Origin of the sequence: Sphingobacterium zeae, assembly GCF_030818895.1 — a bacterium.
Taxonomy (GTDB): Bacteria; Bacteroidota; Bacteroidia; order Sphingobacteriales; family Sphingobacteriaceae; genus Sphingobacterium; species Sphingobacterium zeae.
The window spans coordinates 4,786,732-4,902,074 of sequence record NZ_JAUTBA010000001.1; the positions used below are offsets into that span (position 1 = coordinate 4,786,732).

Annotated in this window: 84 protein-coding genes, 7 tRNA genes, 3 rRNA genes and 4 pseudogenes (2 of these 98 only partly in view); 47 read left to right on the plus strand and 51 right to left on the minus strand. The window is 40.4% G+C overall.

Going from position 1 to position 115,343, the window contains the following annotated elements; translation table 11 throughout:
* The 3 genes from QE382_RS20040 to QE382_RS20050 form a co-directional block, all read right to left on the minus strand.
* Positions 1–868: the 5' end (the start) of a SusC/RagA family TonB-linked outer membrane protein gene (locus tag QE382_RS20040; RefSeq protein ID WP_307187483.1), read on the minus strand. Its footprint begins 2,162 nt before the window's first position; the window shows 868 of its 3,030 coding nt (coding positions 1–868); it begins with the start codon at positions 866–868; the stop codon falls past the left edge of the window.
* 19 nt (positions 869–887) lie between these two features.
* Positions 888–3,491 (minus strand): zinc-dependent metalloprotease, encoded by a 2,604-nt coding sequence (locus tag QE382_RS20045; RefSeq protein WP_307187484.1) that lies wholly within the window; start codon positions 3,489–3,491, stop codon positions 888–890.
* Between the two features lie 384 nt (positions 3,492–3,875).
* Positions 3,876–5,237, minus strand: a complete 1,362-nt coding sequence (locus QE382_RS20050) for a sensor histidine kinase (RefSeq protein ID WP_307187485.1) — start codon at positions 5,235–5,237, stop codon at positions 3,876–3,878.
* 234 nt (positions 5,238–5,471) lie between these two features.
* Between QE382_RS20050 and QE382_RS20055 the strand changes: the two genes are divergently transcribed.
* Entirely contained in the window at positions 5,472–5,999 is a 528-nt protein-coding gene (locus tag QE382_RS20055; protein ID WP_307187486.1) for a hypothetical protein, read from the plus strand.
* A 13-nt stretch (positions 6,000–6,012) separates the two neighbouring features.
* On the opposite strand, the gene QE382_RS20060 is transcribed toward QE382_RS20055, so the two are convergent.
* Both QE382_RS20060 and QE382_RS20065 read right to left on the minus strand, forming a co-directional pair.
* A complete protein-coding gene (locus tag QE382_RS20060) occupies positions 6,013–6,435 on the minus strand; it encodes an NUDIX hydrolase (RefSeq protein WP_307187487.1) in 423 nt (140 codons plus the stop codon).
* 128 nt (positions 6,436–6,563) lie between these two features.
* On the minus strand, positions 6,564–7,721 hold the full coding sequence (locus QE382_RS20065) for an aspartate aminotransferase family protein (RefSeq protein WP_307187488.1): 1,158 nt from the start codon (positions 7,719–7,721) through the stop codon (positions 6,564–6,566).
* A 218-nt stretch (positions 7,722–7,939) separates the two neighbouring features.
* Here QE382_RS20065 and pdxR point away from each other — a divergent pair, with 218 nt between their 5' ends.
* Both pdxR and QE382_RS20075 read left to right on the plus strand, forming a co-directional pair.
* Positions 7,940–9,376: a MocR-like pyridoxine biosynthesis transcription factor PdxR gene (gene pdxR, locus QE382_RS20070; protein ID WP_307187489.1), complete on the plus strand. Its 1,437-nt coding sequence runs from the start codon at positions 7,940–7,942 to the stop codon at positions 9,374–9,376.
* Between the two features lie 299 nt (positions 9,377–9,675).
* A complete protein-coding gene (locus tag QE382_RS20075) occupies positions 9,676–10,674 on the plus strand; it encodes a beta-ketoacyl-ACP synthase III (RefSeq protein WP_307187490.1) in 999 nt (332 codons plus the stop codon).
* Between the two features lie 118 nt (positions 10,675–10,792).
* On the opposite strand, the gene QE382_RS20080 is transcribed toward QE382_RS20075, so the two are convergent.
* From QE382_RS20080 to QE382_RS20095, 4 genes are all read right to left on the minus strand, one after another.
* On the minus strand, positions 10,793–13,069 hold the full coding sequence (locus QE382_RS20080; protein ID WP_307187491.1) for a multicopper oxidase family protein: 2,277 nt from the start codon (positions 13,067–13,069) through the stop codon (positions 10,793–10,795).
* Positions 13,070–13,162: 93 nt separating this feature from the next.
* Complete coding sequence (locus QE382_RS20085; protein ID WP_307187492.1) at positions 13,163–14,059, minus strand: DUF3347 domain-containing protein; 897 nt, start codon at positions 14,057–14,059, stop codon at positions 13,163–13,165.
* A 163-nt stretch (positions 14,060–14,222) separates the two neighbouring features.
* Positions 14,223–14,633, minus strand: coding sequence for a hypothetical protein (locus tag QE382_RS20090; protein WP_307187493.1), 411 nt, complete (start codon positions 14,631–14,633; stop codon positions 14,223–14,225).
* Between the two features lie 147 nt (positions 14,634–14,780).
* Complete coding sequence (locus QE382_RS20095) at positions 14,781–15,587, minus strand: alpha/beta hydrolase (protein WP_307187494.1); 807 nt, start codon at positions 15,585–15,587, stop codon at positions 14,781–14,783.
* A gap of 198 nt (positions 15,588–15,785) precedes the next feature.
* Here QE382_RS20095 and QE382_RS20100 point away from each other — a divergent pair, with 198 nt between their 5' ends.
* From QE382_RS20100 to QE382_RS20115, 4 genes are all read left to right on the plus strand, one after another.
* Entirely contained in the window at positions 15,786–16,217 is a 432-nt protein-coding gene (locus QE382_RS20100; protein ID WP_307187495.1) for an SRPBCC domain-containing protein, read from the plus strand.
* A gap of 132 nt (positions 16,218–16,349) precedes the next feature.
* Complete coding sequence (locus QE382_RS20105) at positions 16,350–16,808, plus strand: MaoC family dehydratase (RefSeq protein WP_293884415.1); 459 nt, start codon at positions 16,350–16,352, stop codon at positions 16,806–16,808.
* Between the two features lie 96 nt (positions 16,809–16,904).
* Complete coding sequence (locus QE382_RS20110; RefSeq protein WP_307187496.1) at positions 16,905–17,306, plus strand: GNAT family N-acetyltransferase; 402 nt, start codon at positions 16,905–16,907, stop codon at positions 17,304–17,306.
* Positions 17,307–17,364: 58 nt separating this feature from the next.
* Entirely contained in the window at positions 17,365–17,742 is a 378-nt protein-coding gene (locus QE382_RS20115) for a bleomycin resistance protein (protein WP_307187497.1), read from the plus strand.
* A 57-nt stretch (positions 17,743–17,799) separates the two neighbouring features.
* On the opposite strand, the gene cysM is transcribed toward QE382_RS20115, so the two are convergent.
* The 4 genes from cysM to QE382_RS20135 all read right to left on the minus strand — a co-directional run bounded on the left by cysM (position 17,800) and on the right by QE382_RS20135 (position 20,768).
* Complete coding sequence (gene cysM, locus QE382_RS20120; RefSeq protein ID WP_307187498.1) at positions 17,800–18,672, minus strand: cysteine synthase CysM; 873 nt, start codon at positions 18,670–18,672, stop codon at positions 17,800–17,802.
* Positions 18,673–18,677: 5 nt separating this feature from the next.
* A complete protein-coding gene (locus QE382_RS20125) occupies positions 18,678–19,487 on the minus strand; it encodes a serine O-acetyltransferase (RefSeq protein ID WP_209576764.1) in 810 nt (269 codons plus the stop codon).
* A 122-nt stretch (positions 19,488–19,609) separates the two neighbouring features.
* On the minus strand, positions 19,610–19,993 hold the full coding sequence (locus QE382_RS20130; protein WP_307187499.1) for a DUF3037 domain-containing protein: 384 nt from the start codon (positions 19,991–19,993) through the stop codon (positions 19,610–19,612).
* Positions 19,971–20,768 (minus strand): HipA family kinase, encoded by a 798-nt coding sequence (locus tag QE382_RS20135; RefSeq protein ID WP_307187500.1) that lies wholly within the window; start codon positions 20,766–20,768, stop codon positions 19,971–19,973. Before QE382_RS20135 ends, QE382_RS20130 begins: the two co-directional genes overlap by 23 nt.
* 288 nt (positions 20,769–21,056) lie before the next feature.
* On the opposite strand from QE382_RS20135, the gene QE382_RS20140 reads away from it, so the two are divergent.
* From QE382_RS20140 to QE382_RS20155, 4 genes are read left to right on the plus strand one after another with little or no spacing between them, the layout of a single operon-like run.
* Positions 21,057–21,599 carry a DUF1599 domain-containing protein gene (locus QE382_RS20140; protein ID WP_307187501.1) on the plus strand — a complete coding sequence of 181 codons (543 nt, stop codon included), beginning with the start codon at positions 21,057–21,059 and terminating at the stop codon, positions 21,597–21,599.
* Positions 21,600–21,603: 4 nt separating this feature from the next.
* Positions 21,604–22,791: a BT_3928 family protein gene (locus tag QE382_RS20145; RefSeq protein WP_307187502.1), complete on the plus strand. Its 1,188-nt coding sequence runs from the start codon at positions 21,604–21,606 to the stop codon at positions 22,789–22,791.
* 5 nt (positions 22,792–22,796) lie between these two features.
* Complete coding sequence (locus tag QE382_RS20150; protein WP_307187504.1) at positions 22,797–23,312, plus strand: shikimate kinase; 516 nt, start codon at positions 22,797–22,799, stop codon at positions 23,310–23,312.
* Between the two features lie 3 nt (positions 23,313–23,315).
* Positions 23,316–24,254: a glycerophosphodiester phosphodiesterase family protein gene (locus tag QE382_RS20155; protein ID WP_307187505.1), complete on the plus strand. Its 939-nt coding sequence runs from the start codon at positions 23,316–23,318 to the stop codon at positions 24,252–24,254.
* A gap of 51 nt (positions 24,255–24,305) precedes the next feature.
* Here QE382_RS20155 and QE382_RS20160 read toward each other — a convergent pair whose 3' ends face one another.
* From QE382_RS20160 to QE382_RS20170, 3 genes are all read right to left on the minus strand, one after another.
* A complete protein-coding gene (locus QE382_RS20160; RefSeq protein WP_307187506.1) occupies positions 24,306–26,459 on the minus strand; it encodes a cation-translocating P-type ATPase in 2,154 nt (717 codons plus the stop codon).
* Positions 26,460–26,490: 31 nt separating this feature from the next.
* Entirely contained in the window at positions 26,491–26,829 is a 339-nt protein-coding gene (locus tag QE382_RS20165) for a cation-transporting P-type ATPase (protein WP_307187507.1), read from the minus strand.
* A gap of 186 nt (positions 26,830–27,015) precedes the next feature.
* Positions 27,016–27,225, minus strand: coding sequence for a hypothetical protein (locus tag QE382_RS20170; RefSeq protein WP_294347653.1), 210 nt, complete (start codon positions 27,223–27,225; stop codon positions 27,016–27,018).
* Positions 27,226–27,483: 258 nt separating this feature from the next.
* On the opposite strand from QE382_RS20170, the gene QE382_RS20175 reads away from it, so the two are divergent.
* A complete protein-coding gene (locus tag QE382_RS20175) occupies positions 27,484–28,485 on the plus strand; it encodes a DUF3108 domain-containing protein (protein WP_307187508.1) in 1,002 nt (333 codons plus the stop codon).
* Positions 28,469–28,777 (plus strand): hypothetical protein, encoded by a 309-nt coding sequence (locus tag QE382_RS20180; protein WP_307187509.1) that lies wholly within the window; start codon positions 28,469–28,471, stop codon positions 28,775–28,777. Before QE382_RS20175 ends, QE382_RS20180 begins: the two co-directional genes overlap by 17 nt.
* Before the next feature lie 199 nt (positions 28,778–28,976).
* Here the strand turns inward: QE382_RS20180 and scpC are convergent, their stop codons facing one another.
* Positions 28,977–30,473, minus strand: a complete 1,497-nt coding sequence (gene scpC / locus QE382_RS20185; RefSeq protein ID WP_307187510.1) for a succinyl-CoA:acetate CoA-transferase ScpC — start codon at positions 30,471–30,473, stop codon at positions 28,977–28,979.
* 410 nt (positions 30,474–30,883) lie between these two features.
* Here scpC and QE382_RS20190 point away from each other — a divergent pair, with 410 nt between their 5' ends.
* Positions 30,884–31,717: a helix-turn-helix transcriptional regulator gene (locus QE382_RS20190; RefSeq protein WP_307187511.1), complete on the plus strand. Its 834-nt coding sequence runs from the start codon at positions 30,884–30,886 to the stop codon at positions 31,715–31,717.
* Between the two features lie 39 nt (positions 31,718–31,756).
* Positions 31,757–32,608, plus strand: a complete 852-nt coding sequence (locus tag QE382_RS20195; RefSeq protein WP_307187512.1) for a 3-keto-disaccharide hydrolase — start codon at positions 31,757–31,759, stop codon at positions 32,606–32,608.
* A gap of 146 nt (positions 32,609–32,754) precedes the next feature.
* Here the strand turns inward: QE382_RS20195 and rpsT are convergent, their stop codons facing one another.
* Complete coding sequence (gene rpsT / locus QE382_RS20200) at positions 32,755–33,009, minus strand: 30S ribosomal protein S20 (protein ID WP_209576789.1); 255 nt, start codon at positions 33,007–33,009, stop codon at positions 32,755–32,757.
* Positions 33,010–33,122: 113 nt separating this feature from the next.
* Here rpsT and QE382_RS20205 point away from each other — a divergent pair, with 113 nt between their 5' ends.
* Together QE382_RS20205 and sucD are read left to right on the plus strand one after the other, a co-directional pair.
* A complete protein-coding gene (locus QE382_RS20205; RefSeq protein WP_307187513.1) occupies positions 33,123–33,656 on the plus strand; it encodes an RNA methyltransferase in 534 nt (177 codons plus the stop codon).
* Between the two features lie 90 nt (positions 33,657–33,746).
* Positions 33,747–34,619, plus strand: coding sequence for a succinate--CoA ligase subunit alpha (gene sucD / locus QE382_RS20210; protein WP_209576846.1), 873 nt, complete (start codon positions 33,747–33,749; stop codon positions 34,617–34,619).
* Between the two features lie 245 nt (positions 34,620–34,864).
* On the opposite strand, the pseudogene QE382_RS20215 reads toward sucD, so the two are convergent.
* The 8 genes and pseudogenes from QE382_RS20215 to QE382_RS20245 all read right to left on the minus strand — a co-directional run.
* Positions 34,865–35,317, minus strand: a pseudogene (locus QE382_RS20215) (transposase); the annotation flags it as partial.
* 64 nt (positions 35,318–35,381) lie between these two features.
* On the minus strand, positions 35,382–36,206 hold the full coding sequence (gene istB, locus QE382_RS20220; protein ID WP_307186718.1) for an IS21-like element helper ATPase IstB: 825 nt from the start codon (positions 36,204–36,206) through the stop codon (positions 35,382–35,384).
* A gap of 10 nt (positions 36,207–36,216) precedes the next feature.
* Positions 36,217–36,582: a hypothetical protein gene (locus QE382_RS20225; RefSeq protein WP_293955096.1), complete on the minus strand. Its 366-nt coding sequence runs from the start codon at positions 36,580–36,582 to the stop codon at positions 36,217–36,219.
* Between the two features lie 18 nt (positions 36,583–36,600).
* A pseudogene (locus QE382_RS23610) lies at positions 36,601–36,777 on the minus strand (Mu transposase domain-containing protein); the annotation flags it as partial.
* Between the two features lie 130 nt (positions 36,778–36,907).
* Complete coding sequence (gene istA, locus QE382_RS20230) at positions 36,908–37,657, minus strand: IS21 family transposase (RefSeq protein ID WP_307187514.1); 750 nt, start codon at positions 37,655–37,657, stop codon at positions 36,908–36,910.
* Between the two features lie 102 nt (positions 37,658–37,759).
* Positions 37,760–38,764: pseudogene (locus QE382_RS20235) on the minus strand (transposase); the annotation flags it as partial.
* 154 nt (positions 38,765–38,918) lie between these two features.
* A complete protein-coding gene (locus QE382_RS20240) occupies positions 38,919–39,068 on the minus strand; it encodes a hypothetical protein (protein ID WP_307187515.1) in 150 nt (49 codons plus the stop codon).
* 7 nt (positions 39,069–39,075) lie between these two features.
* The gene (locus QE382_RS20245; protein WP_307187516.1) at positions 39,076–39,963 is read right to left on the minus strand and encodes a DUF4886 domain-containing protein; all 888 of its coding nucleotides are present in this window, start codon (positions 39,961–39,963) and stop codon (positions 39,076–39,078) included.
* Positions 39,964–40,012: 49 nt separating this feature from the next.
* On the opposite strand from QE382_RS20245, the gene QE382_RS20250 reads away from it, so the two are divergent.
* Complete coding sequence (locus tag QE382_RS20250; protein WP_307187517.1) at positions 40,013–40,150, plus strand: hypothetical protein; 138 nt, start codon at positions 40,013–40,015, stop codon at positions 40,148–40,150.
* Between the two features lie 28 nt (positions 40,151–40,178).
* Here the strand turns inward: QE382_RS20250 and rrf are convergent.
* From rrf to QE382_RS20350, 20 genes are all read right to left on the minus strand, one after another.
* Positions 40,179–40,290 (minus strand): 5S ribosomal RNA (rrf, locus tag QE382_RS20255).
* Between the two features lie 125 nt (positions 40,291–40,415).
* Positions 40,416–43,299: ribosomal RNA gene (locus QE382_RS20260) — 23S ribosomal RNA — on the minus strand.
* A gap of 231 nt (positions 43,300–43,530) precedes the next feature.
* Positions 43,531–43,604, minus strand: a tRNA-Ala gene (locus QE382_RS20265).
* An 11-nt stretch (positions 43,605–43,615) separates the two neighbouring features.
* Positions 43,616–43,689 (minus strand) — tRNA-Ile (locus tag QE382_RS20270).
* Positions 43,690–43,814: 125 nt separating this feature from the next.
* A 16S ribosomal RNA gene (locus tag QE382_RS20275) occupies positions 43,815–45,344 on the minus strand.
* Together the 16S, 23S and 5S rRNA genes with 2 tRNA genes alongside form the textbook arrangement of a ribosomal RNA operon.
* Positions 45,345–46,161: 817 nt before the next feature.
* Positions 46,162–50,439 (minus strand): DNA-directed RNA polymerase subunit beta', encoded by a 4,278-nt coding sequence (gene rpoC / locus QE382_RS20280; protein WP_307187518.1) that lies wholly within the window; start codon positions 50,437–50,439, stop codon positions 46,162–46,164.
* A 71-nt stretch (positions 50,440–50,510) separates the two neighbouring features.
* Positions 50,511–54,320 carry a DNA-directed RNA polymerase subunit beta gene (gene rpoB, locus QE382_RS20285; protein WP_307187519.1) on the minus strand — a complete coding sequence of 1,270 codons (3,810 nt, stop codon included), beginning with the start codon at positions 54,318–54,320 and terminating at the stop codon, positions 50,511–50,513.
* Between the two features lie 168 nt (positions 54,321–54,488).
* Positions 54,489–54,866, minus strand: a complete 378-nt coding sequence (rplL, locus tag QE382_RS20290; RefSeq protein WP_002992785.1) for a 50S ribosomal protein L7/L12 — start codon at positions 54,864–54,866, stop codon at positions 54,489–54,491.
* A gap of 78 nt (positions 54,867–54,944) precedes the next feature.
* Entirely contained in the window at positions 54,945–55,463 is a 519-nt protein-coding gene (gene rplJ / locus QE382_RS20295; protein ID WP_294184174.1) for a 50S ribosomal protein L10, read from the minus strand.
* 2 nt (positions 55,464–55,465) lie between these two features.
* Positions 55,466–56,164: a 50S ribosomal protein L1 gene (gene rplA / locus QE382_RS20300; protein ID WP_046672240.1), complete on the minus strand. Its 699-nt coding sequence runs from the start codon at positions 56,162–56,164 to the stop codon at positions 55,466–55,468.
* A gap of 22 nt (positions 56,165–56,186) precedes the next feature.
* The gene (gene rplK, locus QE382_RS20305) at positions 56,187–56,630 is read right to left on the minus strand and encodes a 50S ribosomal protein L11 (protein WP_209582311.1); all 444 of its coding nucleotides are present in this window, start codon (positions 56,628–56,630) and stop codon (positions 56,187–56,189) included.
* A 267-nt stretch (positions 56,631–56,897) separates the two neighbouring features.
* Positions 56,898–58,505, minus strand: coding sequence for a S41 family peptidase (locus QE382_RS20310; protein WP_307187521.1), 1,608 nt, complete (start codon positions 58,503–58,505; stop codon positions 56,898–56,900).
* Between the two features lie 69 nt (positions 58,506–58,574).
* Positions 58,575–59,120 carry a transcription termination/antitermination protein NusG gene (gene nusG / locus QE382_RS20315; protein ID WP_209582306.1) on the minus strand — a complete coding sequence of 182 codons (546 nt, stop codon included), beginning with the start codon at positions 59,118–59,120 and terminating at the stop codon, positions 58,575–58,577.
* Between the two features lie 20 nt (positions 59,121–59,140).
* Complete coding sequence (gene secE / locus QE382_RS20320) at positions 59,141–59,335, minus strand: preprotein translocase subunit SecE (RefSeq protein ID WP_028072657.1); 195 nt, start codon at positions 59,333–59,335, stop codon at positions 59,141–59,143.
* 23 nt (positions 59,336–59,358) lie between these two features.
* Positions 59,359–59,429 (minus strand) — tRNA-Trp (locus QE382_RS20325).
* A gap of 163 nt (positions 59,430–59,592) precedes the next feature.
* Positions 59,593–60,777, minus strand: a complete 1,185-nt coding sequence (gene tuf, locus QE382_RS20330; RefSeq protein WP_075991174.1) for an elongation factor Tu — start codon at positions 60,775–60,777, stop codon at positions 59,593–59,595.
* A 72-nt stretch (positions 60,778–60,849) separates the two neighbouring features.
* A tRNA-Thr gene (locus QE382_RS20335) sits at positions 60,850–60,921 on the minus strand.
* A 95-nt stretch (positions 60,922–61,016) separates the two neighbouring features.
* Positions 61,017–61,089 (minus strand) — tRNA-Gly (locus QE382_RS20340).
* Between the two features lie 49 nt (positions 61,090–61,138).
* Positions 61,139–61,219: transfer RNA gene (locus QE382_RS20345), tRNA-Tyr, on the minus strand.
* A gap of 26 nt (positions 61,220–61,245) precedes the next feature.
* A tRNA-Thr gene (locus QE382_RS20350) sits at positions 61,246–61,318 on the minus strand.
* Between the two features lie 326 nt (positions 61,319–61,644).
* Between QE382_RS20350 and QE382_RS20355 the strand changes: the two genes are divergently transcribed.
* Positions 61,645–62,808, plus strand: coding sequence for a BamA/TamA family outer membrane protein (locus tag QE382_RS20355; RefSeq protein ID WP_307187522.1), 1,164 nt, complete (start codon positions 61,645–61,647; stop codon positions 62,806–62,808).
* Between the two features lie 181 nt (positions 62,809–62,989).
* On the opposite strand, the gene QE382_RS20360 is transcribed toward QE382_RS20355, so the two are convergent.
* The 4 genes from QE382_RS20360 to QE382_RS20375 form a co-directional block, all read right to left on the minus strand.
* A complete protein-coding gene (locus tag QE382_RS20360; protein ID WP_307187523.1) occupies positions 62,990–63,517 on the minus strand; it encodes a hypothetical protein in 528 nt (175 codons plus the stop codon).
* A 115-nt stretch (positions 63,518–63,632) separates the two neighbouring features.
* Complete coding sequence (locus QE382_RS20365) at positions 63,633–64,952, minus strand: sensor histidine kinase (protein WP_307187524.1); 1,320 nt, start codon at positions 64,950–64,952, stop codon at positions 63,633–63,635.
* Between the two features lie 3 nt (positions 64,953–64,955).
* On the minus strand, positions 64,956–66,317 hold the full coding sequence (locus tag QE382_RS20370; protein WP_307187525.1) for a sigma-54-dependent transcriptional regulator: 1,362 nt from the start codon (positions 66,315–66,317) through the stop codon (positions 64,956–64,958).
* Between the two features lie 101 nt (positions 66,318–66,418).
* Complete coding sequence (locus QE382_RS20375; protein WP_307187526.1) at positions 66,419–67,801, minus strand: TolC family protein; 1,383 nt, start codon at positions 67,799–67,801, stop codon at positions 66,419–66,421.
* 631 nt (positions 67,802–68,432) lie between these two features.
* On the opposite strand from QE382_RS20375, the gene QE382_RS20380 reads away from it, so the two are divergent.
* From QE382_RS20380 to QE382_RS20480, 21 genes and pseudogenes are all read left to right on the plus strand, one after another.
* Positions 68,433–69,686 carry an efflux RND transporter periplasmic adaptor subunit gene (locus tag QE382_RS20380; protein ID WP_293956500.1) on the plus strand — a complete coding sequence of 418 codons (1,254 nt, stop codon included), beginning with the start codon at positions 68,433–68,435 and terminating at the stop codon, positions 69,684–69,686.
* Positions 69,687–69,713: 27 nt separating this feature from the next.
* Positions 69,714–72,080 (plus strand): ABC transporter permease, encoded by a 2,367-nt coding sequence (locus QE382_RS20385; protein WP_307187527.1) that lies wholly within the window; start codon positions 69,714–69,716, stop codon positions 72,078–72,080.
* Between the two features lie 95 nt (positions 72,081–72,175).
* A pseudogene (locus QE382_RS20390) lies at positions 72,176–72,854 on the plus strand (ABC transporter ATP-binding protein).
* Positions 72,855–72,898: 44 nt separating this feature from the next.
* Positions 72,899–75,304, plus strand: a complete 2,406-nt coding sequence (locus tag QE382_RS20395; protein ID WP_307187528.1) for an ABC transporter permease — start codon at positions 72,899–72,901, stop codon at positions 75,302–75,304.
* 48 nt (positions 75,305–75,352) lie between these two features.
* Positions 75,353–77,728: an ABC transporter permease gene (locus tag QE382_RS20400; RefSeq protein WP_307187529.1), complete on the plus strand. Its 2,376-nt coding sequence runs from the start codon at positions 75,353–75,355 to the stop codon at positions 77,726–77,728.
* Between the two features lie 60 nt (positions 77,729–77,788).
* Positions 77,789–80,209, plus strand: a complete 2,421-nt coding sequence (locus tag QE382_RS20405) for an ABC transporter permease (RefSeq protein ID WP_307187530.1) — start codon at positions 77,789–77,791, stop codon at positions 80,207–80,209.
* Between the two features lie 92 nt (positions 80,210–80,301).
* Complete coding sequence (locus QE382_RS20410) at positions 80,302–82,704, plus strand: ABC transporter permease (RefSeq protein ID WP_307187531.1); 2,403 nt, start codon at positions 80,302–80,304, stop codon at positions 82,702–82,704.
* Between the two features lie 45 nt (positions 82,705–82,749).
* The gene (locus QE382_RS20415) at positions 82,750–85,158 is read left to right on the plus strand and encodes an ABC transporter permease (protein ID WP_307187532.1); all 2,409 of its coding nucleotides are present in this window, start codon (positions 82,750–82,752) and stop codon (positions 85,156–85,158) included.
* Positions 85,159–85,213: 55 nt separating this feature from the next.
* Entirely contained in the window at positions 85,214–87,577 is a 2,364-nt protein-coding gene (locus QE382_RS20420) for an FtsX-like permease family protein (protein WP_307187533.1), read from the plus strand.
* A gap of 215 nt (positions 87,578–87,792) precedes the next feature.
* Complete coding sequence (locus QE382_RS20425; protein WP_307187534.1) at positions 87,793–90,183, plus strand: ABC transporter permease; 2,391 nt, start codon at positions 87,793–87,795, stop codon at positions 90,181–90,183.
* A 97-nt stretch (positions 90,184–90,280) separates the two neighbouring features.
* On the plus strand, positions 90,281–92,641 hold the full coding sequence (locus QE382_RS20430; protein ID WP_307187535.1) for an ABC transporter permease: 2,361 nt from the start codon (positions 90,281–90,283) through the stop codon (positions 92,639–92,641).
* Between the two features lie 134 nt (positions 92,642–92,775).
* Positions 92,776–95,109 (plus strand): ABC transporter permease, encoded by a 2,334-nt coding sequence (locus QE382_RS20435; protein ID WP_307187536.1) that lies wholly within the window; start codon positions 92,776–92,778, stop codon positions 95,107–95,109.
* A gap of 49 nt (positions 95,110–95,158) precedes the next feature.
* Entirely contained in the window at positions 95,159–97,549 is a 2,391-nt protein-coding gene (locus QE382_RS20440; protein ID WP_307187537.1) for an ABC transporter permease, read from the plus strand.
* A 60-nt stretch (positions 97,550–97,609) separates the two neighbouring features.
* Positions 97,610–98,194, plus strand: a complete 585-nt coding sequence (locus QE382_RS20445; protein WP_307187538.1) for an ABC transporter permease — start codon at positions 97,610–97,612, stop codon at positions 98,192–98,194.
* 189 nt (positions 98,195–98,383) lie between these two features.
* Positions 98,384–100,789, plus strand: a complete 2,406-nt coding sequence (locus QE382_RS20450) for an ABC transporter permease (RefSeq protein ID WP_307187539.1) — start codon at positions 98,384–98,386, stop codon at positions 100,787–100,789.
* Between the two features lie 27 nt (positions 100,790–100,816).
* Positions 100,817–103,213 carry an ABC transporter permease gene (locus tag QE382_RS20455; RefSeq protein ID WP_307187540.1) on the plus strand — a complete coding sequence of 799 codons (2,397 nt, stop codon included), beginning with the start codon at positions 100,817–100,819 and terminating at the stop codon, positions 103,211–103,213.
* Positions 103,214–103,459: 246 nt separating this feature from the next.
* Complete coding sequence (locus tag QE382_RS20460; protein WP_307187541.1) at positions 103,460–103,684, plus strand: helix-turn-helix domain-containing protein; 225 nt, start codon at positions 103,460–103,462, stop codon at positions 103,682–103,684.
* A gap of 246 nt (positions 103,685–103,930) precedes the next feature.
* Complete coding sequence (locus tag QE382_RS20465) at positions 103,931–106,333, plus strand: ABC transporter permease (RefSeq protein ID WP_307187542.1); 2,403 nt, start codon at positions 103,931–103,933, stop codon at positions 106,331–106,333.
* Positions 106,334–106,588: 255 nt separating this feature from the next.
* Entirely contained in the window at positions 106,589–106,873 is a 285-nt protein-coding gene (locus tag QE382_RS20470) for an ABC transporter permease family protein (protein WP_307187543.1), read from the plus strand.
* A gap of 101 nt (positions 106,874–106,974) precedes the next feature.
* Positions 106,975–107,634 (plus strand): ABC transporter ATP-binding protein, encoded by a 660-nt coding sequence (locus QE382_RS20475; RefSeq protein ID WP_307187544.1) that lies wholly within the window; start codon positions 106,975–106,977, stop codon positions 107,632–107,634.
* 103 nt (positions 107,635–107,737) lie between these two features.
* Positions 107,738–108,586, plus strand: a complete 849-nt coding sequence (locus tag QE382_RS20480; RefSeq protein ID WP_307187545.1) for a transglutaminase-like domain-containing protein — start codon at positions 107,738–107,740, stop codon at positions 108,584–108,586.
* A gap of 8 nt (positions 108,587–108,594) precedes the next feature.
* Here QE382_RS20480 and QE382_RS20485 read toward each other — a convergent pair whose 3' ends face one another.
* The gene (locus QE382_RS20485; RefSeq protein ID WP_307187546.1) at positions 108,595–109,755 is read right to left on the minus strand and encodes a hypothetical protein; all 1,161 of its coding nucleotides are present in this window, start codon (positions 109,753–109,755) and stop codon (positions 108,595–108,597) included.
* Positions 109,756–109,932: 177 nt separating this feature from the next.
* Here QE382_RS20485 and QE382_RS20490 point away from each other — a divergent pair, with 177 nt between their 5' ends.
* From QE382_RS20490 to accC, 7 genes are all read left to right on the plus strand, one after another.
* The gene (locus QE382_RS20490; protein WP_307187547.1) at positions 109,933–110,583 is read left to right on the plus strand and encodes an epoxyqueuosine reductase QueH; all 651 of its coding nucleotides are present in this window, start codon (positions 109,933–109,935) and stop codon (positions 110,581–110,583) included.
* Between the two features lie 103 nt (positions 110,584–110,686).
* Positions 110,687–111,223 (plus strand): YceD family protein, encoded by a 537-nt coding sequence (locus QE382_RS20495; protein ID WP_307187549.1) that lies wholly within the window; start codon positions 110,687–110,689, stop codon positions 111,221–111,223.
* A gap of 14 nt (positions 111,224–111,237) precedes the next feature.
* The gene (gene rpmF, locus QE382_RS20500; RefSeq protein WP_046672269.1) at positions 111,238–111,429 is read left to right on the plus strand and encodes a 50S ribosomal protein L32; all 192 of its coding nucleotides are present in this window, start codon (positions 111,238–111,240) and stop codon (positions 111,427–111,429) included.
* Positions 111,430–111,535: 106 nt separating this feature from the next.
* Positions 111,536–112,474 carry a phosphate acyltransferase PlsX gene (gene plsX / locus QE382_RS20505; RefSeq protein ID WP_293879633.1) on the plus strand — a complete coding sequence of 313 codons (939 nt, stop codon included), beginning with the start codon at positions 111,536–111,538 and terminating at the stop codon, positions 112,472–112,474.
* 7 nt (positions 112,475–112,481) lie between these two features.
* A complete protein-coding gene (locus QE382_RS20510) occupies positions 112,482–113,471 on the plus strand; it encodes a beta-ketoacyl-ACP synthase III (RefSeq protein WP_293956477.1) in 990 nt (329 codons plus the stop codon).
* A gap of 74 nt (positions 113,472–113,545) precedes the next feature.
* Entirely contained in the window at positions 113,546–114,025 is a 480-nt protein-coding gene (gene accB / locus QE382_RS20515) for an acetyl-CoA carboxylase biotin carboxyl carrier protein (protein WP_307187552.1), read from the plus strand.
* Positions 114,026–114,099: 74 nt separating this feature from the next.
* Positions 114,100–115,343, plus strand: the 5' portion of a protein-coding gene (gene accC, locus QE382_RS20520) for an acetyl-CoA carboxylase biotin carboxylase subunit (RefSeq protein WP_209581726.1). The gene runs 112 nt beyond the window's last position; the window shows 1,244 of its 1,356 coding nt (coding positions 1–1,244); it begins with the start codon at positions 114,100–114,102; the stop codon falls past the right edge of the window.

Here is a 115,343-nt window from a genome sequence, read left to right on the forward strand (position 1 = left end):
CATCCATCAGATTAAGTTTACCAAAGTCTGGACGCTGTGTTACAAAGGTGTTGGCCGAAACCTGTAATTTTGCAGGTCCAGGTTTACCTCTTTTCGTGGTAATTACAATCACCCCGTTTGCTGCCCTCGCACCATAGATTGAAGTCGCTGCAGCATCTTTCAAAACGGTAATATCGGCAATATCATCGGGGTTGATGCCTGCAATAGGAAGATTTGTCAAACTATTAAGATCGTCTTTATCTATTCGGTTTGGCATTGCAGTGCCTTCGATAGGCAAGCCATCAATCACCCATAATGGGTCTTGGGTGCCATTGAGTGATACTGTACCACGGATACGGATCTGTGGCGCACTATTTGGTCCACCGTTAAAATTGCTCAACTGTAAACCCGCCACCTGACCGGCCAACATTTCATCGATCGATGCAACCCCCGTCTGCTTGATGTCTGCTACATTGATTTTATTGTAAGCCGTCGTATTCTTACGTTTTTTGATATCCGTATAACCTGTTACGATCACCTCATCCAAGGATTCACCACTTGGCTGCAGCAAGATTGTTTTATGATCCTGGAATACCGGCACTTGAATACGCTGGTACCCGACATAGCTAATCGTTACATATTTTAAATTACTAGGCACTTTTAAGCGAAATTCACCAGCCGCATCGGTCAATGAACCCAAGGCCGACTGCTGCACCTGATTAGGTACACCGATATCTTCTGCTACTGCCGAACTTTCAACGACAACCGTCGCCCCAACGACCGGTTTTAACGTGACCGCATCCAGTACCTTTCCTTTCAGCTCCCTGGATTCCTGCGCATGCGCAACGTGCACACACATGAAGGTCAACGGTATTAAAAACTTATTCATTTTGGTAGATGTTAATATATTAGTTTAATTCTAAGGTATTTGCAATACGTAGTAAAAGATCCATGTAATGCGATTTTGTAATGGCATCACCAGTCCGCTGCTTTTGTTTCAGCAACTGGTAGATCTCATATAATTCAGCGCGTTTGTAGGTCAGCATATCGGACGTGCGCATCATACCGGTGACATGGACATTCCGAAGTTCAACTGGTGAAGAGGATGCATGTTGTGGATGCAAACATAGAGCAGGTCGTGTCGCTTCAACCAATTGCTCAATGCCTGCCAGTTTCTTCGCGTTTAACTTCTCCATGGATTTGTTTGTAGAGACCATCAGCACATCCACATAGTTTTGTTGAAGCATCCGTGTTTTAAGATCCAACGCTTGTCCACTGATGGTTTTAGCAAAAATTGTCTGACGTACAGAAGTCAGAAACTCAGGTGCACTCCATGCTTTTTTACTTCCAAAAAGATTTTCCATCTCAACCATACGCAGTAGACGCTCATCGTTCACAAGTTTATACAACATAGCGTATTGAAATTCACGTTGTAAGTTATAAGGAGCGTACTCAAATGGTCCTATCGGCGAATCTCTCAACGGAAAAGTTTTTGCCATCAGCTCTGGGACGAACAACCACTCGGGCATGTAGAAAACATTCTTCTTGAGATATTCCAAAGCACGTACCTGTTTGTCTTTTGGCACTGGACTATACGCATCTTTTTGATCGCCCAAAACAGCATTTTCTAGATAGATACCCCCGATGTTATTTAGAACATGGTCCGCATACGCGTACCATTGACCGACGACACCCATATATAATTTACCGGCACGGTAGTAATCATCACCTACATTAGTGGTCCAGTTGATTATATTCGGCATCATACGACGCAGATTCAGCATGCCATATTCGCCAGCTTTCATCGCGTCGTCACCCAGATCTTCCGATTGGGCCCGCGGATCAACGATATTTTTTGAATCCTGCTGTTCACCATAATGATAAATCGGATCGTGTACATGGCTGTCAATTTCCTTTCTTAACAAAGGAATTTCATCCCAAGGTTGCGTTTTGCCATACCAACGGTAAGCCCAGCCAATCGCATACTTGTCGTATGCGCCAATCACCGGAGTAATCTGTTCTACACCATCCTCAGGTTGCGCGACATAATTGAAACGCGCATAATCCATGATAGAAGGTGCTGTCCCCCCCATTTTTGCGGTAAAGCTTTTACTCCGTAATGAATCCACAGGGAAACTTGCCGATGCCCCCATATTATGCATAAGCCCCAAAGTATGGCCAATTTCATGCGATGATACAAAACGAATGGCATGTGCCATTTTCTCATCGGAGAAAACATTAGCACGTACTGATGTATCGACGATGCCTGTCTGTATACGCATCCAGCTGTTCAGAATAGTCATAACGTTATGCCACCAGATCACATCAGCTTCCAATATCTCGCCCGAGCGTGGATCAACGACGGATGGTCCCATCGCATTAGCCTGTGCAGATGCTGCATATACGATAGAAGAAACGTTAGCATCGTCCGGATCAAATTTGACGCTGTCGGGCTGTTGTTTAGCCAGAATTGCATTCTTGAAACCAGCAGCTTCAAAGGCGACCTGCCAATCGTGTACGCCATCAATGATAGCCTGACGCCATTGTTTTGGTGTCGCCGGATCCAAATAAAAAACAATCGGCTTCTTTGGTTCTACAAGCTCCCCTTTCAAATAGCGCTCTTTGTCTTGATCTTTCGGTTCCAATCGCCAGCGATTGACTAGATTTTTCTTATCCAGTTCTTGTTGTTTATCGTTAAAATACCAACGTGGTGAAGTAAAAAATCCTACTCTTGGATCGGCAAAACGCGCTACCATAGGTGTTTCTGGCAGCTCATACAGATTGCTCGTTATCTCTAGAGAAACCGGCACCGATTCATTCCCTTCCGTCACCTTCGTGGACAATACCGATTTCACAACGATATTATTGGAATACGATTTGATATCTTCGATTGTAGAAATATTGGTCTTCGGCGAAGTACCCAAGCCCAAAGAGGTAAACACATCCGTAAAGCTCTTTTCTGAACCATCAAAAACCTTGTTTACTTTTATTACTACAGCACTAGAGTCTTTGGAGTAGCTCTCGACTTTGAAGGATTCGATATAAGAAGGACGGTAGTTATCATAAACTGAAGCCGCAATCGCATCCCCCTTAGGTACTTCGACCTGTGGTTTAATCTCCGAAACCCATACTTCTTTTCTCTCCTTACGATGGGTAAAACGAATGACCTTATTTTCATAATTCATTCCTTTATTTACGCCGGCTTCATTCAGCGCCAATGGAACAGAAGATAACTTCTGAATCAACAGAATATCTTGCCCCATCTTTTTCAATGGAATCTCAAAGTAGTAGTTATTTTCCTTACGGATCACCGTAAACATCCCACTATCCACCTGTGCATCTTTCAACAATTTGTCGTACGCTGCTGTAGAGTCTTTCTTGCCTGTCGAATCCTTGGCAGCAATAACCGTCTCTTTTTTTCTTAAACCAACTGTTTGCAATATAGAACAAGATTGCATTAGACCCGCTGAAAATAGAAGACCTATGGCTAGCTTTGTATAAGTGTTTTTCATCAAATAATTATTTTTAAGCTCGCTTTCAAAGGCATAAATGAGCTCGTGGCGCGCTATTTGTTTTTCACTGGTATCGATGTAATATCAATCGAATATTCATGGTTTAACCAAAGCTTGTATAAGCTAAGGATAAGTTGTATCAGAAAGTAATTGCATCTATTCCATGAAGTCTATCCTAAATTGCATGCTATAAAGGTCTTGACATCTTGTCGGATAAGATTAGGCTGATCACAAACTAAAACCACTGGATTAAGAGCCAAATTTGTTAAAAATATTGTACAGAATAATACATAAAGGGATGAACACGTAGTTTAGCGGTATGAACACGCACGATAAAAACGTGAACACGTTAGACACCTCAAATTTCATTACTCATATAAGGTATTATGCGAGTGGTAATCGAACAATAAATTGTCCCCCCTCTATTCCGAACTGAAAACCAGACATTCTATAATAAGTATAGATCGATGATAAGTAATTGAGCCCGTACCCCTCGCCTTGCGACTCTGCCCCCTGCCGGCGCTGCCAGTTGTTGCTAATCTCCAGCAAGTTACTTTCAGGAATGTAGATCAACCGGATAGTAAGCGGATTCTCTTTAGAAATACGAGTATGCTTTATCGCATTCTCAATAAGCATTTGCAAACCCAAACGGGGAATCCTTTTTTCCAGTAATTCGTTTGAAATTTGAATATCCATATCATTTAATGCCGCCCCAAAACGCACCTGCTGCAAGAAGAAATAAGCTTTACCCAATTCCAGTTCCTCTCGTAGCGTAGACCATTCCGCCTCGTCTGTACGCAGCATCTTCCGATAGACTTTAGTCATCTTGCCAATAAAAGACTTGGCCAGTTCATCGTCTTTTCCGATTAAGTACTGAAGTGAACCAAAGGTATTGAATAAAAAATGTGGATTGATCTGTTGTCTCAATTGCACAAGACGCATCTGCGTATATTCATTTTCCTGTTCCAAGGCCAGCAATTTCAATTGTTGAATTTTACGCCGCTCCACAACATTGAAGTATATTAATGCCATAGCCACCAGCATCAGTCCCACACCGAGCAAGATACTATAAGTCAACAATTCCTGGATTTCCTCCTCGATGCTCAACAACAAAACATATACCTTAATTTCACCACCAACAAAAAGAATGTTAGAAGGATAAGAATTGACCATCACGTCCAGCTGCAGAAAATCTGACTGGACAATTTGACCTTGTTTTGAAAATGCTGCAGTATTTCTTCGTCCCCACCTCCTATTATCTGGAGAATATACACAGATACCGCGGTCGTCATAGATCTCAAAGTAAGCGCGCCTTCCAAAGTTGAGTTTTGAAAAATAAGCATTCAGCCGTTCAATATCCATGTATATATGATACAGCCGATGATGTATTGTCCGGGTGCGTAACAATGTTAGCATCCTGTTGCCTACATCTTCAACCTGACCCACAGGGATAATGACCAATAAGGAATCGCCAATTTCTTTTGGATCGAAAACGGGTTGTTCCAATATCTTTTTCTCAGAAAGGTACAGATCTTGTTGCAGCAATTCTAGCTGCTTCTTGACAAGCAACATATTCTCATCAGCAAAATCAATCAATATTCTATTCTTAAGACGATCAACTTTATGATGAATAATACCGAGCAGTCCTCCCCCTACCAGCAGCAACAACAACAAACAGACAATCAGGATAATAGTATTTTTCTGCTCGCCATTTTTAAATCGAAATTTCACGGCACAAAAATACATGAAAAATTTTAAAGCGTATGCAAACTACCTCACAAGAAAGACTTTAACAAAGCCATGTATCCATTAATGCCGATCGATTCCCACTGCTCTTCCAAATACAGGCCGCAAAGAATTAAAAAAAACGCTAATTACTTTTTGTAAATTTAGTCGACCAAAAGAGGGTTTTAATTAAAACATGCATTAAAATAACAAAGAGAATTATTATCTTAATACCCTAATTAATGATTTGACACCATGAAACAAACTCTAATTATTTCATTTGCACTGCTATCGATCTGCTGTTGGTACAGTTTCAACAGTCCGAATGATCAGAAAAACCCCTTATATGGGAAAGTATTCCGTGAGATCAATGAAATTGCTGAATTAAAATCTTATACCTACGCAACTGGCGCACTTATTGAAACCGACAAGAATGCACATGGGGACTATCGCTTTGCTGCCGGTTATTTTACAAATGCCAAAAATGGTGTTTGTATTTTAGAGGAATTATTACCCGATGATACCAAAGGTAAAGTCAAATACAAGATTTTGGATACCATCAATATCCAAAAACTGAAGTCCAACGAGCAGCTTAGCTTATGCAACTGCAAGCAAGGTGACAAACCAAACAGTGAAATTATAGCCATTAGCCGGGTCGATGAAAGCAAAGAATATTTCGACAAAATCGTCAAGGCATGGCGCATGGATACCAAAAGCCAGAAAATTATTCCTTTAAAAAACACAAAAGGTATAAGCTGCCTCAATGAAGGCTACGGCATCTAGTAGCGACAGTTTTTTAAATCAATCCGTCAGCCTTCAACTTGTCAAACACATGCAAAACGCCAATGACCTGGATAGGCTCTTCCAGGTATTCTTGGTGTGAAAAATAACGAACGGCGCCAATCTCATTACTAGGTTCGATCTGCTCTGTTAATGGATACAGAAAACAATCCTGTTCCATCATAACCTCTGGCACAAGCCCGTACGCCGGGGCTGTTATATGGCAATAGTACGAGATTTTATCCGGATCCAGATTGATATTCAACTCCTCCAAAATCTCGCGACGTAGGGACTGCAGGGCTTCCTCCCCTGCATCAATCTTCCCACCTGGCAGATACCATGCCTTTCTATTGTTGCTATACGCCAATAATAATTTATCTTCCTTAATACTCACTAAACCCGCTGTAGGCAAATATTTTTTTGTTGTCTTGAAATCCATTATAAGCTATTACTGATTAAATACGCTAGATGTGAAATTACTTCTTTTACAACATTTATCAAAGCGTAACAGCTCATCTGGAGAATTCTTCATTAAAACTTCACAGAAAATCATTATAGAGGGGCCAATCAATATACCGAAACATCATCGGCTAGTTCCTCTTTCTGCACAAGCTTCCGTAGACTCTTCAAAAATGTCTCCGCGTGATTTATGGTGAAACAGAGCGGCGGTAATAGTCGGAGGGTATAGCGTCCTGCATATCCTGTAAAAATCTTTTCAGAAAACAAAAGTTCTTCCCGTAGGTGTTGAATATCGTTTTCAAACTCTACGCCAATCATCAATCCTTGCCCCCTCACTTCACTTACGCCATGAATTTTTCTTAATTCTGTCAACAGAAATTCACCTACAGCTGCGGCATTATCAATTAATTGCTCTTTTTGGATGACATCAAGTACAGCCAGTGCCGCCGCGCAAACCACATGACTACCGCCAAAAGTAGTGCCCAATTGCCCCATGACCGGCTTTATTTTAGGCGAAATAATTGTCGCCCCCATCGGGAGGCCATTTGCAATCCCTTTGGCCACCGTAATTAAATCGGCTTCTATCCCAGCATGCTGATGTGCAAAGAAACGTCCCGTGCGCCCATACCCGCATTGAATTTCATCCAAAATAAGCATAGTCCCAGTTTTCGTGCAGATTGCTCTTACTTCCTGTAAGAAACTAGGACTTGCCCGATGAATCCCCCCGACACCTTGAATAGGTTCAATGATCACAGCACAATATTCTTCGGTTTCCAATTGTTTTTTCAAACTGGAGATCTCATTGAAGGGTGTAAAAACAAATTGTTCACTGTCATTTAATGGTGCACGAATCGACCGGATATCCGTTGCCGAAACCGCGGCTGAGGTTCTCCCATGAAACGCATTTGACATCGCCAATACTTTCCTCCTTCCCGTATGGAACGAAGCTAACTTCAGTGCATTTTCATTTGCTTCAGCCCCCGAATTACTGTAAAAAACAGCATATGTAGGATAACCACAGGCATTACCTAAGCGCTCGGCCAAACGATCCTGAAGATCGTTTGTAACTGCATTTGAATAAAATCCGATCTTATTCATCTGTTGTATAGTTTCTTCAACAACATGCGGATGGCTATGCCCGACAGAAATAACGGCATGACCACCATAGAGATCTAAATAGGCCTGCTGCTGTTTATCATAGACAAAGCAACCAAGGGCTCGTTCTATTGCAATATCAACTTTCTCAAAAACGGGAAATGGTTTCATGAATGACTTCGATTAGTAAAACTCAAAAATCAACTTAAATCTCCTTTCATTCCTAGTCCAAGATGGTTATTTATTCCTAGTCCAGCCGTCACAGGCAATAAACAAAATAACTCATCTTAAATAGAATAGCGCAGCACTGATCATGCATAATCTATCCGATGTATTTTAATCCTGCAGAACAATTGTATATTTGAACAATTACCCGATACAATAGCCTCATGCTTAGACCTTGGAATTTAACGATAGATATTGACAGATCCTCTTCAAAAGCGATTTATATCCAAATAGCGGATAACATTTCTGCTGATATACAATCAGGTCGATTGGCGAAGGGAACGGCCTTACCCAGTAGCAGATCTCTTGCAGCCCAACTAAAATTAAACCGAAACACGGTAATTGATGCCATACAGTTGCTGTTGAGCGAAGGCTGGCTGGTTAGTCAGGCACGTAGAGGTATATTTGTAGCGGCTCAATTACCTTATGGCTCTAACCTATATGTTGCACAAAAGATCGAATTCTCGGATCATCAGCCCCTTACGCGTATTATATTCGATGATGGTAATCCAGACAGCAAGATTGCCCCAGTAGAACAGCTCGGGCGGGCCTATCGTCAGATTTTTAAACGCAGCGCACGTTGGAAAATGATGGGCTATGCCGATCCCCGAGGACATCTTGATTTTCGGGAAGAAATCGCCAATATGCTCAACATCGAGCGCAACATGCACATTGATAAAAATAACCTATGCATCAGTCGTGGAAGTCAAATGGCCATGTACCTGGTCGCTCAATGCCTATTGCAGCCCAATGATTATATTTTTGTGGAGTCTCCTGGATACCATTCAGCCTGGAAGATCTTTGAAAAAGCCGGCGCGAAATTGATTCCTATTCCCGTAGATACCGATGGTCTTATCGTTGAAGAATTACTACCTCATTTATTGAAAAAGAGCAATATTAAGGCGCTATACCTTACCCCACATCGACAATATCCAACCACTGTCACATTAAGCAAAGAACGGAGATCACAATTAATAGTATTATCCAACCAATATAACTTTACGATCATTGAGGATGATTACGATTACGAATTTCATTTTGAACGAGTTCCCTATTATCCGCTCGCTTCACAGCAGGAGCTGATCAATACAGTATACATTGGTACGCTGAGCAAAGTTGTCGCACCAGCACTCCGTATCGGTTATCTGGCGACAAGAAACGAGCAGTTGCTCCAGCAGATTACCGAACTTCGCTACATCATCGATATACAAGGTGACAATATTATGGAGCAAGCTGTACTTGAACTCATTCAGGATGCAACAATTCGTAGACATATTCGAAAAGCAACGCTGCTTTACAAAAAGAAACGTGATTTTATGATCGCCCAATTGAACAAACATCTGCAGGATCATGTGAGCTATACTTCTCCACAAGGAGGATTGGCGGTTTGGCTATCTTTTAAACATCAAATCGACTGGGCATTTTTATTCCAAAAATTAAAGGAAAAATCAGTACATATACCGCATCCCGAAAACTACAGTAGAGAAAATGTTTTTGGCGGAATACGGCTTGGCTACGGATCCTTATCAGAGGAATTGATCGAAGAAGGACTAATCATTTTGGCTGAACTTTTGGAACAGGCCAAACGCTCCTTCCGCTGATTTGAAACACAAAAAGTAGGTAGACTATTTTCCAGTTTGGACGCACTTCATTAGATTAAAATTCGGAAAACATAAATACATTCAATATTTAATTTCGCATCCTCAAAACCGTTTAGAAGATTAGTATAGGCAACACGTAAAAAACAGTTAAAAGTGTTGGTAAAAGGTAATTATTTTGTCAAAAATCTTTTTTTTTACTTACCAATCGCATAAATTAACCGTAGTTTTACAGCTCAAATAGCACAAAGCTATTCCAATTGAATAGCGATACAATAAGAGAGAATGGAGTACATTAATTTATGACGGAGAGAATACCCCACAGGCCATATGCCGCAATAACCGGTATTGGCGGATATATTCCACCGAATAAGAGATCAAATACAGATTTAGAACAGTTCTGCGATACATCCGATGAATGGATTATCAAACGTACAGGTATTAAGGAACGAAGAATTTTAGAAGAGAATCTTGCCACATCAGATATGGCTGTAAAAGCGATACAAGATCTGGCAGAACAATATCATAAAAACCTGAAAGAGGTAGATGCGCTCATTGTAGCGACTTCTACACCTGATATGCCGATGCCTGCAACAGCAAACATCATTTTAGAAAAATTAGGACTTACCAATGTTTGGGCTTTTGATGTTAATGCAGCTTGTTCTGGATTTCTATATGCCCTGGATATGGCTGCTGCTTTGGTGGAGACAGGGCGTTACAAAAACGTACTTGTTGTCGGGGCCGACAACATCAGTACGTATGTCGATTTAAAAGACCGTTCGACCAATATTCTTTTTGGTGATGGCGCTGGCGTGATATGGCTTGAACCATCTTTAGAAGGAGGAATTATGGATGCCTATCTATGTAGCAATGGAGCGGGAAAAGAGTTTTTAAAAATCGAGGCTGGAGGTTCTTTGTATCCCATCGACAGCAATCTCCCTGTAAACGACAACAGATTTCTGAAGCAAGATGGTAAAACTGTATTCAGACATGCTGTGCAGTCTATGAGCGATGCGTGTAATACCGTTTTGCAACGCAACAACCTCCAAATTGAAGATATCAATTGGTTAATCCCACATCAGGCTAATCAGCGCATCATTGATGCCGTTGGACGTAGTCTTAATATACCAGAAGACAAGGCGTTAAGTAATATCGAATACCTAGGAAATACCATTGCTGCCACGATCCCACTATGTATCTGGCAAAACATTAAAAAATTAAATACCGGTGACTTAGTCATGTTAACCGCCTTTGGTGCAGGTTTCTCTTGGGGAGCCAGCATATTTAAATGGATGATTTAAGCGATCAAAAACTTTAGTCGTCATAAATTCACACTATAATTGAATGCCAGAAATTGATAATTTCTGGCATTTTTTTCTTCTTCCGAACAAAAAAGATTAAATAAGATCTACGACGCTTTTAATAATTTAATGACAAGCCCACACCAAAACCCATATCACTATCATAATGCGTTCTAAAGGCCATATTTTTGGTGATGACATAGTTTAGCCCCATCATATATTCAAGATCTGAATTGACCATAAAATCACCACGGATCCTTCTGGAGATCGGAATATCTTCACGCATAAGCTGTAACCGCACAATACCATCGTGATACACCTCCGCCTGAAAATTAACTAACATCGGTAAAGTATACATAAAACCCAGACTCAAAGCTTTGCGACTATCTTTTTTATTAGCCTGTCCAAAAATATTTTTCTCATGTTCATCCTCCCCCATTCGACGATAACGATAATCAAAACCTACAAATGGCATAAACCATTGCATCTTCCCAAGGTATCTTCCCAGGTGGGTTTCTACTTCATAGCCGTGCATATCGTTGTACCCCAATCGCCATTCGGAACCGAGCTGCCAACGTGCATTCTGAAACATGGCCTGACCGTCATTTCCATTGGTTGCAAAATCATTTTGCGCCATAAAATGGGTCATATTACTTTCCATTTGCAATTCTTTGTAGGCTTTGGCTTTGTTAGGAAGATTGGGGTTTTTATAATCATCCACAGCAAACACGCGATTCATCCCAGCCATCATATGATACAGGATATGGCAATGAAAAAACCAGTCCCCTTCTTCATTCGCTAAGAATTCGATCGTATCCGTCTCCATGGGCATGATATCCACCACATTTTTCAACGGCGCTTTTGATCCTTTTCCATTTAACAATCTAAAGTCAAAGCCATGCAGATGTATTGGATGACGCATCATTGAGTTATTATAGATGGTAATGCGCAATACCTCGCCCTTTTTTACAGGTATCTTATCCGTCTCAGAAAGAATTTTATTGTCCATGCTCCATACATAACGGCTCATATTTCCCGTAAGCGTAAATTTAAGATCTCGTATCGGCGCTTCTTTAGGCAGTTCAGTCGCTTGAGGAGATTCCAACATCGCATAGTTTAGCGTGACAATATCGCCCAATGCATTGGCATTATAACGATTGGGATCTTCGTCCATGTTCATTTGTCCATGATTCATACCGCTATGTTTACTGTGATCTTCTTTTTTCTTTCCATCACCTGTAATTTCGGGATACATCACCACATTCATATCCATCTGATTCAGACTCATCTTCATGCCCATATCATTGAGATCCCCATTCATCTTCATCATATCGTTCATCATCTTCATACCTTCAAAATATTTAAGGCGAGGAAGAGGGGAAATCAACTGTTTGATACCATTACCGATAAAATAGCTTGCAGATTGCGTTCGATCTTCTGTTGTTGCTATGAATTCGTAAGCTGTACCTTCATTCGGAATGGTTACAACAACATCATAAGTCTCCGATACAGCAATCATTAATCGATCGACCTCCACCGGTACTACATCATTCCCATCATTGGCAACGACGGTAATTTTGCCACCGGCATAACGCAGCCAAAAATAAGACGAAGCACCACCATTGGAAATTCGTAAACGCACTTTATCTCCTGCTTTTAAACCTTTACCATTCACCGACTTTAAATCTGTAGAATGAGACCCGTTCATCAAGACTTTATCATAATACACATCACTGACATCCATCGCGAGCTGACGTTTCCATTCATTCGTAACTTTTGTCTTAAACTTTCCTTCTTGAATAGCTTCAACGTAAGATTGTGTTGAACCTTTTTTTATCGCGGCCCAATCGTTTGCTGTATGCAGCATCCGCTGAATATTGTCTGGATTGTAATTTGTCCATTCACTCAATATGACAGGAATCGCGGGTAAATCATCAATTCCTTTGCGGAAAGTCTTATCGTCTGCACGCTTGTTGAGAATCAGGCTACCATACATACCAACCTGTTCCTGAAGGCCTGAATGCGAGTGATACCAATGTGTACCGTGCTGGATTATCGGAAAACGATAGGTGTAAGATGAATTTGGTTTTATCGGCTCCTGCGTCAAATGCGGTACACCGTCTTCTCTGTTCGGCAAAAAAATACCATGCCAATGTAGCGACGTACTCTCCTTTAACTCATTGTGAACTACAATTTCCGCCGTATCTCCTTCTGTAAAAGTCAAGGTAGGCATCGGAATCTGTCCGTTTACAGCGATTGCCCGTTTTGATTTGCCGGCATAGTTGACAATGGTGTCCCGTACATACAGGTCATGACGAACCACTTTCTGGGCCAGCACCGTCAGGTGGGCCATCAATAATAAAACAACAGTTAATATATTACTCTTTTTACTCATCTTCATTCACATACTTAATTGGTATTGCGTTACTCATAGGTCATACCCCATACTGGTGGATCGACCTCGAACAATAATTCATAGAGAGGGCGATTAGTTTAACGTTTCTACAGTACTTCCACAACTGATCATTTGCGCCCCATAGAAAGGATTTTTTATCGCGTTCTCTTTACTGAGCCAATGCGCACCCTTGCCATTAGCATACATGGGACAATGCTGATAATAAATAGGCCCATCCAATTTACTCACTCTCAGAAGTTCATACAAAGCGTTTGAAAGAGAAGCAAAAGTCACGCGTTGCTTAGCCACATCTTTATTTTGGGCGATGCCCGATGCATCAGCTGCTAAACTATTCATCACCTTCTTCCAAACCGTATGTTCGGAAGGAGTAAGTTTATTCATATCGACGGCCTTTATCGCTTCCTTCAACGCGGTGGCTTTGACTGCAGCTCCCTGTGCATCGGTCTTCACCAAAGCATCTTTTAACCCCAAATAATGGTTTGCCAACTGGCCAAACGCTGTTTTCTGTATACCAGGCTCTGTTATCTTCGAAGGGTGAACATGGGAAGCATTATCTGTTGTTTGGCCGCCCTGATTATGCTTATTATGATCGACCTGCTGCTCAGCTCGATTTTTTGATGCTGGTTTTAGCACGCGTTCATATTGCTCAGCTTTAGCCAATTGCGCATAAACATCAGCTGGAGCCAGGAACTTTTCATTGTCGAAGCCTGCCAATGCTATACGCTTAAGAACTTCATCAGCACTTGTTTTTGAAGGATCATAAGTAATAGATGCTAGTTTGGATGTCGCATGCCAGTCAACGATCGCATTGTGTCCATCGCTGCCAACTTTTTCAATTATCTTTTTAACAGCCGTAGTGTTTCCTAAGATCTTTACTGTAGCTGTCTTTGGATTTTTTATTTGTCCATATGTATATTGAGTGGATAGTAATACCGAGATTACCAAACCAAGTAATGAAATTAATTTCATGATTATGATGTGTTGTATATAAATGTATATTGATGAAAATCACGGTACAGCAATCAATGCATGTATGCATTGAATCCGATAGATCCAAAGGGATTTTCATAAGCTAAATAAATCGGGATTGGGCAGAAAACCTATCTAAAAAGACATAGCATAGGCTATCCGTCTATCGTTGAGCAAGCTGAGGGGGCTGCCAAATGGAAAAATATATATCTGTACAAAAAGGTTGCTTATAGCGCGCATAGGAGCTTGAAGCGTCGGCATGCGCCGGTAAAATCTGTGGAGCTTCGATTACTGACACAATGAAACTATATTGAAAGGAGACACGGCAAGACTTTTCTCCACAGCGCTTACTGCAGTCATCTACCCGATCGTCTGAAGCCGCCGGCTCGGCTCCATCATCGTTACAACAATCGACGGTTGCTGTGTCTCTTGTCTTTTGCGTTTCATCAAGACAACATGATTTCTCTTCCTGACTGTTTTTTTCGGACGACGCATGGCAGCCAAATAACCTATTCGGAACAAAAAAAAGCCCCAGAATACAGATTATAAATACGATGCCGCGTTTTGTCCACATAACGGATTGAAATTTGCGAAGTAACTATATACGTTATTTCTGAAGTAAATGTCGGTAGAATTTTTGAATGAACAATTGTAGTATTTTATTTTTTGTTTATGATATTATAATGAGGCCTATTTTGACCCGCTATTTAAATACATAAATCTACTTTTCCATTTGTCTAATCCAGTTAAGCATCAGCAGACAGGCAGGCGCATATACACCACCATGGTCGAAGCCCTGCAGCTGATAGAGTGAGGTTTTTGTATGCCCAACCTGCTTTAATATTGCTGCCAAATGTGCATTTTCCTCGAACCGCGCAGCCATTTCCAATTGTTGATCGCCGGTGATCAGGAGGATGGGCGGCGCATCTTTACGTACAAATGAAAGTGGTGCAAACTCATCAATCTGAGGGATCACCATCGATTGTCCACGTTCCTTTTTTATTGTATAATGTGTATTAGTCTGTCCACTGATTGGCGCCAGGCCTTTTATACGATCTGCATCAACACCAAATTTTTGAAGATATTGCTTATCTAATCCTACCATTAAAGCCAAATACCCACCCGCCGAATGTCCCGATACATAAATTTTTGAAGGATCTCCACCATAATTGGCAATGTTTGAGAATGCCCAGGCAACAGCTTCTGCAGCATCTTCAATATATTCGGGGGCTTTCGCTTTAGGACTTAATCGATAATTGACCGCTATAACCGCCACACCTTTCTCTTTAAGTTCAAGTGGAATAAATTTATTCCCCTCTTCTAATCCCCCCCCATGAAACCAAACAATGGTAGCAAAATTTTTACGATCTGTCGGGATATAAATATCCAATTTACAACGTTCTTTCTTATAAGAATTCGCCTCGTTAGGTTTGCAATACGCAACATCGGTTGTCGTTTTATAGTGCTGCGCAAAAATCAAACTTGGCGAAAACAGGAAAAACGAGATAATAAGGAATTTGAAGGTCATATAAATCGTATTTAAGTCTTACATCTCTTAAAGGTAACAAACTTTAAGAGAAACCGTTTGATTGCACTAAAATAAGTTCACATTTTACCCTCTTTATTATATCTTGACAATTATCTAGAAACAGATATAACAAAACACAAATTTCCCTGTTATTAACGTAAAAAACATGTATTAACATAGAAAACAAAGTCACATTATATGGAACAGATAAAAATTGAAACTGCTATCGACGTGCGCGTAGAAACGGTCTGGAATGCATATAACTCGGCAGAAGATATCATGCAATGGAACCATGCCTCAGATGATTGGCACTGCACAAGTTCAATCAATGACTTACGCATTGGAGGAAAGTTCAAAAATAGAATGGAAGCAAAAGATAGTTCGATGGGGTTTGATTTTGAAGGCAGCTATACCGCACTAGAGCCTTTTAAAAAAATAGCCTATGTCATGCCTGACGGACGTCATGTTGAAGTCAACTTCAATGCTAAAAAATCTGTAACTGAAGTCACCATAATTTTCGATGCTGAATCTGAAAATTCGATTGATATGCAGCGTAATGGATGGAAGGCCATACTCGAAAATTTCAGATCTTACGTAGAAAACACGTATGCGAATACACAAAATGCATAACTCCATTACCTTTTAAATAAAGGATAGCTTTAGGATTCTTAAAAGTATAGTTATATTTAGCCACAAATTCGTCCTCCCTTCACCATACATAGCGGGGACTGACAAAAACAAAACGCGATAAAAAGATTATATATGACAATAATTAACAATTATGAAGAGTACAAAGCCTTTGAGGGAAAATCATTAGGCGAATCCCAATGGCATGTTATTGATCAAAAACAAATTAATCAATTTGCGGATGCAACACTCGACCATCAATGGATTCATTTAGATAGTGAAAAAGCAAAAACTGATAGCCCTTTTAAGTCAACTATCGCTCATGGCTATCTGACGTTGTCTCTCATTCCCTATTTATGGAAACAAATAGCTGAAGTAAGAAATGTCAAAATGGAAATTAATTATGGGATCGAAAACCTACGTTTTGCACAGCCCGTTTTGGTTGACAATGCAGTGCAGCTACATACACTGGTAAAGTCTGTCGTCAATTTAAGAGGTGTTATCAAGGTAACTATCGAAGCTACATTAAAAATCAAAGACAGTGCAAAACCGGCTTACGTAGGTGACGTGATCTTTTTATATCATTTCAATTAGTCCGAGCTTTAGGTTCACAGAAATTACGATTTCCTATCCGTGCACAATCGCTTTCAAATAAAGCATATTACAAATCATAAGGAATACCCTTATGATTTGTTGCTCTTAGCAGACGAAACAATACATGCAATCGATAAATACCTTTACGACTCCCTCGTTTATGTCGTATATGAAGTGAAAATGCCGATTGCTGTTTTTTGTTTATATCCGGTCGATTCAGAAACGTTGGAAATTAAAAACATCGCCGTATCTCCAGCATTTCAAGGCAGGGGACTCGGAAGTCAATTGCTTGATTTTATTAAGGCCAATTACCAGCAATATGCTAACCTGATTGTAGGTACCGCAGATTGCGGAATAGCACAAATTCGTTTCTATGAACGAAATGGATTTGTTAAATACGGAATTCGTAAAGACTTTTTTATCAAAAATTATGAGCGGCCTATATATGAAAATGGCCAGTTATTGAAAGATATGATTATGTTGAGGTACGGTAAATAACTATCTCTGAAAGGTAACTAACAGAATTCAATTAACAAGACTTTATTTATATATACAGATGAAACTGACCGCCATTCACCCCAAACTACCGATGCGCGATAAATCCATTACAAAGGATTTTTACGTACATCAACTTGGTTTTTCATTGATCGGGAACGTCGAATACGAGGGTTATCTGATGCTAAAAAAAGACCATATTGAAATCCATTTTTTTGAATTTAAAGAACTTTCACCCGAAGAAAACTATGGTATGGTGTACGTACGTACAGACGATATTGACCGCTTGTATCAATCTTTTCAGGAAAACAACGTAACTATACACCCTAATGGAAAACTTGACACCAAGCCTTGGGGGCAGCGTGAATTTTCAATTTTGGACCCCGACAGCAACCTCATAACCTTTGGGCATGACGCTGAATTCGAAAAAGCCCACTAAGATTGGGTTAAAATTAGCCGAATTTCATAGTGGGCCGGGCATTTTTTATGTGATTTTTTAGCCGAAAAGATCCGAACTCAAGTAACGGTCACCGCGATCGCAGGCAATAAATACAATGACGCCCGCTTCAATTTCATTCGCAATTTTAAGTGCTCCGGCTAAAGCTCCCCCCGTACTCATCCCCGCAAAAACACCTTCGCGCTTAACAAGCTCCCGAGCAAGCTCAGTTGCCTCCTGTTGGGATATATCTAGAACACGATCTACTCTGCGCGGATCAAAAATCTTAGGTAAATAGGCCTCGGGCCAACGCCGTATACCTGGTATGGATGATTCTGCAGTAGGCTGGCAACCTACAATCTGAATGGCTGCATTCTTTTCTTTCAGATAGATGGAGTTACCCATGATTGTCCCCGTGGTGCCCATGGCGCTGACAAAATGTGTAATCTTGCCATCTGTGTCACGCCAGATTTCAGGACCTGTGGTCTTGATATGTGCTTGGTAATTATCTGGATTTGCAAATTGATTCAATATATAATAGCCCTCTTTTTCAGCCTTTTCTTCCGCATAATCACGGCATATTTCCATCGATTCCAACAGGGTAACTTTCGCTCCATACGCCTCCATTGTAAGCGTTCGCTCGCGGGTGGAAGAAGCGGGCATCACAAGTTCCAGGCTCAGCCCATATATACCTGCAATCATAGCCAGTGCGATTCCTGTGTTACCACTCGTTGCCTCAATTAATTTGCTATCCTGTGTAATATCGCCACGTTCCATCGCTGAACGGATCATATTGAGCGCCGCACGATCTTTAACAGAACCAGCGGGATTATTACCCTCCATTTTCGCAAAAATCTTCACCTTCGGGTTTGTATGGAATTGCGTAATCTCGACTAATGGCGTATTTCCAATCGTATCTATGATATTTCCCATGGTATTTAATTTATTGGTTTCGAATCTATAAACTTTGATGTAGCTTGATGATATACCGTGGTATACGGCTCTACAGAACTTGTCAACCACACATTACCGCCAATCACCGAATGATGCCCGATCTGTGTTTCGCCGCCAAGAATGGTAGCACCGGAATAGATAATGACATGATCACCTATAGTCGGATGGCGCTTTACATTGGAAAAAACCTTATCCACACTCAGTGCGCCTAAAGTTACCCCCTGATAAAGCTTTACATAATTACCAATAGTACAAGTTTCACCAACAACCAGTCCGGTTCCGTGATCAATATGCAAATGATGCCCTATCGTTGCTCCAGGATGGATATCTATTCCAGTTTTGGAATGAGCATGCTCCGTCAATATACGTGGTATCAAAGGAACACCCAAACGATGTAGTTCATTGGCCATCCGGAAAATACAGATCGCAAAAAAACCAGGATAAGTACGTACGACCTCTCTCTTGTTCTGCGCTGCGGGATCCCCGTCCATCAATGCATCGGCATCCCAGCACATCAGTTCATAAAGTTGTGGAATCCGTTCAAAGAATTTATGCGCTACGTCCGAATGATTGCAGCTTTGACAAGCTTTGGATTTGCTCAAAAGCTGCTCCAGTTCCAATTCAAATTGCTCAAAAGCGAGCTTCACATCATCGACAGATTTCATATCGCCTGAATTTCGTTCCGGAAAGAGCACATCCAAAATTCGGATAGCCCATCCACAGATCTTCTTATTAGAAGGCATTTCTAAAACAGCCAATTGCTGCTCATAGATATGTTGATAAAAATCATGCATCTTCACTAATTTATTGAAACAAATATACTATACAATATTGATAGATTAAGCCTTATACTAAAAAACTTAACGGCTTTGACCATCACTTTAAATCCGCTCGCTGATGGAATAAATCGTTTGGCCTAAAGAACCAAACGCTCAAACAACGCTCTCAATGTAACTTCTGGATCTTCACACAAACCGGGATGTGAGGCCGAACATTGGATTAAGGTACTCCGCTTGGCTGTCAACCAACGAAAACGTTCGGTGATATCCAGCTCAGCAAGTTTGCCCGCATTTCTTTCTCCATGACAGATTCGCTGGAAAGAAGACAGATGATTTTCAATCATTTCCAATTCAATATCCGGACAAAGCGACCGCGCTTTCTGTTCATTGACAAAATAAATCATTTTCGCATACCGGTACTTGCGACAATACAGAGCTACACCTACGTTAATAAATTCCTCGCGTTCCACTCGTGGTATCAAACGTACCACAGCGTACTCATATAACGTCTTTTCTGGCATCTTCGATTTGCTTTACAAAAATGGATGAATTGGCTACACGGCGTTTCAAGAAAGAAACATATACTTCTCGCGCATCCGCCGCCGAAAGTTCACGTTCGGAATCTTCCAACCACTCATCCGGTACCACGGCTAATATGTCACGAAATACCGTCTCCGTAAAAAGTGAACGATATTCCGCATCGATCTCCCCCACCCTACTGGCATTTTTTAACAGTACGTGATCTTTGATCTGAACAAATGGCTTTAACGACTGTTCCTCCCAGTTATCCCAGCTGTGATGGAAATATAAAGCAGCACCATGATCTATTAACCAAAGTTCTTTGTGCCATATCAGCATATTTGTGTTCCGAACAGTTCGGTCCACATTCATTAAGAGTGAATCTAACCATACAATCTTGGACGCTTCTTCCGCTGCAATAACGTCAACATTTGCATCGAATGTGATGGCTCCGCTCAGAAAATGTAGGCCTAGGTTTTTGCCCACACTGAATTTAAGTAGATCCTGAATTTCTTCATCAGGCTCTGTCCGACCAAAGGACTCGTCCAAATCGGCAAACACAATTTCGGGGACGCGCAGTTTTAACAGTCTTGCCAGCTCTCCGCCAATCAATTCAGCGATGAGGGCCTTCCGCCCTTGCCCTGCACCCCTAAATTTTATGACATAACTGAAGCCATCATCAGCATCGACCAGTGCCGGTAAAGATCCTCCCTCCCGAAATGGCTGTACATAGCGAATGATCTTTACTTTCCTAATAACAGGTTGTTGAAAATCCATGAATTTATTTTTTTATGAACTAAAGTTGGCAAACTAATCCACTCTTTTAAAACTATCCCAATTAAACATTTTAGAAGACAGAAAGCAAGAAATCTACACGATGTATTTGAGCATTGCCCAGTGCTTTACCCTGCGAACTTTATATTGTGGTAATATCCAAAATTATTATCTATATTTTAGCAACAAAGCATAAATTGTACATTCATTTGACCGTCGGAAGTATTATTTTCTAATTATATTTGTAGTGTAATCACAACTTGTCTCATCAAGTTTTCTTCAATCAACGATATGGATACCATTCAGGAATATAACAATGTGATCAAACATTGTCAGGATTTATTTATAAAAAAAACAAAAGATTATGGAACAGCTTGGCGAATTATGCGCCTATCTTCCATTACAGATCAGATTTATATCAAAGCTCAGCGTATACGTACACTAGAAATCAAAAAAGTTTCTAAAGTAGGCGAGGGAATTACTGACGAATATATCGGTATCATAAATTATTGTGTCATGGCCATGATTCAGATTGATTTGGGAGAAGATGGCGAAGAAAATTTGGATCCTACCTTTGTGAACCAAAAATATACCGAAAAGGTGACTGAAACCAGAGATCTTATGCTCGCTAAAAATCATGATTACGGTGAAGCTTGGCGCGATATGCGTGTATCTTCCATGACAGATCTGATCTTAATGAAAATACACCGAGTGAAACAAATCGAAGATAATGACGGGCAAACGCTTGTTTCTGAGGGTATTCATGCAAATTATCAGGATATGCTCAATTATGCAGTTTTTGCATTGATTAAATTAGGAATAGCACAACAATAACCGGATGATGACATTGACACAGCAGCGCAACAAAACAAATTACCTATTAGGGTTTTGCCGAATTTTTACCGGACTTCTATTCATATTCTCAGGTCTTATAAAAGCCAATGACCCGACAGGGTTTGGCTATAAGCTGCAGGAATACTTTGAGGTGTTTCATCTCACAGCTTTTAATGAGTATGCTACCGCAATCGCTGTTGTGATCTGCGGTTTTGAAATTCTATTAGGAGCACTATTATTACTGGGAGTATATGCCAATACGGTTGCTTGGGGGCTACTCCTGTTGATCCTATTTTTCACCTTTTTGACATTCTATTCGGCTTTTTTTGAGGTTGTGACCTCCTGTGGATGTTTTGGAGATGCAATCCCCCTCACACCTTGGCAATCATTTTCCAAAGACCTCGTACTGCTGGCATTGATTCTAATAATATTTTTTAACCGAAAACAGTTGCGATCGATTATCAAAGGATCAGGCAATCAATTTGTTGCCACAATGATTACAGTGGTTATCTCCTTAGGTATCGGTATTTATACAGTAAACTACCTTCCTTTTATTGACTTTCTACCCTATAAGGTTGGCAATAATTTACCTTCATTAATGGTATTGCCAGAAGGCAAACAAGGGGATATGTTTGAGCAAATCTATACCATGAAAAATAAAAAGACCGGCGAAACTAAAAAGGTCAACGATAAAACTTATATGGCTGATAAACTATGGGAAGATGAATCATGGGAAATTGTAGGCGAACCTGAGAGTAAATTAGTCAAAAAGGGGTATGATATCCCTATTCCAGATCTTTTGATCACTGATGCAGACGGAGCTGATCACACACAAGAAATCATTGCTAATCCTTATTACAATCTTATTATCGTTGCAAAAGATCTTTCGACGGCCAATATTGATGCCATCCAAAAGATCAATCAGGCAGCTATCCAATTAACAAAGGATTATAACGGACTCCGTGTCGTCCTGTTAACTGCGTCAGCATCGAAAGACGCTCAATATCTGAGTGATGAAATGCAATTAATCGCGGAGATATTCTACGCCGATCTAGTTCCGCTGAAAAGTATGGTCAGAGCAAATCCGGGCGTACTGCTCTTAAAAGGTGGGAACGTGATCGGAAAATGGCATTATAATAATTTCCCGGATGCCAAATCAATTGAAGATGAATTTCTAAGTAAAGACAAATAACATATATGCCTAAACCTATATTTTTAATTGGTTATATGGGAAGTGGAAAAACTACCCTTGGTAAAAAACTTGCCAGTAAACTAGCGCTGCCATTTATAGACACTGATGAGGAGATCGTCAAGCAAATCGGTATGAGTATCACTGAATATTTCGCGCAATATGGCGAAGATGCATTTCGTGCATTGGAACGCGAGCAATTGCGTAAATTTGCGGAGAAAGCCGCTGTAATCTCAACAGGAGGCGGTGCACCTTGTTTCTTCGACAATATGGATTGGATTAAGGAAAATGGTTATGCCGTGTATTTACAAATGTCTCCCAAAGCACTATTTGACAGGCTTTCACAATCAAAACTTCACAAAAGACCCATTCTGATCGGAAAATCACCTGAAGAACTCCGCTTATTTATTGAAGAAAAACTGATCGAAAGAGAGCCTCATTATACGCAAGCCCATCTAACAATCGATCAATTAAATACAAGCGTCGAAGAACTGGCCGATCTGATTATTGAGCACAATAAATAAACAATGAATTCTCGTATCACCCACTTTTTCCTCTTGCTAATCTGCCTGATATTAAGCAGTTGCTTTCGGCATGGAGACAATACGGATGGCTTGCCAGTGGGCAAACGTATACAGCTCCAAAATGTGGAGGATCTGTATCAGTTTTTGACCTATGACGATAATCGCTATCCTTTGGTCAGTTTGCATCGCGGCGGCCCGACCTCCGGATACCCCGAGAATGCTATCGAAACATTTTCTTATAATGCGAGCCTGCAACCAGTCATTATTGAGTGTGATGTACGCCTCAGTAAAGATTCAGCATTGGTATTAATGCATGACAATACGTTAAATCGTACAACCACGGGCAGAGGACCTGTAAACGCCAGTACCTTGTCGGAACTCAAAAAGCTACGTCTATTGGATAACAACAAAAAAATAACACCATATCAGATCCCAACGCTGGAAGAAGCGCTATCTTGGGGAAAAGGTAAGGTAATTTTCACCTTAGATATAAAAAATAATGTTCCTTATGAAGCTGTTATCCATGCGATTCGTAAACAACGCGCAGAATCTAGTGTGGTCATCATTACCTACAGCGCCAACCAAGCAGCCAAAGTCCATAGTATCGCTGGAGACTTAATGATTTCGGCTTCTATCAATACCGTGAACGATCTTGCTAGGCTTAATGAAAAAGATATTCCAGACAATCGCCTATTAGCCTTTGTAGGAACGCGAGAAGCGGATCCTGAGTTGACAAAAATGCTCCACGATCATGGTATCATGTGTATATTGGGCACACTTGGCAATTTGGACAAACAAGCCGACAAAAAAGGCATTCAAGTTTATGCAGGATTTATTGACCGTGGTGCCGATATATTGAGTACAGATCGCCCCACCGAAGCAGGACGAGCGCTGAATTTCTATATCAAGAAAAGAGGAATCACTTCAAAATTTATTCAGTAATATCCCCAATTTGATTGAGCATTCTTTTCGATGCCAAAATTACATGTATGTTCATTTACGCTCGACTTTTTGATGGGCTATTCTTCTAAACATTTTATAAACCTCGAACCATAGTACAGATACAGCGGCAACGGCAAAGGTCATGCCTAATTCATATCCGCTCAGCGCTGTTACATTAAAAAAGCCGGCCACCGGTGCTATATATAGTATCGCAGCCAAAAATAAGAGCACAGCGATCGAAATTCCCAACAGCAACAAATTTCGATTTTTAAAACTTTCTAGGATACTATAGTGGAAAGATCTGTTTGCATAACTCAACAAAATATTAGCAAATATTAAAGTTGAAAAAACCATTGCCCTTGTTTTCTCTTCCGTATTACCCTGCTGAACAGCAAGTTGATAAACAAATAGAACCCCTAGCGTAATAACAACCCCTTGAACAATGCTTATACCAAGCTCCTTGATACTCAGAAAAGTATCGCTCATAGCCCTGGGAGGACGTTTCATAGTATCCTTTTCAATAGGTTCGTTTTCGTAGACAATCGAACAAGTAGGCCCCATCACTAACTCAAGAAAAATCACATGAACGGGGCTAAAAATGTGCGGAAATACCCAACCCAAAAACAAGGGGAGCGATACGGTTAAAATAATGGGGATATGAATAGAAATGATATACTGAACGGCCTTCTTGATGTTTGCATAAATTCTTCTCCCGGCGGCTATACCGATGATTAACTTTTCTAAATCATCATTCGTGATGATTAATGCTGCAGCTGACTTTGCAATTTCAGTACCTTTATCCCCCATAGCCACTCCGATATGAGCGGCTTTCAACGCCGGTCCATCATTTACTCCATCGCCAAGCATAGCAACGACTTCACCTTTCTTTTTCAGAGCATTTACAACGGCTAATTTAGCATCTGGGAACATTCTCGTAAATAAGGTTGTTTGCTCCGCTAACGCGATCATTTCATCTTCCGACCGGCTCACTATTTCGCTGCCATCGATTGGCGGAGCTAAGCTAATAATTCCAGCCTGGGCCGCTATTGCCTTAGTGGTATCAGCATTATCACCGGTTATTATCTTAACTTTAATCCCCGCAGCATAGATATGCTCGAAAACTTTATCAATATCCTTTTTAGGTGGATCGTAAAACACGGTCAGTCCTAAAAATTCGAATGCAAAATCCTGTTGCTTTGTAGGAAAATTATCGCCTTCAAATTTCGCTTTGCCCACGCCCAACAAACGAAAACCCTGCGCTCCATAGGATTTAATAATACCTCTAATTTTATTTTTCTCATTTTCGGGCAATATTGAGACACTAAGAATAGCCTCAGGAGCACCCTTAGCAGCAATAACTCTTTCTTTATCTCGATTTTCGAAAAGATGAGTCATCATCGGCGGCTTGCCCTCCAGAGGATATTCATGGAATAGCTTGAATTCATTTCTAAGGTCCTGCTGCTGCGTTTTTTCGTATATGTTATGCAGTGTAATTTCCATCGGATCAAAGGGCACAGGCTCACTACCCCACATGGCGTAATTGATAAGTTCACCCAGCACTGGATCACCAAATTCTTCCTGTTTATACGAGGCATCGCTAGCGTAATTATACAGGTATTTCAACTGCATTGAATTTTGGGTAATGGTTCCCGTTTTATCCGTACAGATTACTGTGGTGCTACCCAATGTCTCAACAATACTGCTTCTTTTGATTATAATCCCTTGACGCATAAGTTTCCAAGCACCCAGTGCCATAAATGTGGTGAATGCAACAGGAATCTCTTCAGGTAGTACTGACATCGCCAAAGTAAGCCCACTGAGCAGGCTTGTCACAAAATTACCGCTGTCAATAAAGCTATATAGACAGACAAACAAAAAAATTACGAAACCAATAACGGCCATTGCTTTTACAAACTTTTGAATTTGCAGTTGCAATGGGGAAATTTCTTCTTTGATGGTACTGATAGACTCCCCGATCTTTCCCACGCGTGTCTCTTTGCCAATTTTTGTAACTTCAAAGACTGCAAGTCCAGAAACTGTAACGGTTCCGCCATACACCATGTTATCTTCGGATTTATTATCCTTAAATACGGAAAAGCTCTCTCCTGTCAAAGAAGATTCATTAACAGAAAAATCGTTACTATGTAAAATATAACCATCGGCGTTTATAATACGTCCTTCCTCGGTAATACAGAGATCCCCCACAACAATCTCATGAGTCGGGATTTCAGTAACCTTACCACCTCGAATGACAGTGAGTGCTTAATGGTTCATTTAGCTTTTCTATTTCCTCTAAAGCTCTCTTGCTGCGGTTATCCTGATAAAAAGAAATTGCCGTGACGGCAACAATAGCAACAAACATAAATACAGCCTCTCCATAATTCCCTACAAGGACATAAATAACGGAGATGACGATTAACAGGATCAACATCGGCTCCTTTAAAATCCCAACAAGTAGTTCGAACCAGGTACTTTTATGGTTTTCGCTCAATTGATTCCAACCATATTGATATCTAGCAGCAGCAACCTCGCTTGGAGAAAGACCTTTCAAATTTTCGGGAATAGGATATGACATATCGAATTAACTAGGTTTACCTAAATATAATGAATAATTCCGATTTTAAACCGGTCAAATCTTCTACTGTTCAGGTTATTCTATCACTCTCATTCACGGCTTTCAGCAATATAACACATATTCAATTGGTCTTCCAAGAAACGCAAAACACCAAGAAACTCAAAATAGCGCACCGTTTAACCTTATTTATATCTTTTTGAGTTCTTCCTCCGGCCAAGTTAGTAGCTCTTTCAATAAATAAATTTTAGGTGCTGTATCCGCTGTATCTTCTGAGAATTGCTTCAAAAATTCGGGTATATCACCTTCAACTTTAATTAACTCTCCATCCTGAAGAATGTCATAGCCCTCCGCAATCCATTCCTCGATTTTTTTCGTAGTGATTTGTTGTTTCTCCATATACTATATCTTACACTTATGCAACAATAAAAAATACGCCAATAAGGGAATAACAATTTTACAAAAAGCAATTCCTTTAAAATTAGAACAACACTAAGCGATAAATGGTTGACATGACTATATTCCCTCAAATCCGCGCCAACAGCAAGTCGTTGAATAAATCGACAGTGACAAAAATCAAAAAGTTTTTTATTACCTTAGATACATAAATCGAATAAAAAAAACAGCTTGTTTTTCATTAACTATATGATCACACATATGAAAATATATGCCTTTGTTTTGGGTGTAGGTTTACTTCCCGCTGTTGGCGTCTGTCAGAAAACCGTCACGCCGGGTAGTCGCGATATCAACACCACCTATATTAAACCAGAAAAATCGCTGTACACTGTCTATTATGTCAAAGATAACAACTGGGATAAGCAAGGGTCATTGACCTATAACATTATCGCCGCTAATAATCAGCTGACTTTAACCAATACCTATGTTCCGAAGGATAATGCATGGACTTCGATGCGAACCACTGTTGCAGATGCAAAAACGCTTAAACCTATTAGCTATACCAGCGATGGAAAGGAAACAAAGCTAAACCTCAGCTTTGGCGAAACAATTACAGGTAATTATTATTCGAAGACAACCAAAAAAGATAAAAATATTAGCTTAAATCCGACTCAGCCATTTGTAGATTTTAACTGGATGGATCACCTGATTTTAACGCTCCCTTTAGATCTTGGTTATAAAGCGCGCATTCCACAATTCTACTACAATAGTAATTCGGACATTTTCGTTGAAGACTACACCATCAAGGATGTAAAAAGCTACAGTTATGGTTCCCCAAAAACGGGCAAGCACGACAGTTGGCTAGTTACACTTTTGGAAGAGAGTACCGGTGCCATCTACAATTACGTCGTCGATAAAAAAGATCGACGGTTATGGCAACGTGAGATGTCCATGGGTAACGGAAAATGGGAAATTACAGTAAACGAAGAGCTGGACTATCAACCTATAAAAAATAGATTCAACAAAGAGCAAGCTGCCCAGCAGATAGCCCAAGGAAATAGTGTTATCATCGGGACGGCTTACGCAAGGTCTAGCTCTGGAAAAAAACTTGGTGGTCTCGTAAATACCGCAAAAAAGCAGTATGCCCCCAAAGGTACAGAAATCACACTCTTCGCCAACTCGCCTTATTACGAAGAATGGCTGGAAGTCAATAACAAAGATACGAAAACAGAAAAAGGTTCAGGAAGTGCCATTAGATCCTGATTTCGGATATGCTGTTAAAAAAGCCAAGGTATACGACGATGAGGGCCATTTCGAATTTACAGATCTGATGCCTGGTAGTTACGTGATCATGGCAAGCTTCGATTTCACCAATTCTTACAACTATTCATACGTATCAGGTTATACCAATTATTACAATTATTGGGGCTATACAGGTTCCACAACAAATTATGGTACGGCAAGATCATCCTATGTCGATAAGGCTAATATCGAAAAACGTGTCAACATTGAGAAAGATGGCGAAAAGAAAGAAGTGAGTTTAAAAGAAATGTAACGTAAAAATGCCGTTAAAACTACTATTTTAACGGCATTTTCCTAGTACTACTGCTTTCCAAACTGTTCAATCCATGGTTCATGTAGTCTCAACAATAGCATGACCAACGTTGCGACCTCATAATTAAAATCGCTCTACTAAGTGATCGAATCCATTATAATCAATGAAGAAATACGTGGTACTTCCAGTTGGAAGAATACTATCTATGCTTTTTCATAGTACCTTTTTCACGGAGATGAATATGCCAGCTGAAAGCTTCTTCTAATAAATGCGGAGTATGTCCCCCCCTTTCACAAGCTCGGTTATAGTAATCGAAAAGCTGTTCCTTATAATCGGGGTGTACGCAATTTTCAATAATGACTTTTGCACGTTCGCGAGGCGCTAAACCACGTAAATCGGCCAACCCAAAATCTGTCACTAAAATATCAACATCATGCTCCGTGTGATCTACATGGGAAACCATCGGAACAATATGAGATATCGCATCCCCCTTAGAGGCTGCCTGAGTGACAAAGATGCTCAAATAAGCATTTCGCGCAAAATCACCCGATCCTCCAATACCATTCATAATATTAGTACCCGACGTATGAGTAGAATTTACATTTCCATAAATATCAAACTCAATGGCAGTATTGATCGCTATAATCCCCAAACGTTTAATCAATCCAGGAGTATTGGAGATATTTTGCGGTCGCAACACAATTTTATCACGGTATCGATCCAAATGATCGAACACTCTTGAATAACATTCTTCCGAGACTGTTATTGAAGAAGCCGAAGCAAAATCAAGTTTTCCTGCATCGATAAGGTCGAATGTACTATCTTGCAACACTTCAGAAAACATGGTTAAATTTCGAAACTTACTATGTATAAATCCTGTCAAAACAGCATTGGCAACTTTTCCAATACCCGCTTGAAGCGGCATTAAACTCTCTGACAAATGTCCAAGTTCTACTTCATTTTCAAAAAAGTTTAAAATATGCTTAGCTATGGCTGTCGTTTTGATATCGGGTTCAGCAATATAAGCAGGGCTATCCAATTCATTCGTAAAGACAATCCCAACCACCTTGCTTGGATCCAAAGGAATAGTTTTACGACCAATTTTGTTTTCAGGAGCTACGATTGGAATAACATTACGTCGTGGATAATCTTCTGCCTGGTAAATATCGTGTATTCCCTTGATGCTCATCGGGATCGCTGTATTTACCTCTAAGATAACCTGCTTAGCCAAAGCCGCAAAAGTCGCTGAATTGCCCACAGAAGTCGTAGGAACAATACTTCCGTCAGATTCAATTGCTGCAACTTCCAGTACGGCAATGTCTACTTGAGGTAAATTCTTATTGTGCAGCAATTCTGCTGTTTCGCTTAGATGTTGATCAATAAACAATACATCTCCAGCATTTATTTTATTACGGAGAATACGATCGACCTGGAAAGGCATACGCTTGGATAGTGCTCCAGCCTCGGCCAATTTACCATCAGTGCCATGCCCTAAAGAAGCCCCAGTGATCAAGGTTATTTTCAATGGATCCACCTTAGCACGTTCGGCTAAAGCTGGTAATACAACCTTGCTATCTCCAGCCTTCGTAAAACCACTCGATCCAACCACCATTCCGTTTTGAAATAGTTTAGCAGCTTCCTCCCCTGTAATTACTTTATCATGTAAGCTTTGAACTTTTATTCTTTCGTAAGCCATAGTGTTATAATTTTATTTTATCCAGTTATTGTAAACTTAACAAATTGAAAGCTATTTAATATAAATTATCGAGCTCTACGCCAAACAATTTTAACATTTTTTCCAACGCTATTTTTATTGTCATGTGACACAAAATTATCCAAACACGACTAAGAAGACGCAATTGGTTAAAAATCAAAAATATACAACAAATCATAGCAAAAAAATAGTTTACATCACCTAGAATCATAATTTATATCATGCTGTAAATAAGTAACTTACTTAAAATAAAGCAAAATTAGAGTAAGTAAATACTAACTTTTCGGCTAAACAAAAACCGCTTTGACGTAAGTGTACGCTCACCTTTACCAACTATAAGGTGTGGTCTAGTAAAAAAGTCTTACCTTTGTCACATTGGATGATAGATTAAAATGAATACACAAGATATAACGACAGATGCAAAATATGTCAACCGCTATTACATGACGGAAGTAGACTCATTTGAAGATAGCATTTATTGTCACCACGCTATGATAGCGGAGCAATACATTTCCGAGCATCGCCACGATAAGGATCAATTTCTATATACCGAAGGCGGTGTGGTTTTTATCAAAACAGAGAAAAAGTCATATTTTTTACCAGCGCGTCATTATTTATGGATTCCTGCCGGTATTAAGCATAGTATTCATCCGAGCACACCTGAAGTCGTTATGCGTAATTTGTACTTTCCAAAAGCCAATAATGATGCTCCATTTTACAGCAAAATGGGAATTTATCCCGTAAATGATCTTTTGATAGAGCTTATCATGTTTACTAACCGTTGGAACGGCAATATATTTCCAGTTGAAGAACCTAAATACAGCATTGCTACAGCATTCAAACTTATTCTTCCAGAGTTATCCCTACATGAACTTCCATTAGCCCTACCCTATCCCAGTCACCATAAATTAAAAGATATAGTTACTTACCTTGAAGAAAATATAACGGAAAATGTCAACTTTAAAAAGCTTGCAGGATTATTTAATATCAGCGAACGCACATTAGCCAGATTGTTTCAAAAAGAATTAAATATGTCTTTTATCCAGTATTACACAATCCTCAGGATGCTGACGGCACTTAAGCTGCTCTTGGACGAAAAATTGAGTGTAAATGAAGTTGCACTCAAAGTGGGATACAATAGCTTACCCACATTTAGTAACACGTTCAATAAGGTTGTCGGTATCCGTCCCAGTGAATATGTCAAACAAAAAGAATTGCTTATTTAAAAATGTTTACCTAATTTAGGTCAATAAACCTAATTCAGGATGAAATTCAAACATATCATTTATAGTGCTGGAATTCTATTGCTTAGTACTAATCTATTTGCCAATGCTAAAGACAAAAAACCCAAGCCCATTCAATTATTTAATGGGAAAGACTTAAAGAACTGGACCCCTAAAATTAGAAATCACAAAGTTGGGGATAATTATAAAAATACATTTCGCGTAGAAGACGGATTACTTAAGGTGAGATATGATGGCTATGATAATTTCAATTTTCAGTATGGCCACCTGTTCTATAATAAAGAATTCTCTGCTTATCTATTACGTGTCACTTACAGATTTGTTGGTGAACAGGCGAATGGTGGAGAAGGCTGGGCCTGGCGTAACAGTGGGGCCATGTTACATGGACAAGATCCGAAAACCATGGGCGTAGATCAGGACTTCCCAATATCAATTGAAGGACAGCTGCTAGGCGGAAATGGCAAAGATGAACGGACCACAAGTAATCTATGCACCCCAGGTACAAACGTTGTTATGGACAACAAATTATTCACGCCACATTGCATCAGCTCAACATCCAAAACTTATGCCGGGGACCAATGGGTGACTGCGGATTTTTTGGTGCTGGGCGACTCTTTAGTACAGCATATTCTTGAAGACAAAGTAGTCTTACAGTATACTAAACCCCAAATTGGTGGCGGAAACGTAAGCGATTTTGACCCAAATGTAAAAAAAGATGGTCAGCTATTGACTAAAGGTACCATTTCACTTCAAAGTGAAAGTCATCCGATTGACTTCAAAAAGGTAGAGCTTTACGATTTAGAACCTTATATGAAAGATCCAAACAAATTGAAAAAGGTTATTGCCGAATTGCTGCCCAATTTGCACCAATAAGGTTTGCAAGAAAGGCTTAAACATAAAAAAGCATCGAATATCGATGCTTTTTTATTTACAATTCGCTTGGAAAGAGAAATCCAAAGTATATAACATAAAGAAAAGGGATACAGCGAGCTGTACCCCTCGATATCTATACAAAAAGCTTACGCTAAACTGTTAACAAATTTAGTTAACTTAGATTTGTTGTTTGAAGCTTTTTTCTTGTGGATCACATTTTTCTTTGCCAAACGATCAAGCATAGAAATTACGCGTGGTAACAATGTTTTTGCTTCTTCCGCAGAAGTAGTATGACGTAATTTTTTGATTGCGTTACGTGTAGTTTTTGCTTGGTAACGGTTTCTTAAACGTTTAGTAGCGTTTGCTCTAATTCTTTTGATCGCTGATTTATGATTTGCCATTTTTTTTAGCTAATTTTTATTCAATTTTTTCTTGTAATTCGGACTGCAAAAATAACACCTTATTTTCAATATTCAAAATCTATTTTATTTTTTAGGTTTAGTATATTTGCAGCATGCAAAAATTATCGATGGATGAACTTCAACGTACAGATGTTGAATCGTTTAAAAAACAAGAAAAAACTCCAATCGCAATCATTATGGACAATGTACGGAGCATGCATAATGTAGGCTCGGCCTTTCGTACAGCAGACGGATTTGCTATTGAAAAAATATACTTGTGTGGCATCACCGGAACACCCCCCCATCGCGAAATCGAAAAGACAGCCTTAGGAGCAACTCAATCGGTTGATTGGGAATATCACCAGGATACTACAGCTGTCGTCGATCAGCTTCGGTCCGAAGGCTATGTCATTGTTGCCATTGAGCAAGCAGATAACAGTGTCATGCTACAGGAGTTTGCACCCGAAAATAACCAAAAATATGCATTGATTTTTGGAAATGAAGTCAATGGAGTGGATGAAGAGGTCATGAGAAAAATTGATACCTGTATCGAAATACCGCAATACGGAACGAAACACTCCTTCAATGTATCTGTCGCAATTGGCATTATTCTTTGGGATTTTATCCAAAAACGCAATTCCAATTAAAAATTTATCAATAAAGGTCACATTCCTATTCACATTGCTTCCATTTTAGAAAGCAAAATAGTAGATTTGTGTGCAAAATTTAAAGAAGAAATGAGTGTATTAGTTAATAAAGATTCAAAAGTAATCGTTCAAGGTTTCACTGGAAACGAAGGTACTTACCATGCTACTCAAATGATTGAGTACGGAACAAATGTAGTTGGTGGTGTTACTCCTGGTAAAGGTGGTCAACAACACTTAGACCGTCCTGTATTCAATACTGTTCAAGATGCAGTAGACGCTACAGGAGCTAATGTTTCTATTATCTTTGTACCTCCAGCATTTGCTGCAGATGCGATCATGGAAGCTGCGGCTGCAGGTATTGAAGTGATTGTCTGTATCACAGAAGGTATCCCGACAAAGGATATGATCCAAGTTAAATCTTATTTAAGCGACAAAAACTCTCGTTTAATCGGTCCTAACTGTCCAGGTATTATCACTGCAGACGAAGCTAAAATCGGTATCATGCCAGGATTTATCTTCAAAAAAGGTAATGTAGGTGTAGTTTCTAAGTCAGGAACTTTGACTTACGAAGCTGTAGATCAAACGGTAAAAGCGGGATTAGGAATTACAACTGCAATCGGAATCGGTGGCGACCCTATTATCGGTACAACAACAAAAGAAGCTGTTGAATTATTGATGAATGATCCTGAAACTGAAGCTATCATCATGATTGGTGAAATTGGTGGTGGAATGGAAGCTGAAGCTGCCCGTTGGATCAAAGAACATGGTACTAAACCTGTTGTTGGATTTATCGCAGGCCAAACAGCGCCTCCAGGACGTCGTATGGGACACGCTGGTGCAATTGTAGGTGGCGCAGATGATACAGCAGCTGCAAAAATGAAAATTATGCGTGAATGTGGCATTCGTGTTGTTGAATCTCCAGCTGAAATCGGAAAAGCAATCGCTGAAGAATTGGCTAAATAATTAGCTGATCAAGCATATAAAAAAAGGGAATCAAAAATTTGAGGGCACTGAAAAAGTCTCAAGTTTTTAATGAGTCCTAAAGAAATGACTGAGTATCGGGTTTACCTTACTCGGTCATTTTTGTTTAAAGGATTTCTGGAAGTTTGTTTTTTTAATTGCCTTACTGAAGATTTAGTCGCCTAGGACTTGCTATTTGAGTTTTAAGCATCCCATCTAGGCTATTTTTGAGGTAATATTCCTCCTTTTCAGATCAATTTCAGGATTCTTTTCAAGTTTACAGTGAAGATGGCCAATGCACCCTGCATTTCCATGTTTTGGATGCCATAGGAATCAGCTCTGCCATAACCATGCACATTCTTCAGCTCACTGTTCTTGGCTTCAATTTTATACCTTTCCCTAGACTTGCTCCGGTAATGATTGGTTTGCTGGAAAGCCATCTGTTCTTTATGGAGTTCGGATTTAATGGTTATTGAATAGGTTTTTGTTTTTGAGCCTTCCCTGTAACATCCTTCTCTGAGATGACAAACCTTACATTTCTCCACATCAAAGTAATATGTGTCTACTTGATTTTCACCAATGTTCTTTTTGCCCTGACGGGCCTTTCGGATTGCCAGGTGGTCTGCTGGACAGACAAACATCCCTGCATCTTTATTGTAGTGAAAGTGATCGCCTTCTTTCCTGAATCCCTGGCTGACTGTTAATTCTCATTAGAATGCCCCCACTGATTCTCATTAAAATGCCCCCACTAATATGCAAAAATAATCATTCATTATCCTGATCATCTAAGATTTCGTTTTCCTGCTTTCGAGGGCGCCCTCTTCTAGTCCTTGCGGTATCTTCACCAGGAAAAAGATCCTGTAGTTCGATAAGATTTTTTACGCGATAGCTGTTCCCATTAAGTTTTACAATTGTTGCATGATGGACAATCCTATCTATAATAGCAGAAGCAATTACCCTGTCACCGAAGAGGTTTCCCCAGTCTTCAAAGTTTCGGTTTGTGGTGATGATCATAGACCCCGTTTCGTACCTCCTGCGAACGATCTCAAAGAAATCTTCCAGACTGTTCTGCGGCATTTTTTTGAAGCCCAGCTCATCAAGTATCAGCAGGTCAGGCTTTAGATAACGCTGCAATACGGACTGGTAACTTCCGTCTGCCCTTGATGCGAACAGTTTTTCGACCATTTCATTTGTGTGTGCAAACAGTACTTTTTTACCTCTTTTGACCGCTTCAAGCCCGATCGCATGGGCCAGGTGGGTTTTCCCGACACCGGGTTTCCCCATGAATATAGCATTGGAGCGCTGTTCTATGAACCGGCAGGAAGCCAGGTCAAATAATAGCCTTCTGTCCAGGTCCGGCTGGTAACTCAGGTCATAACTGTCCAGGATCTTTTGCGTATCCAGCCGGGATTCCTTTAGCCTGGACTGATAGCCATTGGACTGTCTTTTTACTATTTCATCTTCGATGAGCAGCTCCAGAAATTCAAGGTAGCTGATCTGTTTTTCCAGGGCATGCCTATTCCTCATTTCAAGGTTCTGGGCCATCGTGGCCAATTTTAGCTGGCGTAAATTTGCTAATAATGTTTCCATATTATTTATTTCAGTTTGTTAATCTGTCGTATAGTCCGAGTTCGTGTTCGTATTCGCTGGAATACACCATAGGAGACATTTCCTCGTAATTTTGCTTGTAAAGCTCGTTCTCGCAGATCCGTTTGACCTGCTGGTAGCTGAAGGCTCTGTAATGGAGCGCGCGCTTACATGACAGATCGATCTGCACGTCGGTAAACCGCTTTTTTAATTTAAGTATCCCGCGGGTCATCGGGCTCCAGTGGGTAGGCACCTCCGCCAGAAGATGTTCAAAGAAAAGCAGTGCAGAAGGTCCGATACTTCCCATTAGCCGCTTATATTCTTCTCTGCTGATATTCTTTTTATAATCCGGACGGTGTTCCTCCAGAGAAACGTACATGCCCATCTGTCCGCTTACCTGATGGAGTGCAATGCGGGTGCTGCCGTCAAATATTTTTAGGCAGGTACCGTTGCTTTCGAGCCTGACGGTTCTGCCCGCATAGGCAGCGGGCACCGAATAGTAATTATGGCGGTAGCTCACGTGTGCCAGCCGGGTGACTTTTCTGGATCCGACCTCCAGGATTTCATATCGCACCGGGGGCAATGCAAGCAGTGCATGCTTTTCATACTGTTCAAATACGGCAAGAGGGATACGGCGCGTGGTTCCGTGTACGCGCTTATTGCATGTCTCTTCGTTCCAGACCTTCAGCCCGCACAGCAGATCTTCATAGCCATTGCCATCGAAGCCCTTTAAAAAAATTGTTTTTTACATATTTGATAGATGATTCAACTTTGCCCTTGTCCTGTGGACGGCGTGGCCTGCACGCAATTCCTGCACAGCTGTAGTAGGAAAGAAATTCAGAATACCTGCGCTGGAGCTCCGGTTCGTAAAGATCCGGAATGGTCACCCCAGATTTCAGGTTGTCAAGTTTGACAGTTCGCGGAACACCCCCAAAATACTCGAAAGCTTTGATATGGCAGTCCAGAAATTCGTCCACCCGCTGGCTGGTCACCAGTTTATAAAAGCTGTAACGGCTATGGGAGAGAACCATGGAAAACACCCATACTTTTACAGGGCGGCCATTCCTGCGGAAAGTACCCATATATCCGAAATCCACCTGCGCTTCTTCTCCCGGATCGCTGTGCAGCGGCACAAAAACCTCCTGCTTCTTTAATCTCTCGATACTTCTGGCGACACTGGGATAAGATATATCTAAACCGTGCTGCTCATGCAGGCGCTGGTGGATAAGTATAGCGCTCAGTCCCATCTCCTTATATACCTGAATGTCATCGAGATAATCGTCCAGCAGCTTTGGCCTTACCTGAGGCAAAGGTTCCTCTAGCCCACGCTCAAGGGCTTTCTGTATCCGGGAAACGGTCTTGCGGCACATCCCAAGTTCTGATGCTATCTCCCGTATCGATTTCCCGTGGGATAGCAGTGTTTTTATCGTATTATACATTGCCACTTTATACATAATGTCGGACTTTAATACTCCGACAAGTTAAACCTTAATTAAAAACTTAAGGTGGTGGCATTTTAGTGAGAATATATGGGGGTGTTTTAGTGAGAATTAACAGCTGACTGCCGGATTTAATTTAGCTATGATATCAATGTCCTGCTCTTTTGCCAGCCGAAGGTTGTCTTTTCCAGAATATGCAGCATCGCCTATTATCGTGTGCACTTCCATTCCATTCTGCCTACTGATCTCCAATAACTGGGGGAGTTCCGGTCCATCACCTTTCTCGCCCGTGGTAACCACCGCTGCCGTGATGATGCGTTCCTCTGTAATCGCCAGATGTGTTTTATAGCCAAAGTAACTACTGTCCACTGATTTGTATCCAAGCCTGGCCTGATCATCTTTGGAGAGCAGATAGTATTCTTTTGTGTCCTCAATGGTTTCCTTCAACAGGTTCAGCTTTTCCTTTACAGCCGGTATTTCACTGATCGATTGATCCTGATCCAGCACCCTTTGTAATTCCCTGCAATAGGCAAGCTCTTGGTCTAGGTCGCCCGATTCGTTCTTGTCTGGTAGATGCTCCTTGTAATCCTCATCAATCTGATATATCGCTTTTCTTAATAACTTGGAACTTTCCCTGAATACTTCCAACGCTGTATATGGGTTTGATCTGCAATAGGTATGGGTCGCGTCTACGATGATGGATTTCGATTTGATAATACCCTTTTCAAGAGCGATCGTTACGGTCTTATTGATCAACAGGTTCAATAAATCCATGTCCTTTAATCGTAGTTTACGGAATTTGGTAAGTGAACTTGGATTGATCACATCCTCTTCAGGAGCCATTTCAAGAAAGTATTTAAAGGACATATCGTATCTGGAACGCTCAACGACATCAACATCCGAAACGGTGTAGATCGTCTTTAACAGAAGGTATTTGAACATCTTGATTGGACTTTCAGCGTTACGTCCATTGGTATGGCAATAATTCTCCAAAAGCTCGTCATGGATAAAGCTGAAATCGATTAGGTCGTTGATTTTTCGAAGTACATTGTCTTTTGGAACAATCATATCGTACAATCCTGAATAGGAACTGAACTGTATTTTTTGTTGCGTAAAAAGCATGCTGATTTCTGTTAAAGCCTAATTTAAGATACGAAAAAAGGAGCAGAAAACTGATGTTCTCTACTCCTTTTTTTAGCCTTTTTCTAAAGGGACTTTTTCAGTGCCCTCAAAAATTTGATTCCCTTTTTTTATTCTTAATTGGCGACGATACACACTAAATCGGCATTGCTTCATCTGCCGATGGCCCATATAAGCCCGGTACAGCAATATTCAATAATCGTAAATATACGGTTAACTGACCAATACGTCTTGTATTTTTGGTTTCTTGATCCAATTCGATCAAATACCTCTTTTTGATACTCATATAAATATTAATTGACTAATTGAAAATCCTTTAATACTGTTACTGCATAAGGTGTTTCCACTGCCTCATGTGCAGCAGCCCGCGCAATAGTTCCCTCCACATAGGTTACTTTAAGGGGTAAAAATGTATTACTCAATACACTTTCGTTGAATAAAGACTCATACCAGGTACATGCCGCAATAAAACGTCCGTAATCTAAATTTAGATGATAACCATCGCGTGTAAAATGATCTCCCATAAAACTTGAGCGTGCATTTTGGATCGCTGTGCCGCATGGGACTAATAGATTAAAATTCCCCCAACTAAAGACCTCTCGCGAAGTACGGGCAATCGCCTTATACATGGTATCCTGACTACGGTTATAACGGACAAAACCTTCGTGAGATGCCCCGTTTTGATATGCCCAAGTCTGATGCAGTATATACTTCGTCTCAGGAAAGGCAACATGCTTCGTGACGTACTCATATAAAGGCGGAAGATCTTTCGCATAGGAGTCGTAATCACCTGATAGTGGACTCGCTTGCTGAAAGCTGATATAATCCCAGGCTTCATCTATTAACGCGTCAGATAAGCGCTCATTTGCTTTCTCAGACATTTGGCCATCAATATTGATTTTGCGATAGCGGTAAGCAGGCTTATCATCTTTTGCATTCCTTACGTGCAAACTTAACGGAGCTCCGCCAATATAGAGATTTCCGATCACTATCTTTTTCTTTCCTGCTTTTGCTAACTCATATAAATTTTGTTCAATAGCATCTTCGGAAAAGCTATTACCAATGGCCAAAATGCGTAATACGCCGTCGTCAAGAGATTTACTCTGCGCAATTAGTCGATCATGCTTTAGAAAAAACAAGACTAAAAAAACGAATATCGATATCTGTTTTATTTTCATCATAATAAAATGCAATAAGCACTAAATTAGCTAATATCTGGTAAAAACACGAATGATAGTACATAGAAAGTGGATCATCACTGGTCCCGAATCAGGTAAGGATGGGAAAGGAACATGGCAGATGGCTGCCCTCCGCTGGACCGGCCTCACCGACGGTCGGCGGCAGCATACAAACGAAAGAAGCCCTTGACTGTTTCCAGCAAGGGCTTCCGTGTAAAAAAAGGCACCGACCTACTCTCCCACCTGTTACGGCAATACCATCGGCTCTGGCGGGCTTGACTGCTCTGTTCGGAATGGGAAGAGGTAGACACCGCCGATATAGGCACCTAAAAATCTTTATTGGCTGATATATGATATCCATATCATGTGATCCATGCCAAATGACATATATACTGAAAGAGTTACGTTTCTGTCTGTTTCAAAAATTAAAGAGGAAGACAACAGTGTCTGTCTGCTTGAGAAAGCTTCGGGCTATTAGTACCACTTGGCTTTGGTCTCTCAACCTTTACACCTATGGCCTATCAACGTAGTCATCTTCTACGACCCTATAAGGAAGTCTCATCTCGTGGCTAGTTTCGCACTTAGATGCTTTCAGCGCTTATCTATTCCAGACGTAGCTACCCTGCCGTACACCTGGCGGCATAACAGGTTCACCAGAGGTCTGTCCAACCCGGTCCTCTCGTACTAAGGTCAGATCCACTCAAACTTCCAACGCCCACAACAGATAGGGACCGAACTGTCTCGCGACGTTCTGAACCCAGCTCGCGTGCCACTTTAATGGGCGAACAGCCCAACCCTTGGGACCTTCTCCAGCCCCAGGATGTGACGAGCCGACATCGAGGTGCCAAACCTCCCCGTCGATATGAGCTCTTGGGGGAGATCAGCCTGTTATCCCCAGCGTACCTTTTATCCTTTGAGCGATGGCCCTTCCATACAGAACCACCGGATCACTATGTCCGTCTTTCGACCCTGTTCGACTTGTCGGTCTCACAGTCAAGCAAGCTTATGCCATTGCACTCCACGTACGGTTACCAAGCGTACTGAGCTTACCTTTGAAAGCCTCCGTTACCTTTTTGGAGGCGACCACCCCAGTCAAACTACCCACCAAACAATGTCCTCCACATGATGGAGTTAGAAACCGGATACAGAAAGGGCGGTATTTCAAGGTTGATTCCATGACTCCTGGCGAAGCCACTTCAACATCTCCCGCCTATCCTACACATCCTGTACCCAATCTCAATGTTAAGCTATAGTGAAGGTGCATGGGGTCTTTCCGTCCCGTTGCGGGTAATCGGCGTCTTCACCGATACCACAATTTCACCGAGCTCATGGCTGAGACAGCGCCCAGATCGTTACACCATTCGTGCAGGTCGGAACTTACCCGACAAGGAATTTCGCTACCTTAGGACCGTTATAGTTACGGCCGCCGTTTACTGGGGCTTCGATTCAATGCTTCTCTTGCGATGACATCCCCTCTTAACCTTCCAGCACCGGGCAGGTGTCAGGCCTTATACTTCATCTTGCGATTTTGCAAAGCCATATGTTTTTGTTAAACAGTCGCCTGGGCCTTTTCACTGCGGCTGCTCATCGCTGAGACAGCGCCCCTTCTCCCGAAGTTACAGGGCCATTTTGCCGAGTTCCTTAGCCATGACTCACTCGAGCACCTTAGGATTCTCTCCTCGACCACCTGTGTCGGTTTGCGGTACGGGTCTTCATAACCTGAAGCTTAGCGGGTTTTCTTGGAAGTCTGTTTACCTGCTCTATCAGCGCCACCGGAGCTTTGCTGTACTATTGGGTTTCAGCTAGAGTTGCGGATTTGCCTACAACTCCAATACCTACGCCTTTCAACGAACTATTCCGTCAGTTCGCGGCAGTGTCACTACTCCGTCACCACATCGCAGTTATGAAGAGTACTGGAATATTAACCAGTTGTCCATCGGCTTGCCCCCTTCGGGTGCGCCTTAGGTCCCGACTGACCCTGATCCGATTAACGTTGATCAGGAAACCTTGGTCTTTCGGTGGGCGGGTTTCTCACCCGCCTTATCGTTACTTATGCCTACATTTGCTTTTCCATAACCTCCACAGTTCATTGCCAAACTGCTTCCCCGGCGATGGAATGCTCCCCTACCAGATGCACATCTTTCAGTGCAAATCCATAGCTTCGGTACCGTTCTTGATGCCCGTTTATTATCCACGCCCGGCCGCTCGACTAGTGAGCTGTTACGCACTCTTTAAATGAATGGCTGCTTCCAAGCCAACATCCTAGCTGTCTGGGCAACCGGACCTCGTTAGTTCAACTTAGAACGAATTTGGGGACCTTAGCTGATGGTCTGGGTTCTTTCCCTCTCGGCCTTGGACCTTAGCACCCAAAGCCTCACTGCCGGCTATATTTGATAGCATTCGGAGTTCGTCTGGATTTGGTAGGATTTGACTCCCCCGCACCCAATCGGTAGCTCTACCTCTATCAAACTCCACGCCGACGCTGTTCCTAAAAACATTTCGGGGAGTACGAGCTATTTCCCAGTTTGATTGGCCTTTCACCCCTACCCTCAGGTCATCCGGAAACTTTTCAACGTTTATCGGTTCGGTCCTCCATTACATGTTACTGCAACTTCAACCTGCCCAAGGGTAGATCACAAGGTTTCGCGTCTACCTCATCTGACTATCCGCCCTATTAAGACTCGCTTTCGCTTCGGCTGCGTCCCTGAAGGACTTAACCTTGCCAGACAAGAGTAACTCGTAGGCTCATTATGCAAAAGGCACGCTGTCACAGAACTCGTCTGCTCCAACCGCTTGTAAGCACACGGTTTCAGGTTCTTTTCACTCCCCTGTTCGGGGTTCTTTTCACCTTTCCCTCACGGTACTGGTTCACTATCGGTCTCTCAGGAGTATTTAGCCTTACCAGATGGTGCTGGTGGATTCCCACAGGATTTCTCCGGTCCCGCGGTACTCAGGATACCACTATGCCAATATTCTTTACCTGTACGGGGCTCTCACCCTTGTCGCGCAGTTTCCCACCTGCTTCCAGTTCATAGCATTGTACAATATCGTGGTCCTACAACCCCGTCTATGCCGTAACATAAACGGTTTGGGCTCTTTCCCGTTCGCTCGCCACTACTTGGGAAATCATTGTTATTTTCTTCTCCTACGCCTACTTAGATGTTTCAGTTCAGCGCGTTCGCGTTTTATACGGCTATTCTTCAAATAGCCAGGTTGCCCCATTCGGAAATCTTTGGATCAAGTCGCATTTGCCAATCCCCAAAGCTTATCGCAGCTTATCACGTCCTTCTTCGCCTCTGAGAGCCTAGGCATCCCCCGTGTGCCCTTATTTACTTTCTTCACCGGCATAGCCTTTTGCTACTATGCGGCTGCTTTTGATATATATACCCGTATGCTAGGTTCGGGATCGTTCGGCCTTGACCGAGGGTCTCTCCCTTACTTCAAACACATACACGTATTGTCTCTATACTGTTGTCTTCTCTTGTAATTTTTTTTCTCTTTCAATATGTCAAAGAACTCTTTTTCCGGTTTGTTTCTTCGGAGCATCTGTCGATGTTCCTACCGGAGATGTGGAGAATAACGGATTCGAACCGTTGACCCCCTGCGTGCAAGGCAGGTGCTCTAGCCAGCTGAGCTAATTCCCCTTAACTTTTCGTAGTCCCGAGCAGATTTGAACTGCTGACCCCTACATTATCAGTGTAGTGCTCTAACCAACTGAGCTACGGGACTAGCTATTTCCTGTTCATCTATCTCTCTCGGTCCTGCTCCCTTAGGGGCGGGCACTTTCTTCTGATGTTTTTTTCTTCTTTTGCAATCATATGTAACGTGACGAGTACCGATCCGCGATACTCTAGAAAGGAGGTATTCCAGCCGCACCTTCCGGTACGGCTACCTTGTTACGACTTAGCCCCAATTATCGGTTTTACCCTAACACGCTCCTTGCGGTAACATGCTTTAGGTACCCCCAACTTTCATGGCTTGACGGGCGGTGTGTACAAGGCCCGGGAACGTATTCACCGCGTCATTGCTGATACGCGATTACTAGCGAATCCAACTTCATGGGGTCGAGTTGCAGACCCCAATCCGAACTGTGAATGGCTTTTAGAGATTAGCATCATATTGCTATGTAGCTGCCCGCTGTACCATCCATTGTAGCACGTGTGTAGCCCCGGACGTAAGGGCCATGATGACTTGACGTCGTCCCCACCTTCCTCACTGTTTGCACAGGCAGTCTGTTTAGAGTCCCCACCATTACATGCTGGCAACTAAACATAGGGGTTGCGCTCGTTGCGGGACTTAACCCAACACCTCACGGCACGAGCTGACGACAGCCATGCAGCACCTAGTTTCGTGTCCCGAAGGACGGATGCGTCTCTGCATCCTTCACTAACTTTCAAGCCCGGGTAAGGTTCCTCGCGTATCATCGAATTAAACCACATGCTCCTCCGCTTGTGCGGGCCCCCGTCAATTCCTTTGAGTTTCACCCTTGCGGGCGTACTCCCCAGGTGGATAACTTAACGCTTTCGCTGGGACGCTGGCTGTCTATCGCCAACATCGAGTTATCATCGTTTAGGGCGTGGACTACCAGGGTATCTAATCCTGTTCGATCCCCACGCTTTCGTGCATCAGCGTCAATACCAGCTTAGTGAGCTGCCTTCGCAATCGGAGTTCTAAGACATATCTATGCATTTCACCGCTACTTGTCTTATTCCGCCCACTTCAAATGGATTCAAGCCCGTCAGTATCAAAGGCACTGCGATGGTTGAGCCACCGTATTTCACCCCTGACTTAACAGGCCGCCTACGCACCCTTTAAACCCAATAAATCCGGATAACGCTCGGATCCTCCGTATTACCGCGGCTGCTGGCACGGAGTTAGCCGATCCTTATTCTTCCAGTACATTCAGCCAGATACTCGTATCTGGGGTTATTCCTGGACAAAAGCAGTTTACAACCCATAGGGCAGTCATCCTGCACGCGGCATGGCTGGTTCAGGCTTCCGCCCATTGACCAATATTCCTTACTGCTGCCTCCCGTAGGAGTCTGGTCCGTGTCTCAGTACCAGTGTGGGGGATTCTCCTCTCAGAGCCCCTAGACATCGTCGCCTTGGTAAGCCGTTACCCTACCAACTAGCTAATGTCACGCGAGCCCATCTCTATCCTATAAATATTTAATCAACCGAACATGCGAACTGTTGATGTTATGCGGTCTTAATCTCTCTTTCGAGAGGCTATCCCCCTGATAGAGGTAGGTTGCTCACGCGTTACGCACCCGTGCGCCACTCTCACCATCTTCGAGCAAGCTCTCCGATGGATCCCGTCCGACTTGCATGTATTAGGCCTGCCGCTAGCGTTCATCCTGAGCCAGGATCAAACTCTCCATTGTAAAATGAAGTTTTTGATTCCAACTATTTATAAATAATCAGAATTCTTTTTTTTATATCTCTGATCTTGGATCGAATGGAACAATTACTTGAATTTGTTCATGACTTTCGACTTTCGTCTGTCTACTCGTCACGCTTACATGATTGTGTTTTCTTAAAGAACTTTTCTCGCTTCAACTTCCGTATCCGCTATATTCCGATAGGCATTGCGCCCCTCTTTATCTTTTTTGTTTTCCCTCCGTTTCCGTTGGGACTGCAAAGGTAGAAATCTTTTCTGAACTTCCAAAAAAAATTATGAACTTTTTTTTCTTTTCTTTTTTTTCAATTTCCGCGTTTAAAATAAACCCAGCGGGATTCTAGATCCTGCCAAACTCACTTAAACCCTTCTTTTTTCATTGGCTCCCTCTTTCGTGGTAACCGTTCCTCCATTGCGGAGTGGTGCAAAGATAGGAAGTTTACAAACAAACTTCCAAGCCTTTTGTTTATTATTTTTTAATATAAAGGTTAACTAGCTGTAACATTGTGAGATTATTTCATAAAAAGCCCTGAAAGGAAGTAAATAAGGGCGGCAAACACACAGCCCAAAATCAAATAAAGACCTCCATTTCCGAGCAATTAGCAGATGCGGGTAAGGGAAATTATCACCGCTAGAAAACATTTCAGTGGTACAATTCTCCACAATGATGAAAAAATCACACCCCATCCCCTTTACTGATCCCTAATGATTAGGAGAAAATATAGTATACTCCGGAGTTACATAAAACAAAAAAGGGTCCAAGTATACACTTGGACCCTTTATATAAAATAATCGATTAACGATTAATCTTCTTCTTTCGAAGCCAACAATTGATCGTACTCTTCGCGAGAACCTACGATTAAGTTGCTGTATTGACGAATACCTGTACCAGAAGGAATCAAGTGACCAACAATTACATTTTCTTTCAAACCTAATAAGTTATCACGTTTACCCGCGATAGCAGCCTCGTTCAACACTTTTGTAGTCTCTTGGAAAGAGGCTGCGGAGATGAACGATTTTGTACCCAATGAAGCTCTGGTAATACCTTGTAACAATGGACTTGACGTTGCCGGAATTGCCTCACGAACTTCAACAAGTTTTAAGTCACGACGTTTCAAACTAGAGTTCTCTTCTCTTAATCCACGTAAAGAAACAATTTGTCCAGGACGTAGCGTATTGGAGTCTCCAGCATCAACAACGACCTTTTTATCAAACAAGGAATCATTTTCTTCCATGAAATCCCATTTGTTAACGGCTTCTTTTTCTAAGAAACGAGTATCCCCTGGATCCTCAATATTAACTTTTTGCATCATCTGGTGAACGATCGTTTCAAAGTGTTTATCGTTGATCTTCACACCTTGTAGACGGTATACCTCTTGGATACCATTCACAATGTAATGTTGTACCGCTGAAGGACCTTTTATCGACAAGATATCCGCTGGAGAGATCGAACCATCCGACAATGGCATACCAGCTTTCACAAAGTCATTATCCTGAACCAGGATATGTTTAGAAAGAGGTACCAAGTATTTCTTGATTTGACCATCACGAGACTCGATAGACATCTCACGGTTACCACGTTTTACGCCACCTAATGTTACCACACCGTCAATTTCTGTAACAACAGCAGGGTTAGATGGGTTACGTGCTTCGAATAACTCCGTTACACGTGGTAAACCACCCGTGATATCTCGCGTTTTACCTGTAGAACGAGGAATCTTAACTAAGATACCGCCTTCTTTCACAGTGACACCATTAGCAACAGAAACGTGTGCTCCAACTGGAATGTTGTACGTACGAATAACTTCTCCAGATTTATCTAAAATCTTGATAGATGGGTTTTTCGTTTTATCACGTGTCTCAATAATTACCTTCTCTTTGTGACCAGTCTGCTCATCCGATTCTTCACGGAAGGTAACACCTTCGATGATAGCATCAAATTCAACCTTACCGGCAAATTCAGAAATAATGACCGCATTATATGGATCCCACTCTACCAATTTATCACCTTTTGATACCGCGGCACCATCTTCAACGAATAACTGCGAACCGTAAGGAATATTTTGCTGGAAAACAATTTTATTATGTGCATCAATGATTTTGACCTCACCAGAACGGCCTAAGACCACTTGATGCGTGCCATTATCGTTTGTTTGCGAAACTGTACGAACATTTTCAAATTCGATTTTACCATCGTATTTCGAAATAATACTTGAATCAGCAGCAATGTTCGATGCCGTACCACCCACGTGGAATGTACGAAGTGTCAACTGTGTACCTGGCTCACCAATTGATTGCGCGGCGATAACACCTACAGCTTCACCTAACTGAACACGCTTACCTGACGCCAAGTTGCGTCCGTAACAACAAGCACAAACACCACGCTTAGACTCACAAGTTAATACCGTACGGATCTCAATCCCTTCGATACCTGCTTTTTCAATAGTTTCAGCAATCTCTTCCGTGATGTCTTCGTTTGCAGAAACAATCAATTCCTCTGTATCTGGGTGGAATACATCATGCAATGGTGTACGACCCAAAATACGATCGAATAATGGCTCAACAACATCATCATTATCTTTTAATGCTGTTGTATAAATACCACGTAAACCACCACAATCTTGTTCCACAACGATCATATCTTGCGCTACGTCATGTAAACGACGCGTCAAGTAACCCGCATCAGCCGTCTTCAATGCTGTATCGGCAAGACCTTTACGCGCACCGTGGGTAGAGATAAAGTACTCCAATACCGACAAACCTTCTTTAAAGTTTGATAGGATCGGGTTTTCAATAATCTCACCACCAGAAGTACCTGATTTTTGAGGTTTCGCCATCAGACCACGCATACCGCATAACTGACGGATCTGCTCTTTCGAACCCCGGGCTCCAGAATCCAACATCATATAAACTGAGTTGAAACCTTGGTTATCATTCGAAAGAATATCCATAACGTGTGCCGTCAACCTGTTGTTGATACGCGTCCAGATATCGATGATCTGATTGTAACGTTCGTTGTTTGTAATGAAACCCATGTTATAGTTGTTCATTACTTCTTCAACTTCGTTTGTAGCTTGTTGGATCAACTCAGCTTTCGCAGCAGGAATGTTCAAATCTTCCAAGTTGAACGAAAGACCACCTTTGAAGGCTGTTTGATAACCCAATTCTTTCATATCATCCAAGAACTGTGCTGCACGAGCCATACCCGTAGTCTTCACAATCTCACCGATGATATTACGCAACGATTTTTTAGTAAGCAATTCATTGACAAAACCCATTTCATCAGGAACAACTTGGTTGAAGATTACACGACCTACAGTTGTTTCTAACAAAGTATCAACGATGCTACCATCTTTTTGTCTCACTTTTGTTTTGACCTTAATCCAAGCGTGAAGATCAATTTGCTTCTCATTTAAAGCGATGATAACCTCTTCAGCCGAATAGAAAGTCATATCTTGACCTCTCACGATATGATCGCCAGCAGTTCTACGGCCTTTAGTAATGTAGTAAAGACCCAATACCATGTCTTGAGATGGTACTGTGATTGGAGAACCATTCGCAGGGTTTAAGATATTGTGCGCGCCTAGCATCAAGATTTGGGCTTCCAAAACTGCAGCATTACCAAGCGGTAAGTGGACTGCCATCTGGTCACCGTCAAAATCGGCGTTGAACGCTGTACACACTAATGGGTGTAATTGAATAGCTTTACCCTCTACCAATGTAGGTTGGAAAGCCTGAATACCCAAACGGTGAAGCGTAGGTGCACGGTTTAGCAATACAGGGTGACCTTTCAATACATTTTCAAGGATATCCCATACCACAGGATCTTTACGATCCACAATTTTCTTAGCTGATTTTACTGTTTTTACAATACCACGCTCGATCATCTTACGGATGATAAATGGTTTGTAAAGTTCAGCAGCCATATCTTTAGGAAGACCACACTCGTGTAATTTCAAGTGAGGACCTACAACAATTACCGAACGAGCCGAATAATCCACACGCTTACCTAACAAGTTTTGACGGAAACGACCTTGTTTACCTTTCAAAATATCAGATAAAGACTTCAATGCACGGTTACCTTCTGTCTTAACAGCGTTCACTTTACGTGAGTTGTCAAACAAAGAGTCTACCGCTTCTTGAAGCATACGTTTTTCGTTACGTAAGATTACTTCAGGAGCTTTGATTTCGATCAAACGTTTTAGACGGTTGTTACGAATAATCACACGACGGTATAAGTCATTCAAATCCGAAGTCGCAAAACGACCACCATCCAAAGGTACCAAAGGACGCAATTCAGGTGGGATGATTGGAACGATTTTCACAATCATCCATTCTGGACGATTCTCGATATTTTCACGTGAACTACGGAAAGCTTCAACCACATGAAGGCGTTTCAACGCTTCATTTTTACGTTGTTGCGAAGTCTCATTAGCAGCTTGGTGACGTAAGTCGTATGACAATTGATCCAAATCAATACGCTTCAACAAATCCTCTAACGCCTCAGCACCCATCTTAGCAACGAATTTTTGAGGATCGTTATCGTCTAAATATTGATTTTCTTTTGGTAAGGTATCTAAAATATCTAAATATTCTTCTTCAGTCAAGAAGTCCATAAAGTTGATACCATCTTCTTCCTTAATACCAGCTTGGATAACCACATAACGTTCGTAGTAAATGATCATATCCAATTTCTTGGTAGGAAGTCCCAATAAATAACCAATTTTATTAGGAAGAGAACGGAAGTACCAGATGTGTGCAACAGGAACTACCAAATTAATGTGTCCCATACGCTCACGACGTACTTTTTTCTCAGTTACTTCAACACCACAACGGTCACATACGATACCTTTATATCGGATACGTTTGTATTTACCACAGTGACATTCGTAGTCCTTTACGGGACCAAAAATACGCTCACAGAATAAACCATCACGTTCTGGTTTGTAGGTACGATAGTTAATCGTTTCCGGTTTTGTAACTTCACCACTTGAGCGTTCCAGAATAGTTTCTGGAGAAGCCAAGCTGATCGTAATCGATGTGAAGTTGCTTTTAATTTTATTATCTTTTTTGTAAGACATACTTATTCAAAAGTTAAAGCTTTATAAAGAAGCTTTGAAGGATTGAGCCCTTCAAAGCCCTATTTGCTTAATTAATCCAATGTGATATCTAGACCCAATCCACGTAACTCATGTACCAATACGTTGAACGATTCTGGTACCGATGGTGTCGGAAGGTTGTTACCTTTTACGATAGCCTCGTACGTTTTGGCACGACCAACCACGTCATCCGATTTCACAGTCAAGATTTCTTGAAGGATGTTAGATGCACCGAAAGCTTCCAATGCCCAAACCTCCATCTCACCGAAACGTTGACCACCGAATTGTGCTTTACCACCAAGAGGTTGTTGCGTGATCAATGAGTACGGACCGATTGAACGTGCGTGCATTTTATCATCCACCATGTGACCTAATTTCAACATGTAGATTACACCCACTGTCGTTGGTTGATCGAAACGGTCACCCGTCAATCCGTTATACAAATATGTACGTCCAGATTTTGGTAAACCAGCTTTCGCAACCCAATCCTGTACTTGATCCATTTCAGCACCGTCAAAGATAGGTGTAGCAAATTTCACCCCTAATTTCTGACCTGCCCAACCCAATACGGTTTCGTAGATCTGTCCCAAGTTCATCCGTGAAGGTACCCCTAGTGGGTTCAACACGATATCAACTGGTGTGCCATCTTCCAAGAAAGGCATATCCTCATCACGTACGATACGTGCAACGATACCTTTGTTACCGTGACGACCGGCCATCTTATCCCCTACTTTCAACTTACGTTTTTTAGCAACGTAAACTTTAGCCATCTGCACAATTCCTGATGGAAGCTCATCACCGACAGATACTGCAAATTTATCACGTTTGAACGAACCAAGCTCTTCATTAATCTTAATGTTATAATTATGAAGGGCCATTTTGATCAACTCATTTTTATCTTCGTCAGTTGTCCATCCCATCGGGTTGATGTTGTTGTAATCTAATTCAGCCAAGATTTTCTGTGTAAACTTAGCACCTTTAGCCACCAACAACTCTTTATATACGTTGTAAACACCTTGGCTTGTTTTACCATTCACTATCGTGAATAATTTTTCCACCAAACGTTCTTTCAACGATTTAACAGCTCTATCGTGAGCAACTTCAAGTTTCTCTAACGTCTTACGTTCAACCTCTTTAGACATTTTCTTCGCACGCGAGAATAACTTCGTATCGATAACAACACCTTTTAATGAAGGCGGAGTTTTCAATGAAGCATCTTTCACATCACCAGCTTTGTCACCAAAGATTGCACGTAATAATTTCTCTTCTGGAGAAGGATCAGACTCACCTTTAGGTGTAATTTTACCAATTAAGATATCACCGCCACCAACTTCAGCACCAATACGGATAATACCGTTTTCGTCCAAGTCTTTTGTCGCTTCTTCAGATACGTTAGGAATATCAGCCGTTAACTCTTCTTCGCCACGTTTTGTATCACGAACTTCAAGTTCGAATTCTTCAATGTGAAGAGAAGTAAACCAATCTTCTTTCGCTACACGCTCAGAAATTACAATCGCATCCTCAAAGTTATATCCTTGCCAAGGCATGAATGCCACTTTTAAGTTACGGCCCAATGCCAATTCACCATTTTCAGTTGCATAACCTTCACACAATACCTGTCCTGGTTCAACTCGTTGACCTTTCTTAACGATAGGCTTCAAGTTCATACATGTATTTTGGTTGGTTTTCTTGAACTTGATCAATTTATACGTTTTGACATCATCATCAAATGATACAAGACGATCATCGTCGTTTCTGTCATAACGGATCTTAATTTCATCAGCATCTACATACTCCACTACCCCGTGCCCCTCAGCATTGACCAACGTACGTGAATCTTTTGCCACACGCCCCTCGAGACCAGTACCTACGATAGGCGCTTGTGGACGCAATACAGGCACAGCCTGACGTTGCATGTTTGATCCCATCAAAGCACGGTTGGCATCATCATGTTCCAAGAAAGGAATCAACGAAGCCGCAATAGATGTAATTTGATTAGGAGCAACGTCCATATAATCGAGCATATTAGGCTCGATAATTGGGAAGTCACCCTCATATCTGGCTTTCACTTTCGCATCTTCGAAATTACCTTTGTCATCATACAAAGCATTCGCTTGTGCGATTGTTTTACCATCTTCATCCTCAGCAGATAAATATACGACTGGCTCGTCAACCACAACAACCCCATCTTTTACCTTACGGTAAGGAGTCTCGATAAATCCTAAGTGGTTAATTTTCGCATGTACAGCCAATGAGGAGATCAAACCGATGTTTGGACCCTCTGGAGTTTCAATTGTACAAAGACGACCGTAGTGTGTATAGTGAACGTCACGAACCTCGAAACCCGCACGCTCACGAGAAAGACCACCTGGACCTAAGGCTGACAAACGACGCTTGTGCGTAATTTCAGCAAGAGGGTTAGTTTGGTCCATGAACTGAGATAACTGGTTTGTACCGAAGAACGAATTGATTACGGACGAAAGTGTACGTGCATTAATCAAATCAGTCGGCGTAAACACTTCATTATCACGAATGTTCATACGCTCACGGATTGTACGAGCCATACGAGATAGACCAACACCAAACTGCGCATATAATTGTTCGCCTACAGTACGTACACGACGGTTCGACAAGTGGTCAATATCATCAACCTCTGCTTTAGAGTTGATCAAATTGATCAAATACTTTACAATTGCAATGATATCCTCACGGGTTAATACTTTCGTATCCTCCGGAGTATCCAACTTCAACTTACGGTTGATACGGTAACGACCTACATCGCCCAAATCATAACGCTTGTCAGAGAAGAATAAACGGTCGATGATACCACGCGCAGTTTCCTCATCTGGTGGTTCAGCGTTACGTAATTGACGATAGATATGTTCTACCGCCTCTTTCTCCGAGTTGGACGTATCTTTTTGTAAAGTGTTATATATAATAGAATAGTCAGCATTGTTAGACTCATCGTCTTTCGCTAAGATAATAGACTTAACGCCAGCTTCGATAATAAAATCAATGTGATCATCTTCTAGAACAGTTTCACGCTCAAGGATAATTTCATTACGGTCGATGGATACTACTTCACCAGTATCTTCATCCACGAAATCTTCTACCCATTTTTTCAATACCCTAGCCGCAAGACGGCGACCAACATATTTTTTAAGACCAGATTTACTAACTTTTACTTCATCCGCCAAATCGAACAATTCCAAGATATCTTTATCCGAATCGTATCCGATAGCACGCAATAAGGTAGTAACTGGGAATTTCTTTTTACGGTCGATATAAGCATACATGACATTGTTAACGTCAGTCGCAAATTCGATCCAAGATCCTTTGAAAGGAATTACCCTTGCAGAATAAAGTTTAGTACCATTTGTGTGTCTACTTTGACCAAAGAAAACGCCTGGTGAACGGTGTAATTGCGATACGATAACACGCTCTGCACCATTTACCACGAAAGTACCTTTAGGAGTCATATAAGGGATAGTCCCTAGATATACATCCTGAACAATAGTTTCGAAATCTTCGTGTTCTTCATCATTACAAGATAACTTTAACTTAGCCTTTAAAGGAACGCTATAAGTCAAGCCGCGCTCGATACACTCTTGGATATCATAACGTGGTGGATCAATGAAATAATCCAAAAACTCTAGCACAAAAATGTTTCTTGAATCAGAAATAGGGAAGTTTTCCGAGAATACCTTGAACAGCCCTTCCTGATGGCGGTTGTCAGAAGTAGTTTCTAATTGAAAAAACTCCTTGAAAGATTCCAATTGCACATCTAAGAAATCTGGATATTCCAATACTTTCTTACTTGTTGCAAAGTTTATTCTTTCTTGTTGAATATTATTGTTTGCCAAGGGAATATGAATTTTAGTTTTAAAAAAACTGCGCTTACACTTATGCTGTAAACCACGTGTCCACTGTGCCCAGCATATACACAGCATAGTGGCGTATTGATATAAATAGGAATAGACTCTGACGAAAAATCGTCAGAGTCTAAACCTTTTCGGGCTAATTAGTTGAGATTATTTAATCTCAACAACAGCACCAGCTTCTTCTAATTGTTTTTTCAAAGCTTCTGCTTCGTCTTTAGATACACCAGCTTTTAATTCTTTAGGTGCTCCGTCAACTAAATCTTTAGCTTCTTTCAAGCCTAATCCAGCTAAATCTTTAACCAATTTAACTACAGCTAATTTTTGACCACCAGCTTCTTTCAAGATAACGTCAAATGAAGTTTTCTCTTCTGCAGCAGCAGCACCACCTTCAGCTGGAGCAGCAGCTACAGCAACAGCAGCAGCAGCAGGCTCGATGCCATACTCGTCTTTTAAGATATCAGCTAATTCTTTAACTTCTTTTACTGTTAAGTTAACTAACTGTTCAGCAAGTTGTTTTAAATCTGCCATTTTATTTTGAATTTTTGAATGTACTTTATAAAAATTGTTAATTAAATTGTAACGAATGTTTCTGTTCTAGAGGACTCGTTAACCTCTTTCTTCTAAAGCTTTTACTAAACCTGCAACCGTATTTCCTCCTGATTGAAGAGCTGAAATAACATTTTTCGCAGGAGATTCCAAGGCTGCGATAACGTCCGCAATAAGCTCGTTTTTGGATTTAAGATTAACTAATGCAGTTAATTGATTATCTCCAACGAATGCTGTTGCTTCAATGAAAGCCGCTTTTAACAACGGTTTTTCATTAGTTTTACGCAATTCTTTGATTAATTTCGCAGGCGCATTAGCGACTTCTGAAAACATCATTGTAGACGCACCTTTAAGCGTTCCAAAAATATCTTCTTCATCAACACCAGCTTCGATTAATGCTTTCTTGATTAAAGTGTTTTTTACAGCTTTAATCTCGATGCCTTGTTCAAAACATTTACGACGAATGTTATTCACTTTTTCAACGGACAACTCAGCAGTATCGGTAATGTAGAAGTTACCGTAAGATTTAATCTGTTCGGCCAAAGCTTGAACAATTTCTTGTTTTTCTTCTTTTCTCATGATTAAATACCTGCTACTGATTTAGTCTCAATATGAATACCAGGACTCATAGTTGAGGAAATGTGAATACTTTTAAAGTAAGTTCCTTTAGCTGCAGATGGTTTCAAACGAGCTAGAGTTTGTAATACCTCTAGTGCGTTATCATATATCTTATCTGCATCGAACGACGCTTTACCAATAGAAGTATGGATGATACCGGTTTTGTCAACTTTGAAATCGATCTTACCACCTTTTACATCTGTTACAGCTTTACCAACTTCTGTTGTAACTGTACCAGTTTTAGGGTTAGGCATCAAGTTTCTTGGACCTAAAATACGACCCAATTTACCAACTTTAGCCATAACACTAGGCATAGTAATAATGATATCAACGTCAGTCCAACCACCTTCAATTTTGCTGATGTAATCATCTAAACCTACGTAGTCTGCACCTGCCGCTTTAGCTTCTTCTTCCTTATCAGGAGTACATAAAACTAAAACACGAACAGTTTTACCAGTACCGTGAGGTAATGTTGCAATACCACGAACCATTTGATTTGCTTTACGAGGATCTACGCCCAAACGAACGTCGATATCCACAGAAGCATCAAATTTGGTCAATGAGATTTCTTTAACTAAAGCCGAAGCTTCTTTCAAAGAGTATGCTTTACCAGCTTCAATTTTGGATAGTGCCGCTTTTTGATTTTTTGTTAATCTAGCCACTTTTCTTAAATTGATTTCTTAATTAATTGTTCCAAGGAGCATTACCTGACACGGTAATACCCATACTACGTGCTGTACCCGCTACCATTTTCATAGCAGACTCTACAGTAAATGCATTTAAATCAGGCATTTTATCTTTAGCGATGGTCTCAACTTGTTCCCAAGTGATAGCCGCAACTTTTTTACGGTTAGGCTCGCCAGATCCACTTTTTAATTTAGCAGCGTCTTTCAACTGAACCGCTACCGGTGGAGTCTTGATGATAAAATCAAATGATTTATCAGCGTAAACTGTAATGACAACAGGCAATACTTGACCTGGTTTGTCTTGCGTACGAGCGTTAAACTGCTTACAGAAATCCATGATATTCACACCTTTAGCACCCAATGCAGGTCCTACTGGAGGTGAAGGATTCGCAGCTCCGCCCTTAACTTGTAATTTTACTAACGCACTGACTTCTTTTGCCATTTTGTTTTGAATTTAATTTTGTTAAATGTCTGTTAGTAAGTTGGAAGCAAATAACGTAACATTCATCGGCCAGGACGTAACACCCCAACCGAGGTGCAAAGTTAATAAGAAGATTTGAATCCTGCAAGTATCTAACTTTTAATTTTTCAGGAATTTATGTTTTTTTTATCCCTACCTAGATCCGACATCCTATTACAAAAAAATAATCTTAGCACTTTTCTAAAAATTAAGGCTAAAAAAATCGGTTTTAACGAAGTCACATCAGCTCTACTGCCTTTTAATAATCTTCAACACCTTATCCAATACCGGATCTTTCCCTTTGAATACATCATCAACATTTCGTACAATGGAAACATCCGGCATAACACCCCGTCCAGCTTCGCTTACATGATAATAAGGCTTCACGTCCATTAAGCCAAAGCGCCACCTTAAATGGGAGTTTGGCAGTTTCAGTACAGGAAGAACTCCTGCAACAGTACCACTAGCAGCCCCGCCAGTCTCTTCACCAAAGAAAACAGCACGTTTCCCAACTTTCAGATTTGTAGCAATCAAACTCGCTGCAGAAAAAGTCCCGCCATCGATCAATACAAATAAATCACCGCGATAGCGATTCGCCTTTGATTTTTCAATTTTGCTTCCCGTAAGATGGGTATAATTTATCCCATCTTTGGAAAACGTCTTTGCCCAAGATACTACAGCACTTGGTATAATAAATGGTGATAAAACGGGATAAGACCAGCCTGGCAATCCTTTTACCTGATAAAACGGCAAGTTGAACTTTGAGCTGATCACTGCCGGCTGAACAAACTGGAATTTATCCGCTTTTACAAGATAGCTATATAGTTCACGAACATCGGACAAACGTCCGCCCAGATTGCCACGAAGATCCAAGATCAGGTATTGAACCGAATTAAGCTCCAGTCGATCAAAAATCCTTCTATAGGCTTCTTTTGGACGCCCATAGGAAAAATCGACCACCTTCAATAAAGCAATACTGCTATCGCCTTTGGCAGGGAAAGAGAGCTGTTTGCTCATTCTTTTTAGATTGGTATTATAGCCGAATATCTTGCGCTGCTTTTTCGTATCGGACTTCTTTTCTATTGGCTTATCGCTCTTTTCCGAAGGCTTTTTATTCGGTTTTTCCTTAGCCGCACGGCTTGTTCCGACCTTTCCCTTCTGTTCAGGTGCTTCAAATCTTCTGACAACAAACCGCTCATACGTACTATCAGCACGAGAAAACACCACAGCAATAGAATCTCGATACCCCAATTCCAATTGGTAATACCGCGGTAATAAACGTTCAAAAGCCTGATCTATAAATGTTGTATTATACCCATCCGAGGTAAAGGTTGGGCGATATTTTGTGTACAAATTTTGTGGCTGTATCCCTTCAATAGCTAGAATTTTTGAACCGACAATCAGCGTTGAATCTGCCGTTCCATTTTTTGAAAGATACAATGTATTTTCTTGCCAATGAAATCCCAATTGTGAGAAGGGGCCCTTACTTTTTTGGTAACGTACTTTATCCTTACCTTTCGGGTCAAATTTGGAAATAAGTGGGCTTAAGGTCATATGTCCCTGCCGAACTTGAGACAGAACAGCTGCTAATGCCAGCTGAAACTGGTTGGGCAGTAAGGGATGACGGATCGTAGAACGGAGGCTATCAAACTTAGTCTTTAATTGATCTTCCCCTATATACAAAAAAAGGTCCGGATGCATTTTCCATAAGTTACGCTCAACATAGTTGATATCCTGCAGCATAGCTTTGACGGACAGTGGAGTCTGAATAAATCGATTATACTTCGCTACACTTGTACAGCTTATCAATGTAAAGAAGTATAACAATAGAAATAGATAAATTACTGACTTTTTCATCGGCAGTAAGATACAAAAAAAGCCTTCCAATTTTCATGAAAAGCTTTTCTCTATCGTTAATTACTAATTTTACTCTTTTTCTACTTGCATGTAGTTTAGTTCAAGTGGCGTCTTACGACCGAAGACTTTCACCATCACGATTAATTTCTTTTTATCTTCGTGGACTTCTTCGATTTCTCCGGTAAATCCATTGAAAGGACCATCATTCACTTTGACTGTTTCACCCACGTAATAAGGAACATTAATGGTTTCACCTTGCTCTGCCATTTCATCCACCTTACCCAGGATACGATTTACCTCTGCTTGGCGTAAAGGGACAGCGTTACCAGCTTTATCGCCCAAGAAACCAATTACACTATTGATATTTTTAATCACGTGCTCTAACTCACCATCAAGTGCGGCTTCTAATAATACATAACCAGGATAATAGTTACGCTCTTTAGCAACTTTCTTACCATCGCGCATCAAGTAGTATTTTTCCATTGGAATCAACACTTGAGGAATCAAGTGTTCAATACCTAAACGGCTAACCTCGGCATCAATATATTGCTTTACTTTCTTTTCTTTACCACTTACAGCACGAACTACGTACCACTTTAAACCTTGATCTGCCATAAATAAATACGATTGAAAAATTAAGAAGCAATACCGTACAAGAATTCTAACCCTACACTTGAAGCTTTATCCATTACAAAGACGACCAATGCAATAAGAAGAGAAGCAACAAGTACAATAACAGCTGAACTTTGTAACTGAGACCATGTAGGCCAAGTCACTTTCTCAGTGATCTCTACATAAGAGTCTTTAAAAAAATCAAGTACTTTTGCCATTTTAGTTTATCTGTTTTTATAAGCACGGGCACCAGGACTCGAACCCAGACCAAAGGTTTTGGAGACCTTCGTTCTACCTTTAAACTATGCCCGTGTATTTCTTATTTTGTGATGCAAATATAGTGTTTTAAACCCCTTTCTGCAAATCTTTTTTCACTTTTTTTTATTCTAATCCGATAAATCGCTTATCGAAAAAATAAGCTAATCAACCTGAGTCGATTAGCTTATCTTATTTGATTCTAAATCTTAATTTAAGACTAGATAATTTCAGTTACCTGACCAGCACCTACTGTACGACCACCTTCACGGATAGCGAACCGTAGACCTTTTTCCATTGCAATCGCAGAAATTAATTTCACGCTGATTGTAACGTTATCACCTGGCATAACCATTTCAGTACCTTCTGGTAAAGAGATCTCTCCAGTTACGTCAGTTGTACGGAAATAGAATTGAGGACGGTATTTGTTGAAGAATGGAGTGTGACGACCACCTTCAGCTTTTGACAATACGTAAACCTCTGCTTTGAAATGATCGTGAGGAGTTACTGAACCTGGTTTACAGATAACCATACCACGTTTGATATCAGTTTTCTCAATACCACGTAACAATAAACCTACGTTATCACCAGCCTCACCGTAATCTAAGATTTTACGGAACATCTCAACACCTGTTACTGTAGATTTCAAGTTCTCAGCACCCATACCTAAGATCTCAACTGGATCACCAGAGTTAATTACACCTCTTTCGATACGACCTGTAGCAACTGTACCACGACCTGTGATCGAGAATACGTCCTCTACTGGCATCAAGAAAGGTAAGTCTGTCAAACGTGGAGGAATTGGAATGTAGTTATCTACAGCATCCATTAATTCCATGATTTTCTCAACCCACTCAGGCTCACCATTCAATGCACCTAAAGCAGAACCTTTGATTACAGGGATATCATCACCAGGGAATTCGTAGAATGATAATAACTCACGAACTTCCATTTCAACTAAGTCTAACAACTCAGGATCATCAACTAAGTCAGTTTTGTTCATGAATACTACTAACGCAGGAACACCTACTTGGCGAGCCAACAAGATGTGCTCACGAGTTTGAGGCATAGGACCATCAGTCGCAGCAACTACGATGATAGCACCGTCCATTTGAGCAGCACCAGTTACCATGTTCTTAACGTAGTCAGCGTGACCTGGACAGTCAACGTGTGCATAGTGACGGTTAGCTGTAGAATATTCTACGTGTGCAGTATTGATTGTGATACCACGCTCTTTTTCTTCAGGAGCAGAGTCAATTGAATCAAATGAACGAGCTTCTGACAAACCTTTATCAGCCAATACTTTAGTGATAGCAGCTGTAGTTGTAGTTTTACCGTGGTCAACGTGACCGATAGTACCAATGTTTAAGTGTGGTTTACTACGGTCAAATTTCTCTTTTGCCATGTTTATGCGAATTAGTAATTATAAATTATTTCTATTTGTTATATACTCTTGCTTAACTTTTACACAAGTACGAGCCAAAGATGGGATTTGAACCCACGACCTCTTCCTTACCAAGGAAGTGCTCTACCCCTGAGCTACTTCGGCTTACTAAAAAACCTTATTTACGTATTAATGCCCCCACCTTTAGATACATTATTATCAAAGAAGATAGAGACTAAATTTAATACTTGAAAAATTTGAGCGGAAGACGAGGTTCGAACTCGCGACCTATAGCTTGGAAGGCTATCGCTCTACCAACTGAGCTACTTCCGCTTAACAATCAGAAATTAGAATAATCTAATCATCTAATTAAAAAAAAGTGTGGAGGGAGAAGGATTCGAACCTTCGAAGCCGAAGCAACGGATTTACAGTCCGTCCCATTTGACCGCTCTGGAACCCCTCCAGACCTGTAACTTTCGTTACATTTAGAGCCTCTTATCGGAATCGAACCAATGACCTACTGATTACAAGTCAGTTGCTCTACCAGCTGAGCTAAAGAGGCTTCTAATATCTTTTTTAAAACTTACATTCTATCAACGTCTGATCAAGCATTTCTACCTTTTCAGCGAGTGCAAATATCGAATTTACTTTTGATTTCTGCAAGTTTATTTTTTATTTTTTTTCATTTAAAGAACTAAGCAAACTTTCGTTGTTTTGAACCGTTGTTCCCTTGTTTGCTGATGCAAAGATAGACACAAAACTCACTTTACAAAAATAATTATCAAAAAAAAACCACACTTTTTATCAATGACACTGATATGCAGCACAATAATTTTTCTTTGCTTATTTGCCTGTTTTGGTTATTTACCTAATATACTATCTTTGGGCATGCAAATTTTACCGCAATCACTTTCTAAACTTATCCCATACTCGACACTTGTCACGGTACTTTTGATGGGATCAGGTGAATTGAAAGCTCAAAATATTATTCAAAAATTGAGTAAAAAATTTCTTTCTTCCGAAAGAGATTCCACGCGTTCCGGCAGTTTTATGGTTTTGCCGGCAATTGGTTATGCGCAGGAAACAGGTGTGGAATATGGCCTGGCCAGCACCTATAATTTTTATCTGGACAAATCTGATCCCAAAATACGTACCTCCACGGTCATGGCTATGGGAACTTTCACATCCAACAGCCAATCGAACTTTAAACTGCAGACAGATTTTTGGACTAAAAACAACGACTACCATTTGATCAGTGAAATACGTTACCGAAACTGGCCGTTTAACTATTATGGCTTGGGTATGGACACTTGGAAAATAGATGAAGAACGTATCGATCAAAAATTATTTCGCGTCAAACTCGAAGCTGAGAAAAAAATCAGCAACAACCTCTATTCGGGCATCAACATTCAATACGACAACTTCACCATTCGCAGCGACAGCGCCGATCGCATCTTCAATCATTCCGATCTTATTGGAAAAGATGGCGGACAACAACTCCTGATCGGGGTATCGCAATTATTTGATAATAGGAACAACGTATCTTATACCACAAAAGGTTATTATGCCAAATTACGCTTGGCCTATGCTCCCAAATTATGGACCAGTGCTGATTTTACAGGGGCAAACCTCGATGTGGATCTCCGTGGCTTTATTCCCCTGCACAACCAAGTCACACTGGCCCTACAAGGAATCTTTCGTTCCACATTTGGAAAAACCGTCCCATTTTACAATTACCGTGAGCTCGGTGGAGATATGATGATGCGCGGTTATTACCTCGGACGTTATCGCGACAAGAATTATCTTGCCTCACAGGCTGAATTGCGTTACCGCTTTCATCCACGCTTTGGTATCGTTGGTTTTTCAGGACTAGGATCCACCTTCTCTAAAGAAAATAGCAGTCGATATGTTGCAAGCTATGGCGGTGGCTTACGTTACTTCTTTAGTCTGGAGCACAACAGCAGTATTCGCTTCGATTATTCCTTTGGCGAACAACGACCTGGAGAAAAGCGACAATCGGGATTCTATTTATCCTTAAGTGAAGCTTTTTAATGAAAAAAGAGCATCGATAACTTAGATATTATCAATGCTCTTTTTTATTATTACCGGATCACTCACCTGTTCTTATCCATTCTACTTTCCAATCGCGTCAGGTTTTAAAATTAGTTCAGTCGCCTAAAGAACACGATGATTATAGTTCAAATGTTTGTCAAAATAATAGACGCAAAACAGCCTAAAATCTTATCAGAAAATTCTCCTTGCGCTGCTCCTTCCGAAAGAAAACCAAACCCATGCGGTACAAATCAATCGTCACCACAACCCGCTCATCTTTTTTGATCTCATCCCAGTAGGCCTCCCTGCTCTCCGACCGATGTGGTTCGTTTATAATTAACATATCGCGGTCCTGGATATCGTTCAAAAAATTCAATTCAAGATTATCCCGATCAATGTAATAGATATGCCGATAAGCATAACGCCCACATTGCTGTTGCAGAAGATTTGCGTAGCCATCCTGAGGCTCGTTGGCCCAATAACTAAATTGATCGTAGATAAATGCTTTTAATAACCTATTGACCAATGCGTATTTCTTCTGCTCCACTTTATTTGCTTTCCGTATCGGGTCAGGTAATGCCGATATGTTGTCAATAAGTTCTTTCCGATAGATTACTTCATCAACCAATTTATACACAAAAGGCGAATGGGTCCCATGGCGACTATGGGATAAAAAATAATGCCGCCAATACTTTAGCCGATAGTTCATTTCGCTGCAAACATCGCTAAATTTTATGATTTTTCACATGGAACATCACGGTTTATTTAGACAATCGGCAGGACTGCTCAACCCAAAAAAGAATTTTGGCACTAGATAAAAAGTACTAAAACTGGAGTACAAAAACACTCCCCTGCCCTTCGGCGCTGTTCAGAAAAATGGTCCCCTTATGCAACAGCATAATCTGCTTACTTAAAGTCAAACCCACACCTGTACCCGTTTTCTTTGTTGTAAAAAATGGCGTAAAAATCTGTTCCTGAAGATCGGCAGGAATCCCTGCCCCGTTATCTTCAATCCGAATCTGCACCTTGCCGTCTACTTCAAGAGCAGATAAACTAATATAGGCGTCTTCCCTATTTTTAACCGCATCTATTGCATTCAACATTAAGTTGATAATAACCTGCTCGATCAAATTAACATCGGCAGATAAGATTAGCCGTGTATTTTTCAGAATAATATCAACATCAATATTTTTTTGGATCAAGGTTGGTTCAAGCAGCTGATAGATATGTTCAAATAACTGGGAAATTTGAATAGGCGCTAGCTGAGGCTGATCGACCTTATTGATCATACGATAACTCTTCGCAAAATGTAAAAGTCCTTCGCTACGGCGTTTGATGGTGGAAATACCTGTTTTTAGATCATCAATATCTTCCGCCCCTTTAAAATGGTCCAAACGACCGTTTAAGGTTTCAGCAAGTGAGCTGATTGGAGCGATGGAATTCATGATTTCATGTGTCAGTACACGTAATAACTTGTGCCATGCCTTTGTCTCGGTCTCATCAATTGCTTCATTGATATTTTGGTATACCACAATGCGAAACAAAGCATCCTGTGTCTCAAAGCTTGAGCTCTGAATCAATAGCTTTATTTTTCCTTTACTTGACTGAACGGACTCCATCTGCTGCTGTCCGTTTTCAAGTAACATGGTTTTTTCATAAAGATCGGTGTTTTTTTTCTTCAGCCCTGCGATGTTTCCGAGATGTGGTAAATGGAATAGTTGTTTAAATGCATCATTGACCCACATCACCTTTCCACTATCCCTTTCATAGAAGATGATCGCAGAATTCAACATATTGATTACACGATCCAAGTACTGATGCTGAATTTCCTGTTTGATGCTGATATCTTTATAGGTTTCGTTAATCTGATTAAAAGCAAGGAAAAGCTTTCCTTCCACAGATTGGGTATTTTTCACCAAGAAACGTCTTGTAAAATCACGATATTTGACGGCTTCAGAAAATTCAATCAATTGACGCGCTAAAAAATTATATTGTGCATATAAATTAAAACCGAGATAAAGCATGACGCAAAAGATCAAGGCAGCCTGCACATATTCGCGCTTTAGTAACAGATAAGCACTTAGAAGAGCCGCGATCAGCAGTACTACAATCTTAATCGCATTTAGAATTTTTCCGTGCCGCATCGACTAAATATCATATTTTTCCAAGCGTCTATAAAGTGCCGCCCTCGTAAGCCCCAATTCTTTCGCTGCTTTACTAATATTACCATTATAACGCTCAATCGCTGATTTGATCGCTTTCCGTTCAAGTTCTTCTAAATTTTGACTGCCAGGACTAGATTCAACGATACGGCTCTCCATTGGCTGTTCAATTGGCGAGAAAAAAAGATCGTTACCAGCGATACTAAGCTGGTCGGCCATAATAACAGCGCGCTCAATACTGTATTGTAGTTCGCGTACATTTCCTGGGAAATGGTATGCGGTCATCTTCTTAACCGCATCCGACTCAAAACCTTCAATCCTTTTATTGTATTTTTTTGAATAGATATCGAGAAAATGATCAGCCAATAACTTGATATCCTCTCCTCGTTCACGCAAGGGCGGTACCTGAATTTCAACGGTATTGATCCGATAAATTAAGTCTTTTCGAAAACGGCTTTCATCTGCAAGTTGTTTCAATGGAACATTGGTTGCGGAGATCAAGCGTATATCCACCGATATTGGTTGATAGGAACCCAACGGCGTCACTTGTCTATTCTGCAGTACAGTTAACAGTTTAGCTTGTTGCTGCAAAGAGATATTGCCAATTTCATCGAGGAACAATGTCCCGCCATTCGCCGCTTCGAACCGCCCTTGACGGTCTTCACGTGCATCCGTAAATGCGCCCTTCTTATAGCCAAAAAGCTCGCTTTCAAACAATGATTCTGTCAGCGCCCCGACATCAACCTTAACATAAGTCCGATCGGAACGCAGTGATCTTCGCTGAATGGCTTGAGCAATCAGGTCTTTCCCGGTCCCATTTTCACCTAATATTAATATATTGGCATCTGTAGGTGCAATTTTCTCTAATTTATATTGCAGTTCGTCCATCACAATGGAATTACCAATCAAATCAGGACTGCTCACACTACTGAGCAAGGAATTTTTACTTTTCTTTTCTTTATTTTTTGATTCGGCAAGCGCGCTTTCGATCGTTGTCAATAGTTGCTCATTTTCCCAAGGTTTCACCACAAAATCTGATGCTCCTTGTTTCAGCGATTTTACAGCGAGATCAACAGCTCCATAAGCGGTTATCATAATGACATGTACCTGTGGAAACTTTTCTTTGATCCGCGACAACCAGTATAATCCCTCATTGCCGGTATTAATCGTACTTTTAAAATTCATATCTAAAAGCACCAGATCATAAGGTATCTTCTCCAAATGTGCGATAAGATTCTCCGGATTAGGCTCGACCTGAATATGGCTGACTTTAGGTTTAAGCAAGATTCTCGCTGCCGTTAGTAAGTCCTGATCATCGTCAACCACTAAAATTGATGCTTTTTTCATCTTTTTAAATTATGATTTTCTTTATTTTAATGGAATTAAAGAACTTGCCAAACGCTATGTGATTTTTCCATGTCTGCTAAAATATGAAGATACTAAGATAACTATAAATTCAACGAGCCTGCATAATAATCATTGATATATTTTTGCAGTAGCCATTCATACTGCTTGACGACCAACTGAATCTGGCTGTTGTCGAATTTATTTTTCGCCGTCAAAAAAATCACTGAATTACTGTTTCCCAATTCGAAAACTACCTTGGCAATACGAAAAGATTCCGCGTAGTTTTCATTTTGACTACGCAATTGTGTAATCATGTTACTTGCATTCTGCAAGTTAAAAACAGCATTGGAGGTCGCCGACCGCAAAACATTTTGCTGGATCTCTTTTTGAAATCTAGCCGTCTGCAGATCTAATTTTGCCAAGCGCACGTTGTTATAAACTTGCAAATGATTAAAAATCGGAACAGAAAGATTGAGCGATATATACTTTCCTACGTTATTACGCAGTTGTGACCAATACGTCCCTTGAATCCCCAATTTCGAATAATTTGAGCCTAAACCGGCGCTCAGACTCAAGGATGGATAATAGTATGATTTCGCAATCTTAATATCCCGCTCCGCCACTTTGATCCGATAGTTCAGTGCCTGTATATCGGGCAATTGATCAATAGCCATTTCATAGAGCTGTTTCGCGTCCAGTCGTTGCCCGCTCTCTTTTATTCCAAGATTCTCCAATTGGCCCAATTGATTTTCATCCATATTGAGTAAGGCTGCAAGCTTCACACGACTACTATATAGTAACTGACGATTATTTTCAATCGTATTGACATCATTTGCCAGTTGTCCTTTTAAATCAAAGTAATCTCCAGGATTAATTGCACCTTCCTTATGCATACTCTCCGCACGTCTGACCTGTTCTCGGGTTACTTCAGTCTGCATTTCCGATTGCCGCAATATATCCTGAGCAGTTAAACTTTGAATATAAGCAGTAATAACATCCAGTTTTAAGGCATTAATCTGTGTATCAAAAGTCAATTTACCGGCGGTCTTCGCGTCGGCGCGCATCCGTATATCGTGAAATAAGCGAAACCCTCTAAATATGGGCAGGCTTGCGCCTAAAGAAAAATTCCCTGTCGAATTGTTTGATGAAATATATTGAAGGGTCGAATTATCCTGAGATCTTCCAGATGTCAGACTATGCTGTAGGCTTGCATCTACATCGGGCAATCTATTCGCTTTAGCCTGGGCTAAATTCACCTCCGCACGCTTCACATCGAGTTCATTCTGTAATAAGGTTGGATTGGCCTTTATAGCCAACTGTATACATTCAGCTAAACTCCGTTTGGAAATTTGCTTATCGTCAGTGCTTATTATCGTTGTTGTTTGCGTCACTTTTTCTGGTGGCCGCCGCTCAGTCTGCTGCGCCTCGGTCTTGGCATAACTCAATAAAAAGCATAATGTAGTATATATATAGACTCTCTTCATATCCATTTTTTATTTTGTTGCTGACCATCCCCATGCCAAACAAATAAAGCACTAAATATCAAAATGATATAAAAAGTGAATTTTGAAAAATGTTCGTTAATGAACAGTCGGTGTGCGTAGTTGGACAATCAAAATTCACAAGCGTATCAATAGGTACATGATGGATATCAAGTTCGCCTTTTACTCGTTTATTCTACGGATATCAATCGGTACTTTCTCGGAGTTTATTCGGTTACAACCGAACAAGCTCCGAAGGAACACCGAATAAGTACCGAACAAGCATCGAACAAAGTCCGAATATGGTATGACTCGGGTGGGAATGTGCGATACTAAAATTGGTTTCAAAACGCAATAATATCATTGAAAATATTGCATCTTTTGATCAAATCGAGCGAGAAAATCATCGGATGAAATTTTACTCAATTAAACACAACCTGTAGTTAGATTTGTTTTTTGCTCAAACCGTTTCAGTTAGCACCATCGACAAAAAAGAGGCCGTTGTACGCCTTCGTACAAGAAGTGTCCGCTATCGAACACCTAACTTAAAACTAGACAAAATAAGTATATATCAATCAATAGATTACATTATTGGCACAGCTTTCATAGTTACATACAAAATTGATATTAAATTATGGACAGACCTTTAGAAAAGAAGAAGTGGAATAGCAAACGTATCATGACTATTGTGGGGGTTGCTGGCTTAGTTGGATTGATCAGCGCCAGCTTCTATTTTACCTCCGGCAAAAGCAAACTGAATGTTGAAGCTGACCGCATCTCTATTGTCGAAATAAAAAATGGAAACTTTCAAGAATTTATACCGATAAATGGCACCGTGCTTCCTATTAGTAGTATATACCTCGATGCTTCTGTTGGCGGACGCGTAGAAGAAAAATTTGTAGAAGACGGGGCTATCTTAAACAAAGGGGATGCAATCATGCGTCTTTCCAATACCGATCAGGAGCTTACTTTAGTACAACAGGAAACGCAAGTGTTAAATCTATTGACACAGTCCCAGATTGCCCAAACCAATGCACAACAAGCTTCTATTAACAACCGCAACCAAATGGCTGATGTGGAACAAGCCTATAGAGAAGCAGAACGTGTCTATAACCTCAATAAAAAATTACTTGCTGAAAAAGCCATTGGAACACAAGAGTTCGAAAAATCAAAGAACGAATATAACTATCAAAAAGAGCGGGTCAACTTGACCAAACAGATTCTAAAACAGGACGAGATCTCTAATGCGCAAAAAACTAATCAGGACAAACAAACCTACCAACGTACGCAGAGCGCATTGGAACTGATGAAAAGAAAAATTGGTGACTTAATTGTTAGGGCACCCGTTGATGGACAGTTGACTTCCTTCGATGCAGAAATTGGACAAAACAAAAATGCAGGTGAACGATTGGGACAAATCGACGTTTTAACCGGGTTTAAAGTTCGCGCTGATATTGATGAACACTATATCAACCGAATTTTCCCTGATTTACAGGGAGAGTTTGCTATCGGCGATAAAACCTACAAACTCCGTATTAAAAAAGTGTATACACAAGTTACCAATGGTCGTTTCCAAGTTGACATGGAATTTATCAATGATGTTCCCAAAGGGATCCGTCGTGGACAAACTTTGCAAATACGTCTAGCGTTAAGTGACGAGACAAAAGCATTATTACTGGCAAAAGGAGGATTCTATCAACAGACCGGCGGTAACTGGATCTTCAAATTGGATAAAAATGGAAGCACAGCATATCGTGTAGATATCCAACTTGGAAGACAGAATCCCGAATATTATGAAGTCATCAAAGGTCTACAACCTGGAGATAAGGTTATCGTATCGAGCTATGAGACCTACGATAAGGTGCAAGAGCTAAATATTAAAAAGTAACATCACTTTTATCATACGACCATAATTATGATTAAAAACTTTATTAAAACCGCACTTCGCAACCTTTGGAAAACCAAAGGTTACAGCTTTCTTAATATTTTCGGATTGGCGGTCGGAATCGCTGCGGCATCGTTGATTTTTTTATGGGTTGAAAATCAGTTGAATTTCAACGATAATTTCGCCAACAAAAAGGATATCTACATTGTCAAATCAAAACAGACTTATGATGGAGCTACCTATGTTTTTGAATCTACCCCAGGACCTTTTGCCCAAAGCATCGCGAAAGAAATCCCAGGCATCAAGCATGCAGTACGCATAAGCTGGAATTCGCCAATGCTGTTTTCCGTCGGAGACAATAATATATTTCAAAATGGTGTATATGCCGATGGAAGCATCGCTGATATGCTATCCCTTGCATTTCTTGAAGGTGATCGAAAGACTGCCTTTGATCAAGTCAATAACATTGTATTATCAGAAACTGCAGCGAAGAAATTATTTGGCAGCCGTCCTGCCTTGGGAAAAACCGTCAAAACAAACAATAGTGAGCCATTTATTATTACGGGGGTAATCAAGGACCTCCCCAAAAATAGCAGCTATGATTTTCAATGGCTCATCCCTTTCAAAAAATTTGAAGCAGGTCAGGATTTTCTAAAAAATTGGGGGAACAATAGTGTTCAAACGCTAGTGCAGGTCGAAGATAATGCCAACGTCAATCAGATTAACAAGCAGATGATGGATTTCGTCAAACACAAAACCAATGGTGAAGTCACTTTCTCACAGAATTTTCTCTATCCGATGGAACGTTGGATTACCTACAATCAGTTTGATAACAGTGGTATTGAAAAAGAAGGTGGTATTAAGAATATACGTCTATTTACCTTTATCGCTTGGGTTGTTCTATTAATTGCCTGCATAAATTTTATGAATCTCGCAACAGCAAGATCAGAAAAAAGAGCAAAAGAAGTGGGTATGCGCAAAGTGGTTGGTGCAAGTCGCAAATCGCTCATTATGCAATTCTTGGGAGAATCCCTTGTTTTGGCAATTATTTCCTCTCTTGTTGCTATATTACTAATCTATATCTTCATCGGGCCGTTCAACAGCATGATAGGCCAGGATCTTGAGGTTAATCTTTTAGCCCCCTCACACCTGCTATTTTTAACGACAATAACCTTAGCATGTGGATTATTTGCAGGTAGCTATCCCGCATTTTTCCTTTCGGCATTCAAGCCGCTTTCAACGATCAAAGGGGCAAAACAGAAGGCCGGTAGCGGAAGTCTCATCCGTAAAGGGTTGGTCATCCTACAATATACAGCCTCAGTTGTGTTAATTATCTGTACCATTATCATCTACCAACAGATTCAGCACAACAAGAACAGGGATCTCGGATTTGATAAGAGTCAGGTATTAACAACAGCACTACAAGGTGATATGGCCAAACATCTCCCACTGATTAAAAATCAATTATTGGCAACAGGAGTTGTGCAAGAAGTCGGTGTCAGTGACATGAGTATCCTCAATATCAACTCCAATACGTCGGGTTTTAGCTGGGATGGAAAAGATCCAAATGCCAGTATTTTGATTGGCATGTTACGTTCTGACGAGGGTCTTATTCCTGCTTTGGATCTAAAGCTTTTTGACGGCAGAAACTTCCATCAAAATTTTGTAGGTGACACCACCTCGGTTATCATCAATGAAGCATTTGCAAAACTGATCAAAAAAGATGGCCTTGTAGCCGGTAAGACAATCAGTTACGGTGAGGAAAAGTTCACCATCGCCGGTGTCGTCAAGAACTTCGTTTATAACAATGTGTATGCCGATCCTGAGCCGATGCTATTTCTACCAATGAATAGAGATAATGGCATCATGACCATTAGGACAAAGGCTGGAGTAGATTTACCAGATACCATTCAACAAATCGAGAAGGTCATCGTCAAAAATAACCCTGGCTTCCCTTTTGACTATAAATTTTTAGATGATAGTTTCAATAGTAAGTTTAAAGCTGAGCTTTTTGTACAGCAACTATCCAGTGTATTTGCACTGATGTCCATCATTATATCCTGCTTAGGTCTATTTGGTTTAGCCGCCTTTGCAACAGAGCAACGCGCAAAAGAAATCAGCATCCGTAAAGTCTTGGGAGCCTCTGTTTCGGGACTTATTCAAATGCTCAACCGTGAATTTGTCATTCTTGTAGCAATATCATGTATCATTGCCTTTCCTATTGCGTGGATGATCATGAGCAAATGGCTAACTAATTATGCACATCATATCGATATTTCCTGGACCATTTTTATCATCAGTGGTCTGACAGCTATTACCATTGCCCTATTGACCATCAGTTCACAGGCCTTTAAAGCAGCGATAGCCAATCCGACGAAGACTTTAAGAGATCAATAAACAATTAAATAAATAGAATTTAATAACAGAAATAATAACTGTTCAAGGCAATATCGCCAAGGACCCAAAACATAAAAACCATGAGTACAAAAAATATGATCAAAATTACCAACCTTCAAAAGTATTACCGCACTGAAGAAGTTGAAACCGTCGCATTAAACAACCTGAATATTCATGTCAAAGAGGGCGAGTTTGTTGCTGTAATGGGGCCTTCGGGCTGTGGGAAATCGACTTTACTCAATATCATTGGCCTCTTGGATGATTTGGACGAAGGAAGCTATCTTTTCAACGAGATTGAAGTTGCCAAATTCAAAGAACGTGGTCGCTCAGATCTTCGCAAACATAACATTGGTTTTGTTATTTCAGAGCTTCAATTTGATTGATGAGCTGACTGTATTTGAAAACGTGGAACTTCCACTGGTTTATACCAATGTTCCAGCTGCAGAACGCAAGAAACGCGTAGAAGAAGTTTTGGAAAAAGTCCAGATCATGCACCGCCGCAATCACTTTCCACAACAGCTTTCCGGAGGTCAGCAACAACGTGTGGCCGTTGCTCGCGCTGTCGTGAATAATCCAAAATTGATCCTTGCCGATGAGCCTACGGGTAACCTCGATTCCAATAACGGTAATGAAGTGATGCAGCTCCTGACTGAATTAAACGAGGCCGGCACAACCATCGTCATGGTAACACACAGTGAGCACGATGCAAAATTTTCTGACCGTGTAATCCGCATGCTAGACGGACAAGTGATTATGGAAACAACATCGGTATAAGACAACTCATACATAACCAAAATATTAATCCTAATAACCTATAGATGATGAGCACGATTAAATTAATTTTCAGACAACTATGGCGCAACCGTCTTTTCACATTTTTAAATGTATTTGGGCTTGCCATCGGAATAAGTGCCTGTTGGCTTATTTTCCGTATCGTCAATTATGAATTTAGTTTTGACCAGCATCATCCAGAAAGTGAGCAGATTTACAAGGTCCATACCTCCTATGAGGAAAAGGATAAATTAGATCATTTCGATGGTGTTCCTGCACCATTACCGGCATATATCAAGGAAAACTTTGTTCATGTTGAACTGACAGTACCCATCTTTAAACAATACTTCGAGCGTATCAGTAATAATGGTGGCGCGCAGAAAATAGAGTTTGAAGATCAGCCCGAAATCATCGGTACCACGGGAGACTATTTCAAAATGACACCTTATGTTTGGTTAGCTGGCGACAAAAGGAATATACTAAAAAATAGCCATGAAGTCATCCTGACAGAATCGCGGGCTAAATTGTACTTCCCAAATACGTCAATGGACCAAATCATAGGACAGACTTTGTCCTATGATAGTACATTATATAATGTCACCGGTATTGTAAAAGATTTAGCGCGTCCAAGCAGCTTTTTGGGCAAAGAATTTATCCGGATTCCAGAAAAGGAATGGAACAGTACAAACTGGAGTAATTCAAATTCAAATTGGCAGCTCTTTATTAAGGTAAAATCATCGGCTTCTCTTCCTAACCTCATAAAGACAGCCGATAAAAAGGCGTATGAGATGACGCATGCCGAATTTGACAAATTCGGATTTAAAATGCATGTAAATACAGTACCCTTAAAAGACTTACATTTTACTTCTTTCGCCCAGAATAGTGTGGATAAGAAAATCATATTTGGACTTATTGGCATTGGTATATTCCTCCTCCTATTGGCCTGTGTCAATTATATCAACCTGGCTACTGCACAAATTCCTCAGCGGGCGAAGGAGATTGGTATTCGTAAAACATTGGGTGAAAGCCAACAGAGGATCAGCAAATCCTTTTTATTGGAAACCTTTTGCATTACGGCTTTTTCGGTACTTTTATCATGGCCTTTACTTATTCTCATTCAAACAGTTTTAGCATCCTATATTCCCGATCAGCTCAAGCTATATCCAGACCCCTTTGGCGTATCGCTATTTTTAGCAACACTTACCATCACGATTACCTTAATTTCCTCAGGTTACCCAATTTTACTGACAAATAAAGTCAAGATTGTTGAAGTCATTAAAATCTCGAATGCGCAAACGCTCAAATTTGGCAATCTTTCTTTTCGAAAAATGCTCATTGTTTTTCAATTTTTGATTGCCCAGCTATTCGTTATTTCAACTTGCATCATTGGTCTACAGTTGAAGCATGCCCTACAGAGTAACTACGGCTTCGATAAGGATGCGATCATTACCCTACGTTTCCCGAGTAAAAGCTATCAGGACAGTAATGTTGATCCTTTTGTTTTCAAACAAGCGATCAAGCAGATCGCAGGCGTAGAGCAGGCTTCCTTGGGGCATCTGCCCATGAGTAGCGAACATTGGGGAAATGCCTTGTTTGCAAAAAGCGATACGGGACAGGTACAAGCCGATGTACAAATGAAGTTTGTCGACCAAGATAACTTTAAGCTCTATAATTTTAAAATGCTTGCTGGCCGCCCGCTGCAATTGGCCGATACGAGCACAGGCATCGTGTTAAACTTAGCCAGCGTTCAAAAATTAGGTTTTAAATCTGCTGAACATGCTGTAGGGAGCTTTGTTACGTATACAGATAAACAGCGTCAGATTGTGGGGGTGACGGACAATTTTCATACAAAAAATCTCCATGCAGCCATTCAACCTGTCGTCATGCTGAGTTCCATTAAAAAATGGGAATTAAGCAGAATAAGTATCAAACTCAACACTAACTCAACTACCTGGCCGGAAACTTTAAAACAGATTGAGAAAGAATGGAAAAAATACTATCCAAAAGCCCCATTTAAATATGATTTCTATGATCAGCAAATCAAAGAACTTTATAGCAGTGATCTAAAATTCTCGAAGATCATCAATCTATTTACGTCGACTACAATTCTCATCAGCTGCCTGGGATTGATCGGTTTGGTTACGATCACCACGGTACAACGTACAAAAGAAATTGGTATTCGAAAAGTGTTGGGAAGTACAGTACTGGGAATTATTGGATTATTATCAAAAGATTACGTCAAACTTATACTCATTTCTATTTTGATTGCTACCCCAATTGCTTGGTGGGCGATGCACAAATGGTTGGATGATTTTGCGTATAGGATAGACCTATCCTGGTGGATGTTTATTATTCCGGCTGCTGCAACCCTACTTATTGCATTTTTTACAATGAGCTACCAATCCATAAAAGCAGCACGTGCAAACCCGGTCGATAGTTTAAGAGATGAGTAAGAAGATAAAGAAGATCAATAAGAATCAATACAACTAATACCCGTCCTTATGATAAAGAATTATTTAATAACCGCAATTAGAGAATTAAAGAAAAGGAAATTCTATACCGCTATTAATATTCTAGGTCTATCAGTCAGTCTTACGGCCGCTATATTAATTATCTTTTGGGTACAGGATGAAAAGAGCTTTGATAAATTCCATCCAGATTTTGAACAGATTTACAAAGTCAATTCTCATTTGGATCCCGAGCACAATGGTTCGATATGGGGGACATCTCCGGGGCCTATAGCAAACTATGCACAAAACGTACCAGAGGTAGATTACGCAACGCGTGTTTCACAGGATTACAATACCACATTGGTCAATGACAAACTAAAACGTCCGGTAACTGATATCAACATCTATTATGTAGATGGTAATTTTTTCAAGATGTTTCATTTTCCATTACGAGAGGGCTCCCTCTCAGGTTTTCAGGAAAATTATAAACAGGCGCTAATAACCCCATCGACAGCCGAAAAACTCTTTAGTACGCAAAAAGTCATTGGAAAAACTTTCCGTTACCAAAAAGATCTCTTCACTGTAGCCGGTATCCTAAACGATATTCCACAAAACTCCTCGATGCAATTTGATGTCGTTATTCCACTGGGGTATCATGCACAGCGTTTTACAAACTGGGGCGGTAACGGTCAATGGAAAACAATCGATGAAGATATGGGTAACTATAGTTTTTCAACGTATATTAAAGTCAAACCTCATGCTTCTGTAGCACTTATCGGAAAATCAGTTACAGACACTTACACCAAAGCCCGCAACGGTGAAAACTCGACTATATTTGTTTTAGACCCACTTAAAACCATGCATTTGATCGCTCCTAACGGAAATAAATCAACACTTCGCATGGTTCAGATTTTTGGGATCATTGCGATACTGCTCCTAATGATCGGTGCGGTAAATTATGTCAATCTAAGTACTGCAAGGGCATTGGACCGGGCAAAAGATGTTGGTATCCGCAAGATAATCGGCGCCAACCGTTTCCATTTATTCCTACAATTTATCACCGAAACTATTGTTGTATTTCTTTGTTCACTATTGATCGCTTTCATCCTTATAGTGATCCTTCATACCGGATATAATCAGATCGCACAAAAATCAATCAGTCTATCTTTCCATAACACGACGATATGGCTATATATTGGGGCAGCAATTATAGGCACATTGGGACTGTCCAGTATATATCCTGCGGTACAGCTTTCGTCATTCAATCCCATTCAGTCGTTAAAAGGAAAATCAGTAAAAGGTGTTTCCTCAAATACCATGCGTAAAATATTGGTGGTTTTCCAGTTTACGCTCTCCGTGACCCTTATTGTATGTACTTTGGTGATCCGAAATCAATTGGCTTTTATCCAGAAGATCAACCTCGGTTATGACAGAGATCATGTACTAACACTTGGTCTTCCTGAGGAGGCTTACAAACATATGGACGCGATACGTGCTGAACTAAAAAGCAATGAAGCGATACAAGGGGTTTCCCTATCAAGTTTATACAACATGACCGATTTTGGAAATGCTACAAGCGATATAGATTGGCCAGGTAAGTCCAAAGACAACAAATTAATTGTTGCTCAAGCCAAAATTGACGAGGATTTTATTCCTTTGATGAACATACAATTCCTCGAAGGAAAGAACTTTAGCGGCATGCCAGTTGATTCCTCCGGCTATATCATCAACGAGACCTTGGCGAAACAAATGGGATTAAAACCGCCTTACGTGGGATCCACTATGAGTTTCCACGATTTCCCTGGACAAATTATTGGTGTTGTGAAAGACTTCCACTTCAAATCCATCAAAGATAAAATAGGTCCAATGGTCTTCTGGACGCGCTGGGGATCGGGCACGCTTTATGTTAAAACAAGTACGAAAAAAGCGTCTGAGGCCATTAAAGCTTTAGAAAAGATCTATAACCGATATCCATCAGATGCTCCTTTTAACTATACCTTTATTGATCAGCAATTTGACAATCTATATAAATCCGAGCAGCGTACAGGTTTGTTGTTCAATATTTTCGCGGGCATCGCCATTTTTATATCTGCGTTAGGGCTGTTTGCATTGGCAACTCACGAAGCGCAAATGAGTGTAAAGGAAATCGGTATTCGTAAAGTTCTTGGCGCTAGCACCTTTGGTGTCGTCCGGCTATTGGGGAAAAATTTTGTGTTGCTCGTCTCGATTTCTATTCTGATTGCCTGCCCTATTGCAGTTTACCTGATGAAACAATGGTTAAGCAATTTTGCCTACAAAACGGATCTAGAGGTGCAAACATTTGTCTTCGGTGGTATCTTGGCCTTGATGATCGCCATTATTACCGTTAGCTACCAAGCTGTCCGGGCAGCTTTATCTAATCCGGTCGATAGTTTAAGAGATGAGTAAAAGCTGGAATATAAGAAACTAATTGATTGTCAAACACACTGCAATTTAAGAAATTGAGCTATGATCAAAAACTATATAAAAATAGCCTGGCGCAATATCTCTAAAAATAAAGGATATTCGACCATAAACATAATTGGATTAGCAATAGGATTAGCCTGCTGCCTATTAATAGCGATTTATGTACAAAATGAATTGTCTTATGACAAATACCATGTGAATAAAGATCGAATTTACCGCATCGTCCATGACTATAAGGGTGTAAGCAGCACCGAGCAGCATCAGATCTGGGGCAATGCACCCGTCGGTGATGCCATCAGGGCTGATTTCCCTGAGATAGAGAAGGTCGTTCAATTTTCAGGGCAAACCTCTATCCTACTCAAAAAAGGCGATAAAAGATTCCAAGAGGAAAATGTATTTTTCATGGATTCAACTGCTTTTGATGTCTTCAGTTGGAAGGTTTTGGCCGGCGACCCTCAGTCAGCCTTAAATAATGCCTATTCTGTTGTATTAACAGAGAGTACAGCCAAAAAATATTTCGGCGATCAAAATCCCATTGGCAAGACGCTTGAGGGAGGTTTAGCCGCGGGCCGTGCTGACGCAGGTCTATACACGGTAACAGCAGTAATGGCCGATGTACCTCCCAACTCGCACTTTACGTTCGATGCACTGCTCTCGATGAGTACCTTCCGAAAAGCTCGGCCAGACGTATTTAACAAAGAAGGCTGGGATTATGTGGACTTCTACACGTACTTTCTCGCTTCAAAAGACTTTGACCCTGTAAAGTTCAACCAAAAAATACCGGAGTTTCTCAAGCGGCATCTCCCTGCAAACGAAAACCGCAACGCAAAATACGATTTCCATATTGAGCCACTTCTGCAGGCTTACATGCACTCGTCTGCGGATCGTCAGCCCGGTCCCAATGGAAGCTATCAGAATTTATACATATTCAGCATTATTGGCGGATTTATATTATTGATCGCCTGTGTGAACTTTATGAATCTGGCTACATCAAGGTCAATGGAAAGAGCAAAAGAAGTCGGCGTCCGAAAAACCATAGGCGCGAGCAAAAGCAATCTGATCTTTCAGTTTATGTCTGAATCATTGGTCCTTGTATTTGTCAGTAGTATTTTGGCTATACTGCTCGTTATGGCCTTTCTCCCCTTTTTGGAAGCATTCTCGGGCAAACACCTCAATTATTCGTCCCTGAAAAATGGGACGACCTGGGCAATATTTCTATTCACTACCATTTTTACGGGACTTCTTGCTGCCAGCTATCCCGCGTTGATTCTAGCAAATTTCAAACCGATTGCAGTACTTAAAGGAAGTTATAGCAACGGCAAAGGGGGTACATTATTACGACGCGTATTAGTTGTTTTCCAATTTTGCCTTTCTATTGCGCTCATTGCAGGTACAGTCGTCGTCTTTTCTCAATTAGATCAATTGCAGCACCGCGATCTTGGATTTCAAAAAGATCAACGACTTGTCATTGATTATAATTTCGATGATAAAGTAAACAATAACCTGGAAGCGATAAAATCGACACTTGCAAAAGATAAAGATGTGCTGTCTGTCACCGCATCACGCACGGTACCGGGAACATTTTTTCCTAATGCAGGAACAGAAATCATGTCAGCCAACGGAACAATGACTTCATTTGCTCCTTTTTTATATGAAGTCGATGTCGACTTTATCCCTAATATCGGTTTACAAATGGCCGCAGGGCGCGCCTATTCCAGAGATTTCCCTGCCGATACAGCTCATTCACTTGTTATCAATGAATCTGCTGCTAAACAATGGGGATACTCCAATCCACAAGATATTATTGGTAAACAATTTCGTCAATGGGGAAGAGAGGGGACAGTTATCGGTGTGGTGAAAGATTTCAACTACCTTTCTCTACACCGTAAGATTGAGCCATTAGCGTTGCGCCTTGATCCAAGCGGCAGCCGATATTTAACCTTGAATATCGAACATGTAAACCAGCCTGAAACCATTGCAAGAATCGGCAAACTGTGGAATGAGCTTGTACCAAACCGTCCATTTTTATATAGCTTTCTTGATGATAGCTTCAATCGGCAATATGAAGCGGATTTTAATTTTAGAAGACTTTTTACAGCCTTCTCTGGGCTGGCACTTTTCATTGCCTGTTTGGGATTATTGGGACTTGTGACGTATACAGCCCAACAGCGTACCAAAGAAATCGGCGTACGGAAAGTTCTCGGTGCATCCATCTATAATTTAATCCTCCTGCTCTCTTCCGACTTCATCAAGTTATTGGCTGTAGCCCTCCTCATTGCCACTCCCCTATCTTGGATGGCGATGAAAAAATGGCTGGACAACTTTGCTTATCACATTGAACCACAATGGTGGATGTTTGCCTTGGCCGGTTTCGCCGCCATTCTGATCGCTTTATTTACGGTAAGCTATCAAACACTTAAAGCGGCCAGAGCAAACCCGGTAGACAGCCTAAGAGATGAATAACTAGCATCAATTTTAGTCAATCACTACGCTTCTGCTATGAACAATCTTTTATTAGAACAGGTCATCAGACAACTTTGCAAACACACACGATCATGATAAAGAACTATATAAAGACAGCTTGGCGAACAATCAGGGCAAACCGATTTTTCAGTATCCTTAATATCAGTGGACTGGCCATAGGTATCTGTGTATCGCTATTGTTATTCGCCTTTATCCGACAGGAACTAAGTTTTGATACTATGTATCCTAAAGCTGAGCATATCTACCGCGTCTACATGAAGCTATCTGCAGCATATAATGAGGAGAAAATGCTTACACTCCCCAATGCGGTGGGACCAACTTTAAAATCCGACATTACCCAGGTGGATAATATGGTGCGTCTGGTAAAAGACGGTTATGGTGCAACGGCTTCCATCGGCACCGGGAATGATAATTTCTCTGAAAAACAATTGTACTTAGCAGATTCGACGCTGTTCTCGATATTTGATTTTCAATTTATTGAAGGAAATGCGCGTACTGCTTTTTCAAATAAAAAAAGCATCGTCCTATCCCAATCGTCGAAAGAAAAACTATTTGGAAAACAGGAAGCCATTGGCAAATTAATCAGTATCAATCAACAAGATACCGTACAGGTCACCGGAGTCTTCAAAGATCTTCCAGCTAATAGCACATTAGATTGTAATATGGTCATGAATATTATGGATTCATGGATGGGTCAAAATGTACACTGGAGCAATGCGAGTTACGAAACTTATATTCTATTGAAAAAGGGCGCAGATCCAGGCTCTATTGCGCAAGAAGCTACTAAATTGATAGACAAGTATGTCGAAAAAGACAACCAATATTATACACAATTTTTCCTACAACCGTTATCAGCAGTACACCTCTATTCAGCAGATCTTACAAGTGGAGTTACTACACGTTCTGGAAATATAACCATCATTAGCACATTATCAGTCCTTGCCCTTCTCGTGATTATAATTGCATGCATCAATTATATGAATCTTGCGACAGCCAAATCACAGAAAAATGCAAAACAAGTTGGAGTCAATAAAGTACTTGGCGCTACCCGTCGGCAGCTCATTATCCGTTTTTTTGTAGAAACGGCAACAATTAGTCTTTCCGCTATGCTTATTGGGCTCGTCCTTGCCATCATACTTATTCCTGCGTTCAATTTGGTCGGTAAGACCGATATGACTATTCAGCATCTGCTGAATTGGAATATGTTAGGAATATTAGCTATAGCATGGCTAGTCATTACGTTGGTTGCAGGTAGCTATCCTGCATTATTCCTTTCAGGCATTAAATCAATCTCTTTAATGAACAAAGGATACAATAAACAGGGGCAAACAATATTAATCCGACAAATATTGGTTGTATGCCAGTTTTCTATTTCGATCGTACTGATTATTGGTATCAGTATTATGCTGACTCAAATGAGCTTTATCCGCAATAAGGATTTAGGATATCAACCTGAAAATGTTGTGTCTATTTCAATTCGCTCTTTAAAAAATCAAGAAAAGTTAAATACCCTTGGCCAACAAGTTCAAAACCTGGCCAATACGGTAGCCACGACTTTCGCACAATCGATACCTGGATTCAATGAAAGTGGTAAATCAACTTATAAATTTACGACTGACAAGCAGGGCTTACCCACACTGAGCTGCTTCACCTATGGCAAGACAATCAATACTTTAGGACTAAAATTACTTGCGGGGACAGATTTACCAAATGTGATCGGGCGTACAGACTCAACGTGTTATGTATTGATCAACGAAAAAGTAATGAAGTTTTTAGGTTATAAAACACCCGAAGAAGCAATAGGGAAACATATCGTTACAGAAATGAGTGCGACTAATTCCATTATATCAGGTGTTGTTCGAGATTTTAATTATGCCAACCTAAAATCTGAGATCGGTGGATATACCTACTATACAATGAATGCTTCTTCTGAATCTCCTCGGAATTTATTGATCCGCTATAAAACAGCAGATCTTCAGTCGTATATGGAGGAGATAAAAAAAATCTACACAGCTATTGCTCCCGATGCTGCATTTGATTTTTTCTTTTTAGACCAGCATGTACAAGATCAATATGATAATGAAATTCGTTCATCCAATGTCATGACTTTGTTTTCATTTTTGACCCTATTTATTGCCTGCCTGGGTTTACTAGGACTAGCTGCCTATACAGCTGAATCAAAAAGTAAAGAGATCGGCATACGTAAAGTTCTTGGTGCAAGTGTCGGTAGTATTATTCATTTGCTGTCCGCAAACTACATCAAATTGATCTGTATAGCATTTCTGATTGCAGGACCAATTGCATACTACTTATCAAATAGCTGGTTAAATGATTTTGTTTATCACATCGATATGCCGTGGTGGGCATACGTAGTCGCTGTCCTGACAGTGACAATTGTCGCATTTATAACAATTGGATTCCAAACTTTTAAAGCTGCATTACTAAATCCTGTCAATAGTTTGCGGGACGAATAGCAACACTAGAATATCAAATTGGTGTTAACAAAAAACGAAATAACAATGATTGTAAATTCACTTAAAACAGCGTATCGTTTCTTAAAAAAACATAAGTTGATCACGTTCATCAATATTACTAGTCTCGCTATTGGGATTACGGCTACGTTGGTTATTTTCCTCATGATTCAATACGACTATAGTTTTGATAAACATGTACCCGGTAAAGAACGAGTGTATCGCGTAGTTAACAATGGGGAATTTAAAAATGCCGGTGTCTACGTCCCATTGGTTCGTACGATGGAAGCAGAACTCCCAAACTTAGAAGCGGTAGCGCCGATCTACCATAGCCATATCCAAAAGCTGAAAGTTTCGCTGGCTAAGGACAAATTCCAGACTTTCCCGAAAGAACAGAAGATGGTATTCACTAACAGTCAATATTTCGATATATTCCCTTCAAAATGGTTGGCTGGCAGTCCTAAGGCTTTGAATGTATCCGGAAATATCATCCTTACGCAGAAAACATCAGAAAAGTTTTATGGAAAAGAATCGCCGGCAAATGTGATTGGCAAAACCATCTTCTACGCGGATAGTATACCGCTTCAGGTCGCTGGAGTGATTGAAAATCCGCAACATAATTCGGACTTCAATTATGAAATCTTCATTGCCGATGCGACAATCCCTATTGACAATAACTTAAAGAACATGTATAACTGGGAAGCTTGGAATAGCATCTCCGACTCCCATCAAGTACTTATCAAAACAAAAGCCCACAGCAATCCGCATCTACTGGAGCACAATATTGCTAATCTCCTTAAAAAATATAAATACAAAGAAGGAGAAAAGATCCGCGATAAGCTGGAATTGCAAACCTTGGCAGATGTACATTTTGATACGCGATTTAATTATGATGCGACCCACCCGGAAGCACTACGCAACCTCATTCTACTGGCATTATTCCTCTTAGCGCTTGGAGCGGTAAATTTTATCAATCTATCCACCGCGCAATCCATCGAAAGAGCGAAAGAAGTGGGTATTCGCAAAACCCTGGGCAGTTCTAAAGCTACATTGATCAAACAATTCTTAATAGAAACATTTCTGATAACCTTATCGGCGACATTACTTGCAGTTTTGTTGCTCCCTTTGTTTTTACATGTCTTCGAAGGATTTATTCCGAAAAACCTGAGCGTAGACCGCTTAGACAAAGCCGTTATTGTTTTGTTCCTATTCGGGCAATTGATCTTAGTCACTTTACTTGCGGGATTCTACCCTGCCTGGGTACTGACAGGATATGCGCCGGTGCTGGCGCTCAAAAATCAGCTTGGGAAAAACACCAATTTATCCCGAAGTGCATGGATACGCAAAGCGCTGACCATCTTTCAGTTTGTCATGGCCCAAGCGTTCCTTATCTGCGTACTTATCGTTGTTCGCCAAATCAATTACGCCACTCATCGAGATATGGGGTTCCAGAAAGACGCCATTGTCAATGTTTACATTCCGGGAGCTTTTCAAAATTCCGCTAAAGGCATCATTCTCAAAAATGAGCTCCAGAAGTTAAAAGATGTCAAAGCAATCAGTTTTGGGAACATCGCTCCTGCAATGAACGGTTGGATGACTACTGCAATCGCTTACGATCAATCGCCCGACAAGGAATCCTTGACTTTTGATAGCCGCTCTGGTGATGAAAACTATTTAGATGTTTATCAGATTCCGCTTTTAGCAGGAAGAAATATACGCCTATTGGATTCAACCAGGGAAATGTTGATCAATAGAAAAGGTCTTGAACTGCTAAATATCAAAAACCCAGAAGATGCCATCGGTAAAACCTTCGAAAATGGAAATAGCATCATTGTGGGGGTAATGGAAGATTTTGACCTTGCTTCAGCGCGACAAGGAGTTAAACCCGTTGTTTATACGGGTAGCAAAGATGGTTATGTACTCCATATTGCATTGGATCAATCGCATCCTGAAAATTGGAAAAATGCTATCGATAAAATAACGTCCAGTTATAAATCGGTCTTCGCTGATGATGAATTGGATCTACGATTTGTGGACGAGGTAATCCAAAATTTCTATACCCAAGAGAAGCAGCTTTCTAAACTTTTATCCTGGGCAGTGGGACTCTCTGTAATCATCGCTGGAATGGGTTTATTTGGACTAGCCATCTTCACGGCAAATCAACGCACAAAGGAAATTGGAATCCGTAAAGTATTGGGGGCAACTGTTTTTCAGATCACATTCCTACTGCTTCGAAATTTGCTATCACTTGTTGCGATAGCCTGTATAATAGCTTTTCCAATTGCCTATTATTTTATGCATAATTGGCTTAATGATTTTGTCTACCGAACGACAATCAGTCCCTGGATTTTTGGGCTATCAGCTGTAGGATTAATTGCTTTTGCAAGTCTTGTACTTTCAACCAAAAGTATATTTGCAGCAAAAGCAAATCCGATAAATAGTTTAAGGGACGAATAGAGCGGTTGATAAATAACGAGTAGCTTATAATTAAATACCAAACAACAGCAATAAAATGATTCAGTTATTTCTAAAAACAGCGCTTAGAAATTTAAAGCGCAGTCCCTTAAATACGACAATAAATATTTTGGGATTAGCACTGGGGTTTACTGTTGCTCTGATCAGTACGTTATGGGTGCTGAAACAATTTTCTTTTGATAAGCATTACCGCAATTATCAACATATTTATCAGGTCATGATGACCGGAACTTTCAACGATGAAAAATCAACTGATCGCTCTACGCCTATTCCTTTGGCCAAAACGATTGTCTCTGATTTTAAAAATGAGATGCCAGATGCCACTTTGGTCACCAATCTAGAAAGCAATAATCTTAAAGTAGGTGATAAAAAATTAAATGCTCCGGGGTTTTACGCCATGGGAAAATTTGCCGAATTATTTTCTCTCGAATCTGTAAAAGGAAATAGTACCACACCGGGCAATCCATCAACCATCATAATTTCAGAATCTTTAGCAAAACGACTGTTTGATAAGGTAGATATCATCGGTAAAACACTTCAATTGAATGGCAAAGAACAGTATACTGTTCAAGGTGTTTATAAAGATATTCCTGAAAACAACACTTTTTATGGCTTAGATTATGTATTGCCGTTTGTCGATTATCTTGCGAAAGACCAAGGCATAGAAGACAGCTGGTCCAGCTGCTTTTTTAGCACTTTCGCCAAAATCGACAATGCTGCCTTTGTTCCCGCGTTGGAAAACAAGCTGACAAATATTATCAACAAAAAACTAACGGATATAAAACCTGAGATCCTCTTACATCCGATGTCGAAATGGCATTTATACGATTCATTCAAAAATGGAAAGAACGTAGGTGGACAAATTCAATATGTATGGATGTTTGGGTGGATCAGTATATTCATTATGTTGCTGGCCAGTATAAACTTTATAAATTTAAGTACTGCAAGAAGTCTAAAAAGAGGAAAAGAAATCGGCGTTTTAAAATCTGTTGGCGTCAATCGACGGCAGCTTATCGCTGGCTTTCTTGTGGAATCCATCCTCGCGGTAGCCTGTGCTTTTTTGATCGCCGTTCTATTGGCTACAGTACTGTTGCCTTGGGTCAATACAATCACTCATACGAACTTACATATACCTTTTACGGATGTTCGATTCTATGGCTACTCCTTAACAGGAATAGGCGTTATAGGTCTTTTAGCAGGTATTTACCCTGCGCTATTTTTATCGGCATTTAATCCTATTCTTGCTCTTAAGGGTAAAATCAACAGCCGAAAAGGCGGATCAAGAAGTAGAAAGGCAATGGTCATCGTGCAATTTGCGATTTCTATTTTCCTGATGATATCCACTTATCTGGTGATTCAGCAACTGCGTTACACAAAGGATCGTCCTATGGGATATAAAAGTTCCAATTTGGTGAATATTACTTCCTCTAGTCCTACAATCATTAAAAACTTTAACGTGCTCCGGAAAGAACTGATCGAGCAGCGATTAATTCAGGATGCGGCACTTTCCTCCAGCTTTGTCAACCGTCTTTCGTTGACCGGAGGTGGATTTAATTGGCAGGGAAATGACAGCAAAGATGGTGCTATTATGGGTATCTTTACCGTTGATGACAATTTTGCGAAGACTGTACAATGGGATTTTATACAGGGCCGTAATTTTTCAAAAGATTTTAAAACAGATTCAACCGCTGTTATTTTGAATGAGGCCGCTGCTCAATTTATGGGCGTGACAGACCTTAACAGTAAACAGCTTTCACGTGCCGGTATTGATTATCATATTGTGGGTATTATCAAGAATACACTTTCCGAATCCCCTTTTAAATCGATTACGCCGACAGCTTATTTCCTCAAATTTTTACCAAAGAACAAGATCACGCTTCAATTGAACGAAGGTCAAGATGGTAAGCAGGACTTAAAAGCTATTGCGGAAAGCTTCAATCGTATAGATCCTGATTTGATTTTTGATTATACCTTTACGGATCAGGAATATGCCAAGCAGTTTCAACAAATGGAAATGATCAAGAGCTTAACAAGTTTATTTACAGGACTGGCCATACTCATTTCCTGTCTCGGTCTATACGCCTTAGTGTCCTTTCTTACGGAGCAACGCGAAAAAGAAATTGGCATTCGTAAAGTATTGGGCGCATCAGAACTTGGCTTGTGGCGACTACTTTCCACCGAATACATTTGGCTCACAGGCATTGGCTTTTTACTCGCAGCCCCTTTAGCCTATCTGCTCATGGAATCATGGCTCGAAGACTATGTCTACCGCATATCAATTACATGGACGGTGTTTGCTATCACAGGCTTAACCGCACTAGTCATTACCCTATTAACCGTTAGTTACCAAGCGATTAAAGCTACTTTAGCAAATCCCGTAAAAACCCTAAGAAGCGAATAATATTAATTTGTTCGGGGACGGACACTGTACTGTCCGTTTCCGAACATTTAAAACCACCACAAAAACACATCAAAAACCTAAAAATCAATACATTATATTTATGGCAGACGAATTGAATTAACTGACTTTGCTATTTGTCGAATAACACAGTCTTCTACTAAAGCGAACTATGTGACAAGAATATAGCCTAATTAACAGTCTAAATACGCATAACCATGGTAAAGAATTATTTTAAAATCGCTTCGCGAAATATTAGAAAAAACAAAGGATTTTCTCTTCTAAATATGTTTGGACTTAGTATAGGAATAACATGTTTTCTATTATTGGCGGCATATATATACCATGAATCGAGCTATGAACGTTTCTTTCCCCACGCTGACCGCCTAGCTTATATTAGCCTCATCTATAAATCACCCAATAGCACCGAAGAAGTAAACTCTGCCGTAACACCAACAGGCTTAGCGCCTACATTGCAGGCTGAATTTCCGGATGTAGAACAAGCAACCAGATTCTACAGCTATTCCAAAGGCGGCAAAATAGAATCCAAAGAAGCACTAATAACTGAAAAAGGCCTGCTGTATGCTGACCAGAATGTTTTTAAAACTTTAGGTTATACTTTTCTCGAAGGTGATTCACAATCAGCCCTGGCAGAACCAAATCAGATTGTCTTGACAAAAAAACTCGCAGAGAAATATTTTCCCAAGCAGTCGGCCATCGGTCAGACACTATCCATTGACAAAGTCAACTGGAAAATCACAGGCATTATCGCAGACTTGCCCACGAATACACAGCTGAACTTCTCCGCACTCCTTTCCAATAAGGGATTAGAACGCTACAAAGAAATAGCATGGTCCTCTGCAAATGATGTAACCATAGCGCTCTTAAAAAATAAAGATCAGTTCGGCTTGATCCAACAGAAATTGGATCAAATGACTAAATCAAAATTCGCCGAAGCGACAAAACAAGGCTATCAATTTCGATTTATCCTGGAAAAGCTGACCGATATCCATCTCCACTCCAAAGCGGCAGGTACAGGAAACATTACTTATATCTATATTTTAATGGCATTAGGTGCTGCGCTTATTATTTTAACCTGTATCAATTTTACAAATTTGGTATTAGCACATGCGCTTGAACGTAAAAAGGAAATCGGTGTCAAGAAAGTACTAGGTGCTGCAAAGAAAACGATATTCTTTCAATTCTTCTTTGAATGTAGTATCATGGTCTTTCTAGCTGTTGGCTTTAGTCTTCTGACAACGGTACTCTTATTACCGGTATTTAGTTCGTTTATGGGCGCTGAGATAAAATTGACGATATGGGCCGATCCCCGCTTTTATGCAGTTTTGGCTGCATTTATAGTGTTAATAACTCTGCTTTCGGGCGGCTGGCCAGCCTATTCCATAGCAAGCTCAAAACCTATTTCGATTTTTAAACGAAAATTGACTGAAAAACAAAATGGTATATCTCTGAGCAGAGTACTCGTTACTTTTCAATTCAGTATCTCTATATTTTTTATTATCTGCACCTTATTCGCCGTTCGGCAGATGGATTTTATCCAGTCTAAAAACACCGGATTGGATCGCTCTGATATGTTGGTCATTGATGGCCGAGGATGGCAAAATAAAGAAAGGCAGCTATTAAAAGAAAAGTTAATGCAGCTCAATAGTGTCCAGGGCGTTACCGCTTCGTATGACAATCCTGTCAATATCCAAGGTGGCTACAGCGTCAGTGAAGTAGAAGGCCAACCCAATGATTTTGATATGGATGTCACGGCAATTCCGATTGAAAAAGATTTTGTTTCTGTTTTTCACATTCAGTCTGTAGCCGGTGAACCGCTATCAGATACGGATATCTTACGTGCACAGGATACAGTCTCACCCGAATATGGTTTCGTTGTAAATACGCTAGCGGCATCCGCTATGGGGTTTACACCCCAACAAGCAATTGGAAAGAAAATCAACCTAAACGGGCGTAAAGGAATGATTAAGCAGGTGGTCGCAAGTTTTAACTTTGCTTCGCTACATAGTGAGGTTAAGCCGATCGTACTCTTTCCAGAATATGATTATTTCGGCAATATTTTTATTCGACTCAATCCGACATCGCCGGTGAAAGATGCTCTTGCGCAGATAAAAGCTGTTATAAAAGATATTGATTCAAAAAACAGTTTTGAGTATCACTTTCTCAATGATGATTATAATAAGTTATATCTCAAAGATCAGCAAACAACACGAGTAATGCAGTTATTTTCCATCATTACCATTGCTATTGCCTGTATGGGACTATTTGCATTATCGGCCTACGCCGTGCAACAACGTTTTAAGGAAATAGGAATACGTAAAGTATTAGGTGCTTCAACAATCAAAATTGTCCAGATATTAAGCCTCGACTTCATGGTTTTAGTCTGCTCTGCCCTGCTAGTTAGTGTACCATTGGGATGGTATGCTATGCATCGCTGGATTGAGAATTTTGCCTATCATATTACGTTGGATTGGTGGGTATTTATATTGGCTGGAATCAGCGCATTGTTTGTATCATTTATAACCATCAGTTTTCAAACTGTAAAAGCTGCGATTCTGAACCCAGTTGATAGCTTAAGAGACGAGTAATTATTAACGTGACTAATTAACTAATACATCCGATAGATAACACCCGAGAGACTCTGTAAATTTCTCTCTTGCTATTTATCGATAATCGAAACAAAAAATGCTTAAGAATTATATCAAAATAGCTTGGCGTAACCTTTGGAAGAATAAAGGTTATTCCGCAATCAATATCATTGGGTTGTCCATCGGCATGACTGCCGTATTGATTATCGGAATATGGATACAAAATCAATTTCAATTTGACAATTTTTATAGCAATAATACCAGTCTTTATAAACTTTGGAACAAATATGAAGACGAGGGAAAAATTAAACTTCAACAAGTTACGTCGGGCCTCGCATCACCAGCACTGGAAGCTGAATATCCAGAGGTAGAACACGCCGCACGAATTTATTGGAGCTCCAATAGATTATTGTCTTTCGATGAGAAAAAAATAAAATCTAAAGGAAACGAAGTTGACCCCGCCTTTATACAAATGTTTGATTTCAAAATCCTTAGGGGAAATAACAACAATGCGTTAGGAGACAATAATAGTATTGTTCTCACGGAGAGCCTGGCAAGAAATATCTTTGGCGATGTCGACCCCTTGGATAAAATAGTTATGCTCGACGATAAAGAGCCTTATAAAGTAACTGCTGTAATCGCGGATTTGCCGAGCAATACAAATTTTGATTTTACCTATTTAATCCCCTTGGCTCAACCGGAGAATTACTCTCCGAATTGGACTTCCAATTCATTTTACACCTTTGTGCAGCTGAAAAAGGGTGTTGATATAGAAGCTTTCAATGAAAAACTGATCGGTTTTATCACAAAAAAAACGAACAATATCTCAAAAGGATCGCTTTTCCTATATCCTTTGTCAAAAATGCATCTTTACTCCAAATTCGAACAGGGAATACCTGTGGGGGGAAAGATAGACCAAGTCAAACTGATTGGTGGTATTGGCCTACTAATTTTGCTGATCGCCTGCATCAATTTTATCAATCTCAGTACGGCAAGAAGTCAGAAAAGAGCAAAAGAGGTTGCGGTTCGCAAAGTGGTGGGCGCCCAACGTTTCAACCTGATTGCCCAATTCCTTACTGAATCGGTCTTATTAGCACTTATTTCTGGACTAATCGCTATTGGTCTGGCCATCGGTATATTGCCCTTATTTAATAAAATATTAGACAGGCCTTTATCATTTTCCTTAACAGATCCAATCATCTGGATATCGTTAGCCGGATTCACATTTTTTACAGGCACATTGGCCGGATTATACCCTGCCTTTGTCCTATCTGCATTTAAGCCCGTTAAAACACTGAAACCGATAAGCCACTCCAAAAAGTTTGTGTTGAATTTTAGAGAACTACTGGTCATTTTCCAATTTGGTATTGCGATCATACTGATTATAGCGACTATGATTGTACGACAGCAAATCAATTATGCTGCGCAACGTGATATCGGTTACAACAGTTCACAGCTGATCGAAATACCAATGGAAGGTAATATGGAAAAAAATTACGAAGCAATTAAATCGGAGCTGATCAGCGCCAACATAGCGCAGTCGGTGACACGCACCGGTTGGTCTATCACACAAAATGCATCGAATACGAGCGGAGGTTTTCTATGGGAGGGTGCTACTCCTGAACAAGGCAATAAAATCGTCTTCAATCTTGGAAAAACAGAAAGTGATTTTGTGAAGACGCTTGGATTAAAACTTATAGCAGGCCGAGATATCGATTATAGTAGAATGCTAGCTGATAGCTCGTCAATATTGCTCAATGAAGCTGCCATTAGAGAAATGAATCTCAAAAATCCGGTTGGCAATTACTTAAAATGGGGCGATAAGACATATACGATTGTTGGTGTTATCAATGATCACATTAGCGGATCTCCCTATAATCCCGTCTCTCCATTGTTAATATCTGCGAACAAAAATTGGCTATTCAACATGGTTATTCGGGTCAATGTTACATCATCGTTTAGCCATCAGTTGAATCAAATTGAAAAGACGCTTAAGAAATTCAATCCAGCTTATCCTTTTGAATACAAATTCGTTGATCAACAGTTCGCTTCAAAATTCGGCGATCAACAACAGACGGCTAAGTTAGCATTTATCTTTTCGCTATTAGCCATATCCATTTCCTGTTTAGGCCTATTTGGACTTGCATCGTATATGGCCGAGTTGAAAACAAAAGAAATTGGTATACGCAAAGTACTTGGTGCATCCGTCTCAGGAATTACAGCAATGTTATCTAGAGATTTTGTCAAACTTGTCGTCATTGCCATTTTAATTGCATCTCCTATTGCGTGGTGGGCTATGAATAAATGGCTTCAGGATTTCTCCTATCGCATTGAAATACAGTGGTGGACATTTAGTTTAGCTGGAGCCTCCGCCATACTGATCGCTCTCATTACTGTCAGCAGCCAAGCAATTAGAGCTGCAAGCAGTAATCCGGTGAAAGCATTAAGAGATGAATAGCGGCTAAGTACAGTTAATAGATAAAATTAGGCTTTTAAATCAACTTTAAAAACAAATAGAGGGAAACTATAATTATGATAAGCAACTACATCAAAATAGCATGGCGCAACCTAATGAAGAATAAATCGTTTTCTATGACTAACATCATCGGGTTGGCAATAGGTATGGCCGGAGCATTGCTTATAGTGCTTTGGTTACAGAACATGTTGACGATGGACCGCTTTCATGAAAAGGGGAATCGCCTCCATGTCTTGAGTAATCGTGATGAATTTAAGGGCGATAAATCGGCCTGGGCATATACACCTAAAATATTAGGGCCCTCATTGGCCGCTGATTTCCCAGATATCGAAGCGTTTACACGATACAATGAGGGACACGAATTTTTAACGACATTTAAAGAAAAGAAGCTTATTGCAAACACAGTTTTTGTCGATCCCGGCTTTTTCAAGATGTTCTCCTTTCCTTTTATGAAAGGCGAACAGAATGTTAAATTTGATCACCCAAAAGGTGTTGTTCTTACTGAAAGCTATGCAAAGTCGCTGTTCGGCGATGAGGATCCAATAGGCAAATCGGTTAGAATAGATTCGGTCAATCAAGTTGATGTACAAGCTGTTATCAAAGATATCCCGAGTAATTCAAGTTTCAGATTTGACATACTTCTTCCTTTTGAATATGCAAAAATAATTGGTTATGTGGATGACAACTGGAGCAATAATTCAATAAGTACTTATGTCTTATTAAAAGATGGTGCTTCTTTAACAGCATTTAATAGTAAGATCAAGACCTATTTAAGGGATCATATCAATGCCAGCAATAAGGCAGAGGGTCGCTTATCAGCGAAAAACACAGGGGAGATTTTTGCTTTTCCTTATCCCGATTCTTTTCTGTATAACAATGGTAAAGGTGGAAATTATACTTCGGGACGGATTGATATTGTCAAGCTTTTTGCGTGGATCGGTGTTTTTATTTTATTAGTAGCCAGCATCAATTTTATGAACCTAAGCACAGCACGTTCTGAGCGTCGCGCAAAAGAGGTTGGTGTCCGTAAGGTAATTGGTGCAAGTAAGGCAAGCCTAATGGCTCAATTTCTCGTTGAGAGCATACTAATTAGTTTAATTGCGATGGTTCTCGCAACTTTACTTGTCTTTATAGTGCTGCCCTTTTTCAATGATCTTGTTGGTAAAAATCTTAGTCTTTCCCTATTGAGCCTACAGACCTGGCTTTTTCTACTCGCATTTGCACTGTTTACAGGGATATTAGCAGGTACTTATCCAGCCTTTTTCCTTTCCTCATTTCAACCGATCAAAACTTTGAAAGGAAAATTTGTTTCGAAGAGTAAAGGGTTTAACATTCGTTCAATACTCGTTGTTATACAGTTCAGCCTCGCTATTATATTGATTATCGCTACAGTCATTGTGGCAAAACAGATCCAGTATACTAAACAGCGCGACCGCGGCTATAATGAAAATGGTTTGCTCTACAGCAGTATTAAAGGTGACTTGGAAAAGAATTATAAAATCCTCCGGGACGAGCTTTTGGCCAGCAATGCTGTTGTCTCTGTATCGAAGAACATGTCGCCAGTAACAGACTTTTATAGCAATGGTTGGGGATTTACGTCCGGTACACCGACCGAAGAGGACAAAAGAATTTCTTACAACCGCTTTAGTACGGACGCTGATGCGGTAAAAAATCTTGGTCTCACTTTGATTCAAGGGCGTGATATCGACATATATAAATTTGCAACAGACAGTACTGCATTAATTTTAAATGAGTCTGCCGTTAAAAGTCTTCATCTTACAAACCCTGTAAATAGCATTGTGGATGGCGATGGCACCAAATGGAAAGTCGTTGGCGTTGTCAAAGATTTTATTATGGGATCGCCTTTTGGGGATAAAAAATCTATGGTTATTTTGGGCCCAAGGGCTTGGTTTACAACGATTCATTATCGTTTAAATACAAACAATAACATCGCAGACAACTTAAAAACAATTGAAACTATCTTTAAAAAATTCAACCCAGATTACCCATTTGAATATCAGTTCATTGACAAAACCTATGAACAAAAGTTTAAGGAAACAAAGGCTATAGGTACATTAGCGCTGGTTTTTGCAGGATTGACGATCTTTATTTCCTGTTTGGGCTTACTGGCACTGATCGCGTACATGGCGGAAACGCGCATGAAAGAAATTGCTGTTCGCAAAGTTCTTGGTGCAAGTGTCACCCAAGTAACTTATTTACTTTCAATTGATTTCATCAAGCTTGTCGTTATCGCTATTTTTATAGCGACGCCTATCGCGTGGTGGGCAATGGACAAGTGGTTGCAAGATTATAGCTATCGAATAGCGATCCATTGGTATTACTTTGCCATTGCTGGATTGATGGCAATTTTAATCAGTATGGCTACTATAAGTTATCAAACGATTAAGGCTGCATTAGGTAATCCTGTCGATAGTTTACGCGATGAGTAGCTAAAAGTTTAACAACATTTTTTTCGAAAGCTTTAAACCATAGAAGACGATGAATTCATTCAAACTTGCCCTTCGCAGCATCACTGTCAACCGACAATATACTTGGATCAATATCTTGGGCCTAAGTATTGGGTTCTCCTTGTGTCTTCTCGTATTTGCTCTTGTCATTGAAGAAAATTCGTACGACAAAAGCTGGAAAAATGCGGATCATCTCTTTCGGATTATCACTATAGATTCAACGGCTGGCCTTGAACGCCAAATGTCCAGAACATTCGTTAATTTAAGTACGGAACTCAAACAAGTACTTCCGGAGATTCAAAATGAGGCTCGGATAGAATCCAGAAAATATTATTTAAAACCGCATGCAAGCTCAGCACAGCCTATAGCCATACAGGTTTTGGAGTCGGAAATAAATATCTTGGATATGTTGAGCATCAAGGTTCTCGAAGGCAATCCCAAACAGCTGGTCCATGGAAAAACAAACTTGCTCATCGGCAAAGAATTCAAAGAAAAGTACTTTAAGAACGAAAATGTCATCGGCAAAGTCATCCAAAGTGCCGACCCCTATACCGATAAGCCATCCGATTATATCATCACGGGTGTTATGGATAATCTTCCTTATAATTCAACGCTCAGAGCTTCCGCCATTGCTTTAGTCCCCAAAATAGCAATGGAATTAAGCAAGGATGGCTCAGGCTACTACACCGAACAATTTGTACAACTAAAACCCGGGACACCAAGAATAGATCTCGAGCAGAAACTAAATCATTGGTATAAAGGATACCTCAGTCCTAACACAAAACATGTGACTTCCTTTCGCCTGCAGCCTATTCAGGATATCTATATGGAGCCATTAGGCAGTGTAGATATCAGCGGCAGCCAAAAAACAACAAACATATTTGTGGGTGTTGCCGTTTTGGTCTTTATTATTTCCTGCATCAATTTTATTAATATTTACGCTGTAAGAACAGTTAAAAAATTAAGAGCACTTCATATACATAAAGTATTGGGGGCCAGCCGAGCCCAGATGATCAGACGAATGCTGTTAGAAACAATCCTACTGTTTTTTATTTCTGCATTATGTAGTTTGGTACTTTTTAGACTTGGATTGTCCCAACTGGAACACTTTATAGGCTATGATCTCGCTTATATTAAATCCATACAGCTCCCTTTGCTATTGGCCTTTATGACGACAGCAATCGCCCTCGGCCTGCTAATTGGTTTTTATCCTGCATGGCTGATCTCTGGTATTAAGAGTTCAGATGCCTTAAAAAATAAGCTATCAAAAATTCCCGATGCGGAAGTCTTTATCAAAAAAATGCTCATCACTACACAGTTTAGCATTGCCATTATCGTCATCATTGGCCTTATAACAATCAAGTCTCAACTCAGTTATATGCAAGCAGCTCCCTTGGGAATGGAAGTCAAAAATGTGCTGAACATCGATTATTTTAACAAGGGTACACAAAATACAAATATAAAAGATCGAATTGGTCAACTTACCGGGGTTGAATCGGTCAGCGTCGCTGCCTGGACGCCGACAATCGGGTCAGGCGACCTTGCCAAGACAATCGTTGACAAGGACGATCCAGGGAAAAATATCCAAGTCAGTTTCATCGGTGGCGATGTCGATTTGCCCAAGACATTGGGAATCCAGTTGGTTAAAGGTCGATTATTGACCCCAGAAGATTATACGCCTATTGAAATGGATCTGGGAGAAGACGAAGGTATCAATAATGCCCTTGTGACGGAAAGTACGGCAAAAAAGCTTAGGATAGAAAAACTCGGTATCCTGTATAAAGACCTTCAAATTATCCCCGTCGGAATCATTAAAGATTTCCATAGTGAGTCTTTTCGTTTCAAGATCGTACCGACGGTGATTTTGGCTAAAGATTTTAATGGAAGTGGCAATATTCTGATAAAAGTGGCGGAAGGAAAAGAACAACAAATCTTTCGATCGGTATCTCAAATTATACAAAATACCTATCCTGATAAACACGTTTCCTTCCATTGGATAGATGAGTTGATTGCACAGCAATATGAAAAAGAGAACAAGCAAGTGCAATTATTTATCCTATTCAGTGCATTGACATTGTTGATCTCCGCCTTAGGAATTACAGGATTGATTATGCAAAATCTCGAACAGCGCACCAAAGAAATTGGCATACGCAAAGTACTAGGCGCAACAGTGCTCGACATATCACGTCTCTTTTCAAAAGATTATCTCATCTTATCCACCTTGGCTATTTTTATTGCCAGTCCAATAGCGGGGTATTTTTCAAAAAAATGGCTTGAAGATTATGCGTACAATGTGGGCGTACAATGGTGGTTCTTTATCCTTGCCGCGCTTGCCATCTTTTTGATCAGCATCATTACTGTCAATTTCCAAACAATACGTGCCGCACTAAACAATCCAGTAGATAGCTTACGAAACGAGTAAATATTCATTTTTAATAACAAAGTGGCCCCTCAATATGATCAAGAATAATTTAAAAATAGCATGGAGAAATTTAACCCGCAATTTCTCTACCTCGGTTTTAGCGATCAAGCCAGGAGTTTGATTCTCAAAACCCAAACAACCGATATGGAGAAGCTCATTCAAAAATTAGCGTCTCTCTATCGTTCCTTTCCAACAGACATTCCATTCAGCTATTCCTTTCTGGATGAGCGATACGCACAGACCTACCAAGCAGAAGTGAAAACGGGTAAGTTACTGAGCATCTTTGCGGGGCTGACCATTTTTGTGGCCTGCCTTGGTTTATTTGGCTTGGCTATTTTCACAGCCAATCAACGTAGAAAAGAAATTGGGATCCGAAAAGTTGTTGGAGCTACAGTGCCCGACATCACACGCATGCTTTCCACGGAGTTCGTCAAACTCGTACTAATTGCCATTATCATTTCTTCACCCCTAGCTTGGTGGATGATGCACAAATGGTTAGAAAATTTTTCATACCGAATTGAGATGCAATGGTGGATGTTTGTACTAGCAGGCGCGCTAGCCGTTTTTATTGCTTTAATTACGGTAAGTTCACAAGCGATACGTGCTGCCCTAACAAAACCTGTCGACAGTCTACGTGATGAATAAAATAGACTCGTCTGTTCAGCTATGGACAAAGCACTGTCCGATATCGAACAGCGAGTAAAAGAATCAGGAATGCAATCCGTTAATGATCAACAGGATAACTACTTGGCCAAACATTTGTATTCTTAATTTTTCAAGTAGAGCACAAGGTATCAGCAGCTCCACGACCAAAATAAATTCATATTTAAGACAATGAACTTTACAAACTTCAAGATTGCTTGGCGAAATATCGAAAAGAAAAAAGTGCAAAATCTGATCAATTTAATCGGATTGACCTGCGGTATTACTTTTCTACTACTTGTGAGCGCCTATGTATGGGATGTACATCAAGTGAATAGCAATATCAAAAATATTGATCGGCAATTTTTGTTGCAAAGCAAGTATAAGAAAGAAGGATTTGGTATTAACTTAACTACATTAGGGGCACTCCCAAAAGCTTTATATGAGGAGTATCCCAATCTGGTCTCTAATTATTATCGGATTGATGGATTGACCGGTATCGTAGCAAACGGTGCGACAGTACATGAAGAAGGCATGTCTCTTGGAGATCCCAGTCTATTGACGATGTTCGGATTTCATATTCTGGCGGGCAATGCCAATACGGCTTTAAATAATCCCTTTTCAGTTGTTATCAGTGACAAAGCAGCCATAAAATATTTCGGTCATGTGGATGTACTCGGCAAATCGCTACAGATAAAAAATTTCAAGGGTGAAAAGCAGGATTTTGAAATTACAGCAATCATCAAATCCGATGTTCAAAATGCCATTATGGATCTCACAAAGAATATGCATGCCGACATATTTTTACCGATCACCAACGAGCAATTCTTTGGCCGATCGATAGACAATTGGAATAACCCTTATATTGCCGGTTACATCGAATTGAAACCAGGTGTAAGCTTGAATCGCGTAGATGCCGCCATTGAAACGTTGGTAAGAAAAAATACCGATAAGGAATTTTCCAGTGAATATAGCCCTGATCTAAAACCATTGAAAACTTATTATTTGGATGACAACCAAGGGGCCGTCCGTAAAATGATACAGACGCTGGTTTGGACTGCCACCTTCATCTTGATCATGGCCATCATCAATTTCGTCAATTTTAGTATCGCTCAGCACATTACGCGATTAAAGGAAATCGGTGTTCGAAAGATGATGGGCTCATCTCGCATGCAGCTTATTAGACAGCTGATGACCGAATATATTCTGATTGTGGCCATAGCAGCATTGATCAGTCTTCCAATTTATTTCATCACAAGTCCAATCTTCGAACATGTCTTGATGCGCAAGCTACCCTCGTTGGTGGAATTACCGATTTACTTTTTTGGTCTACTGGTTATAATGACGTTGTTCATTGGTCTATCAGCGGGGCTCTATCCAGCCATTAAACTTTCCAATGTCGCAATACTTCCGGCAGTCAAAAGCCAGTTTTCGACGCTGGAGGGCAAACAGCTGGTCCGAAAAATTCTTTTGTTTTTTCAATTTGGGGTAGCCTTGCTCCTACTTGTCTGCACCTTAATTATTTCCAAACAAGTGGATCTATTTCTCCATAGCAATCTAGGCTACAACAAAGACTACTTATTAACCGTTCAGGTACCTAGAGATTGGTCCGTAAATGGTGTTCGCAAAATGGAGACCGTACAACAGGAACTCAGCCAACAGCCAGAAGTAAAATCAATAAGCTTATCTTATGAAACTCCCGGATTGCTTGGGTCCAATATGCAGCCTGCCTTCGGGACGACAGATGACAGAGAAATCCAGGTACAACGGATTACAAGTGATAGTCATTTTTTGGAAACGTATGAGATACCACTAGTTGCTGGAACTTTTCTCCCTAAAAACTATGTTGCCAATGCGAATAACAATCCAGTTGTTATCAATAAAAAGGCCATGAATGATTTTGGTTTTAAAAATGCCGAGCAAGCTATTGGTCAGCAAATTGCTCTGGCTGATCCCAGTTACAAAATGACTATTGTGGGCGTTGCAGACAATTTTGTTGCCAATTCACTTCATCAGGCCTCTCCTCCTATCGTCTGGACAGATGTACAGGAAAGCTTACAATATCGATACTTTAGCATCCGTTTACAGCAAGGCTCCCTTTCCAATGCATTACAACAACTCGAAAAAAAGTGGAAAACGTTGTTGCCCGATGCTCCATTCGAATATCAATTTATGGATGAACGTATCAAAAATTTATATGAAACTGAGCTGCAGTTGCATCGCGCTTCCCAGATTGCTACGGTTGTTTCGCTGCTGATTGTTGTATTGGGACTTACCGGATTAATATCGCTTTCCATCCATCTGCGCAATAAAGAAGTCGGCATTCGTAAAGTACTTGGGGCTTCCCTAGCACATTTGATGTTGCTCTTTTCAAAAGAGTACTACGGAATCTTCCTATTTGCGGCATTAACGACAGTTCCATTGAGTTATCTATTGATGCAATACTGGCTGCAAAATTACATTATCAGAATAGAAATCAATGCGTTTACCTACTTGTTACCGTTGGGGACTTTGATTGGTTTGCTGAGTTTATTGGTGGGCATTATTGTATTTCGATCAACTCGGTTTAATCCCGTTGAAAAATTACGAGATGAATAATTAACGAAACCAATACATATAAACCCTATGATAAAGAACCATCTTAAAACCGCCTGGCGGACATTGATGCGCAATCGTATCTATTCGCTATCAAACCTCGTTGGTTTAACGATTGCCCTGCTGGTTTTTATGCTAATCAGTTCGCTTGTCGTTGATGAGCTTTCCTACGACAGACAATGGAGCAACTCCAAAGCGCTCTACAGAATGCGCATTGTGCCCAAAGAAACGCAGAAAGAATTCACAAACAATAATTCGGGAGCTCCTGAAGGTATCTCTGCAACATTAAAAGCTCATTTCCCAGAAGTACTTGGCTATACTTCAATCAATTCATTTTCACCAAAATTAACAATAAACAAGCGCTCAGGGCAATTTACCGAAATCAATACGCTGGAAGTCGACAGCGGCTTTTTCCATCTTTTTGATACAAAAATCATCGCAGGTAATCCGAAACAGGTTATTTCCGGAGCAAAAAATATCACATTGACAGCTTCTGGGGTACAAAAATACTTCGGTGGCAAAGACGTGCTCGGTAGCACATTCTACAATAAACCTCAAGAAGGGGAACCCGAAGCTTATTATGTTAATGCCATTATTGAGGATATGCCCCATAACTCTTCCTTCCAGGCAGAAGCCTTCGTGCTGATGCCTAAGGTGAATGAATTCAATCCCGAAAAAAGTGGTTCGTTACAAACACAAATTCTATTGCTCAAAAGTACAACTGATGTTCAAAGTTTTTCAGACAAGATAAACAAGTGGTATAATACGCAAAAACTAGGTGATTGGATGAAAGAGCACAATCTTTTTATTGAGCCCATCACAGATATACACTTGCGAAGTATTACAGGTTGGGAAAACCCGATGCAAGACATTTATCTGCTAGCAGGAATAGGGATCTTGATCCTTGTGTTGGTCAGTATCAATTACATCAACTTGAGCTTTGCCCATGCACTCAAACGCACACAGCAGATCGGTATACGCAAAGTACTGGGAGCAAGCCGAAAAAATGTGATCCTACAAATGGGCCTAGAGAGTAACATACTCTTTGCCGGCTCTTTTCTGATTGCATTTTTGAGTTACGTGCTTATCAGTCCTGCATTTGAACACTATTTAGAACATCCATTGACCATGAGCTACCAACATTCCCTATTCATGTTTGTTGGATTGCTATCCATGTGGATCATTCTGGGCTGGCTTTGTAGCCTACCTACGGCCTTGTCACTATCAAAAACACGGCCGTCCCTAGAACTTCGGAAACAGCTTTCTTTCTTCAAGCTCCCGCTAAATATGGCATTTACCAAAGTGCTGGTGATTGTACAGTTTGCCATTGCCATCGTCGTAGCGATTTGTATGGTGTCCATGCGGGCACAATTGCATTACCTGTACAACAAAGATCTTGGCTATGCCCCCAAAAATCTCTTGACCATCAATTATACCTCCTGGGACGGAAAAGATCAGGCCTTCAAACAAGAGCTATTAAAACATTCGTACATTTCTTCGGTCAGTCTCACAAGCTGGACGCCCTTTAGTGGCAGTGTAGATTTTAAAACAGTAAAAGACCCTATCAATCCGAACGAAGAACTCCCAGTTGTATTTGTCTATGCGGATTATGATTACATCAAAACAATGGGTATAAAGCTCCTGAATGGCCGGCCTTTAAGTGCGGACTATGCGCTGGATAGGCCATTTACGGATTCGATACAGGCCGGGCAACAGGTCTTTACCAATATGCTCGTTTCCGAACAGACCGCCCAACGGCTGTCTTTAAAACTTAATAAGAGCAATGAGCCTTTAAACAATACACCCGTAGGCATATTTAAAGAGTTCAACGGAGCAAGTCTAAAGTTTCCGATCGGTCCTTTTGCGATTAAAGCGCAAAATGAATGGGAAGGCAGCTGTATGCTTATCCGCGTAGAAGAAGGTAAGAAAAAGGAAGCTTTAGCACTGGTAAACAGCACTTGGAACAACTTTTTCCCTAACCGGATAGCGCAGATCAACTGGCAGGAAGATCAGGTACTTCATCAGTATAACAAAGAGAAAAAGCAGTACCAACAATTGGCACTTTTTACAGGAGCCAGTATGCTGATTGCTATCTTAGGGATCGTAGCCATTGCCATTTATACGTTAGAACGAAGAGTAAAAGAAATTGGTATCCGTAAAGTGCTCGGTGCTTCGGTAAATACGATCACCTATATGATTTCCAAATCATTTATTTTACTCCTGCTGATAGCGATTCTGATTGCTTTCCCCATAGCATGGTGGTTTATACACAAATGGCTGGAAAACTTTTACTACCATATCGATGTTCCGATTGCTCTCTTTGTTTTCACGGGATTGTTTATGGGTTTGACGACATTAACGATTATTGCTATCCGGATATTCCAGACAGCCCGCATCAATCCCGTAGATAGTTTGCGGGATGAATAAGAAAAAATAAGCCGTAGGTGTGCAAATTTAAATCGAGCAAACTGTTATTTAGCTAAAGGGAATGAAAGTTTATAATTGGTGTAAGTTTTTTGAATTTTCGCTGTTTTCATAATTGGTACATTGAAATAATATAGATTTTCGATACAAAAAAATAGAAAATATTTCAAAAACAAAAACATTTGTATAAATAAAAATAACATTATCTATATTTATCTATACAAAAGGACAGATTATTAAAATAAAAGGATGACAAAACTAGGCGAATTTCTAGCGAAGAAATCTGTGAATAAATCCCAGATTGCCCGCAAAACAGGATTGAGTAAAGCGAGAATTAATGAATTGACCATGACCGAGACCTCTAAATTACGTTTAGATGAAATGTATTTGATTGCTCTGGCCATTGATACAGATCCGGCCAAAATGATGCTTGAACTTTGCGAACATCTCCAACTGAAAGAGATTAAGGACTAGGATGCCTTCCTAGAGCCCTTTAATAAGATGATCTGTGCGGTATTGGACGAAAAACTGTTCGATATCGTACAGCCTCAAAATCCAACAAACAAGACAAAAAAACTAAAAACCAACAACTTAACAAAATGGCAATACAATTGACTTCAGTCTAATGTCTAGATTAACTGGTCGATTACCGATCGACCAATAAGATCTTAAAAATGTATTGTTATGATAGGAAATAGTCTTAAAATCGCTTGGCGAAACATGGCAAAAAATAAGCTCTATTCTTTTATAAAGATCGGAGGATTTGCTTTTGGTATCGCAATCTGTATGCTCATCGTACTGTATATCAAGCATGAGACCAGTTACAACAAGTTTTATCCAGCAATGGATCGCACCTATCGTCTCGTCGTTCAGCTCCCGATCGAAGGTAAAATTCAACGTTGGGTATCACTCTCGGCTCCCGTTGCCCCGACGCTGAAAGCCGAAATTCCCGCTATCGAGCAAACTGGCCGAATACTCCCTAACCCTTTATTTGGCGCCGGAAGTAACCAGCTCTCCCTGAATGATAATCCACAAAGCTTTTATGATGATGGCTTTGTCTATATTGATCAATCTATTCTTGACATGTTTCCGACACCCATGGTTTCAGGAACTCTTGCCCACGCATTGGATCAACCCAATACACTGGTCATTACAAAAAGTAAAGCAGAAAAATACTTTAAAAATGATCCTATCGGACAGACCATTTATCTGAACAATAACAGATCCAAGCTGTATACCATTACCGGCGTGATCGAAGATATACCCAAAAACTCCACTTTAGCAGGTTATAGCTTTTTCATGTCGCTCGCAGGCGAACCCTTTTATCCCGGCGAACAGAACCAATGGCTCAGCAATAATTATACGGTCTACGTTAAATTAAAGCCGCAATTCAATATCGAACAAACCGAAAAGGAGATTTTAAGAAATTATAAAGCGCACTATTTACCTGAATATAAAAAATCAGGACGTAAACTCAATCCTTTATTCGAACAGGCAAAAATCAACTTACAAAATGCACTTGACATCCATTTGAAATCTTCCGATATCGATGACGATAAAGTCAGTACATTGAATCGGGGAGATGTCCGCATGGTCTGGACTTTTGCCATCGTCGCATTGTTTATTCTTTTGATTGCCTGTATCAATTTTATTAACCTATCGACCGCCAATGCTGCTACAAGGTCCAAAGAAATTGGCATCCGAAAGACAATTGGTTCGACAAGGATATCATTGATCGGACAATTCCTGCTCGAGGCAATTTGTTATAGTGTATTGTCTTTGCTTGTTGGTCTATTGTTGAGTTGGTTTTTGTTGCCCATATTCAACAATCTCGCCAATAAGTCCCTCACCATCCCATGGACATCTCCTTACTTTTTCCCATCTTTATTATTGGCAATATTGATCATCGGCAGCCTGGCCGGAATCTATCCAGCTTTGTATTTATCTCGATTCAAACCGATTGCCGCATTGAAAAACAAAACCACCGGAGCAAAATCTTCATTATTCAGAAATGGCCTTGTCGTCTTTCAGTTTGCTACGTCTATCATCCTTATTGTAAGTGCCTTGGTGACCAATCAACAGATACGTTATATCCTTGAAAAAGATTTAGGTTTCAAAAAGGAACAGGTCATTATCCTACGTGGTATTGGTACATTGGGGAATCAGATCCCAAGCCTTAAAAATGAGTTGAAGTCCATTACAAATGTAAGTTCCGTTTCCTTAGGCGATTTTATTCCAGTTCCCATTGATGGTGCCAAAAGAAACGGCAACCCATTTTGGAATGAGGGCAGACGGGAGATCGATATGGCGACACAGGGACAGTTTTGGGAGATTGACCAGGATTACCTTGAGACCTTCGGATTGCAACTGAACAAAGGTAGAAATTTCGATTCCAACATGGCCACAGACAGCACGGCTGCCATCATCAACCAAAAATTGGCGAATGACCTGGGATTAAAAAATCCCATCGGATCAAAAATAACCAATGGCGATACCTGGACAGTCGTTGGTGTTGTGGACGATTTTATTTTTGAGTCGCTGAAAGGTAAAGGATACGCTGGCTTATGTATGGTATTACGGGGTTATCCCTCACTTTTATCCATTAAAGTTAAACCCGAAAACCTACAGGAGACCCTGAGCGGAATTAACAGTGTATGGAATAAATTTTCACCCAATCAAAAGATCAATTACAGTTTTTTGGATGAGAGCTTTGCTTCCCTTTATCAAGATGTTGAACGGACGAAAAATATATTCAGCTGTTTTGCAATCGTCGCCATTTTTGTGGCCGCCCTCGGTCTCTTTGGACTAGCCACCTATGTGACACAACAACGGACAAAAGAAATCGGTGTGCGGAAGGTGCTTGGCGCAAGTACGATGAGATTACTGAAACTGCTGTCTGGAGACTTTATAAAATTGGTGTTTGTTGCCTTGGTCATTGCCTCACCTGTTGCGTGGTGGGCAATGAACCAATGGCTCAGAGATTTCAACTATAAAATAGATATCAACTGGATGTACTTTTTCTTGGCCGGCATGGGCGCTATCCTCATCGCCTTAGGTACCATTAGTTATCAGACCTGGAAGGCTATCAGGACCAACCCCGTCGATAGTCTAAGAGATGAATAAAGTCAGGAGAACTTAAAAATTGGTGTTTGTTGCCTTGGTAATTGCCATGCCTGTTACGTGTGGGCAATGAACCAGTGGCTTAGGGGGAATGGATGTTCGATTGTGAACGAAAACTGTTCGAAATCGAACATCCAATAACAAAACAAAAATACGATAAGTGATTTATAATAAAAATATTACGACACTGGCAAGGGTATTGTAATTTTAATTGAGTGAATTGGTTCGCATTAGTTTAAACATAATATCCTTTAAAAAATGGCAAAAAATGATTTCAAACTAGCTTGGCGCAAACTCCTAAAAAACAAAGGTTTTACTTTCTTAAATATTCTTGGTCTGACCCTGGGTTTTACAGGTTTTATCCTTTCCTATCAATACATCAATCGGGAAACGAGTTACGATAAATGGAATTCACTTCAGCTGTCCTGGTGGTCGTTTTTGATTCCAATATTTTGCATATTTATGTTGATATTATTTTCCATCAGCTTTCAATCTATAAAAGTCGCCAAAACAAATCCAGTAGATAGCCTGCGCGATGAATAAAAGATAATATGAGCAGTGAGGGACCTTATTCCGCAGTCGAACAGTAATTATGATGACTAAAAAAATATAAATACAAATATCTAAGATCTCAATACTAAGAAATGATACAATTAAAAAATTTATTCAAGTGGTATAATGTAGGTGGTACACGCTCATTCGTCCTTAAAGATGTAAGTCTAGATATCGCTGAAGGCGATTTTATCTCCATCATGGGTCCATCGGGGTCTGGAAAATCGACCCTGCTGAATATTATCGGTATGCTTGATGAACCTGACGAGGGTGGGTATTTTTTTATGGGCGAGAATGTATTGGAAATGAAAGCGAAAAAAAGAACGCAGCTTTACCAGTCCCATATTGGCTATGTATTTCAAGCTTATCATCTCTTGGATGAATTGACTGTATACGAAAATATCGAAACGCCCTTGATCTATAAAGACATTTCAAGCAAAGAAAGAAAAGCCATTGTGGCCGATATGCTCGATCGTTTTGGCATCGTTGGAAAGAAAGACCTATTTCCAGCGCAGTTATCTGGTGGTCAACAACAGATTGTCGGTATTGCACGTGCATTAGCAGGTTCGCCTAAATTATTACTGGCCGATGAACCTACGGGCAATTTAAATTCCAAGCAGGGTGAAGAAATCATGGATTTATTCAAACAGCTCAACGATGACGGTGTGACGATCATACAAGTAACGCATTCGGAAAAGAATGCAGAATACGGCAAAAGAATTGTCAATATGCTGGATGGTCAGCTTAAATAATTGTACGCCAAATTAACCTGAATAATCCCTCCCCGGTTAGTAAATTACTGGGAGGGGGATTTTTGTATAGTATTTCTCGAATCAATTTTTTAACTTCGTTAGGATGAATGAGAGAGAGTTGAAATCGCTAATATCCCTGTTGGACGACACCGACCAACAGATTGTTCAGGAAATTGAACATCAATTAAAAAGTCAAGGCCCTGAGATTGTACCCTATTTGGAAAGATTTTGGGAATCGAGCTTTGATGCCCATATACAAGGACGTCTGGAAAATATCATTCATGAAATTCAGTTTGATCAGATCAAAAACGAGCTACAGATCTGGAGCCTGAGCAACTCATTCAACCTATTGGAAGGATTAATTATCCTCAATAATTATCAATATCCTTCTTATGAAAACCATAAAATTGTTTTGGCGATAGAAGACCTCAAAACTGAGGTATGGCGAGGCCTTCATTACGACATGACTCCACTGGAAAAAGTGAACTTGATGAACCACGTTCTTTTTGGGTCTTTCGGCTTAGCTGGGAATACAAAGGACTATCATCACCCACAGAACTCCTATATTGGTCAGGTGCTTGACACAAAAAAAGGAAATCCCCTAACCTTATCATGCATCTACAGCATCATTGCACAGAAACTGGACATTCCAATCTATGGAATTAATTTGCCAAAGCATTTTGTGTTGGCGTATATGGATATGGACGAAGAAGGGAATGAACAAGTTCTATTTTACATCAATGCATTCAACCGCGGTCAGATAATGCAAAAAAGTGATGTAAATTCGTTTTTGAAGCAACTGAACCTATATCCAGATAGAGCGTTTACCTATCCCTGCGATAATGTTACAATCATTAAACGTGCTTTACGAAATTTGATGTCTGCCTACGAAGAGCATGAAAGTTCAAGCAAGCAACAGGAAATCAGAACACTGTTTGAACTGCTTGCTTAAACTATTTATTAAAAGTTTGTAGTCGAACGACCATCCAAAAAGATATAATTTGGATTTAGACTTCCATACGTTTTCGCTGTGATATTGGGTTGTATGTTGCCTTCTTCTAACAATGGAAAGCGTGAAATTGTACGATTCGTTAGATCAGAAACATAAAAGAATTTTCCTTCGTTGGCCCGATCATCAATCGCTACTCCCCATGGTTTTTCTAAGCCCGTATTTGCGCCACCGACAACATAATCAGGTTCGACATCTGTTTTGTCTGTAGTCCCACTAAACAAAGCGGCAGGATTTTTAAAAAATAATACGTCTTTACCCGATGTTACCGCGAATAAGCCCTTATTGGGTGCATAAGATACGGGACCCAGTTGTGTTCTTCCTTTGATATAGACTTTCATCATTGGCTTGAATTTATCTGATTCAATAATTGTATCACGCGCCTGATTAATCAATTGTTGTTGAAGATTGGCATAAACAGCAAATCCACTTCCCTTACCTGAGCCGTCACTATTAAAACCTATAACTACTAACTTATCATTGTTATCGCTGCCATTGAGCAGGGTCAGCGAACTCGGAACAACAGTTCCCAGATTTATCTGCTTGTCAATAATAGGTGCTCCACCCTTGGAGCCGACCTTCCCAGAAGGTGTACTAATGGCATACAACATGGAGCTACCGGCTCCACGGTTTGTCACGGCTAAAAGAAACGGAATCGTTGTCGCTGAAGTAGCACTATTTTGTTGCGAAAACGTGTAGTAGGCCAAGCCCATGACATTCGTAAAACCACGGTATCCAATTGCGCCTGAATTACCAGGAATCCCATAGATATCATTTGCAAATGGAATAACTTGTAAAAATGTATCCTGCGGTGTAATACTTGCCTGGAAGACGGCCTTAGCATTCGCATCAAAGAGAATCGGCCCGCCCCCTTTAGCCGGAGATAGGTATTGATAGATATTATCCAAATTGTTGGTGTCTGCTGGATCAACAATCATCATATTCTTCAGGGAAGAATTATTCGGATCATAATCCAAAAAAGAAATATACAATCTTGATATCTGCGTGATGCGTCCTTCGTTTGTTGGTTCATCATCCAATTTCTTACAGGAAACAAAACCTATCATACTGATGAATACTATGATAATACAGGCTTGAAACGAAAATTTCATATTTTTTTATTAAAAATAGTGTATTGCGTTAAACATACAAATCTACTAATATATGTAGAATATAAATGAATTTATATGATTCTTTTAAGGGCAACCCCTTCAAAGTAAAACGGAAATATTTGTCAATTCGCTACTTTTTGATTAAAATTGCCTTTGTTTTTGTTAGGATATACGATTATGGAAAATAAGGAATTTGTAAGGGAGAAATTAACGTTACCTGGAGAAGGCAAGAAATTACTTTTACACTCCTGCTGTGCTCCTTGTTCTGGAGAAGTAATGGAAGCACTCATTGCTTCAGATATCGATTTCACGATTTATTTTTACAATCCAAACATTCATCCACGCAAAGAATATGATTTACGCAAAGAGGAGAACATTCGATTTGCCGAAAAACATCATATTCCTTTTATTGATGCAGATTATGACGTAGACCATTGGTTTGATTTAGCCAAGGGGATGGAACAAGAGCCTGAGAGAGGCATTCGCTGCACGATGTGTTTCGATATGCGTTTTGAAAAAACAGCGGAATATGCATCAGCGAATGGCTTTGATGTGATTTCAAGTTCATTGGGCATTTCTCGCTGGAAAAATATGGAGCAAATCAACGATTGCGGTTTACGTGCGGCTTCTCGCCATGAAGGTATGGAATATTGGACCTTCAACTGGCGTAAGAAAGGTGGTTCGGCCCGTATGTTGGAAGTCTCCAAGAAGGAGAAATTCTATATGCAGGAGTATTGCGGCTGCGCTTATTCGCTGCGCGACACGAATAAATGGCGCATGGCAAATGGGCGCGAAAAGATAGAGTTAGGCAAAAATTATTATGAATAAGCCCTATCATTGGTAGTTATAAAGCTTGGTCTTAGAATATTTAAAAAAAATATTTCGATCCTAATGATTTTATACATACCTTTGCAGGCTCAAATGCAAGATTGTGAAACATCTAAAACAATATAGAATTCCCTTTTCGGGGCTCAACGCTGGAAAGCACAATTTTGAGTTTGACATTAATAAAAAGTTCTTTGACTGCTACGAACATTCGATTGTAAAAGATGGCAATCTGAAAGCAGAAGTTGAGTTGCAAAAACAGGAGAACCTGTTGATATTGCATTTTGATATCCAAGGTGAAATTCTGTTGACTTGTGATACCTGCTTAAAAGAGTTTATGTCACCGATTTCAATTCAAGAGCGGATATTAGTCAAATTCACGGATGAAGATTGGACAGATAATACTGAAGAGGTATTGATCTTATCCAAAAGCGACCATGAGTTGGATATAGCTGAGCTATTGTATGAATACATTAATTTAGCTGTTCCCTATATCGTCAAATGTGAAGAGCAGGGAGAAGGCATACAATGTGATCCTGAGATGCTCGCATTATTCACAAGCGAGCCAGAATCAGAGGAACAAAAAGAAGAAGAAATTATCGACCCACGTTGGGAAGCATTGAGAAATATTAAAAATAACTAAAACAAGAATACGAGATGGCACATCCAAAACGTAAGACTTCTAAATCAAGAAGAGACAAAAGAAGAACACATTATAAAGCTGAAGCTCCAAGCTTGACAGTATGTAAAGAAACTGGCGCAGTTCATTTACCTCACCGTGCATATACTGTAGACGGAAATTTGTACTACAACGGTAAATTGATCATTGAAAATACAGCTGTTGTCTAAGGTAAACCTTTCATAACGCCAAAACATCCCAGACAAGCACTATTTTAGGAATTTGCTTTACTTTGGGATGTTTTTTGCGTATTATTGATTTACTAAATAATAACGGATGAAGATTGGTTTAGATATTTTAGGAGGAGATTATGCTCCTAAAGCAACGATAACAGGTGCTATTGAAGCACAAAAGCAGCTTACTGGAGACCAAAAAATAGTCCTTTTTGGTAAAACTGAAGAGACAAAACAATTAATCAATCAAGCCGGAGGGAATTCATCTGACTTTGAATATGTTGAGGCTCCAGAAATCATTGCAATGGGTGAACATCCAACCAAAGCAATAACTCAAAAACCCAACTCAAGTATTGCGAAGGGATTTGACTATTTAAAAAACAAAGAAATCGACTCATTCGCTTCTGCTGGTAACACCGGCGCTATGCTCGTGGGCTCGATGTTCAGCGTTAAAGCTATCCCAGGCGTACTGCGTCCTGCTATAGCATCCATCGTTCCCAAATTGAAATCAGGCTTCGGGATCTTATTGGACGTCGGCGCAAATGCGGACTGTAAACCAGAGATGTTGAACCAATTTGCAATCTTGGGAAGTGTCTTTGCCGAACATGTGTTTAATGTATCCAACCCTAAAGTCGGATTATTAAATATCGGAGAAGAAGAAGAAAAAGGAAACATCCTAACAACCTCTACCTACCCCCTACTAAAAGCCAACGACAAAATTAACTTTATCGGAAATGCAGAAGGTCGCGACCTGTTCAGTGACCATGCAGACGTATATGTCTGTGATGGATTTACAGGAAACGTCGTCTTGAAACTTGCAGAATCATTTTATGTAGTAACGTTGAAAAAGGGTTTTAAAGATGATTTTTTCGACCGATTCAACTACGAACAGTACGGCGGTAGCCCCATCCTGGGAGTGAATGCTCCTGTCATTATTGGCCACGGTATTTCGACACCTGAGGCCATTAAAAATATGGTTTTATTTTCAAGAGATATGATCGAGTCTAAGTTCATTGACAGCATCAGATCTATTTTCAATTAGAATATTTATGTCAAAGATTCACGCCGCAATTACGGCTGTAAATGGTTACGTTCCAGATTACATCCTAACCAACAAAGAATTGGAAACAATGGTCGACACTAACGACGAGTGGATCGTTTCCAGAACGGGAATCAAAGAGCGTCGCATATTAAAAGGCGAAGGGCTTGCTACTTCAGATCTTGCTGTACCTGCGGTTCAAGGTTTATTGAAAAAAAGAGGCATAGCTGCTACAGATATCGATCTTATCATCTTTTGTACCAGTACTCCAGATATGCTGTTCCCTGCCACAGCTAATATCCTTGCCGATAAAATTGGAGCGACCAATGCTTGGGGATTTGATCTTCAGGCTGCATGCTCAGGATTCTTGTTCGGCTTGAATACGGCAACGCAATTTATCATTGCTGGTACACACAAAAAAGTACTCGTTGTCGGTGCAGACAAAATGTCTTCGGTCATCAATTATCAAGACCGCAATACCTGTATCCTATTTGGTGATGGTTGTGGTTGTGTACTACTGGAACCTAATGAAGAAGGGATGGGTATACAAGATGCTATTTTAAAAACCGATGGTTCTGGGGGACAATTTTTGAATATCAAAGGTGGAGGTTCACTTAACCCTGCGTCACATGCAACGGTAGATGCAGGATTGCACTATGCCTATCAGGAAGGCCGTACTGTATTTAAATTTGCGGTAACCAATATGGCAGATGTTGCGCACGAAGTGATGGTCAAAAACAATCTTAAATCGGAAGATATCGCTTGGTTGGTACCTCATCAGGCCAATAAACGTATCATTGATGCTACAGCAGAGCGCGTGGGACTGCCGGATGAGAAGGTCATGGTGAACATTCAAAAATATGGTAACACAACGAGTGGTACAATCCCTTTGTGTTTATGGGAATGGGAATCGCAATTGAAGAAAGGAGATAATCTTATCCTTGCCGCTTTCGGCGGTGGTTTCACTTGGGGATCCATCTATTTAAAATGGGCGTATTAATTGTCCATTTTATGGTATAATTTATTACTTTTGACAGTTAGAATTTTTTAGAAACAAACAAAACCTAGAATACTATGGGTATGGATATCAAACAAATTCAGGACTTGATTAAATTCGTTTCAAAATCAGGTGTGAATGAAGTCTCGATTGAAGAGCAAGATTTTAAAATTACAATAAAAACAAATCAAGAGCCTACGTATGTGACAGCTTCTGTTCCTGCTGTTGCCCCTATCGCTGCTCCTCAAGTTGCGCAAGCGGCGGCACAAGCTCCTGTAGCTAGTCCTGCAGCGCCAGCTACAAATGCAGATGCAAACTTGATTACAATCAAATCACCAATGATCGGTACATTCTACCGTTCTGCAGGACCTGGCAAACCGTCTTTCATCAATGTTGGTGATGATATCAATACAGGTTCTGTATTATGTATCGTTGAAGCAATGAAATTATTCAACGAAATTGAATCTGAAGTTTCAGGTAAAATCGTTAAGATTTTGGTAGAAGATGCTCAACCTGTTGAGTTCGACCAACCATTATTCTTAGTTGAGCCTAAATAATTTACAATTGCGTAAATGAATATATGTAGCCTCCAAAGGGCTACATTTTTTTGCAAACTTCATAATTCAAGACAATGTTCAAAAAAATATTAATTGCTAATAGAGGAGAGATTGCCCTGCGCATTATCCGTACCTGTCGTGAAATGGGTATCAAAAGTGTTGCAGTATATTCTACTGCTGACCGAGATAGCCTACACGTAAGATTTGCGGATGAAGCCGTTTGTATTGGTCCTCCTCCAAGTAGAGATTCTTACTTAAACATTCCGAATATTATTTCTGCTGCCGAACTGACAAATGCTGATGCTATCCATCCAGGATATGGCTTCTTATCCGAAAATGCGCGCTTTTCAGCGATATGTGCAGAGTATGGCATTAAATTTATTGGTGCTACAGCCGAACAGATCGAGAAAATGGGTGATAAATCGCGTGCTAAGGATACCATGAAAAAAGCTGGTGTTCCTACAGTGCCCGGGTCAGAAGGTTTGATCTCAAATGTAAAAGAAGGCATTTCATTAGCCAATGAAATCGGTTATCCTGTTATCATCAAAGCAACTGCTGGTGGCGGTGGTCGTGGGATGCGTATCATTTGGAAAGATGAAGAATTCGAACCGGCTTGGGATTCTGCACGTGTTGAATCAGCGGCAGCTTTCGGTAATGATGGAATCTACCTTGAAAAATATGTGGAAGAACCTCGTCATATTGAATTTCAGATTGTAGGTGATCAATTTGGCACTGTATGCCACCTATCTGAACGTGACTGTTCAATTCAACGCCGGCACCAAAAACTGATCGAAGAATCTCCATCTCCATTTATGACTCCTGAGTTGAGAGCAGAAATGGGTGAAGCTGCTGTGAAAGGTGCCAAAGCGGTGAACTATGAGGGCGCAGGTACGATCGAATTCTTAGTTGACAAACATCGTAACTTCTACTTTATGGAAATGAATACCCGTATCCAGGTAGAACATCCAGTAACGGAAGAAGTCATCAACTTTGATTTGATCAAAGAACAGATTAAAGTGGCAGCGGGAATTCCGATCTCGGGAAAAAATTATGAACCGCAGATGCATGCCATTGAATGTCGTATCAATGCAGAAGATCCTTTTAATAACTTCCGCCCTTCTCCAGGTAAGATCACGAACTTTCACTCACCAGGTGGGCATGGAGTACGTGTAGATACCCATGTATATTCAGGATACACGATTCCGCCTAATTACGATTCGATGATTGCGAAATTAATCACTGTGGCACAAACACGTGAGGAAGCAATCAGCACGATGGAACGAGCACTAAGCGAATTTGTCATCGAAGGGATCAAAAC

Bases quoted from the DNA above. Each gene is read 5' to 3' on its own strand.
- QE382_RS20045 (WP_307187484.1), bottom strand. From the start codon at position 3,491: ATGAAAAACACTTATACAAAGCTAGCCATAGGTCTTCTATTTTCAGCG.
- QE382_RS20050 (WP_307187485.1), bottom strand. From the start codon at position 5,237: ATGTATTTTTGTGCCGTGAAATTTCGATTTAAAAATGGCGAGCAGAAA.
- QE382_RS20055 (WP_307187486.1), top strand. From the start codon at position 5,472: ATGAAACAAACTCTAATTATTTCATTTGCACTGCTATCGATCTGCTGT.
- QE382_RS20060 (WP_307187487.1), bottom strand. From the start codon at position 6,435: ATGGATTTCAAGACAACAAAAAAATATTTGCCTACAGCGGGTTTAGTG.
- QE382_RS20065 (WP_307187488.1), bottom strand. From the start codon at position 7,721: ATGAAACCATTTCCCGTTTTTGAGAAAGTTGATATTGCAATAGAACGA.
- pdxR (WP_307187489.1), top strand. From the start codon at position 7,940: ATGCTTAGACCTTGGAATTTAACGATAGATATTGACAGATCCTCTTCA.
- QE382_RS20075 (WP_307187490.1), top strand. From the start codon at position 9,676: ATGACGGAGAGAATACCCCACAGGCCATATGCCGCAATAACCGGTATT.
- QE382_RS20080 (WP_307187491.1), bottom strand. From the start codon at position 13,069: ATGAGTAAAAAGAGTAATATATTAACTGTTGTTTTATTATTGATGGCC.
- QE382_RS20085 (WP_307187492.1), bottom strand. From the start codon at position 14,059: ATGAAATTAATTTCATTACTTGGTTTGGTAATCTCGGTATTACTATCC.
- QE382_RS20090 (WP_307187493.1), bottom strand. From the start codon at position 14,633: ATGTGGACAAAACGCGGCATCGTATTTATAATCTGTATTCTGGGGCTT.
- QE382_RS20095 (WP_307187494.1), bottom strand. From the start codon at position 15,587: ATGACCTTCAAATTCCTTATTATCTCGTTTTTCCTGTTTTCGCCAAGT.
- QE382_RS20100 (WP_307187495.1), top strand. From the start codon at position 15,786: ATGGAACAGATAAAAATTGAAACTGCTATCGACGTGCGCGTAGAAACG.
- QE382_RS20105 (WP_293884415.1), top strand. From the start codon at position 16,350: ATGACAATAATTAACAATTATGAAGAGTACAAAGCCTTTGAGGGAAAA.
- QE382_RS20115 (WP_307187497.1), top strand. From the start codon at position 17,365: ATGAAACTGACCGCCATTCACCCCAAACTACCGATGCGCGATAAATCC.
- cysM (WP_307187498.1), bottom strand. From the start codon at position 18,672: ATGGGAAATATCATAGATACGATTGGAAATACGCCATTAGTCGAGATT.
- QE382_RS20125 (WP_209576764.1), bottom strand. From the start codon at position 19,487: ATGCATGATTTTTATCAACATATCTATGAGCAGCAATTGGCTGTTTTA.
- QE382_RS20130 (WP_307187499.1), bottom strand. From the start codon at position 19,993: ATGCCAGAAAAGACGTTATATGAGTACGCTGTGGTACGTTTGATACCA.
- QE382_RS20135 (WP_307187500.1), bottom strand. From the start codon at position 20,768: ATGGATTTTCAACAACCTGTTATTAGGAAAGTAAAGATCATTCGCTAT.
- QE382_RS20140 (WP_307187501.1), top strand. From the start codon at position 21,057: ATGGATACCATTCAGGAATATAACAATGTGATCAAACATTGTCAGGAT.
- QE382_RS20145 (WP_307187502.1), top strand. From the start codon at position 21,604: ATGATGACATTGACACAGCAGCGCAACAAAACAAATTACCTATTAGGG.
- QE382_RS20150 (WP_307187504.1), top strand. From the start codon at position 22,797: ATGCCTAAACCTATATTTTTAATTGGTTATATGGGAAGTGGAAAAACT.
- QE382_RS20155 (WP_307187505.1), top strand. From the start codon at position 23,316: ATGAATTCTCGTATCACCCACTTTTTCCTCTTGCTAATCTGCCTGATA.
- QE382_RS20165 (WP_307187507.1), bottom strand. From the start codon at position 26,829: ATGTCATATCCTATTCCCGAAAATTTGAAAGGTCTTTCTCCAAGCGAG.
- QE382_RS20170 (WP_294347653.1), bottom strand. From the start codon at position 27,225: ATGGAGAAACAACAAATCACTACGAAAAAAATCGAGGAATGGATTGCG.
- QE382_RS20175 (WP_307187508.1), top strand. From the start codon at position 27,484: ATGAAAATATATGCCTTTGTTTTGGGTGTAGGTTTACTTCCCGCTGTT.
- scpC (WP_307187510.1), bottom strand. From the start codon at position 30,473: ATGGCTTACGAAAGAATAAAAGTTCAAAGCTTACATGATAAAGTAATT.
- QE382_RS20190 (WP_307187511.1), top strand. From the start codon at position 30,884: ATGAATACACAAGATATAACGACAGATGCAAAATATGTCAACCGCTAT.
- QE382_RS20195 (WP_307187512.1), top strand. From the start codon at position 31,757: ATGAAATTCAAACATATCATTTATAGTGCTGGAATTCTATTGCTTAGT.
- rpsT (WP_209576789.1), bottom strand. From the start codon at position 33,009: ATGGCAAATCATAAATCAGCGATCAAAAGAATTAGAGCAAACGCTACT.
- QE382_RS20205 (WP_307187513.1), top strand. From the start codon at position 33,123: ATGCAAAAATTATCGATGGATGAACTTCAACGTACAGATGTTGAATCG.
- sucD (WP_209576846.1), top strand. From the start codon at position 33,747: ATGAGTGTATTAGTTAATAAAGATTCAAAAGTAATCGTTCAAGGTTTC.
- istB (WP_307186718.1), bottom strand. From the start codon at position 36,206: ATGGAAACATTATTAGCAAATTTACGCCAGCTAAAATTGGCCACGATG.
- QE382_RS20225 (WP_293955096.1), bottom strand. From the start codon at position 36,582: ATGTACGTTTCTCTGGAGGAACACCGTCCGGATTATAAAAAGAATATC.
- istA (WP_307187514.1), bottom strand. From the start codon at position 37,657: ATGTATAAAGTGGCAATGTATAATACGATAAAAACACTGCTATCCCAC.
- QE382_RS20240 (WP_307187515.1), bottom strand. From the start codon at position 39,068: ATGAGTATCAAAAAGAGGTATTTGATCGAATTGGATCAAGAAACCAAA.
- QE382_RS20245 (WP_307187516.1), bottom strand. From the start codon at position 39,963: ATGATGAAAATAAAACAGATATCGATATTCGTTTTTTTAGTCTTGTTT.
- QE382_RS20250 (WP_307187517.1), top strand. From the start codon at position 40,013: ATGATAGTACATAGAAAGTGGATCATCACTGGTCCCGAATCAGGTAAG.
- rpoC (WP_307187518.1), bottom strand. From the start codon at position 50,439: ATGTCTTACAAAAAAGATAATAAAATTAAAAGCAACTTCACATCGATT.
- rplL (WP_002992785.1), bottom strand. From the start codon at position 54,866: ATGGCAGATTTAAAACAACTTGCTGAACAGTTAGTTAACTTAACAGTA.
- rplJ (WP_294184174.1), bottom strand. From the start codon at position 55,463: ATGAGAAAAGAAGAAAAACAAGAAATTGTTCAAGCTTTGGCCGAACAG.
- rplK (WP_209582311.1), bottom strand. From the start codon at position 56,630: ATGGCAAAAGAAGTCAGTGCGTTAGTAAAATTACAAGTTAAGGGCGGA.
- QE382_RS20310 (WP_307187521.1), bottom strand. From the start codon at position 58,505: ATGAAAAAGTCAGTAATTTATCTATTTCTATTGTTATACTTCTTTACA.
- nusG (WP_209582306.1), bottom strand. From the start codon at position 59,120: ATGGCAGATCAAGGTTTAAAGTGGTACGTAGTTCGTGCTGTAAGTGGT.
- secE (WP_028072657.1), bottom strand. From the start codon at position 59,335: ATGGCAAAAGTACTTGATTTTTTTAAAGACTCTTATGTAGAGATCACT.
- tuf (WP_075991174.1), bottom strand. From the start codon at position 60,777: ATGGCAAAAGAGAAATTTGACCGTAGTAAACCACACTTAAACATTGGT.
- QE382_RS20355 (WP_307187522.1), top strand. From the start codon at position 61,645: ATGCAAATTTTACCGCAATCACTTTCTAAACTTATCCCATACTCGACA.
- QE382_RS20360 (WP_307187523.1), bottom strand. From the start codon at position 63,517: ATGAACTATCGGCTAAAGTATTGGCGGCATTATTTTTTATCCCATAGT.
- QE382_RS20365 (WP_307187524.1), bottom strand. From the start codon at position 64,952: ATGCGGCACGGAAAAATTCTAAATGCGATTAAGATTGTAGTACTGCTG.
- QE382_RS20370 (WP_307187525.1), bottom strand. From the start codon at position 66,317: ATGAAAAAAGCATCAATTTTAGTGGTTGACGATGATCAGGACTTACTA.
- QE382_RS20375 (WP_307187526.1), bottom strand. From the start codon at position 67,801: ATGAAGAGAGTCTATATATATACTACATTATGCTTTTTATTGAGTTAT.
- QE382_RS20380 (WP_293956500.1), top strand. From the start codon at position 68,433: ATGGACAGACCTTTAGAAAAGAAGAAGTGGAATAGCAAACGTATCATG.
- QE382_RS20385 (WP_307187527.1), top strand. From the start codon at position 69,714: ATGATTAAAAACTTTATTAAAACCGCACTTCGCAACCTTTGGAAAACC.
- QE382_RS20395 (WP_307187528.1), top strand. From the start codon at position 72,899: ATGATGAGCACGATTAAATTAATTTTCAGACAACTATGGCGCAACCGT.
- QE382_RS20400 (WP_307187529.1), top strand. From the start codon at position 75,353: ATGATAAAGAATTATTTAATAACCGCAATTAGAGAATTAAAGAAAAGG.
- QE382_RS20405 (WP_307187530.1), top strand. From the start codon at position 77,789: ATGATCAAAAACTATATAAAAATAGCCTGGCGCAATATCTCTAAAAAT.
- QE382_RS20410 (WP_307187531.1), top strand. From the start codon at position 80,302: ATGATAAAGAACTATATAAAGACAGCTTGGCGAACAATCAGGGCAAAC.
- QE382_RS20415 (WP_307187532.1), top strand. From the start codon at position 82,750: ATGATTGTAAATTCACTTAAAACAGCGTATCGTTTCTTAAAAAAACAT.
- QE382_RS20420 (WP_307187533.1), top strand. From the start codon at position 85,214: ATGATTCAGTTATTTCTAAAAACAGCGCTTAGAAATTTAAAGCGCAGT.
- QE382_RS20425 (WP_307187534.1), top strand. From the start codon at position 87,793: ATGGTAAAGAATTATTTTAAAATCGCTTCGCGAAATATTAGAAAAAAC.
- QE382_RS20430 (WP_307187535.1), top strand. From the start codon at position 90,281: ATGCTTAAGAATTATATCAAAATAGCTTGGCGTAACCTTTGGAAGAAT.
- QE382_RS20435 (WP_307187536.1), top strand. From the start codon at position 92,776: ATGACTAACATCATCGGGTTGGCAATAGGTATGGCCGGAGCATTGCTT.
- QE382_RS20440 (WP_307187537.1), top strand. From the start codon at position 95,159: ATGAATTCATTCAAACTTGCCCTTCGCAGCATCACTGTCAACCGACAA.
- QE382_RS20445 (WP_307187538.1), top strand. From the start codon at position 97,610: ATGGAGAAATTTAACCCGCAATTTCTCTACCTCGGTTTTAGCGATCAA.
- QE382_RS20450 (WP_307187539.1), top strand. From the start codon at position 98,384: ATGAACTTTACAAACTTCAAGATTGCTTGGCGAAATATCGAAAAGAAA.
- QE382_RS20455 (WP_307187540.1), top strand. From the start codon at position 100,817: ATGATAAAGAACCATCTTAAAACCGCCTGGCGGACATTGATGCGCAAT.
- QE382_RS20460 (WP_307187541.1), top strand. From the start codon at position 103,460: ATGACAAAACTAGGCGAATTTCTAGCGAAGAAATCTGTGAATAAATCC.
- QE382_RS20465 (WP_307187542.1), top strand. From the start codon at position 103,931: ATGGCAAAAAATAAGCTCTATTCTTTTATAAAGATCGGAGGATTTGCT.
- QE382_RS20470 (WP_307187543.1), top strand. From the start codon at position 106,589: ATGGCAAAAAATGATTTCAAACTAGCTTGGCGCAAACTCCTAAAAAAC.
- QE382_RS20475 (WP_307187544.1), top strand. From the start codon at position 106,975: ATGATACAATTAAAAAATTTATTCAAGTGGTATAATGTAGGTGGTACA.
- QE382_RS20480 (WP_307187545.1), top strand. From the start codon at position 107,738: ATGAATGAGAGAGAGTTGAAATCGCTAATATCCCTGTTGGACGACACC.
- QE382_RS20485 (WP_307187546.1), bottom strand. From the start codon at position 109,755: ATGAAATTTTCGTTTCAAGCCTGTATTATCATAGTATTCATCAGTATG.
- QE382_RS20490 (WP_307187547.1), top strand. From the start codon at position 109,933: ATGGAAAATAAGGAATTTGTAAGGGAGAAATTAACGTTACCTGGAGAA.
- rpmF (WP_046672269.1), top strand. From the start codon at position 111,238: ATGGCACATCCAAAACGTAAGACTTCTAAATCAAGAAGAGACAAAAGA.
- plsX (WP_293879633.1), top strand. From the start codon at position 111,536: ATGAAGATTGGTTTAGATATTTTAGGAGGAGATTATGCTCCTAAAGCA.
- QE382_RS20510 (WP_293956477.1), top strand. From the start codon at position 112,482: ATGTCAAAGATTCACGCCGCAATTACGGCTGTAAATGGTTACGTTCCA.
- accB (WP_307187552.1), top strand. From the start codon at position 113,546: ATGGGTATGGATATCAAACAAATTCAGGACTTGATTAAATTCGTTTCA.